Source organism: Nakamurella lactea DSM 19367 (genome assembly GCF_000426645.1).
Taxonomy (GTDB): domain Bacteria; phylum Actinomycetota; class Actinomycetes; order Mycobacteriales; family Nakamurellaceae; genus Nakamurella; species Nakamurella lactea.
This window is the reverse complement of sequence record NZ_KE384549.1, coordinates 1-115,343: the sequence shown is the minus strand read 5'-3', so window position 1 is coordinate 115,343 and position 115,343 is coordinate 1. Positions and strand designations below refer to the sequence as shown.

Annotated in this window: 88 protein-coding genes, 1 pseudogene and 2 riboswitches (1 of these 91 running past the window's edge); of the genes and pseudogenes, 38 read left to right on the top strand and 51 right to left on the bottom strand. The window is 69.8% G+C overall.

What is annotated here, in order from left to right:
* Both K340_RS32220 and K340_RS32215 read right to left on the bottom strand, forming a co-directional pair.
* Positions 1 to 1,173, bottom strand: the 5' portion of a protein-coding gene (locus K340_RS32220; protein WP_051267135.1) for a 5-(carboxyamino)imidazole ribonucleotide synthase. Its footprint begins 111 nt before the window's first position; 1,173 of the gene's 1,284 nt are visible here — the first part of the coding sequence; its start codon is at positions 1,171 to 1,173; its stop codon lies off the left edge, out of view.
* A gap of 30 nt (positions 1,174 to 1,203) precedes the next feature.
* Positions 1,204 to 1,953, bottom strand: a complete 750-nt coding sequence (locus K340_RS32215; RefSeq protein WP_051267134.1) for a hypothetical protein — start codon at positions 1,951 to 1,953, stop codon at positions 1,204 to 1,206.
* A gap of 209 nt (positions 1,954 to 2,162) precedes the next feature.
* Between K340_RS32215 and K340_RS37630 the strand changes: the two are divergent.
* Positions 2,163 to 2,831 (top strand): annotated as a pseudogene (locus K340_RS37630) (sigma-70 family RNA polymerase sigma factor); the annotation flags it as partial.
* On the opposite strand, the gene K340_RS37625 reads toward K340_RS37630, so the two are convergent.
* Positions 2,756 to 3,808: a pentapeptide repeat-containing protein gene (locus tag K340_RS37625; protein WP_407662253.1), complete on the bottom strand. Its 1,053-nt coding sequence runs from the start codon at positions 3,806 to 3,808 to the stop codon at positions 2,756 to 2,758. The pseudogene K340_RS37630 and the gene K340_RS37625 sit on opposite strands and share 76 nt — an antisense overlap.
* 1,453 nt (positions 3,809 to 5,261) lie before the next feature.
* Here K340_RS37625 and K340_RS0121390 point away from each other — a divergent pair.
* The gene (locus K340_RS0121390) at positions 5,262 to 5,780 is read left to right on the top strand and encodes a GtrA family protein (RefSeq protein WP_051267130.1); all 519 of its coding nucleotides are present in this window, start codon (positions 5,262 to 5,264) and stop codon (positions 5,778 to 5,780) included.
* A 98-nt stretch (positions 5,781 to 5,878) separates the two neighbouring features.
* Here the strand turns inward: K340_RS0121390 and K340_RS0121385 are convergent, their stop codons facing one another.
* From K340_RS0121385 to K340_RS32205, 5 genes are all read right to left on the bottom strand, one after another.
* Positions 5,879 to 7,444 (bottom strand): acyl-CoA carboxylase subunit beta, encoded by a 1,566-nt coding sequence (locus K340_RS0121385; RefSeq protein ID WP_029138195.1) that lies wholly within the window; start codon positions 7,442 to 7,444, stop codon positions 5,879 to 5,881.
* A gap of 155 nt (positions 7,445 to 7,599) precedes the next feature.
* Positions 7,600 to 8,529, bottom strand: a complete 930-nt coding sequence (locus K340_RS0121380; protein WP_154674415.1) for a hypothetical protein — start codon at positions 8,527 to 8,529, stop codon at positions 7,600 to 7,602.
* Between the two features lie 138 nt (positions 8,530 to 8,667).
* Complete coding sequence (locus tag K340_RS0121375) at positions 8,668 to 10,899, bottom strand: FG-GAP repeat domain-containing protein (RefSeq protein WP_029138193.1); 2,232 nt, start codon at positions 10,897 to 10,899, stop codon at positions 8,668 to 8,670.
* Between the two features lie 146 nt (positions 10,900 to 11,045).
* The gene (locus tag K340_RS0121370; protein WP_029138192.1) at positions 11,046 to 11,993 is read right to left on the bottom strand and encodes a hydroxymethylglutaryl-CoA lyase; all 948 of its coding nucleotides are present in this window, start codon (positions 11,991 to 11,993) and stop codon (positions 11,046 to 11,048) included.
* Positions 11,990 to 12,703: a PH domain-containing protein gene (locus tag K340_RS32205; protein ID WP_051267128.1), complete on the bottom strand. Its 714-nt coding sequence runs from the start codon at positions 12,701 to 12,703 to the stop codon at positions 11,990 to 11,992. The genes K340_RS0121370 and K340_RS32205 overlap by 4 nt, the downstream gene beginning before the upstream one ends.
* Before the next feature lie 119 nt (positions 12,704 to 12,822).
* Between K340_RS32205 and K340_RS0121360 the strand changes: the two genes are divergently transcribed.
* Complete coding sequence (locus K340_RS0121360) at positions 12,823 to 13,728, top strand: alpha/beta fold hydrolase (RefSeq protein WP_029138191.1); 906 nt, start codon at positions 12,823 to 12,825, stop codon at positions 13,726 to 13,728.
* Here the strand turns inward: K340_RS0121360 and K340_RS32200 are convergent.
* The 3 genes from K340_RS32200 to K340_RS0121345 are packed head-to-tail and all read right to left on the bottom strand — an operon-like array spanning position 13,706 to position 16,196.
* The gene (locus K340_RS32200; protein ID WP_037366110.1) at positions 13,706 to 14,443 is read right to left on the bottom strand and encodes a glycosyltransferase family 2 protein; all 738 of its coding nucleotides are present in this window, start codon (positions 14,441 to 14,443) and stop codon (positions 13,706 to 13,708) included. The genes K340_RS0121360 and K340_RS32200 overlap by 23 nt on opposite strands.
* A gap of 24 nt (positions 14,444 to 14,467) precedes the next feature.
* Positions 14,468 to 15,286 carry a YggS family pyridoxal phosphate-dependent enzyme gene (locus tag K340_RS32195; RefSeq protein WP_084614730.1) on the bottom strand — a complete coding sequence of 273 codons (819 nt, stop codon included), beginning with the start codon at positions 15,284 to 15,286 and terminating at the stop codon, positions 14,468 to 14,470.
* Positions 15,279 to 16,196: a biotin--[acetyl-CoA-carboxylase] ligase gene (locus K340_RS0121345; RefSeq protein ID WP_211229581.1), complete on the bottom strand. Its 918-nt coding sequence runs from the start codon at positions 16,194 to 16,196 to the stop codon at positions 15,279 to 15,281. Before K340_RS0121345 ends, K340_RS32195 begins: the two co-directional genes overlap by 8 nt.
* Positions 16,197 to 16,218: 22 nt before the next feature.
* Between K340_RS0121345 and K340_RS0121340 the strand changes: the two genes are divergently transcribed.
* Genes K340_RS0121340 through K340_RS32190 form a run of 6 tightly spaced genes read left to right on the top strand, consistent with a single transcriptional unit; the run spans position 16,219 to position 22,507 of the window.
* A complete protein-coding gene (locus K340_RS0121340; protein ID WP_029138189.1) occupies positions 16,219 to 17,457 on the top strand; it encodes a pyridoxal phosphate-dependent aminotransferase in 1,239 nt (412 codons plus the stop codon).
* Between the two features lie 50 nt (positions 17,458 to 17,507).
* Positions 17,508 to 19,142, top strand: coding sequence for an acyl-CoA carboxylase subunit beta (locus K340_RS0121335; protein WP_029138188.1), 1,635 nt, complete (start codon positions 17,508 to 17,510; stop codon positions 19,140 to 19,142).
* The gene (locus K340_RS0121330; protein ID WP_029138187.1) at positions 19,139 to 19,336 is read left to right on the top strand and encodes an acyl-CoA carboxylase subunit epsilon; all 198 of its coding nucleotides are present in this window, start codon (positions 19,139 to 19,141) and stop codon (positions 19,334 to 19,336) included. Before K340_RS0121335 ends, K340_RS0121330 begins: the two co-directional genes overlap by 4 nt.
* Positions 19,333 to 20,007, top strand: a complete 675-nt coding sequence (locus K340_RS0121325; protein WP_029138186.1) for a Maf family protein — start codon at positions 19,333 to 19,335, stop codon at positions 20,005 to 20,007. The genes K340_RS0121330 and K340_RS0121325 overlap by 4 nt, the downstream gene beginning before the upstream one ends.
* Positions 20,004 to 21,776 carry an acetyl/propionyl/methylcrotonyl-CoA carboxylase subunit alpha gene (locus tag K340_RS0121320; RefSeq protein WP_029138185.1) on the top strand — a complete coding sequence of 591 codons (1,773 nt, stop codon included), beginning with the start codon at positions 20,004 to 20,006 and terminating at the stop codon, positions 21,774 to 21,776. The genes K340_RS0121325 and K340_RS0121320 overlap by 4 nt, the downstream gene beginning before the upstream one ends.
* Positions 21,773 to 22,507 carry an alpha/beta fold hydrolase gene (locus K340_RS32190; protein ID WP_037366104.1) on the top strand — a complete coding sequence of 245 codons (735 nt, stop codon included), beginning with the start codon at positions 21,773 to 21,775 and terminating at the stop codon, positions 22,505 to 22,507. The genes K340_RS0121320 and K340_RS32190 overlap by 4 nt, the downstream gene beginning before the upstream one ends.
* 100 nt (positions 22,508 to 22,607) lie before the next feature.
* On the opposite strand, the gene dgoD is transcribed toward K340_RS32190, so the two are convergent.
* From dgoD to K340_RS0121300, 3 genes are all read right to left on the bottom strand, one after another.
* Positions 22,608 to 23,786, bottom strand: a complete 1,179-nt coding sequence (gene dgoD / locus K340_RS0121310; protein ID WP_029138184.1) for a galactonate dehydratase — start codon at positions 23,784 to 23,786, stop codon at positions 22,608 to 22,610.
* Between the two features lie 109 nt (positions 23,787 to 23,895).
* The gene (locus K340_RS0121305) at positions 23,896 to 24,696 is read right to left on the bottom strand and encodes an SDR family NAD(P)-dependent oxidoreductase (RefSeq protein WP_029138183.1); all 801 of its coding nucleotides are present in this window, start codon (positions 24,694 to 24,696) and stop codon (positions 23,896 to 23,898) included.
* Positions 24,693 to 25,532, bottom strand: a complete 840-nt coding sequence (locus tag K340_RS0121300; RefSeq protein ID WP_029138182.1) for an IclR family transcriptional regulator — start codon at positions 25,530 to 25,532, stop codon at positions 24,693 to 24,695. Before K340_RS0121300 ends, K340_RS0121305 begins: the two co-directional genes overlap by 4 nt.
* A 233-nt stretch (positions 25,533 to 25,765) precedes the next feature.
* Between K340_RS0121300 and K340_RS0121295 the strand changes: the two genes are divergently transcribed.
* Genes K340_RS0121295 through K340_RS32185 form a run of 6 tightly spaced genes read left to right on the top strand, consistent with a single transcriptional unit; the run spans position 25,766 to position 33,709 of the window.
* Positions 25,766 to 27,031: an aspartate aminotransferase family protein gene (locus tag K340_RS0121295; RefSeq protein WP_051267389.1), complete on the top strand. Its 1,266-nt coding sequence runs from the start codon at positions 25,766 to 25,768 to the stop codon at positions 27,029 to 27,031.
* 57 nt (positions 27,032 to 27,088) lie between these two features.
* Positions 27,089 to 28,744, top strand: coding sequence for an ABC transporter substrate-binding protein (locus K340_RS0121290; RefSeq protein ID WP_029138180.1), 1,656 nt, complete (start codon positions 27,089 to 27,091; stop codon positions 28,742 to 28,744).
* A 1-nt stretch (position 28,745) separates the two neighbouring features.
* Positions 28,746 to 29,708 (top strand): ABC transporter permease, encoded by a 963-nt coding sequence (locus tag K340_RS0121285; RefSeq protein ID WP_029138179.1) that lies wholly within the window; start codon positions 28,746 to 28,748, stop codon positions 29,706 to 29,708.
* On the top strand, positions 29,701 to 30,555 hold the full coding sequence (locus K340_RS0121280) for an ABC transporter permease (protein ID WP_051267126.1): 855 nt from the start codon (positions 29,701 to 29,703) through the stop codon (positions 30,553 to 30,555). The genes K340_RS0121285 and K340_RS0121280 overlap by 8 nt, the downstream gene beginning before the upstream one ends.
* The gene (locus K340_RS0121275) at positions 30,552 to 32,318 is read left to right on the top strand and encodes a dipeptide ABC transporter ATP-binding protein (RefSeq protein WP_029138177.1); all 1,767 of its coding nucleotides are present in this window, start codon (positions 30,552 to 30,554) and stop codon (positions 32,316 to 32,318) included. Before K340_RS0121280 ends, K340_RS0121275 begins: the two co-directional genes overlap by 4 nt.
* Entirely contained in the window at positions 32,315 to 33,709 is a 1,395-nt protein-coding gene (locus K340_RS32185; protein WP_051267125.1) for a hypothetical protein, read from the top strand. The genes K340_RS0121275 and K340_RS32185 overlap by 4 nt, the downstream gene beginning before the upstream one ends.
* An 18-nt stretch (positions 33,710 to 33,727) precedes the next feature.
* Here K340_RS32185 and K340_RS0121265 read toward each other — a convergent pair whose 3' ends face one another.
* From K340_RS0121265 to K340_RS32175, 3 genes are read right to left on the bottom strand one after another with little or no spacing between them, the layout of a single operon-like run.
* Entirely contained in the window at positions 33,728 to 36,088 is a 2,361-nt protein-coding gene (locus K340_RS0121265) for a YhgE/Pip domain-containing protein (RefSeq protein WP_037366103.1), read from the bottom strand.
* A complete protein-coding gene (locus K340_RS34675; RefSeq protein WP_051267123.1) occupies positions 36,088 to 36,927 on the bottom strand; it encodes an ATP-binding cassette domain-containing protein in 840 nt (279 codons plus the stop codon). The genes K340_RS0121265 and K340_RS34675 overlap by 1 nt, the downstream gene beginning before the upstream one ends.
* On the bottom strand, positions 36,924 to 37,580 hold the full coding sequence (locus K340_RS32175) for a TetR/AcrR family transcriptional regulator (protein WP_161632160.1): 657 nt from the start codon (positions 37,578 to 37,580) through the stop codon (positions 36,924 to 36,926). Before K340_RS32175 ends, K340_RS34675 begins: the two co-directional genes overlap by 4 nt.
* A gap of 249 nt (positions 37,581 to 37,829) precedes the next feature.
* On the opposite strand from K340_RS32175, the gene K340_RS32170 reads away from it, so the two are divergent.
* Positions 37,830 to 38,966: an alpha-hydroxy acid oxidase gene (locus tag K340_RS32170; RefSeq protein WP_161632159.1), complete on the top strand. Its 1,137-nt coding sequence runs from the start codon at positions 37,830 to 37,832 to the stop codon at positions 38,964 to 38,966.
* Positions 38,967 to 38,981: 15 nt separating this feature from the next.
* Here K340_RS32170 and K340_RS0121245 read toward each other — a convergent pair whose 3' ends face one another.
* From K340_RS0121245 to K340_RS0121220, 6 genes are read right to left on the bottom strand one after another with little or no spacing between them, the layout of a single operon-like run.
* Positions 38,982 to 39,458 (bottom strand): hypothetical protein, encoded by a 477-nt coding sequence (locus K340_RS0121245; RefSeq protein WP_029138175.1) that lies wholly within the window; start codon positions 39,456 to 39,458, stop codon positions 38,982 to 38,984.
* The gene (locus K340_RS0121240; protein WP_029138174.1) at positions 39,455 to 40,840 is read right to left on the bottom strand and encodes a DUF58 domain-containing protein; all 1,386 of its coding nucleotides are present in this window, start codon (positions 40,838 to 40,840) and stop codon (positions 39,455 to 39,457) included. The genes K340_RS0121245 and K340_RS0121240 overlap by 4 nt, the downstream gene beginning before the upstream one ends.
* Positions 40,837 to 41,889, bottom strand: a complete 1,053-nt coding sequence (locus K340_RS32165) for an AAA family ATPase (RefSeq protein WP_084614726.1) — start codon at positions 41,887 to 41,889, stop codon at positions 40,837 to 40,839. The genes K340_RS0121240 and K340_RS32165 overlap by 4 nt, the downstream gene beginning before the upstream one ends.
* Positions 41,886 to 42,551, bottom strand: coding sequence for a hypothetical protein (locus K340_RS0121230; protein WP_029138173.1), 666 nt, complete (start codon positions 42,549 to 42,551; stop codon positions 41,886 to 41,888). Before K340_RS0121230 ends, K340_RS32165 begins: the two co-directional genes overlap by 4 nt.
* A complete protein-coding gene (locus tag K340_RS34670; protein WP_029138172.1) occupies positions 42,548 to 43,327 on the bottom strand; it encodes a DUF4129 domain-containing protein in 780 nt (259 codons plus the stop codon). The genes K340_RS0121230 and K340_RS34670 overlap by 4 nt, the downstream gene beginning before the upstream one ends.
* A complete protein-coding gene (locus tag K340_RS0121220; protein ID WP_051267115.1) occupies positions 43,324 to 45,102 on the bottom strand; it encodes a glycerol-3-phosphate dehydrogenase/oxidase in 1,779 nt (592 codons plus the stop codon). Before K340_RS0121220 ends, K340_RS34670 begins: the two co-directional genes overlap by 4 nt.
* A gap of 154 nt (positions 45,103 to 45,256) precedes the next feature.
* A riboswitch (cobalamin riboswitch) is annotated at positions 45,257 to 45,507 on the top strand.
* Positions 45,508 to 45,632: 125 nt separating this feature from the next.
* Between K340_RS0121220 and K340_RS32155 the strand changes: the two genes are divergently transcribed.
* The gene (locus tag K340_RS32155) at positions 45,633 to 48,638 is read left to right on the top strand and encodes a ribonucleoside-diphosphate reductase subunit alpha (RefSeq protein WP_084614725.1); all 3,006 of its coding nucleotides are present in this window, start codon (positions 45,633 to 45,635) and stop codon (positions 48,636 to 48,638) included.
* Positions 48,639 to 48,717: 79 nt separating this feature from the next.
* Positions 48,718 to 49,794: a ribonucleotide-diphosphate reductase subunit beta gene (locus K340_RS0121210; RefSeq protein WP_029138170.1), complete on the top strand. Its 1,077-nt coding sequence runs from the start codon at positions 48,718 to 48,720 to the stop codon at positions 49,792 to 49,794.
* A 111-nt stretch (positions 49,795 to 49,905) separates the two neighbouring features.
* Here K340_RS0121210 and metE read toward each other — a convergent pair whose 3' ends face one another.
* The 4 genes from metE to K340_RS32150 all read right to left on the bottom strand — a co-directional run bounded on the left by metE (position 49,906) and on the right by K340_RS32150 (position 56,090).
* Positions 49,906 to 52,197 (bottom strand): 5-methyltetrahydropteroyltriglutamate--homocysteine S-methyltransferase, encoded by a 2,292-nt coding sequence (gene metE, locus K340_RS0121205; RefSeq protein ID WP_029138169.1) that lies wholly within the window; start codon positions 52,195 to 52,197, stop codon positions 49,906 to 49,908.
* Positions 52,198 to 52,331: 134 nt separating this feature from the next.
* Positions 52,332 to 52,542, bottom strand: a riboswitch (cobalamin riboswitch).
* 137 nt (positions 52,543 to 52,679) lie between these two features.
* The gene (locus K340_RS0121200; protein ID WP_029138168.1) at positions 52,680 to 54,098 is read right to left on the bottom strand and encodes an NAD(P)H-quinone dehydrogenase; all 1,419 of its coding nucleotides are present in this window, start codon (positions 54,096 to 54,098) and stop codon (positions 52,680 to 52,682) included.
* Positions 54,099 to 54,207: 109 nt separating this feature from the next.
* Complete coding sequence (locus K340_RS0121195) at positions 54,208 to 54,897, bottom strand: response regulator (RefSeq protein WP_029138167.1); 690 nt, start codon at positions 54,895 to 54,897, stop codon at positions 54,208 to 54,210.
* Positions 54,894 to 56,090 carry a sensor histidine kinase gene (locus K340_RS32150; RefSeq protein ID WP_051267113.1) on the bottom strand — a complete coding sequence of 399 codons (1,197 nt, stop codon included), beginning with the start codon at positions 56,088 to 56,090 and terminating at the stop codon, positions 54,894 to 54,896. The genes K340_RS0121195 and K340_RS32150 overlap by 4 nt, the downstream gene beginning before the upstream one ends.
* A gap of 165 nt (positions 56,091 to 56,255) precedes the next feature.
* On the opposite strand from K340_RS32150, the gene K340_RS34665 reads away from it, so the two are divergent.
* Both K340_RS34665 and K340_RS0121180 read left to right on the top strand, forming a co-directional pair.
* Complete coding sequence (locus K340_RS34665; protein WP_211229580.1) at positions 56,256 to 56,825, top strand: hypothetical protein; 570 nt, start codon at positions 56,256 to 56,258, stop codon at positions 56,823 to 56,825.
* A gap of 37 nt (positions 56,826 to 56,862) precedes the next feature.
* Positions 56,863 to 57,336 carry a gamma-glutamylcyclotransferase gene (locus tag K340_RS0121180; protein WP_029138166.1) on the top strand — a complete coding sequence of 158 codons (474 nt, stop codon included), beginning with the start codon at positions 56,863 to 56,865 and terminating at the stop codon, positions 57,334 to 57,336.
* A 20-nt stretch (positions 57,337 to 57,356) separates the two neighbouring features.
* Here the strand turns inward: K340_RS0121180 and K340_RS34660 are convergent, their stop codons facing one another.
* Positions 57,357 to 57,929 (bottom strand): TetR/AcrR family transcriptional regulator, encoded by a 573-nt coding sequence (locus K340_RS34660; protein WP_161632158.1) that lies wholly within the window; start codon positions 57,927 to 57,929, stop codon positions 57,357 to 57,359.
* A 122-nt stretch (positions 57,930 to 58,051) separates the two neighbouring features.
* On the opposite strand from K340_RS34660, the gene K340_RS32135 reads away from it, so the two are divergent.
* A complete protein-coding gene (locus K340_RS32135) occupies positions 58,052 to 59,626 on the top strand; it encodes an MFS transporter (RefSeq protein WP_084614724.1) in 1,575 nt (524 codons plus the stop codon).
* Positions 59,627 to 59,657: 31 nt separating this feature from the next.
* Here K340_RS32135 and K340_RS0121165 read toward each other — a convergent pair whose 3' ends face one another.
* Entirely contained in the window at positions 59,658 to 60,110 is a 453-nt protein-coding gene (locus K340_RS0121165) for a MarR family winged helix-turn-helix transcriptional regulator (protein ID WP_037366102.1), read from the bottom strand.
* 78 nt (positions 60,111 to 60,188) lie between these two features.
* Between K340_RS0121165 and K340_RS0121160 the strand changes: the two genes are divergently transcribed.
* A complete protein-coding gene (locus tag K340_RS0121160; protein WP_029138164.1) occupies positions 60,189 to 60,677 on the top strand; it encodes an SgcJ/EcaC family oxidoreductase in 489 nt (162 codons plus the stop codon).
* Between the two features lie 145 nt (positions 60,678 to 60,822).
* On the opposite strand, the gene K340_RS0121155 is transcribed toward K340_RS0121160, so the two are convergent.
* Positions 60,823 to 62,079 carry an amidohydrolase gene (locus K340_RS0121155; protein ID WP_029138163.1) on the bottom strand — a complete coding sequence of 419 codons (1,257 nt, stop codon included), beginning with the start codon at positions 62,077 to 62,079 and terminating at the stop codon, positions 60,823 to 60,825.
* A 115-nt stretch (positions 62,080 to 62,194) separates the two neighbouring features.
* Between K340_RS0121155 and K340_RS0121150 the strand changes: the two genes are divergently transcribed.
* The 7 genes from K340_RS0121150 to K340_RS36795 all read left to right on the top strand — a co-directional run bounded on the left by K340_RS0121150 (position 62,195) and on the right by K340_RS36795 (position 74,725).
* The gene (locus K340_RS0121150; RefSeq protein ID WP_029138162.1) at positions 62,195 to 63,682 is read left to right on the top strand and encodes a glutamate--cysteine ligase family protein; all 1,488 of its coding nucleotides are present in this window, start codon (positions 62,195 to 62,197) and stop codon (positions 63,680 to 63,682) included.
* Between the two features lie 106 nt (positions 63,683 to 63,788).
* Positions 63,789 to 65,615, top strand: a complete 1,827-nt coding sequence (locus tag K340_RS0121145; protein WP_084614723.1) for a methylmalonyl-CoA mutase family protein — start codon at positions 63,789 to 63,791, stop codon at positions 65,613 to 65,615.
* Positions 65,612 to 67,786, top strand: a complete 2,175-nt coding sequence (scpA, locus tag K340_RS0121140) for a methylmalonyl-CoA mutase (RefSeq protein WP_029138160.1) — start codon at positions 65,612 to 65,614, stop codon at positions 67,784 to 67,786. Before K340_RS0121145 ends, scpA begins: the two co-directional genes overlap by 4 nt.
* 13 nt (positions 67,787 to 67,799) lie before the next feature.
* On the top strand, positions 67,800 to 68,786 hold the full coding sequence (meaB, locus tag K340_RS0121135) for a methylmalonyl Co-A mutase-associated GTPase MeaB (RefSeq protein WP_029138159.1): 987 nt from the start codon (positions 67,800 to 67,802) through the stop codon (positions 68,784 to 68,786).
* Positions 68,783 to 69,373, top strand: a complete 591-nt coding sequence (locus K340_RS0121130) for a GNAT family N-acetyltransferase (protein WP_029138158.1) — start codon at positions 68,783 to 68,785, stop codon at positions 69,371 to 69,373. The genes meaB and K340_RS0121130 overlap by 4 nt, the downstream gene beginning before the upstream one ends.
* 67 nt (positions 69,374 to 69,440) lie before the next feature.
* Positions 69,441 to 71,876, top strand: coding sequence for a M14 family metallopeptidase (locus K340_RS32130; protein ID WP_084614722.1), 2,436 nt, complete (start codon positions 69,441 to 69,443; stop codon positions 71,874 to 71,876).
* Between the two features lie 1,493 nt (positions 71,877 to 73,369).
* A complete protein-coding gene (locus tag K340_RS36795) occupies positions 73,370 to 74,725 on the top strand; it encodes an HNH endonuclease signature motif containing protein (protein ID WP_322786045.1) in 1,356 nt (451 codons plus the stop codon).
* Between the two features lie 55 nt (positions 74,726 to 74,780).
* Here K340_RS36795 and K340_RS0121110 read toward each other — a convergent pair whose 3' ends face one another.
* The 6 genes from K340_RS0121110 to K340_RS37620 are packed head-to-tail and all read right to left on the bottom strand — an operon-like array spanning position 74,781 to position 82,617.
* Positions 74,781 to 75,467 (bottom strand): response regulator, encoded by a 687-nt coding sequence (locus K340_RS0121110; protein WP_029138156.1) that lies wholly within the window; start codon positions 75,465 to 75,467, stop codon positions 74,781 to 74,783.
* Positions 75,464 to 78,097 (bottom strand): sensor histidine kinase, encoded by a 2,634-nt coding sequence (locus K340_RS0121105; RefSeq protein WP_211229579.1) that lies wholly within the window; start codon positions 78,095 to 78,097, stop codon positions 75,464 to 75,466. Before K340_RS0121105 ends, K340_RS0121110 begins: the two co-directional genes overlap by 4 nt.
* Positions 78,094 to 78,780: a potassium-transporting ATPase subunit KdpC gene (kdpC, locus tag K340_RS0121100; protein WP_084614830.1), complete on the bottom strand. Its 687-nt coding sequence runs from the start codon at positions 78,778 to 78,780 to the stop codon at positions 78,094 to 78,096. Before kdpC ends, K340_RS0121105 begins: the two co-directional genes overlap by 4 nt.
* Positions 78,781 to 78,785: 5 nt before the next feature.
* Entirely contained in the window at positions 78,786 to 80,879 is a 2,094-nt protein-coding gene (kdpB, locus tag K340_RS0121095) for a potassium-transporting ATPase subunit KdpB (protein WP_029138153.1), read from the bottom strand.
* Positions 80,876 to 82,537, bottom strand: a complete 1,662-nt coding sequence (gene kdpA, locus K340_RS0121090) for a potassium-transporting ATPase subunit KdpA (protein ID WP_029138152.1) — start codon at positions 82,535 to 82,537, stop codon at positions 80,876 to 80,878. The genes kdpB and kdpA overlap by 4 nt, the downstream gene beginning before the upstream one ends.
* Positions 82,534 to 82,617, bottom strand: a complete 84-nt coding sequence (locus tag K340_RS37620) for a potassium-transporting ATPase subunit F (RefSeq protein ID WP_084614720.1) — start codon at positions 82,615 to 82,617, stop codon at positions 82,534 to 82,536. Before K340_RS37620 ends, kdpA begins: the two co-directional genes overlap by 4 nt.
* 157 nt (positions 82,618 to 82,774) lie before the next feature.
* Between K340_RS37620 and K340_RS32120 the strand changes: the two genes are divergently transcribed.
* Genes K340_RS32120 through K340_RS0121070 form a run of 3 tightly spaced genes read left to right on the top strand, consistent with a single transcriptional unit; the run spans position 82,775 to position 86,476 of the window.
* On the top strand, positions 82,775 to 83,926 hold the full coding sequence (locus tag K340_RS32120; RefSeq protein ID WP_037366100.1) for a serine/threonine-protein kinase: 1,152 nt from the start codon (positions 82,775 to 82,777) through the stop codon (positions 83,924 to 83,926).
* Between the two features lie 49 nt (positions 83,927 to 83,975).
* Positions 83,976 to 84,794 carry a purine-nucleoside phosphorylase gene (locus K340_RS0121075; RefSeq protein WP_051267101.1) on the top strand — a complete coding sequence of 273 codons (819 nt, stop codon included), beginning with the start codon at positions 83,976 to 83,978 and terminating at the stop codon, positions 84,792 to 84,794.
* Positions 84,795 to 84,835: 41 nt separating this feature from the next.
* Entirely contained in the window at positions 84,836 to 86,476 is a 1,641-nt protein-coding gene (locus K340_RS0121070) for a phospho-sugar mutase (RefSeq protein WP_154674443.1), read from the top strand.
* A 44-nt stretch (positions 86,477 to 86,520) separates the two neighbouring features.
* On the opposite strand, the gene K340_RS0121065 is transcribed toward K340_RS0121070, so the two are convergent.
* From K340_RS0121065 to K340_RS0121050, 4 genes are all read right to left on the bottom strand, one after another.
* Positions 86,521 to 87,306, bottom strand: coding sequence for an META domain-containing protein (locus K340_RS0121065; RefSeq protein ID WP_154674410.1), 786 nt, complete (start codon positions 87,304 to 87,306; stop codon positions 86,521 to 86,523).
* A gap of 135 nt (positions 87,307 to 87,441) precedes the next feature.
* The gene (upp, locus tag K340_RS0121060; protein WP_029138148.1) at positions 87,442 to 88,095 is read right to left on the bottom strand and encodes a uracil phosphoribosyltransferase; all 654 of its coding nucleotides are present in this window, start codon (positions 88,093 to 88,095) and stop codon (positions 87,442 to 87,444) included.
* Positions 88,096 to 88,213: 118 nt separating this feature from the next.
* On the bottom strand, positions 88,214 to 89,233 hold the full coding sequence (locus tag K340_RS0121055; RefSeq protein ID WP_029138147.1) for a serine/threonine-protein kinase: 1,020 nt from the start codon (positions 89,231 to 89,233) through the stop codon (positions 88,214 to 88,216).
* Entirely contained in the window at positions 89,230 to 89,868 is a 639-nt protein-coding gene (locus tag K340_RS0121050) for an RNA polymerase sigma factor (RefSeq protein WP_211229577.1), read from the bottom strand. Before K340_RS0121050 ends, K340_RS0121055 begins: the two co-directional genes overlap by 4 nt.
* Before the next feature lie 61 nt (positions 89,869 to 89,929).
* Here K340_RS0121050 and deoC point away from each other — a divergent pair, with 61 nt between their 5' ends.
* From deoC to K340_RS0121035, 3 genes are read left to right on the top strand one after another with little or no spacing between them, the layout of a single operon-like run.
* Positions 89,930 to 90,970 carry a deoxyribose-phosphate aldolase gene (gene deoC / locus K340_RS0121045; protein ID WP_084614718.1) on the top strand — a complete coding sequence of 347 codons (1,041 nt, stop codon included), beginning with the start codon at positions 89,930 to 89,932 and terminating at the stop codon, positions 90,968 to 90,970.
* A gap of 5 nt (positions 90,971 to 90,975) precedes the next feature.
* Positions 90,976 to 92,448, top strand: a complete 1,473-nt coding sequence (locus tag K340_RS0121040) for an aldehyde dehydrogenase family protein (RefSeq protein ID WP_029138144.1) — start codon at positions 90,976 to 90,978, stop codon at positions 92,446 to 92,448.
* Complete coding sequence (locus K340_RS0121035; RefSeq protein ID WP_029138143.1) at positions 92,448 to 93,365, top strand: aldehyde dehydrogenase family protein; 918 nt, start codon at positions 92,448 to 92,450, stop codon at positions 93,363 to 93,365. Before K340_RS0121040 ends, K340_RS0121035 begins: the two co-directional genes overlap by 1 nt.
* Positions 93,366 to 93,423: 58 nt before the next feature.
* On the opposite strand, the gene K340_RS34650 is transcribed toward K340_RS0121035, so the two are convergent.
* Entirely contained in the window at positions 93,424 to 93,765 is a 342-nt protein-coding gene (locus K340_RS34650) for a hypothetical protein (RefSeq protein ID WP_051267099.1), read from the bottom strand.
* Positions 93,766 to 93,986: 221 nt separating this feature from the next.
* Between K340_RS34650 and K340_RS0121025 the strand changes: the two genes are divergently transcribed.
* Both K340_RS0121025 and K340_RS0121020 read left to right on the top strand, forming a co-directional pair.
* Positions 93,987 to 95,387 carry an FAD-dependent oxidoreductase gene (locus K340_RS0121025; RefSeq protein WP_211229576.1) on the top strand — a complete coding sequence of 467 codons (1,401 nt, stop codon included), beginning with the start codon at positions 93,987 to 93,989 and terminating at the stop codon, positions 95,385 to 95,387.
* On the top strand, positions 95,384 to 95,941 hold the full coding sequence (locus K340_RS0121020; RefSeq protein WP_029138141.1) for a YbaK/EbsC family protein: 558 nt from the start codon (positions 95,384 to 95,386) through the stop codon (positions 95,939 to 95,941). Before K340_RS0121025 ends, K340_RS0121020 begins: the two co-directional genes overlap by 4 nt.
* 12 nt (positions 95,942 to 95,953) lie before the next feature.
* On the opposite strand, the gene K340_RS36100 is transcribed toward K340_RS0121020, so the two are convergent.
* The 10 genes from K340_RS36100 to K340_RS32095 form a co-directional block, all read right to left on the bottom strand.
* The gene (locus K340_RS36100) at positions 95,954 to 97,210 is read right to left on the bottom strand and encodes an RDD family protein (protein WP_029138140.1); all 1,257 of its coding nucleotides are present in this window, start codon (positions 97,208 to 97,210) and stop codon (positions 95,954 to 95,956) included.
* Positions 97,207 to 99,516, bottom strand: coding sequence for a transglutaminase-like domain-containing protein (locus tag K340_RS0121010; RefSeq protein WP_029138139.1), 2,310 nt, complete (start codon positions 99,514 to 99,516; stop codon positions 97,207 to 97,209). The genes K340_RS36100 and K340_RS0121010 overlap by 4 nt, the downstream gene beginning before the upstream one ends.
* A 10-nt stretch (positions 99,517 to 99,526) precedes the next feature.
* The gene (locus K340_RS32110) at positions 99,527 to 100,849 is read right to left on the bottom strand and encodes a DUF58 domain-containing protein (RefSeq protein ID WP_084614717.1); all 1,323 of its coding nucleotides are present in this window, start codon (positions 100,847 to 100,849) and stop codon (positions 99,527 to 99,529) included.
* A gap of 19 nt (positions 100,850 to 100,868) precedes the next feature.
* A complete protein-coding gene (locus tag K340_RS0121000; RefSeq protein WP_029138138.1) occupies positions 100,869 to 101,834 on the bottom strand; it encodes an AAA family ATPase in 966 nt (321 codons plus the stop codon).
* A gap of 20 nt (positions 101,835 to 101,854) precedes the next feature.
* Positions 101,855 to 108,658: a fibronectin type III domain-containing protein gene (locus K340_RS0120995; protein ID WP_154674407.1), complete on the bottom strand. Its 6,804-nt coding sequence runs from the start codon at positions 108,656 to 108,658 to the stop codon at positions 101,855 to 101,857.
* Positions 108,659 to 108,792: 134 nt separating this feature from the next.
* Positions 108,793 to 109,473, bottom strand: a complete 681-nt coding sequence (locus K340_RS0120990) for an FHA domain-containing protein (RefSeq protein ID WP_029138136.1) — start codon at positions 109,471 to 109,473, stop codon at positions 108,793 to 108,795.
* A gap of 52 nt (positions 109,474 to 109,525) precedes the next feature.
* Positions 109,526 to 111,136 carry a serine/threonine-protein kinase gene (locus tag K340_RS36790; RefSeq protein WP_037366099.1) on the bottom strand — a complete coding sequence of 537 codons (1,611 nt, stop codon included), beginning with the start codon at positions 111,134 to 111,136 and terminating at the stop codon, positions 109,526 to 109,528.
* A gap of 15 nt (positions 111,137 to 111,151) precedes the next feature.
* Positions 111,152 to 113,131, bottom strand: coding sequence for an FHA domain-containing protein (locus K340_RS36785; RefSeq protein ID WP_029138135.1), 1,980 nt, complete (start codon positions 113,129 to 113,131; stop codon positions 111,152 to 111,154).
* Positions 113,128 to 114,231: a PP2C family protein-serine/threonine phosphatase gene (locus K340_RS32100; RefSeq protein WP_154674406.1), complete on the bottom strand. Its 1,104-nt coding sequence runs from the start codon at positions 114,229 to 114,231 to the stop codon at positions 113,128 to 113,130. The genes K340_RS36785 and K340_RS32100 overlap by 4 nt, the downstream gene beginning before the upstream one ends.
* 186 nt (positions 114,232 to 114,417) lie before the next feature.
* On the bottom strand, positions 114,418 to 114,651 hold the full coding sequence (locus tag K340_RS32095) for a DUF5302 domain-containing protein (RefSeq protein WP_037366098.1): 234 nt from the start codon (positions 114,649 to 114,651) through the stop codon (positions 114,418 to 114,420).
* 222 nt (positions 114,652 to 114,873) lie between these two features.
* Here K340_RS32095 and K340_RS32090 point away from each other — a divergent pair.
* A partial coding sequence (locus tag K340_RS32090; RefSeq protein ID WP_154674405.1) for an aldehyde dehydrogenase family protein occupies positions 114,874 to 115,343 on the top strand: 470 nt, incomplete at its 3' end.

Sequence of the window (115,343 nt, the reverse complement as noted above, 5' to 3'; positions counted from 1 at the left end):
CAGTTGCGCCGTCCGCCGCAGCGCGGCCAGGTCGCCGCCGGTCACGTTGACGTGCCCCAGCTTTCGACCCGGTCGGATTCCCTTGCCGTACCAATGGATCTTGACCTCGGGGAACCGGGCGGACAGGTGATGGATCCGTTCGTCGATGCCCATCGCGGCGCCCGGCGAATCGGCCGGACCGCCGAGTACGTTGCCCATCACCGCGAACGGCGCGTGCATCTCGGTGCGGCCCAACGGATAATCGAGCACCGCCCGCAGATGCTGTTCGAACTGGCCGGTCACCGCCCCGTCCATCGTCCAGTGGCCGGAGTTGTGCGGACGCATGGCCAGTTCGTTGACCACCAGCCCGTCCGGGAACCGCTCGCTGCGCGGCACCTCGAACAGCTCCACCGCAAGTACCCCTACCACGTCCAGCTCGGCAGCGATCCGCAAGCCGAGAACCCCTGCGGCAGAAGCGATGTCGTCATCCAGATCGGGGGCGGGTGCGATCACCTCCACACAGATCCCGTCCCGTTGGACGGTCTGCACCACCGGCCACACCGCAGCCTGACCGAACGAGCTGCGGGCCAGCACCACCGCCAGTTCCCGGCGCATCGGCACGAAGGTCTCGATCACCAGCTCACGGCCGGCGTCGGCGGCCGGCAGCAGTTCCGTCAGCCCAGGGAGGTCATCCGCGCTGTCCAGCACGAACACCCCGCGGCCGTCGTAACCGCCGCGCGCGGTCTTGACCACCACCGGCCAGCCGTGGTCGGCGCCGAAGGCGACGGCCGCGGACGCGAGCCCGCCGACCGTCGTCACCGCGAAGTCCGGCACCGGCGCGCCGAGTTCGGCCAGGCGCCGGCGCATCGCCACCTTGTCCTGCGCGTAGCGCAGGGCGTCCGGGCCGGGGTACACCGTGTGCCCCTCGGCGATCAGCGCCCGCAGGTGCTCGCCCGGCACGTGCTCGTGGTCGAAGGTGACGACGTCGCAGTCGGCGGCGAAGCTGCGCAGCGCGGCGAGATCGGTGTGTTCGCCGATACTCACGTCCGGCGCGATCAGCGCAGCGGAGTCGTCCGGCGAGGTGGCCAACACCCGCAGGCTCTGACCGAGCGCGATGGCTGCCTGATGCGTCATTCGGGCCAACTGTCCCCCGCCGACCATGCCGACCCGGGGCAGACCGGTGCGTGGATCCACGCTGGGAAGCCTAATGGGCGGCCGAACCGCTCAGCGGCTGAGGTCCGCCAGCATCGCGGTGGCGAGCGCGACACTGCCCGGCAGCGGCTCGATCCAGCCGGCCACCGACACCGGACCCGCCAGTTCGTCCCGGTCGAGCATCCGCTGACCGAGGGTTTGCGCGAGGCCCGCGCGGGCCGGCAGTCGCTGGTCGCGCCGGCAGAGCACCGCGATCACCGAATCGGACAGCAACGCGAGCGTTTCGCCGGCGTCGAACACCGAGCGCAGCGCGTCCGCCACCACCACCATCGGCAGCCGACGGCCCAGCCCGGTCTGGGTGCTGCGGATCCGGACGATCACCAGCGCATGGGAGGCGCCCACCGGTCGGCCCATGCCGGCGCCGGCGCGGTAGACCTCGCCGAGCCGGAGCTGCAGGTAGCCGAGGCTGACCAGGCCGGTCATCGGATCGATCAGGCTCACCTGCGGCGCGGTGGCCACCTCGGACCAGCCCAGGGACACTGCCCTGCGCAGCTGTTCGGCGTTGTCGTCGGGCACCAGGGTGGTGAGCGCGTCGATGTCGGAGAGGGTCTCGGCGAGCCCGACCCCGGCGGCCGCCCGGTCCCGGCCCAGCCGCTCTGCCGCGTCCCATGGGTCCCGTAGCTCGACCATGGCCTCGCACAGCGCGTCGACGGAGTCCTGCTGCCAGTCGGAGGCGTACGCCCAGCCCAGCTCGGAGGACAGCACCTGCCACTGCTCGCGCAGGGCCTCGCTGTCCGCAGTCTGCCGCCAGGCTCGGTTCATGCTTCAGGGACGCGAATGGCCCCGCCTCGTCACGCGAAACCGACATCTTTCACCCGAATGGTGGAGAGCCGGACGCGTGCGACAGCAGTAAGTGATCGAGCTCGCAGCGGTGTGTCCGGTTCTCGCGTGATCGATGTTTCCTCCGCGCGTCACCCACAAGGCAGAATCCAGGACTAGCACCCACGACGACTTGACCCGGGAGGTGAGCAGTGGCCGAGCAGGTGGACATCATCGTCGGCGACCCCGAGCTCATCACCCGGGTGCGCAGCGGCGACCGGACGGCCTTCGCCGAGCTGTATCGGCGCCATGCGACGGCCGCCGCGAACCTCGCCCGGCAACTCACCAGAGGACCGGCCGATGCCGACGACCTGGTGTCCGAGTCGTTCGCCCGGGTGCTGGACGGGCTGACGGCCGGCAAGGGTCCCGACACGAACTTCCGCGCCTACCTGTTCACCACGCTGCGGAACACCGCCTACGACCGGACCCGCAAGGACTCCAAGCTCACCTTCACCGACGACGACGCGAAGTTCGATGTCCCGGTGTCGGACACCGACATCGTGCTCAAGGACGCCGAGAACCAGCTGGTCGGCAAGGCCTATTCGGCGTTGCCGGAACGCTGGCAGGCGGTGCTCTGGTACCTGACGGTCGAGGGCTACACCCCGGCCCAGACCGGCGAACTGCTCGGGCTGACGCCGAACGCGGTGACCTCGCTCGCGTTCCGCGCCCGGGAGGGCCTGCGCGAGGCGTATCTGCAGGCGCACCTGGTGGACACCGATGCGGCGTCCTGCCGGCAGATCGTCGGTCAGCTGGGTGCCTGGACCCGTGACGGGCTGTCGAGGCGCGAGCGGGCCGAGGTGGACGCCCACCTGGAGACCTGCGCCGATTGCCGGGCGTTGGCGGCCGAACTCCAGGAGGTCAACTCCGGGCTCCGGGTGCTGCTGGCGCCGGTGCTGCTGGGCGGCGCGGCCGTCGGATACCTGTCGACGCTCGGACCGTCGGTGGTGCTGACGAAGATCGGCGTGCTCGCCGCCGGCGGCAAGGCGGTGATCGGCATCGGGGCCGGCACCGCGGCCGGCGGTGCCGCCGTCGGTGGGGCGGCCGCGGGTGCCGCGGCGGGCGGCGCCGGACACGGTGCCGGCGGTTGGGCGCTGCTGACGAAGATCCCGAAGAGCTGGGCCGTCGCCGGCGGGATGGCCGCCGCGGCCGCGGTCGCCGCCATCGCGGTGATGGTCGCCGTGAGCACCGGCGGCAACGAGGTGCCGCTCGCCGACAACCCGCCGGCCGTCGCGTCGTCGGCCGCGGTGAGTTCGAGTGGGCCCGGTCCGACCGGGTCGGCCGGCGCGAACGGCGGGAATTCCGGCAACTCGGCCCCGGCCAATACCGCGCCGGCGAACACCGCACCGGCCAATACGGGCCCAGCTAATACCGCACCGGCCAACACCGCTCCGGTGAACACAGCGCCGGTGAATACTGCACCGGCCAATACGGCGCCGGCGAGCACTCCGCCCGCCAATACCCCGCCGGTGGTGCCGCCGCCGGTCAGCACCAGCACGCTCCCCACCGGTTCCGTCCCGATCGTGCCGCCGCTGGCACCAACGCGCAGCACCGCGACCTCCGCGCCCACGACTCCCCCGAGTTCCACATCGTCGCCGGGCACCACGGCACCGACAAGCACCACCGCCACCTCCGCACCGTCGAGCACCACAGCGCCGTCGAGCACTACGGTCCCGTCCACGACTCCGACCAGCCCGACAACCCCCACCACCCCAACGACTCCCACAACACCACCGGCGGTTCTGCAACCGGGTAGCAGCGCTCCGGTAGTGACCGGGATCGACCTGGCGAAGGGCACCATCGACGTCGCGCTGTCGGTGACGAATCCCGGAACCGCGCCGCTCAGCGGTGCCGAGCTGACTGTGGACACGAAACAGCTGACACCGTCGAGTGTGTCGGTGACCCCCGAGGGTGGTGATGGCCTCCGCGGGCGTAGCGCGGTTGTCCCGCTGATCGGGACAACCGCGCTACGCCTCGGTTCCTGCACCGCGAGCGGCTGCAAGCTGCCTCCGATCCAGCCTGGCCCCTCGACCATCACGCTGAAGTTGGCGATCACCACCGACATCAACTTGCAGGAGCTCGTGGACTTCCACGTGAACATCGGCCCCGGCATGCGCACGACAGTCACGCTGCCGAGCCTGCTGCCGACACTCTCGGCCGTCGGCCTGACGGCAGGCCGGACTACCCCGCTGACCGTCAGTCTGCCGGCCAACCTGCCACTCACCGCTGGCGACGTCGGCGAGGCCACCATCGCCCAGCCGGACAACGACACCAACCTGGTTGTCGCCGGTGACCCCGACAACTGCACCAAGAAAGACGACGGATCGGTGAGGTGCCGGTTCGTCGAGCGGGCCGACGGCTCACTGTCCGCCGATTTCTCGCTGACCGCCTTGCCGCAGGCATCGGGCGACCACCAACTCGACCTGACCGTTGACAGCCTGGATTATCAGGCCGAAGCCGACCTGCCGACCATCAGCGCCCGTCAGCCTGGCGACACGATCGACATGACCGGCCCGTTCAGCGGCAGTATGGCTGGCGCAGCGCTCAACGATCCATGCTCCGGAACTGGGGTGCCGGTTCCCTGCATCGGCGGTCCGGGCGCTAGCGAGACCGCCCGTGGCTACGCGAAAGTTCTGTGGGCACAACTGACCTGGACGTCGACCACCCCGCTCGAATCACTGAACCTGTGGGCAGGCAAGCAACCAGTCTCGTTGTTCGATCATTCGACAGAGCGCATCAACGACAACCGAGAGCTGTACGCGGGTTCTGCTCAAGTCTCTCAGGCAGACCTGCAGAAGCTAGTAACGACACCGATCCTCGTGACCACCGGCCAAGGCAAGGATGTCGAGCAAGCGATGGGGGGCTGGAGCCTCACAGTGGTACTGAGCGATCCGTCGGCAACGCGCAACATCACATTCGACGACGCGGTCGAACGCCACTCATCGACCTTCGAGATCAACGCCACAAAGACACAACTCCTCTACAACCTGGATCGATCCCTCGAGTGCAGAACTGGTGAGTGCATGCCCTGGACCTACGGGGTGGGGGACGATGCCACCCCCTACGTCGCCAGCAGCAATGGCGCCCGGGTGCTGGTCAAGCCGACGTTGTCGACCACGTTGAATCCGGCCGACAGCGTCAAGGAGGGTGTTCTGGTCGGCCCTACTCTGGTCCAGCGTGATGCTGCTCCCACCTCGGACCCGCCCCCCGCAGACCAGACCAGAACAGCCCTGCCCCGCCCGTAGACTCGGCCGGTGCCGATCATCGACAGAGTCCGCGAAGTTCTCCCGCTGAAGTACCGAGAACTCGCGAAGTTCCTCGTTGTCGGCGGCACCGCCTGGATCGTGGACACCGGGCTGTTCACGATCATGACCCACACGATCCTGGTCGACAAGCCCATCACCGCGAAGATCATCTCGATCCTGGTGTCGACCGTCCTGTCCTACGTGCTGAACCGCGAATGGTCGTTCAGCACCCGTGGCGGCCGCGAGCGGCACCACGAGGCAATGCTGTTCTTCCTGGTCAACGGGCTGGCGCTGGGCCTGAACCTGATCCCGCTGGCGATGTCCCGCTACTGGTTCGGCTTCAACCTCGCGCATCACACCCAGTTCGTGGTGAGCGTCGCCGACTTCATCTCGGCGAACATCATCGGCACCCTGGTCGGAATGGCCTTCCGCTACTGGGCCTACCGGCGCTGGGTGTTCCCCGAGGACTTCAGCGACGAGGGCGAGAACTCCTCCAACGACAACGGACCCCGCCGGATGGCCGACTGACGGTCTGGTCATCAATCCAGGGACATCCACCGAGCACACCAGGTACGACAGCCTCGTCGGTCTCGACGGGCTCGACCGGCGCTGAGCCGTCAGCCCCGTCAGACCGGGGTGACGCCGTGCCGGCGCCGGGAGAAGGAACGGTCCTTGCCGGCGGCAGCCGCGATCCGCAGGATCAGTTCCCGCCGCAGATTCTCCGGCTCGACCAGCGCGTCCACCACCAGCTCGGAGGCCAGCCGGACCACGTCGATGTCCTGCTCGTACTCCTCGCGCAGCCCCGCCACGTAGGCCGCCCGTTCCGACTCGTCGGCGATCGCGGCGATCTTGTTGGCGTACACCGCGTTCACCGCTGCCTCGGCACCCATCACGGCGATCTTGGCGGTGGGCAGCGCCAGCGTCGCGTCCGGCTCGAAGCCGGGCCCGGCCATCGCGTACAGCCCGGCGCCGTAGGCCTTGCGCACCACCACACAGATCTTCGGCACCGTCGCCTCGGACACCGCGAAGATCATCTTCGCGCCGTGCCGGATGATGCCCTGCCGCTCCACCGCCGAGCCGACCATGAAGCCGGGAACGTCGGACAGGAAGATCAGCGGGACGTTGAACGCGTCGCAGAGCTGCACGAAATGTGATGCCTTGTCGGCGGAATCGACGAACAGCACCCCTCCGCGGAACATCGAGTTGTTGCCGACCAGGCCGACGACCTTGCCGTCCAGCCGGCCGAATCCGACAGTCAGCTCGCGGGCCCAGTCCGGGTGGATCTCGAAGTAGGAATCGGCGTCCAGCAACGCTTTTGCGTACCGGCGCATGTCGAAGGCCTGGCGTTCCGAGGTGGGGACCAACGCCCGCAGGTCGCCCTTGCCGGCCACCGGTACTGCTGACGAATCGGCAACCGGCGGCAGTTGGGTCGAGTTGTCCGGCAGGTAGCTCAGGTACTCCGCGACCCAGCCGAGTGCCTGCTGCTCGTTCTTCGCCAGCAGGTGCCCGACCCCGGAGACCGAGGTGTGCATCTTGGCCCCACCCATCTCCTCAAGAGTGGTCTTCTCCCCCGTCACCATCTCGACCATCCGGTCGCTGCCCAGATACATGGAAGCGTTGCCTGCCACCATGATCACCACGTCGCAGAACGCCGGGATGTAGGCGCCGCCGGCCGCGCTCGGCCCGAACAGCGCGCACACCTGCGGGATCGCACCGGATGCCCTGACCTGCGTGTGGAAGATCTTCCCGGCGCCCCGCCGGCCCGGGAACAGGTCGACCTGGTCGGTGATCCTGGCCCCGGCCGAATCGACCAGGTAGATCATCGGCACGCCGGTGGCGTAGGCCCGCTCGATGATCCGGATGATCTTCTCGACTGTCCGGGCGCCCCAGGAGCCGGCCTTCACGGTCGAGTCGTTCGCCATCAGGCAGACCGGCCGGCCGGCGACGGTGGCCGCGCCGGTCACCACCCCGTCGGCGGGTAGTCCGTCGGCCAGCACGTTCGCGAACTGGCCGTCCTCGACGAACGAGCCCTCGTCGACCAGCGCGGCGATCCGGTCGCGGGCGAACAGCTTGCCCTTGGCCGCGTTCGACTCGTGGTACCTGGCGGCGCCGCCGGCGGCGACCCGTTCGGCGAGGTCGGTGAAGCTCGGGTGCGCGCTGGTCGCCGCGGAGTGGTCGGCGTCGTTGCTCATGACCCTCACCCTAAGTTATCCGCGGTTAACATTCGGCCCGCCCCATCCCGGGTCCACCTGTCCGGGGAGTCCGGCCCCGGAGGGTGTGTCGAATCGCCGCGCTGGCCGCCGCCGGACCGCGATGCACCATCCGCGTCCTCCGGTGACCCGCCTGGTCAGAACTCGACGGCCCGCGCCCACCAGGACGTCGACCCGCCCACCCCCGGCTGTTCGCTCGGGGAGGACGGGGAGGTGGGTGTCCTGCTCTTGGTCGTCGTCGGCGTCTTGGTGCTCGGCGGGATCTTGGTCGGGGTCGGCACGGCCGGCGGCGTCGAGTCGGCGATCAGCTGCGCCGTCACCGTGGCGAGCGGCCGCATCGACTTGTACACACCCGAGGACCCGGTCTGCAGCACCGCGGCGGCATAGTTCGTCGTCAGCCCGATCGAGTGCACGGCATTCTGCTGCTCGTGCCAGTCGTTGTCGCTGCCCCAACCCTGCTTGCTGGCCGCCCCGTCGAGGGCGTTGAAGCCGAAGTTCTGGTCGAAGCCGTCGCTGCCGTGGTCGTGGCTCTCGGTCATCGTGGCGACCAGCCACGGGCCGACCACCTTGTCCTTGCTCATCCGGTACAGGAACTCGGCCATCCCGATGGCCGTCACCTTGGTGGCACCCCAGTGGCCGGGATCGTCCGCGAGTGCGACGCCCTCCAGGTCGAAGCGCTCGGCCATCGCCGGCACGGCCGCGTTGGTCCAGTACGCGCTGCAGAGCGCGTCATCGGATTCCACGATCATGGTGTGCAGGTCGGAGGAGATGTTCTCGGGCAGGTCGCCGTTGTACTTGACCAGGTAATAGGCCGCCAGCAGGACCTTGACCAGCGACTCCGAGGCGACCTGGGTGTCGGCATTGTCGGTCTTGCCGACCACCGTGCCGGTCCGGCGGTCGACCACCGCGGCATAGGTGGTGACGCCCTGCGCATCGGCGGCCTGGGCGGCGCCCTCGTTCACCGCCTGCTGCGGCGTCATCCCGGTGACTCCGGCGGCGGCCGGCACGGCAAGGACGACGGGGATGACGATCAGTGCAGCCAGCAGCGCCACAGCGAGACGTCGCATCCGCGCTCCTTCCGGTGCCCACCACCATCGGGCAGAACCCATCGGGCTCCGCCACGACGATTGTGCAGCCCGAATCTGTGAACATTCTGAACACACCGACCCGCCGAAACGAAACCGCGGCCCCCTGGCGTCAGCCGGTCACTGCCACCAGAGCCAGTCGGTGACCGCGCCGGGGCCGTACCAGAAGATGCCGTCACCCGTGGCACTGAAGCGCCCGCCGATCGCCTGCTGGGAGCCCGCGAAGTAGGCCTTGGTCAGCGTCATCCGCCGGGCCGAGTCCCACCGGCTCCAGTAGTCCTGCCCCAGCCCCGGCCGGTACCAGGCCACGTCGGTCCGGCCGTCTTTGGGCAGGTCGACGAGCACCGGCTGGTAGCTGCCGTTCATCGGTGCCGACTTGGAGACGAAGGCCCCGCCGGGCCCGCCGAACCAGACCGAGTCCGGGGCCGCTCCCGGCCCGTACCAGAACACATCGTCCTTGCCGTCGCCGTCCAGGTCCGCGACCAGCGGCTGATAGCTGCCGTTCACCGTCACCGGCCGACTGACCAGCGCGCCGGAGCCCGCGTACAGCCACAGGTAGTCCTGGGCGTTGCCGGCCGCGTAGAAGAGCAGGTCGTCGGTCCCGTTGTTGTCGAAATCCCCGACCAGCGGCCGATAGTTGCCGCCGATGCTCAGCTTCGTCGAGCGGAATCCGCTGCCCGTCCACTCCCAGTACGCATCGGCGGCGCCACCGGGGCCGTACATCAGCAGCTCCTGCCGATGGTTGCGGTTGTGATCGAGCGCCACGATGCGCAGGCCCTTGGGTGCCTGCACGCTGGTCGCGGCAAATGTCCCGTCCCCGCGGGAGAGCCACAGCGAACTCGATCCGGTGGTCGAGTTGTAGAGGAACAGGTCGTCCCGGCCGTTCCCGTCGGCGTCCAGCGGGATCACCTGGTAGACCCCGGGGATGTTCGTCGTCACCGACCGGAAGTTCCCGCTGCCGAGGTTCAACCACAGCGAATCCTTGGCCGCGCCCGGTCCGTAGTAGAGCAGGTCGTCCAGGCCGTTGCCGTCGACGTCCAGCGGGATCACCTGGTAGGTCCCGGTGACCGATTCCTTCGTGCTGTGCACCCCGGGCGGGGCGACCCGCGGGCCGCACGCACCGCGCACCAGGTTGACGTCGCACAGCCCGGTCCCGTAGCTCCAGGTCACGCCAGAGCCACTCTGGTTGTCCTTCGGCCTGGCGTTCTTGCCGAGCACCCTTGTCCCGGTGACGTCGCGGGCGTAGCCGCTGTCCTCGGCCAGCCAGTAGCGCTGCTCCAGGCCGTTGCGTTTGATCACGTAGAACGGTGTTGAGATCGGGGTGACCGGGCTGGTCGTACGGTTCGGCGCGCCGCCGTCCAGTGGCGTCCTGGTCGCCCACCAGGTGGCGCCCTGCGCCTTGGTCGGATCGACCAGCCAGCACGGATAGCTGTCGACCCCGTTCAGCACACAGGTGTGCTGCACCTCGCCGCCGTACGACGAGATGCCGGCGGTCCGGGTGACGTTGCTGAAGTTCTTCTGCATCAACCCCTGGTAGATCTGCTCGCAGTAGGTCGCGTTCGGGTTGACCTGCGACCCGGTCCACTCAGGGTCGGTGTCACAGGACAGGTACCAGGGATACCAGGCGTCGTACCGCTTTCCCTGCTCCGTGGTCTGGGTGGACGTGCAGTAGGCACCCGCCATGTCGGCCGCCACCTTCGGGGCCAGGAACCCGGTGCTGATGCGTTCGGCGGCGGTGTACGGCGCGCCGATCCCGGCGCTGTCGTACTGCCAGATACCGATCCCCGGGTGCCAGAACACCCGCTTGTAGCTGGTGTTCGGATTGCGGAAGGCGTACAGCCCGTAATTCGCGTTGATGTTCGTGTTGCCCGCCCGCACCCCGGTCCACTCGTCGTAGCGGGACAGCGTCATCGGGGCGGGTTCGGATCCGGCCGAGGTCGCGCCGCCGGACTCCCGGAAGATGGTGGTGAGCACCATCGCCTGCAGTTCGGGGTGGGTCAGCCCGGAACACACCGACTGGTTGTCGGCCGCCGTCTTGATCGCCGCCCACGGGCCGGCACCGAAGTACCGGTGGGTGACGTCGGGGGTGACGGCTGCCGCTCCCACCTGCTGCGACGGCGCGGTCGCGGCTCCCTGCGGCCGGGCCGGGCCGACCGGCAGACCGTCGTCGGCGCCGGGTGGCTGGCTGTCCGGGATCGGGTCGATCGGTACCGGCTTGACCGGAACCGGCTCGGCGGGGGCCGGCTCGGTGGAGACCGGGTCGGCGCTCGCTACGCCGCCGGAGCCGAGGACGAGCGTCAGAGAGATCAGGGCCGCCGATACGACGGACGGTGCACGAAGATGGCGGCGCATCGGCACTCCTTCACAGATCGGCCGAACCGGGCTGTTGGAAGGTATCCGACCTTCCGAGTGAACGATGTCATGCCGCGTCGCGGCTGACGGAAGTCAGCCGGAACGGCGGAACGCCCCGTTACCGAGCGTCAGCAGGAGCCGGATATTCAGGACCCGTCGCCCGACCCGGCCAGCGCGCGCACCACGGCCGAGGGTGACGGACGACCCAGCTGCCCGGCCATCCAGACGCTGGTCCGCACCAAGGCGTCCAGGTCGACGCCGTGCTCGATGCCGAGCCCGGTGAGCAGCCAGACCAGGTCCTCGGTGGCCAGGTTGCCGGTGGCGGACTTGGCGAACGGGCAGCCGCCGAGGCCGCCGGCGGCCGCGTCGACCGTGCTGACGCCGGCCCGCAGGGCCGCCATCGTGTTGGACAGCGCCTGCCCGTAGGTGTCGTGGAAGTGCACGGCCAGCCGGTCGTTCGTCACCCCCGCCGCCGCGAACGCGGCCAGCAGCGCGGTCACCTGACCCGCAGTGCCAACGCCGATGGTGTCGCCGAGGGAGAGCTCGCCGCAGCCGAGGTCGAGCAGCCGGCGGCCGGCGGCCACCACCTGGTCGACCGGTACCCGGCCCTCCCACGGGTCGCCGTAACACATCGACAGGTAGCCACGGACCGTCAGACCGGCGGCCAGCGCCTGCTCGATCACCGGCGCGAACATGTCGAACTGGCCGTCAAGGCTGCTCGCCAGGTTCTTCTCGGCGAACGTCCGGGTGGCCGAGGCGAAGACCGCGATCTCGGTGGCGCCGGCGGCCAGCGCGCCCTGCAGCCCGCGCAGGTTCGGCACCAACACCGGGTACCGCACCCCCGGGCGTTTGCCGAGTCCGGTGAACACCTCGGTGGCATCGGCCAGTTGCGGTACCCAGGCCGGGTTGACGAAGCTGGTCGCCTCGATGGTCCGCAGCCCGGCCGCACCGAGCCGGTCGATGAACTCGAGTTTGACGGCGGCCGGGATGCTCGCCTTCTCGTTCTGCAGGCCGTCCCGCGGGCCGACCTCGACGATCTGCACCGACGGCGGAAGCCCTTGCTCGGCAACGGGTTCCGGGAGATCGAGGGTCACCGGCGGTGCCGGCCGTCGTCGTCCGGCAGTGCCTCGGTCCCGCCCTCGTAGCCCTCCGGCGGGTACTGGTCCTCGTCGTACCCGCCGGGCCGGTAGCCCTCCGGCTGGTAGCCGGCGCGCTGGTCTTCCTCACGCGCTGCCACCGCGGTCTGCTGCGGCGACACCCGACCGGCCGACCCGTCCCCCGCCGTGCTCTCGTGCGGGGCGTGGTGCCGGTCGTCGCTGATCAACTGGTTCAACGTTGCCTGCACCTTGGGCAGCGACGCGACGTTGTCGAAGGCCAGGGGCTGATCGGCTGCCGACTCGACGATCAGCGTTCCGTACCCGAGGATCCGGCCCCAGAACCCGACCTCGGTCTCCATGTTCTGGATCCGGGCCAGCGGGATCTGGTGCTCGCGGCGGCGCAGGATGCCGGTCCGGAAGAAGACGTGCCCGGTGGAGATGACGAAATGCTCGGTGGCCCAGCGCAGGAAGGGCACCAGGACGAAGAAGATCAGCAGCAACACCGCCACCACGACGGCGGCGATGATCCACGGGGAGTGGGTCTGGAAGCCGGCGTTCCGCCAGTTGGTGACCCAGGCGATGAAGGCCGCGCCACCGCCGATCGCGACGATGAAGATGATCACCGGGAAGACCAGCACCTTCCAGTGCGGATGCTTGTGCAGCACCACCTGTTCGCCCCTGGCCAGCAAATGGGTCGGATACGCCATGACTCACCTCGCACGCCGCTCCTGGCCTCTGGTTCGGCCGGATGTCGCACTCACGCTACCGCGAAGCACAGCGCCGATCTCGACAACGGAGCAGCACGGCGTGACTCTAGGCTGACCGGATGCCGGTTTCCTCCCCCGATGGGCCTACCCCCGCCGAGTTGGACGCCGCGCTGGGCGAGGTGGACTGGGGGTCGGTTCCGGACGGCGCGGTCGTCGACACGGTGAGCGCGCCCAGCGGCCGGCTGGCCCGGATCACCCTCGGACCCGAGGCCGGGCGACGGGTACTGCTGGTGCCCGGCGCCACCGGCTCCAAGGAAGACTTCGTGGTGATGATGCCGCTGCTGGCCCGGCAGGGGTACCGGGTCGAGTCGTACGACCTGGCCGGCCAGTTCGATTCCGCGGCCGCCGGCCCGCAGAACCTGACGCCGCCGGCCGACGGCTACCGGATGTCGCTGTTCACCGACGATCTGACGGCGGTGCTCACCGACCGGCCGACGCCCGCGCACGTGCTCGGCTACTCGTTCGCCGGCACCGTGGCCGCGGCGGTCGCGGTGGACCACCCGGATCTGGTGGCCAGCCTGACCCTGCTCAGCGCCCCACCGCTGTCCGGCCAGGCGTTCCGCGGCCTGAAGATCGTCGGCCCGCTGACCAACCTGGCCAGCCGGCGGGCCGCCGCCGCGGTAATGATCTGGGGGATCCGGCTGAACCTCAACCGGGTCGGCCGCTCCCGACTGACGTTCGTTCGGAACCGGTTGCGGCACACCGACCGTCGCAGTGTCGACGACATCATCGGACTGATGATGCAGACACCGGACCTGCGCGCGGGACTGCGTGCGGCGCAGCTGCCCACGCTGGTCGCGATCGGCACCGGCGACCTGTGGCCGACCGCCAGGCACCGCGAGTTCGCCGACGCGATCGGCGCCCGGCTGGCCGCCTATCCGACCGGGCACAGCCCGTGCGAGACCACACCGCACCAGTTGGTGGCGGACATGGTTGAGCTGTTCAAGCAGACCGATTCGACCTGACGATCCGGCGCCGCCGGGCAAGCAGATTCTGTTCCCTGGCATTGATCCAGATGGTGCGGAATCCCCAGCCGACCCGGCGGCCGGTGGCCGCGAAACTGGCGAACGGCCTGGCGGACACCGGCATCGGCAGTTGTCGGTCGTAGTACACCGGGGTCTGCGGGCCGAGTCGGAAGCTGATGTCCAGGTCGTCGTGGATCCACCGGTACGACCGGTGCACGCCTCCACTGATCGAGCGCCAGACGTCGGACCGGATGGCGAAATTCGACCCGTACAGCGGCGGGTGCCCGAGCAGCAGCCGCAGCCAGAGGAAATAGCCGCCCAGATACAGGTGCCGGCCGAGGAACCGGGTGACGGCGTTGCCGCCGTAGAACCGGCCGCTGCCGGTGACCGCGGCCAGTCGCGGGTCGCCCTCGAAGCGGCCGACAACCCGTTCCAGCCAATCGGATTCGGGTCGCGAGTCGGCGTCGATGCGGGCCAGCACATCGCCCTCAGCGTGATCGAAGCCATGTGCAGTTGCCGACAGGATGCCGCGCACCGGCTGGTGGATCACCTTCGCGCCGCCGGCGGTGGCCACCACCGCCGAGTCGTCGGTGCTGCCGTTGTCCACCACCAGAATGGTGTCCGGGGGCCGGGTCTGACGTTCCAGCGCGGCCAGGCACTCGCGCAGCATCACGGCGTCGTTGTAGACCGGGACCACCACCGTCACCGTCAACACGCCATCACTGCCCGCACGGCACCGTCATCGGGCCGCCGCCGATGGCCGGTGCCCGAACACCGCCGAGCCGAGCCGGACCACGGTGGCGCCCTCGGCGATGGCCGCCGCGAAGTCGCCGCTCATGCCCATCGACAGCTCACCGCCGGGCAGGTGCCGGTCGCGGAGCTCCCGCAGCAGCGCATAGCCGCGGCGCACCGCGGACAGATCCTGGCTGTTCAGGCCGATGGTCATCAGTCCCACCGGTCGCAGGTGCGGCAGACCCGCCACCGCGGCCAGCAGGGCCGGCGCCCGGTCGGGTTCGACGCCGAACTTGCTGGCCTCGCCGGACACGTTGACCTGCACCATCACCGGCAGCACCCGGCCCGGTGCCGGCGAGGGCAGCTGGTCGCCGGACAGCACCCGGTCCAGCCGCTCCGCCAGCGCCACCGTGTCCAGGCTCTGCAGGCGATCCAGATGCGGCAGCACCGCGTTGACCTTGTTCCGCTGCAGGTGGCCGATCAGCTCGGTGGTGTGCGGGATACCCTGCAGCGCAGCCGCTTTTCCGGTGATCTCCTGCACCCGGTTCTCGCCGATCCGGGTGAAACCGGCGCGCAGCGCCACCGCAATCCGCTCGGCGGGTTGCGTCTTGGTCGCCAGCAATATCGTCACCTCGTCCGGGCGGCGCCCGGAATCCGTTGCGGCAGCGGCGATCTGCTCGGCGACCCGATGTAGCCGCTCGAGCACCGCGCCCGCGTCGTCAGCCGTAGCGGGGTTGTCCCGGCCCGCGTCGTCAGCCGTAGCGGGGTTGTCCCGGCCCGCGTCGTCAGCCGTAGCGGGGTTGTCCCGGCCCGCGTCGTCAGCCATCCCCGCTCCCCTGCTGCGCCGCCGGGCGCAGGTGCACCACGTCGGCGGCCGAGTACTTGTGCTGCATGCCCCCAGCATCCCGCACCAGCAATCCGCCGTCGGCGGCGACGTCCGTCGCCGTGCCGACCAGCGCACGGCCATCGGGCAGCTCGACCCGCACCGGCGAGCCGAGGGTGGCCAGCGCCGACCGGTACTCGGTCAGCAGGCCGGCCGCCGTCAGATCACCGCCGGCGGCGTACCAGCGGTCGGTCAGCTCGCCGAATCCGTCCAGCACGACCGCGGCCAGCTCGGCCCGGCCCGGCAGCCGGGCGCCGTCGGCGGCCAGCAGCAGCGAGGTGCCCGGCGTGCCGGCCGGCCCGGCAGCGGCCGCCAGTTCCGCCGCGGTCAGACTGACGTTGATGCCGGCCCCCACCACTACGGCGTCGCCGGCCACCTCGGCCAGGATTCCGGCACATTTGCGGCCGCCGATCAGCACGTCGTTGGGCCACTTCAGCTCGGCCGGCAGCCCGCAGCTGCGGCGGATCGCGGTCCGCACGGCGAGGGCGAACAACCCGCCGACCCAGCCTCGCGCGGCCATCGGCACCGGCGCGGGGCGCAGCAGCACCGACAGCATCAGCGAGCTACCCCGCGGCGCGTGCCAGGTCCGGCCGAGCCGGCCGCGGCCGGCCAGTTGCTCGTCTGTGATCAGCACGGTGCCGGACGGGGCAGGCGGTTCCTCCCGCCCGGTGGCTGCCCGCGCCAGATCAGCGTTGCTGGACCCGGTCACCGGCAGATACCGGACGACCCAACGCTGCGGGTCGCGCAACGCCGCCCGGACGACGGCCGGATCGAGGTCGCCGCGGTCCACCTGCACCGTGCCCAATTGTTCGCCTCCGCGGTAGCTCCCGGCCACTCCTGCCTGTCGGCTCACCGTGCGAGCCTATTCTGCAGCGATGGCGCCGATCATCCAGTCCCGCAAGCTCGCCGACGTCTGTTACGACATCCGCGGCCCGGTGCTCTCGGAGGCCCACCGGATGGAGGCCTCCGGCCACCGGCTGATCAAGCTGAACATCGGCAACCCGGCGCCGTTCGGCTTCGAGGCGCCGGACGAGATCCTGCAGGACGTGATCGCCTCGTTGTCCGGCGCCACCGGCTACAGCGAGTCGAAGGGCATCCAGTCGGCCCGGCGCGCGGTCGCCCAGCACTACCAGGCGGCGCTCATCGAGGCCGGCCAGCCGGAGCTGGACGTGGAGAACATCTATCTCGGCAACGGGGTGTCCGAGCTGATCGTGATGTCGCTGCAGGCGATGCTGGACGACGGCGACGAGGTGCTGGTGCCCGCCCCCGACTATCCGCTGTGGACCGCGTCGGTGAGCCTGTCCGGCGGCAGCACCCGGCACTACCGCTGTGACGAGAGCAACGGCTGGCAGCCCGATCTGGAGCACATGGCGTCGTTGATCACCGAGCGGACCAAAGCCATCGTGGTGATCAACCCGAACAACCCGACCGGCGCTGTGTACTCCCGTCAGACCCTCGAGGGCATCGTCGCGCTGGCCCGCGAGCACGAGCTGGTACTGATGGCCGACGAGATCTACGAGAAGATCCTCTACGACGACGCGGTGCATGTGCCATTGGCCACACTGGCACCGGATGTGGTGTGCCTGACCTTCAACGGGCTGTCCAAGGCCTACCGGCTGGCCGGATTCCGCAGCGGCTGGCTGACCCTGACCGGGCCGCTGGAACGGGCCGTCAACTACCGCGAGGGGCTGGACATCCTGGCCAACATGCGGCTGTGCCCGAACGTGCCGGCCCAGCACGCGGTGGCCACCGCCCTGGGCGGACGGCAGTCGATCAAGGACCTGGTGCTGCCCAGCGGACGCCTTGGGGCGCAACGGGATGCGGCGGTCGAGCTGGTCAACGGCATCGACGGACTTTCCACCACCACCCCGCGCGGTGCGCTGTACATCTTCCCGCGGTTGGACCCCGAGCGGCACCCGATCGTCGACGACGAGGCCTTCGCCCTCGACCTGCTCCGCGAGCAGAAGGTGCTGATCGTGCAGGGCACCGGTTTCAACTGGTCGGCTCCGGACCATTTCCGGATCGTCACGCTGCCGCACGTGGAGGTACTGACCGAGGCAATCGGGCGGATCGGCGAGTTCCTGGCCGCCTACCGGCCGCGGCTGCGGTCCTGATGCCCCGATCCTGATGCAGCGCCGGGTCGGCGGCTCGCTACTCTCCGACGGTGACTTCTGCATCGGAACCCGCGAACGGCACCGAGTCCGCCTCGGCGCCGCACACCACCGCCGGCAAACTCGCCGACCTGCAGCACCGGCTGGACGAGGCGATCCACGCGGGCTCGGCGAAGGCGGTGCAGCGGCAGCACGCCAAGGGCAAGAAGACCGCCCGGGAGCGGCTCGAGCTGCTGCTGGACCCGGGCTCGTTCGTCGAGTTCGACGCGTTCGCCCGGCACCGCTCGACGAACTTCGGCCAGCAGAAGAACAGGCCGTACGGCGACGGCGTCGTGACCGGTTACGGCACCGTCGACGGCCGTGACGTGTGCGTGTTCTCCCAGGACGTCACGGTGTTCGGCGGCTCACTGGGCGAGGTGTACGGCGAGAAGATCGTCAAGGTGCTGGACTTCGCCGCGAAGACCGGCCGGCCGGTGGTCGGCATCAACGAGGGCGGCGGCGCCCGGATCCAGGAAGGCGTCGTCTCGCTCGGCCTGTACGCCGAGATCTTCCGGCGGAACGTGCAGCTGTCCGGGGTCGTCCCGCAGATCTCGCTGATCATGGGTGCCGCGGCCGGCGGGCATGTCTACTCCCCCGCGCTGACCGACTTCGTGGTGATGGTCGACAAGACCTCGCAGATGTTCATCACCGGGCCGGACGTGGTCCGCTCGGTGACCGGCGAGGAGGTCACTCTCGAGGAACTCGGCGGCGCCCGCACCCACAACACCCGCTCGGGCAATGCCCACTACCTCGGGGCTGACGAGGACGACGCGATCTCCTACGTCCGCGAGCTGCTCTCGTACCTGCCGAGCAACAACCTGGCGACCACCCCACCACTGGACGGGGCGCCGGCCGGCAGCGAACCCACCGACATCGACCTTGCCCTCGACTCCTTGATCCCGGATTCGCCCAACCAGCCCTACGACATGACGCAGGTGGTCTCCGCCGTCCTTGATGACGGCGAGTTCCTGCAGGTGCACGAGTTGTTCGCGCCGAACATCCTGGTCGGTTTCGGCCGGGTGGACGGCCGCAGCGTCGGCGTGGTGGCCAACCAGCCGCAGCACCTGGCCGGCACGCTGAACATCGATGCCAGCGAGAAGGCGGCCCGGTTCGTCCGCACCTGTGACGCGTTCAACATTCCGGTGCTGACCTTTGTGGACGTGCCCGGCTTCCTGCCCGGCACCGACCAGGAGTGGAACGGCATCATCCGGCGCGGCGCGAAACTGCTGTACGCCTACGCAGAGGCAACGGTCCCGCTGGTCACGGTGATCACCCGCAAGGCGTACGGCGGCGCCTACGACGTGATGGGTTCCAAGCATCTCGGGGCCGACGTGAACCTGGCCTGGCCGACCGCGCAGATCGCCGTGATGGGCGCCGAAGGCGCGGTGAACATCCTGTACCGCAAGGAGATTGCTGCTGCCGGCGCCGAGGCCGGGGCGGACCCGAACGCCGTCGCCGAGCTGCGCACCCAGCTGCAGACCGACTACGAGGACACCCTGGCCAACCCATTCATCGCGGCCGAGCGCGGCTACGTCGATGCGGTGATCGCTCCGCACGAGACCCGCATCGAGATCGCCAGATCGCTGCGGATCCTGGCCGACAAGCGGGAGACCCGGCTCCCCCGCAAACACGGAAACATCCCCCTGTGAACGGAAGGAAGCTGGCCGGCCGACGCCGCGACGACGAGGACGCCGCCGCGGTCGTCGCGGTCCTCACCCTGCTGTCCGGCTCCGGTCCGGAACCGGCGGAACAGCCACGCGATCTCTGGGGTTCGCCGGCGCACCGGCTCGGCCTGCCCGAGCTCGGTCCGCATGCCTGGTGGGCCTCGGGCGTCCGGCGATGAGTACTACGCCCGCCGTCGTTCTCGCCTCCGCATCGCCGGCGCGACTCTCGGTGCTCCGGGCCGCCGGCATCGACCCGGTGGTGATCGTCTCCGAGGTCGACGAGCCTGCTATCGAGCGGGCCCACGCCGGCGAACCGCCGGCCGACGTGGTCGCCGAACTGGCCATGGCGAAGGCGCAAGCCGTTGCTGCTCGGGCGACGTCGCGATTCCAGGACGCCGTGGTGATCGGCTGCGACTCGATGCTGCTGTTCGGCGGAACGCTGCGCGGCAAACCGGGCACCGCCGAGAATGCCCGCCGGCAGTGGGCCGAGATGGCAGGTGGCGAAGGCGATCTGCTCACCGGACATGCCGTATTACGCGTCAACCATGGTGAGATCACCGGCAGCGCACGGGGTACCGAAAAGACCACCATCCGCCTCGGCAGTCCGACTGCGGCCGAGGTGGACGCCTACCTGGCCACCGGCGAACCGCTACAGGTGGCCGGGTCGCTGACCATCGACGGCTACGGCGGCTGGTTCGTCGACGGCATCGACGGCGACCCCAGCTCGGTGATCGGCATCTCGCTACCGCTGATCCGCCGCCTGCTGCAGCAACTCGACCTGACCGTGACCGACCTCTGGCGGCCCACCCCGGTGGCCACATCTGCCAGTGCCGAAGGAGCCACCCCGTGAAGTCCGTACTGATCGCCAATCGCGGCGAGATCGCCGTCCGCGTCGTCCGTGCCTGCCGCGACGCCGGCCTGCAATCCGTTGCGGTGTATGCCGATCCGGATCGTGAAGCCCCGCACGTCCGGCTCGCCGACCAGGCCTTCGCGCTGCACGGCGGCACCTCCGCGGATACCTACCTGAACATCGAGAAGCTGTTGGCAGCCGCCGCCGCGGCCGGCGCCGATGCCGTGCATCCCGGTTACGGCTTCCTGTCCGAGAACGCCGAGTTCGCCCAGGCGGTGATCGACGCCGGGCTGGTCTGGATCGGGCCGAGCCCGCAGGCGATCCGGGATCTGGGTGACAAGGTGACGGCCCGGCACATCGCGCTGCGGGCCGGTGCCCCGCTCACCCCTGGCACTCCGGACCCGGTCAAGGGGTCTGACGAAGTGGTCGCGTTCGCCCAGGAATTCGGCCTGCCGGTGGCCATCAAGGCGGCCTTCGGCGGCGGCGGTCGGGGCCTGAAGGTGGCCCGGACGCTGGCCGAGATCCCCGAGCTGTACGACTCTGCGGTGCGCGAGGCGGTCAGCGCCTTCGGCCGCGGCGAGTGTTTCGTCGAGCGCTTCCTGGACAAGCCGCGGCACGTCGAGGCGCAGGTGCTGGCCGACCAGCACGGCACGGTGATCGTGGTCGGCACCCGCGACTGCTCGCTGCAGCGCAGGTACCAGAAGCTGGTCGAGGAGGCGCCGGCACCGTTTCTGACCGAGTCCCAGCGGACCCAGATTCATCAGGCGGCCAAGGACATCTGTCGCGAGGCCGGTTACTACGGCGCCGGAACGGTGGAGTTCATCATCGGCCAGGACGGGATGATCTCGTTCCTGGAGGTGAACACCCGGCTGCAGGTGGAACATCCGGTCAGTGAGGAGACGTCCGGCCTCGACCTCGTGCGCGAACAGTTCCGGATCGCCGACGGCGAGAAGTTGCGCTGGACAGCGGATCCTGAGCCCCGTGGCCACTCGATCGAGTTCCGGATCAACGGCGAGGACGCCGGCAAGGGCTTCCTGCCGGCCCCGGGGATGGTCACCTCGTTCGTCGCCCCGGCCGGCCCTGGGGTGCGGGTGGACGCCGGCGTCGAGTCCGGCTCCGAGGTGTCCGGGGCGTTCGATTCGTTGCTGGCCAAGGTGATCGTCACCGGCGCCGACCGGGACGAGACACTGGCCAGGGCCCGACGGGCGCTGGCCGAGATGCGGGTCGAGGGGATGGCAACGGTGCTGCCGTTCCACCGCGCGGTGCTCGACGATCCGGCGTTCACCGCCGCCGACGGCCGGTTCGGCGTGCACACCAGGTGGATCGAGACCGAGTTCGACAATCAGATTCCGCCGTTCGATGGCACCCTCGACGGTGCCGAGGTGGCCGATCCCCCGCCGCCGCGGCAGACCGTTGTCGCCGAGGTGAACGGCCGCCGGGTGGAGGTGTCGCTGCCGGGAGATCTGCTGCTCGGCTCCGGCCGGCCGGCGAAATCCCAGCGCGCCAAGCGATCCCGTTCGTCAGCGGCCTCCGCCGCCGGCACCGGCTCGGTGACCGCACCGATGCAGGGCACCGTCGTCAAGGTCGCGGTAGAGACTGGAGCCATCGTCGAGGTGGGCGATCAGATCGCGGTGATCGAAGCCATGAAGATGGAGAACCCGGTGACGGCCGGCGTTGCCGGCACCGTCACCGAGGTTGCCGTCGAGGTGGGCGCCTCGGTGACCAGCGGCGCCGTGCTGGCGACGATCGAGCCAACCGCTGAGCAGTGACCGAGCCGCGCGGTCCCCGGGTCCGTCTCGTGCTGGTGCACGGGACACTGGTGAGCGCCGCGCAGTGGGTGAACTATCCGAGACTGCTCGGCGAGCCATCGATACAGGTGGTGGCACCGGATCTGCCCGGCCACGGGAGTCTGGCGAGCACCCGGTTCACCTTCGACGGTGCGCTGGCGGCGATCGAGTCGGCCGTCGGTACCGATCCCGACCTGCCGGTAGTACTCGCCGGGCATTCGCTCGGTGGCTACCTGTCGCTCGCCTGGGCGAGCACCAACAGTGATCGGCTGGCCGGCCTGGCGCTGCTCGGCGCCGCCGGCGACCCGTCGGCGCCGTTGGCCCGCGTCTATTCCGGCGCGACCGGGTTGTTCCAGCGGATCGGCATCGAGCGCCTCGACCGGATGGTGAACCGCAATCTCGGCCGGATCGTCCCACCGGATGCGATCGACGCGGTGCGCGCGGCGGGCGTCTCCTACGCATCGGTGCCGGACTCCTGGCCGGCGGTGATCAACAACATCCGTCCCGACCTGCTGGACCCGGTGAGCTGCCCGGTGTTGTTCGTCGGCGGACAGTTCGATCAGCTACGGATGCACACCAGGAGGTTCCTCGAGCACACCCGGGACGGCCAGGTGGTGGTGATTCCCCGTGCGACGCACATGTTCCCGATGACCCACCAGGCCGCGACCGCGAAGGTGTTGCGGGACTTCATCGACCGCGTCGTCCCCGCGTAGCGGGGTTGTCCCGCCCAGCCGTAGCGGGGTTGTCCCGCCCAGCCGTAGCGGGGTTGTCCCGCCCAGCCGTAGCGGGGTTGTCCCGGCCCTTGAGCCGAGGCTACCAATCGCCGACGGCGCCGTCCGGGTAGAACACCCGCTGCAGCACCTCCGGCTGGTAGGGGTGCTTGGCGATCTCGGCCTCGTTGAGTTCGATGCCAAGGCCGGGCCGGTCGTGCGGCCTGGCCAGCCGGCCCACCGGATCGATCGGATGCGACTCCTGCACGATGTCGGCCCGCCAGGGCACATCGGAATGCACGGACTCGCAGATGATGTACCCGGGCTGGCTGAACCCGAACTCCAGCGACGCCGCGGTGCTCACCGGTCCCTGCGGGTTGTGTGGGGCCAGCGCGATCCGGTAAGAATCGGCCATCGCCGCAATCTTGCGCGCCTCGGTCAGCCCGCCAGCGTGGGTGATGTCGAGTTGGCAGACGTCCATCGCCCCGGCCTCGAACAGCGCCCGGAACTGCTGCAGGCCGATCACCCGCTCACCGGTGGCGATGGGGGTCGTCGTGGCCGCGTTGATCCGGGCCAGGCCCTCGACCGCCTCCGGCCAGCAGGGCTCCTCCAGGAACAGCAGCCCGTAGTCGTCCAGTGCCTTGGCGAAGCGCAGTCCCATCGCCGGCGACGGCCGGGCGTGGCAGTCCACCATCAGATCGACGTCCGGCCCGACGGCCTCGCGCATTGCCGCAACGCAACCCTCGGCGTGCCGCACCGCGGACAGGCCCTCTACCGGCATGGTCGCCGGAACCGCCATCGACTTCATCGCGGTGAAGCCGTCGGCCACCGCCGCCGAGGCCAGCTCGGCGAACGCCCGGTAGTCCGAAACCGGTGTCTGGTAGAACTTCTCCATGCTGCCGCCGCCGAGGTGGCAGTACATCTTCACGTAGTCGCGGACCCGGCCGCCCCAGAGTTGGTGGCAGGGCACCCCGTGGATCTTCCCGGCGATGTCCCACAGGGCGATGTCGATCCCACTGATGGCGGTGGACCGCACCACGCCGTTGCCGTGCCAGAAGTGCTGCCGGTACATCATCTGCCAGAGGTGTTCGATCCGTCGGGGATCCTCGCCGACCAGGAGTTCGGACAGGTCCTTGATGGCACCGACCACCCCGTTGGTGTGCCACTCCAAGGTCGCCTCGCCCCAGCCGATCAGTCCCGGCTGGTCGGTCACCACCTTGACGAAGATCCAGTTCCGCATCCGGGCGTTGCACACCACGGCGCTGACCTCGGTGATCTTCATAGTTCTTCCTCTCCTGCGATCCGGGTCTCGACCGGTCGGTCCTTGGGTGGGGTGGGGGCGACGCGGTCGCACGGAATCGGTGACGACCGGGGTACTGCGCCGGTTCGGGTCAGGACCGCCGTCGGGCCTCGGCGTCCTGGGATTCCCGGGCCAGCACGGCGGTCCAACCGCCGTCCACCGGGATCGCCGTACCGGAGATGTACCCGGCCTGATCGGACAGCAGAAAGGCCACCACCGCAGCGATCTCCTCCGGGCGGGCGAGCCGTTCGGCGGGGGAAAAGCCCTCGAGCCGGTGCTGCGCCGCCGCCGGATCCGCGGCGGACTGCATGGATGCGCGAAGTGCCGGGGTGTCAACGGCGCCCGGTGCCACCGCGACCGCCCTGATGCCACGGGGTCCGTAGGTCACCGCGACACTGCGCACCAGGGCCTCGGCCGCGGCCTTGGTCATCTCGTAGACGGGGTGCCGTTCGGCCGCGTGGCCGGCGTGCACCGAGGAGATCACCAGCAGCACTCCGGGACGCCCGGCCGTAGTCCACTCGTCCACCGCCTCGGCCGATCCCCACAGCAGGCCGAGCTGGTTGATGTCCACCACTTCCCGGGCATCGGCCTCGTCCAGGTCGGTCAGATCGTGCAGCCGGGTGATCCCGGCACAACCGACCCAACCCCACAACGGCGCCAGCTCGGTGGCCGCAGCCCTCGCCCTCCGGTGGCAGTCCCGGTCCCGGACGTCCCCGGCGACGGCGACGACACGCCCGCCGGCGGCGCGGAGGTCGGCGACCACGGCCTCGAGCTGCTCGACGTGCAGATCGACGGCAGCGACCGGGTAACCGTCCGCGGCCAACCGCTGGGCGATGGCCCGTCCGATCCCCGAGGCCGCGCCGGTCACCACGACACTGCCCGGCGGCGTCACGCCGACCCGCCGGCGGTCAACCGCGGGCCGTCGCCCTCGCGGGAGAATCCCAGGTTCGCGGACACTTCCGCGGCTCCGTCCACCAATGCCTTACCGATCTGCGACCGCCTGGCCGCGGTCAGCCCGGCCTTCAACATCGTCACGCTGAGCGCCGCATCCGCGATGCCGGCATGGTCGCGGATCGCCGCGCCGATGCAGATGATGCCGTCGAAGTCCTCTTCGTTGTCGACGGCGTAACCGTGTTCCCGCACCGTCGCCAGGTGCGCGACGAAACCCGCGGGATCAACGATCGAATGGCTTGTCTGCGCATGCAGCTTGCGGCGGCCGATCAGCTTGAGCACGTCGGCGTCCGCCCGGGTGGACAGGATGGCCTTGCCGATCGCGGTGGTGTGCAACATCTCTCGGTCGCCCATCCGCAGATCGATCCGCAGCCCGCCCATCACGTCGACCCGGTCGATGATCCCCACCCCGTCGCCCTGCAGCACACCCAGCCGCACCGACAGACCCAACTCGTTGGCCAGCCGGTGCAAGGTCGGTCGGGCAACCTCGCGCACCGGGGTCTGGGACCTGGCCAGATCGCCGAGCCTGGTCAGCGTGCGTCCGAGCCGGTACCGCCGATGCTGGCCGGTCCCGACGTCGGCCACGTAGCCGGCCTCCAGCAGGGTCTGCAACACGGCAAACGCCGCGCTCTTGGACAGCCCGGTCGACTCCCCGATCTCGGTCACGCTCAGCCCGTCCGATTCCGACTGTGCGGCAAGCACGTCCAGTACGTTCAGCGCCCGCGCAACGCTCTGCACGGTGTACTTGCCGGAGGTTCGCTCCCCGACTTCAGTCATTAGCTGCCTCCGCCCAAACCGGGTCGTCATTGTTCCAGTCCGGCAAAGGATACGCGGCGATCGGACTTCGATACACCCCTTGATCCTTTACCCGTTCCTGTTATACGCTACCGCACACTGTTTGGGACTGACGAACGCGAGGTTGTAAAGTGCACGATACCGGCGACGGGCGCAACGGGCTGGCGCGACGGGCGAAGACCGTGATCCCTGGCGGGGTCAACAGCGGTCAACGAATGGTCCCGGCCCTGGAGGATCTGGTGGTGGTCTCGGCGAAGGGCGCAACCTTCACCGACGTGAACGGGAAGGTCTACACCGACTTCCATGCCGCCTTCGGCCCGCCACTTTTGGGCCACAACGACCCCGACGTGGCTGCCGCGATCGCCGCCGCCGCCCACGACACCGATCTGGCCGGGGTCGGCGTGTCGCCGGGTGAGGTGCAACTGGCCGAGCAGCTGGTGGAACTGATCCCGAGCATCGAGAAGGTGCTGCTCACCTCGACCGGGTCGGAGGCCACCTACCACGCGCTGCGGGTGGCCAGGGCGGTCACCGGACGGCGGTACGTGGTGAAGTTCCAGGGCTGCTACCACGGCTGGCACGATGCGGTGAGCCTGAACGTGATCTCGGCGGCGGACCGGGTCGGTCACCCGGATCCGATCACCGCCGGCGCGCTGCCGGACACCCTGGCCGCCACCCTGGTGCTGGAGTTCAACGACACCGAGGCGGTCAAGGCGCTGTTCGCCGAACGCGGGCACGAGATCGCCGCGGTCATCCTGGAACCGATCCCGCACAACATCGGTGCGGTGCTGCCGGACCAGGAGTTCCTGGCCAGCTTGCGCGAACTGTGCACCCGGCACGACTCGGTGCTCATCTTCGACGAGGTGATCACCGGCTTCCGGCATGCGCTGGGCGGTTACCAGTCGATCTGTGGGATCACGCCGGACCTGACCACGCTCGGCAAGGCCATGGGCAACGGTGTGCCGATCGCGGCCGTCGGCGGTCGGGCGGACCTGATGGACACCTTCTCCTCCAGGCCGGGCGGCCCGGCCTTCTTTGCCGGCACCTACAACGGCCATCCGGTGGTGGTGGCCGCCGCGTTGGCCACCATCGGCAAGCTTCGCAGCGAGCCGGTGCACGAACACATCTTCCGGCTCGGCGAGCGGGTGCGCAGCGGCGTCGCCGAGATCTGCTCCCGGCTGGACGTGCCGGCCGTCAGCACCGGCTACGGATCGGTCTTCGTCACCTACTTCATGTCCGGCGACCGGCCGCGGACCTACGCGGACCTACTCGGCAACGACGCCGGGCTGTTCGTCGGCTACCGCCGGAACCTGTTGGACAGCGGCATGTTCGAGCTGCCGTTGAACCTCAAGCGCAGCCACATCTCCTACGCCCACACCGATGACGACGTCGATCGTTACCTGGCCGCGATCGAGCCGGCGATCGCCTCGGCCGCCGCCAGCCGTGACGACACCACCACCGCCAGCACCATGGGCGGGATCTGAGATCACCGTGACCCCACCGTTTTTCCCACGTACTACCTACGTTCAGGAGGAAGACCGATGCGTACTCGCAAGGCCCTGATCGCGTCCGTGCTGGCCGCCGCCATGACATTGGCTGCCTGCTCCGGAAGCGATTCCGCCGACGATCCGACCACCACCGCACCGAGTTCGCCGGCCGAATCGGCCGAGCAGCCGGCCGATACCGGCACCGGCACCGCGGCCGGCACCGAAACCAGCACCACCGGTTCGCCGCAGGACACGGCCGCTCCGGCACCCTCCGGCGGCACCGTCACCGTCGGAGCGGCCGCCGGCATTCCGCAGCTCAACCCGGCGATCCGTACCTTCGCCTGGGAGGAGGTGCTGTTCCCGCTGCTGTGGAACGGCTTGTCCAAGACCGACAAGGACGGGAACGTGGTACCTGACCTCGCCGAGTCGTGGACCGCCTCCGACGACCAGAAGACCTGGACCTTCGCGCTGCGCGACGGCGTCACCTTCTCCAACGGCAAGGCATTCACCGCCGACGACGTGGTCAAGACCTTCGACTACTACCTCAAGAAGGACACGCCGACCCAGGAGGCGAACAAGATCGCCACGGTCACCGACGTCAAGGCGAAGGACGATCACACGGTCACCTTCACGCTGAGCGCCGCGAACGCGTTGTTCCCCAGCGCCATCGTCTGGATCAAGATGCTGGACATGGACTCGATCTCGACCATCGACAAGAAGCCCATCGGCACCGGGCCGTTCGTGGTCAAGGAGTTCGTGCCGAACGATCACCTGTACCTGGCGCGCAGCGACTCGTACTTCGGCGACCCGGCACCGCTGGACGAGATCAAGATCGTCACCTCCTCGGACTCCGCGGCGGCCGCGAGCTCACTGGCCTCCGGAGACATCGAGGTGCTGTCCGAGCTCCCGCTCAGCGACGTCGACCAGTACGCCGACAGCCCGGACGTCACCGTTGTGCTGCCGGCCTCGCCGAGCCAGTGGCCGTCCTGGGAGGTCGACGCGACCTCGCCGCCGTTCAACAACGTCAAGGCACGCCAGGCACTTGCCTACGCGGTCGACCGCGAACAGATCCTGGATGCCGCCTACTACGGGCAGGGCGTGGTCTCGCCGACCAACAACCCGCTGAGCACCGGCAATCCGTGGTTCTCCGCCGACGGGCTGACCGACTACTCCTACAACCTGGACAAGGCCAAGCAGCTGTTCACCGAGGCCGGGGTCAAGGAAGGCGACACCCTGACCTGGTGGGGCATCGCAGGTTCCAACCCGGAGTGGGCAACCGCCGGCCAGATCCTGCAGGCCAGCCTGAAGGAGATCGGCATCAACCTGAAGATCGAGAACGTGGACGTCTCCACCTGGGTCGACCGGTTCTACCCGGCCGGCAAGTCCTACCCGGGCCTGGTGGTTCCGAACTTCCAGTCGACCCCGCTGGAGCCGGCGTACTCGATCAACTTCCTGCTGAAGGGACGCTGCGAGTGCAACTGGGACAACCCCGACTTCGAGAAGGCCTACGCCGCAGCGGTCGCCGAGCCCGACGCCGACGCCCGCAAGCAGAAGTGGGCAGAGGTGCAGAAGATCGTCAACGAGCAGGTGCCGGTGATCGTCCCGCTGCAGTCGAACGTGGCGACGGCGGTGGCGAACAAGGTCAGCGGTGTCTGGGTGGAAAGCGGGGGTCAGCTGCACCTGGAATCCGCGGGACTGACCGTGTCCTGACATGCTGCGGATGATCCTGCGGAGGCTGGCGGTCGGCATCGCGATGCTGGTCGCCGTCTCCGCCCTCATCTTCATCGTGCTGCGGCTGCTGCCCGGTGATCCGGTGATGACCCGGCTGGGCGCGACGCCCGGGATCAGCGCCGAGACCCTGGCGCAGCTGCGGGCCGACGCCGGACTGGACGATCCGATCCTGACCCAATACTTCTCCTGGGTCGGCGGCCTGGTGCGCGGCGACTTCGGCAACTCCTATTTCAACCAGTACTCGGTGACCGAACTGATCGGCCAGCGGCTGCCGGCGACCCTGGAGCTGACCGTCATCTCGATGGTGCTCTCGGTGCTGATCGCCGTCCCGGCGGCACTGTTGGTGGTCCGCCGGCCCGGCGGCATCGTCGACCGGCTGGTCACCACGGTGTCCACCGTCGGCATGGCGCTGCCGAGCTTCATCATGGGCGTACTGCTGATCACGGTGTTCGCGGTGCGGCTCAAGTGGTTGCCCTCGCGGGGATTCACCCCGCTGTCGGAATCGATCGGCGAGAACCTGCGCAGCATGATCCTTCCGTCGTTGACCCTGGCGTTCGCCGCTGCGCCGCTGTTGCTGCGGTTCCTGCGGGCCTCCCTGCTGGAGGTGCTCAGCGCCCCGTACATCAGGACCGCCAGGGGCAAGGGCGCGCCGGCGGGCCGGGTGCTGGTCTCGCACGCACTGCGCAACGCGCTGATCCCCGCCCTGACCATGCTCGGCCTGATCGTCGGTTACACGCTGGGCGGGGTGGTGATCATCGAGTACGTCTTCGGCCTGCCGGGTCTCGGCTCGCTGGCGGTGGACGCCGTGACCAAACGCGACTACGCCGTGCTGCAGTCGTGTGTGCTGCTGATCAGCGCCATGTTCATCGTGACCAACCTGGTGGTGGACATCGTGACCGGGATCCTGGATCCCCGACTCCGATTGGGGAAAGGCCGTGGCTGAGGTCTCGGCGGCCGTGACGGCCGCGGCCGCACCGATCCGACGGCGCCGCCGCGACGTCGTGGTGGTGATCGCGCTGGTGGTACTGGCGGTGATCGTCATCGGGTCGCTGTTCGCACCGTGGTTGGCACCGCATGACCCCACCCAGCTGTCCCGCGACAGATTCGCCGGACCGAGCGCCGGCCACCTGCTCGGGACCGACGAACTCGGCCGGGACCTGCTGTCGCGCATCATGTATGCCGGTCGCATCACCCTCAGCATCGCCGGCGGTGCCGCCCTCATCGCGATGATCCTCGGGGCCGTCTGGGGCATGGCGGCGGCCTTCGCCCGTGGCCTGGTCGACGAGATCCTGATGCGGCTGGCCGACACCGCCATGGCCGTACCGCAGATGCTGCTGGCGCTGGTGTTCGTCGCCGCGTTCGGATCCGACCCGGTTCGGCTGGCGGTGATCGTCGGAGTGCTACTGACCCCGGTAACCGCCCGGATGGTGCGCAGCGCGGTGCTCACCGAGAAACAAGCCGACTACTACCGGGCGGCGATCGCCTACGGCGCGTCCCGGCCGCGGCTGGTACTCACCGAGGTGCTGCCGAACGTGTGGGCCCCGATCGGGGTGCAGGCCGCGATCAACGTCGCCAACGCGATCGCGCTGGAAGCCGGGCTGAGCTTCATCGGGCTGGGCATCCAGGATCCCGACATCTCCTGGGGGCTGCTGGTCAAATGGGGCTACGAGAAGATCAGCCGGTCCCTGGGGTACGTCACCTTCCCGGCCCTGGCGATCCTGATCACCATCTGGATGCTGAACCTGCTGGCCGACCAGCTCGGCCGCACCGACTCCGGGACACAGCGATGAACACACCGGAACCAGCGACCACCCCGGCCCTGCGGGTACAGGACCTGACCGTTCGTTTCGGCTCTACCGAGGCGGTCCGGGGAGTTTCCTTCGACCTGGCGGCGGGCAGCCGTACCGGACTGGTCGGCGAGTCCGGATCCGGGAAATCGGTGACGGCCCTGTCGGTGATGCGGCTGGTCCAGGGCGCCACCACCACCGGGCAGGTGCGGCTGGGCGATGTCGATGTGCTTGCCCTGAACCGGCGCCGGCTGCAGAAGATCCGCGGCTCCCGGGTCGCGATGATCTACCAGGACCCGATGTCGTCGCTCAACCCGGTGCACACCATCGGCGCGCAAATCACCGAAGCGATCACCCTGCACAGCACGGTGAGTCGTCGCGACGCCAGGGACCGGGCGGTGGAACTGCTCTCCGAGGTGGGGGTCGCCCGGGCGCAGGAAAGGTTGGACGCCTACCCGCACCAGTTCTCCGGCGGCATGCGTCAACGGGTGATGATCGCGATGGCACTGGCCGGCGATCCGAAGGTGCTGATCGCCGATGAGCCCACCACGGCACTGGATGTCACCATCCAGGCCAGGATCATCGACCTGCTCGACCGGATCGTCGCCGAACGGCACACCGCGGTGCTGCTGATCACCCACGACCTGGGGGTTGCTGCCGGATTCTGCGACCGCATCCACGTGATGCAGCACGGGCTGATCGTGGAGAGTGCCGAGGCCGAGGAGCTCTACGCCCGGCCGCAGCACCCCTACACCCGCAGCCTGCTCGGCGCGGTGGTCGACTTGCAGACAGATGTGACCAGGCCGATCCCCACCACCGCGGACATCGCGCCGGTCCGGACCTCACCGATCGAGGTCGACGAGCGCCCGACAGCAGCCGAGCCGACCGAGCCGGACACCGGGCGGCCGCCGGCCGGAGCCACCGTCCCCGGGATCCCGCAGCCGGGCGCACCGGAACTGTTGCGGGTCACCGGGATTCGCAAGACCTTCGAGCTGGGCCACTCGGAGGTCAGGGCGGTGGACGACGTCAGCTTCGCGGTGCGACGCGGCCAGACCTTCGGGCTGGTCGGCGAATCGGGCTCGGGCAAGTCGACGGTGAGCTCCTGCATCCTCGGTCTGACGCCGATCGACGCCGGGCGGGTCGAGTTCGATGGGACAACGGTGAACGGGTTGGGCCGCACCGAGTTGCGGGAACTGCGACGCCGGATGCAGATCGTCTTCCAGGATCCGTTCGCCGCATTGAACCGCAGGCACACCGTCCGCCGGCTGGTGGCGGCGCCGTTGGCGGCGCACGGCATCGGCGATCGCCGGGAACGCGCCGACCGGGCGGTCGAGATGCTCGAGCTGGTCGGCCTGGGAACCCAGTACCACGACCGGCTTCCCCGGGAGCTGTCCGGCGGGCAGTGCCAGCGGGTCGCAATCGCCAGGGCACTGGTCCTGGAACCGGAGTTCCTGGTGCTGGACGAGGCGGTCTCGGCACTGGATGTGTCGTTGCAGGCGCAGGTGCTGAACCTGCTACGGGAGCTGCAACAACGACTTGACCTGACCTACCTTTTCGTCAGTCACGACCTGGGAGTGGTGCGTTACATGTGTTCGGAGATCGCCGTGATGCAATCCGGCGCCATCGTGGAGCAGGCCGGTCGCGACGAGTTGTTCGCCGAGCCGAAGCAGGAATACACCAGGGCGCTGCTGGCGGCGGTGCCGACCGCCGATCCGGTGACCGAGAAGGCTCGGCGCGCCCGCTCGACCGCGGCGGTATCGGCATGACCGCCGCGACCAACACCTCCCGGGTCGGGGATGTGGTGCGCCCGCGCGGCTTTGCCGGCCTCGTCGGCATGGCGCAACGGGATGTGACACCGCCGGTGGGCATCCGCAATCGCAACTGGGGCCCGGCCACGGTCGACATCGCCGAGGGTGTGCACCGTCCGTTCCTGTTGGTGGCACTGGCATTGCGGGCCGCCGACGGCGGCGACCCGGTCGTCGTCATCGGCGTGGATGCCACCTGGTGGCGGCGGGTGTCGGACTTCACCGAGACCAGGGACCTGCTGCTGCGGGAGCTCGGACTGTCGGAGCAGAACCTGCTGTTCTCGCTGTCCCACACCCACGCCGGTGCGGTGCTGGGCGCGGGGCATGCCACCTTGCCCGGCGGCGAGCTGATCCCGGGCTACCTCGAGGAGCTTCGGCAGGCCGCGGTCGCCGCCGGCCGGGAGGCGTTGGGCGCTCTACAACCGGGCGCCGTGCAATGGGCCACCGGTCACTGCGACCTGGCCGCGAACCGGGAGGCCCAGGTCGACGGCCGGGCGGTGGTCGGTTTCGACCCGACGGTGACGGCTGACGATGCGGTACTGGTCGGCCGGGTCACCGCCGCGGACGGCCGGGTGCTGGGCACCGTTGTCAACTACGCCTGCCATCCCACCACCTTGGCCTGGGAGAACCGGCTGCTGTCACCGGATTACGTCGGTGCCATGCGCGAGACGGTTGAACAGGCGACCGGCGCCCCGTGTCTGTTCCTCCAGGGCGCCTCTGGTGATCTGGCACCGCGGGAGCAGTACGTCGGCGACGTCGCGGTGGCCGACCGGCATGGTCGGGCTCTGGGACACAGCGCGCTGGCCGCCCTGGGAACCCTGCCACCACCGGGCAGCGGCTGGCAGCTGGACCGGATCGTCGAGTCCGGCGCCCCGCTGGCCTGCTGGCGGACGGCACCGGTCCAGCTGCCCGGCGAGCTGGCCACCGACCGGGTCGAGATCACCATGCCGCTGCGTCCGTTGCCGACGATCCAGGAACTGGAAGCGGAGTGGGCGGACATCGATCCGCTCAGCCGGGACGAACGGCTGAGCCGGGCACGGGACCTACGGGACGGCTACATCACCGGCGACACGGTGATCCATCCGCTGTGGACGGTCCGGATCGGCGACGCCGTGATCGTCGCGCACCCGGGCGAGGCCTACGCGGCGTTCCAGACGGACCTGCGGGACCGCTTTCCCGACCTGGCCGTGGTGGCCGTGAACCTGACCAACGGGCCGGGATTCGTCTACCTGCCGACCGACGAGGCCTACCAGCGCAACGCCTACCAGGCCTGGCAGACGGCGCTGGCCGAGGGGGCGCTGGCCCGGTTGACCGCCGCGGCCGTCGAACGGATCACCGCCATCATGCGCTGACGCCGCCCGGACAGCGACTCAGGCCAGCACCGGGTACAGGTCCTTCAGCGCGAACCGCTTACGCCGCGACACCACCCAGATGCCTGCGCCGACAACGACAACGGTGATGCCTGCCAACACCGCGACATCCCGCCACAGGTGCCCGGCCGGCCCGCCGGTGAAGGTGATCCGCAGCGCGTCGATCAGGTACGTCATCGGCATGAACGGGTTCAGTGCCCGCAGCGGCAGCGGCAACGTCTCCACCGGGTAGAGCCCGCCGGCGCTGGTCAACTGGACCATCAGCAGCACCAGGGTGACCGCCGAGCCGACGACACCGAGCGCGGTCCGCAGCAGATGGGCGATGGCGGTGAAGCAGGCCGCGGCCAGCGCCACTACGCCGATACTCCCCCACACGTTGACCGGGTTGAGGCCGAGGGTCCACCAGGCGACGAAGAGCAGGATCAGCGATCCGAGGACACATAGTGCCAGCACCGGCAGCCAGCCGGCGATGGCGATCCGGCTCGCCCTTGCCCGGCCGGCCAAGGCGCGTTCGGACACCGGACGCAGCACCAGGAATGCCGAGATTCCGAACACCCAGATCGCGATCGCGAAGAAGAACGGCGCCAGGCCGCGGCCGTACTTCTCGGCCGGGTGGTCGATCGTCATCTGGGCGTCGGCCGGTGAGCTGAGTACCTGGGCGGCGGCGTCCTGCTGGTTCTGGGTCAGCTGCGGGATCCGCTCGGCCCCCTTGGTCAGCTCGGTGGACAGCTTCTTGGCGCCGTCGGTCAGCTTCTGGTTGCCCGTCACCAACTTATCGGCACCGGTCCCGAGCTTCGTCAGACCGCTGTCCAGGTCCTTGGCACCGGTGCCCAGCGTGCCAACGCCGGTGTCGAGCTTCTTGCCGCCCTCGACCAGCTTGCCGATCCCGGTGTCCAGGTCCTTGGCGCCGGTGCTCAGCGTGCCGAGCCCGGTATCCAGTTCTTTCGCTCCCGCAGCGAGTTTCGCGTTGCCGTCGGCCAGCGTGTGGGCCGAGGTGGCGGCGGTGCCGAGGTTGGTGTCCAGCTCGTGCGCGCCGGTCGCCACCTGCTGCGCCCCGTCGGCCAGCGTGGTCAGGTCGTCCGAGGCCGTCGACACCTTTCCGGAGATCTGCGGAACCTTCTCGTTGATGGTGCCGGCCACGGTGGCGATCTTCTGCGCCGAGGTATTCACCTTCTGCACGCCGGTGGCGATGTCGCCGGCCCGGGCGTCGACCTTCGCGAGATCGGCGGTGAGTTGGGTGACGGCGGGGTCGTCGGCCAGCTCCGGATGACTCTTCACCAGCTGCGCCAGGGTGGCGTTCGCGGCGGCCGTCCGGCTGGCGATCGAGTCGCTGTCGCCACTGGCGATCGAGGTCAGGTCGGCCACCGACGAGGTGAGATCGGCGGCCGTGCCGGTGATCTGGGGCAGGATCGGCACCACGGCGTCGAGGATCGGGACCACTGTGTCTGCCAGCTCGCGGTTGCCATCGGCAACCTGATCGGCGCCGTCGGCGAGCGTCCCGGCCCCGGCGTGCAGCTGATCGATCCCGTCGGCCAGCTGACGTGCGCCGGAGGCTGCCGTCGAGCTTCCGGAGGCCAGCTCGGCGGATCCGGACTTGGCGTCGGCGGCACCGGCGGCCAACGTGGCCGAACCGGACTTGGCCTGCGTCAGCCCGGTCAGCAACGTCGACGACCCCTTCTTCAGGTCACCGGCACCGGTCACCAGCTTCGCCGAACCGTCCTCGGCCTGGTGCACGCCGTCGGCCAGGCTCTTGGCGCCCTGCTGCGCGTCGGCGGCGCCGGCGGCCAGCTGGCTGGCACCGTCGGCCGCCTCGCCGATCTGCGTCCGGATCTGTTCCAGGTTGCCGAAAACGGCGTTGAAGTAGGTGCCGATCGCCGCCTGGTCGACGGCGGCCTCGATCTTGTCCTGCACCGACGCCGTCAGCATCCCGATCACGTACCCGTTGACGTCGTCACGGTGCAACATCAGCACCGCGCGCTTCGGGTCCGTCCCGGTGCCACTGGTCAGGTTCGCCGAGAAGTCCTTCGGCACCGTCAACGTGAGGTAGTAGGTGCCGTCGGCCAGGCCGGCCGCGGCGCCGTCCGCGTCGGTGAAGTGCCACTGGAAGATCGGGTCGTTCTTCAGCTCGTCCACCAGCTGCGCACCGGCGTTCACCGTCTCGCCCTCGTACTCAACGGGTTGGTCCAGGTTCACCACCGCCACCGGGACCTGGTCGAGCCGGCCGTACGGGTCCCAGTTCGACCACAGGTACAGCGCGCCGTACAGCAGCGGGATCAGCATGACGAAGATCAGCGCGATCTTGCCGAGGCCGGACTTGAAGCGCCGGAGCTCGCTACCGGCGAGCCGAATGGTGGACAGCATCAGGAGTCACTTCCGTTGGCGGGCGTCAGAGGGATGATCGTCAGACCCGTGGGGTCGGCCGGCGGCTGCAGTGCGGTGGCCACGATCGCGGTGCCGTCACCGCCCAGTTCGACCATGCGAGTGCAGAGCTGTTGCAGTCCTTGGGCATCGACGTCCCGGTCGACGTCGTCGAGCACCACCACGTCGGCCGGCCCGATGAACGCCAGGGCCAGCGCCAGCGCCGTCCGGTCTGCGGCGGAGAGCTCGTCGACCAGGACACCACGGTCGGCCGGCAGGCCCAGAATGTCGGCCGCGGCGTCGAACCGCTGCCGGACCGCATCCCCCTTGACGTCGTCCAGCAGTCCGCGCTCGACGATCGATTCGGCGACCGTCAGGTTCGGCTCCGGGACGATCATCTCGCTGATCCTGGCCACCGAGGTCCGGGCCCGGACCTTCCGGGGCTCGGCCGCCATCGAATGCCCGGCAACCGTCAGCTCGCCGGTCGCGCCGGCCATCCGGCCGGTGAGGGCCAGCAACAGGCAGGACCGGCCGGTACCGGCCGGTCCGACCAACAGCACCGTCTCACCGACCGCGACGGTCAACGCCACATCGGCGAATACCTGGCCGCGACTGCCGCGCAGCGACAATCCGCGGGCGACCAGCGCCGGTCCCGGAGCGGGTGCTTCCGCGCCCACTACCGGGCTCTCGTCGGCCACCGGAGTCTCGTCGGCCACCCGAGTCTCGTGGGCCACCGGACTCCCGTGGGTCACCGGACTCCCGTCGGCCACCGGACTCTCGTCGGTGGTGGGCGTCTCCGGCTGCTTGTCGGCAACTTCATGCCGACCGTGCTCGGCGCTCATTCGCTGTCCCCCATCAATTCCGTGTCTTCGTTCACTGCCGTATCTCCGATCAAGGCACTCACGAGGGCGCCGAGCGCGTCGGCCATCCGCTGGTGGTCCGACGAGTCCGGGTCGGCGGCATGTTCGAGCATCAGGCCGTTGAGCATGCCCTGCAAGGCGAATGCCGCGCGTTCGACGTCGGCGCCCTCGACGCCGAGCGCCGACGCCTGGGCGTGGAGCGCGTCGGCCAGAACCTGGGCCCGCCGCTGCCGGACCTCGACGTAGGCCGCACGTGCCTCCGGGTCACGGGTGGCGCGTACCGCGAGTTCGGCCAGCAACACCGGCCAGGGTCCGCCGCGGATCACCTCGTCGGCCAGCACCCGGCCGGCCCGTTCGGCCAGCGAGCCATAGTCCGGGCCGGCGATCTCGGCCGTCAACGTGCTCAGGGCTGCCTCCGTTGTGGCACTGGCGTGCTCGACCAGCAGCGCCGTGAACAGGTCCTGCTTGGAGGCGAAGTTCGAATAGACCGCCCCCTTGGTGAAACCGGCCCGCTGGGCGATGGCGGTCAGTGAGGCGGCGCCGAACCCGCTCTCGGCGAACACTTCGGCGGCCGCTTCGAGAATCCGCTGATGCACTTCGGTCCGTGGCGTGCGGGGTACCGGGGCTGACGTCATGCCGGTCAGCATATCCGATACCGTCGGTATTCAAGACTAGCGGTATCGTCTACGGGCGGCTCAATCTGTGATGTGTACCACATCGCAATGCCTTCCGCCGCCGGCGGCGATCATCACGGTCGGCCCTGACCTGGCGCCCGGGCGTGGGCGACCTCGGCAGCGCCAACCCTGGTCGGTAAAGTCCGGTCCACCCCGGAGTCCCGACGCGCCCCCGCAGTGTGGGCGCGGTACCCAGCGAAAGGCCCCTGCGTGAGTGAGCGCGTCAGCGAATCCGCAGTACCAGGCGATACCGAACGACAACCGACGCCGCCGACCATTCCGGCGTTGCTGCACGCGGCCAAACAGCTACTGCCGCCGCCGGTCTGGGACTACATCGAACAAGGAGCCGGCAGCGAGTCCACCGTTCAGCGCAACCGACAAGCCTTTGGGGAATGGGTCTTCACCCCGCGGCTGCTCGAAGCTGCGCCGGCACCCGACCTGTCCGTCGCGCTGGGCGATCGCCAACTGAGCATGCCGGTGGCCTGTGCCCCGTTCGGATTCGACGGCTTCATCCACCAGGACGGCCATCCGGGGGTGGCGCGCGCGGCGGCCGCCGCCGGAACCTTGAGCTTCGTCCCCGAGGCCAGCACCCAGTCCCTGGAAGAGATCGCGGCAGCCGCGGGCGGTCGCCCCGGATACCTTCAGGTCGGGCTCGGTGCCAGCGAACAGCGGGTCGTCGAGTACGTCGAGCGGGCGGCGGCCGCAGGCTATGCCGGCATCCTGTTCACCCACATGCCCACCGCGGCCTGGCGTGAGCGGCTTCTGGAGAACGACCTCGACCTCACCGCCTACGGGCAGGGCAATGACTCCGGCTTCTCCGGCCCGCTGGGGGACGACCGGGCCGACCGACGCTGGGACTGGGATCAGCTGGCGACGCTCGGTCAGCGGACCGACCTTCCCTGGATGCTCAAGGGCGTCCAGAGCGCTGACCATGCCCGACGAGCGGTCGATGCCGGTGCGTCCGGCGTCTACGTGTCCAACTACGGAGGCCGCAATCTCGACGGCCTTCCTCCTGCGCTGCAAGCACTCTCCGCGGTATCGACGGAGGTGGCGGGGCGTGTTCCGGTGGTGTTCGACAGCGGGGTCCGGCGCGGCGCCGACGTCGTGAAGGCACTGGCCCTTGGCGCCGATGTGGTCGCGGTCGGCCGCCTCTCGGCGTTCGCCCTGGGCGTCGGCGGCCAGGCCGGGGTCGCCACCATGCTCGAGCTGATGCGGCAGGAGATCACCGCCACCCTCTACGAACTGGGGGTGAGCGCCGTCAGCCGGCTCGGGACGGGCGACGTGAGCAGGCTTGCCGGGTTCAGCTTCCCTCCTCTGGAGGAACGCAACCGCGAAGTCCGGTGGTGAGCCAGGGTCGTCCGCTCACCCGATGAGCGTGACCAGGACGATGCCCAGCTCGACGACCACGATCGCCACCACCAGCCGGAGCGCAGCCGGCCGCAAGGCGGACACATCCACCCTGGCGTCCAACGGGATGGCCGCGCAGATCCCGGCGAGCTGGTGCACCACCGCGATCAGGGCGGCCAGCAGGGCCACCCCGACATCGATCTCCGCGGAGTCGAACATCAGGTGGGCGGCCATCGCGGCCAGCAGCAGGAACACCGCACCCGGCGAATCCGGACGGACAACGGTGGCGACGCCGGCCGCCAGCAACACCAGTCCGGCGACGGTGAGGGCTCCGGTTCCCGAACCCCCGACCAGCGTCAGCACCACCACCGCGAGCACGGCCAGCGCCAGCCCACCGCGGAGCAACCAGCCGGCCACCGCCGGCGGTGACGACGGCCCATCGCCGGTGGGCGGCGCCGGATCGGCGCCGGTGGTCGATGCGGACAGCGTCATCGCCGACCCCGCAGTGCCTTGAGCATGGTGGCCAGTTGCAACTCGATCGAACCGGCCTCCCAGTTCAACACTGGAATACCGGCCCGCCGCAACGATTCCAATCGCAGCTCGCGTTGCAGCGTCAGGATCCGCAGGTGATCGCGGTCGTTGCCGCCGGCCGCCCGCAGGATCTGCTCCCCCGGGAGCGTGTCGATCACCAGCACCTGATGCCCGCGGGCGGCACAGTCCGCAGCCGCGACCGCCGCCGCGTCGTCGGTCAGCGGGCTGCACAGGATCACCACGGTGCCCGGCCGCAGCCCCCAGTACGCCACCGGCGTGACCCGCCGCGAGCTGGCCGTCAGGTTTGCCAGGAAGTAGCGGATCCGTTGCAGGTGACGGGTTCCGGAGCCGGGCCGGATCTGCCGGCGATCGGAACTCACCGTCATCACGCCGACCCGGTCGCCGGCGCCGAGTTGTGCTGACCCGATCGCCGTCGCCGCATGCACCGCATGGTCGAGGGTGGTGTACCGCGCCCGCTGCTCGGCGTCCAGCCGTTCCCGGGTGCCCGGCCCGCCGGCCCGTTCCGACCTGCTGTCCCGGATCAGCCGGACGGTATCGACGATGCTCGCCAGCATCCGGTCGATCAGGCTCGCCGGCTCCACCGGCAGTCGCGGACCCAGGTTGCTGCGCACGTCCAGGCAGAGCATCAGGTCGACGTCGGCGTCGGACAGCGTCCGCCGGGTGTACAGCTTGCCCAGCCGGGCGTACGCCCGCCAGTGCACGGAGCGCATCCGATCACCCGGCGCGTAATCGCGCAGATCGACGAGGTCGTTGCCCTGGCCAGGCCGGCGGCTCAAGTGCGCGCCGGCCCAGCCGCCGTTGATCGGCGGTAGCTGAAGCGGCGGGGTGGCGTGGACCGCCGGCAGCACCAACTCCCATACCTCTTGCGCCGCACCGGGACCGGCCACCGTCAGACCATCCGGACCGGCGGCCATCAGGTCCGGCCTGGCCAGCATCGTCGGGCCCCAACTACGGCTGTCCAGGGTCGACTTCAGCTGGGTCTGCGAGCCGGCGACGGTCCTGGTACTGCCGGTCGGCCTGGCGGTGGTGTCCGGCAGCAGGACGGTCGCGAACTCGGCGTCGGCGAGGTCGTCGAGGTCGGTGGTGACGCCGACCGTCGAGCGGGACACCAGGGTTCCGCCCACCGAGGCGGCGGACCGCGGCGCCGCCATCGCCGCCGGCCGGACCGGGCGGGCGAGCAGGGCCAGCAGCAGCCCCAGCGCCAGCGGTGCACCGAGGATCACCACATCGGCCCGGCCGGCGGCCAGCCCCATGCCGACCGCGAAGACCACCAGCGCCAGCGCCCGGTAGAACGCGGCGGTCCGCCGCCAGGGTCCGGTCACCGCGGCGGGCCGGCCGGACCGGGGTGGCCGGCGGGCGCGGTCGGGGCACCGTACGGATCGACCATTTCCACCATCGCTCCGCGCCGGCTGGCCGGAGTCGGCACCGTTGACAGCAGCGAGGCGACCACGTCCTCTCCGGTCAGCGAATCGGCGTAGGCCTGCAGCTTGAGCACCATGCGGTGCCCGAGGGCCGCCACCGCAACGGATTTCACATCCTCCGGCAGCACGTAGGAACGCCCGTCAAGTACCGCCCAGGCCCTGGCCAGCAGCACCAGCGCCTGGGTGCCGCGGGGCGAGACGCCCGCCTCTACCGAGTCGTGCCGGCGGCTGGCCCTGGCCAGGTCGACGCAATAGCCGAGGACATCGGCGTCCACATCGACCCGTTCGACGCCCTGCTGCAGCGCCAGCAAGCCGGCCGGGTCGATGACCGGCTGCACCACCGGGTCGCCGGAGGCCCTGGCCACCCGGCGCCGGAGCATCTCCATCTCCGAGTCGGCGGTCGGGTAGCCGAGGCGGATCCGGACGGCGAACCGGTCCAGCTGCGCCTCCGGCAGGGCGTAGGTGCCCTCGTACTCGATCTGGTTGGCGGTGGCGATCACGTGGAACGGGCGCGGCAGCGGGTGGGTGGTTCCCTCGACACTCACCTGGCCCTCCTGCATCGCCTCCAGCAGCGCCGACTGGGTCTTCGGCGGGGTCCGGTTGAGTTCGTCGGCCAGCAGCAGGCCGGCGAACACCGGACCGGGTTGGAAGGTGAACTCGGCGGTGCCGGGGTTGTACAGGTAGGAGCCGGTGATGTCAGCCGGCAGCAGATCAGGGGTGAACTGCAGCCGGCGGAACTCCAGGCCGAGCGCGCCGGCCAGGCTCCTGGCCATCAGCGTCTTGCCCAGGCCAGGGTTGTCCTCCACCAGCACGTGGCCGCCGGCCAGGATGGCGGCCAGCGACATCCGCAGGGCCGGCGTGTTGCCGACCATCGCGCCCTCCACCGCACGGGCGATCCGCCCTGCGCTGGCGGCGATCTCGGCGGTTCCGGGGTTCTCCGGATGACTCATCTGGTGTCCTCTCGTTGCGGCACGGCGTTGGTGGGCTGGTCGGCCGGCGTGCCCGCCGGGGCGGGTTCGGCGGTCGTCGGCAGGTTGCGTCCGACGCCGCGGATCGGCAGCAACCGCCGACGGCGCGGGGCCGCGACCAGACCGGGCGGGATCGGCAGCGGGGCCGCCGCGGGGTCGGCGGCCAGCCGGGTCAGTACTCCGATGACGGACGACAACTCGGCACGGGAGGGTGCCTTCGCCTCCGGATCGGTGAGCAGCGCGATCGTCCGGTCCCCCAACAGTTCCCGGGCGCCAGGCGAATCCAGGGTCAGCCCGCGCCGGGACAGCAGCTCACCGGCCAGCCGGGCGAGTTGCACCAGCACCCGCCTGGACATGAACTGCGGACGCTCCAACGCGGCGTCCAGCCCAGGGACCTCCCACCGCTTCGGCAGCCGACCCCATTCCGGTGACTCCATCGGTGGTTCCGGCCACTCGGCGCGCGGCGACGACATCGACATCAGGACGAACAGGCTGACCACCCCGAGAGTGAGGCCGATCCCGATGCTGCGGGACAACGGCGCGCCGGTGGCGTAGGGACCGATGCCGGTGGCCAGCGCGATCAGGATCGGCAGGGCGAGCAGCCGGTACCAGGCGTTCTCCGGCGCCGGTTGGCGCGCGCTCACGATGTGCCTTCCGGGCCGGTGGTCGCACTCTCGTCGGCGAACCCGCCGGCCCTGCGGACCGGCGCGCACAGCACTTCGGCCGCCGCCCTGGCACTGGTGGCCGCGTCGGGCGTCAGCGCCACGTGGTCGAACCGCGCGCGCTGATACAGCGGCAGGAGCTCGGCCGCCGCGTCCGCCCCCACACCGTCCCGCTGCTCGACGAAACGCTGCAGGAACTCGGTCGGGGTGTCCTGCTCGCGACGCGGGGAACCGGTTGCGGCGGCGGCTCTTTCGACCCATAACCAGCAGGAGATGATGGCATCGGCGGCCTGCCGCGGGTCGAAGTGCCGGCCCGCCTCCCCCGCCAGCACCGGCGGCGGCTGCTGCAGACCGGCCAGCCCCGAGACCATGTCCGCGCCCCCGCCGACCGACTGCCGGACGGCCAGGTCACGGAACCGGCCGTAGATCCAGCGCCCGGCCAGGATCACCAGGACCGCCAGCACCGCGATCACCACGATCCGCAGGCCCCAGCCGACCGCGTTGCCGCTCGCGCTGTCCTGCGCCGGGGCGGTCGGCTGGGCGCTCATCGTCGGCCTGGTCTGCAACGTCGGCGGGCGCTCGGGCAACCGGCCCGGACCCGAGATCGGCCGCGCCACCCAGGGTCCGAGGCCGCCGGCGGCCAACGCCACGCCGACCAGCAGCGCCGCGGCAGCGGCGAAGATCGCCACCCGCGCTCCACTGCCCAGCCCGGGTGGCCGCAATGGCGGCCGGGTCTGCGGCGGGTTCGGAACGCTCATGCCACCGGCGAGACCAGCAGTTGCCGGACCTCGGGCGCCCGCAGCCGCACCTGTTCGGCCGACGGATCGTCCGGCTCGGTCTGCGACCGGCGCTCGGCGTCGACCCGGGCGATGTATCCGGCGATCTCGACCTCGGTGTCGGCCGGCGACCAGCCGAGCACCGGTGCGATCAGTTCGGCCACCGCTTGCGCCGATTCGGTGCCGCGGTGCTCGGTTTCGATGGAGATCCTGGTCCGCCGGGCGAGCACGTCCTCCAGGTGCAGCGCCGCCTCGTGGGTCACCGCGTACAGCGCCTCGGCCATCAGGTACGACGGTGCCCCGGGAATCGGTTGCAGCAAAGGGGATTTCCCGTCAGCCCCGGGTTCGTCACCGTCGGCCAGGGCGAGCAACTCATGGATCCGCGAGCCGTAGCGGTCCAGCAGGTGACGGATCCGGTAGGGGTGCAGGCCGTGTTGCGCACCGAGCCGGTCGGCCTGGTTCACCAGGGCCTGGTAGCCATTGGCGCCGACCAGCGGGATCTCGGCGGTGCAGGACGGATTGACCCGGCCGGGCAGGTCCTCGGCCGCCGCCTCCACCGCGTCGGCGCCCATCACCCGGTAGGTGGTGTACTTGCCGCCGGCGATCGCGATCAGCCCGGGAGCGACCCTGGCAACCGCGTGTTCGCGGGACAGCTTCGACGACTGCTCGCTCTCCCCGGCCAGCAGCGGTCGCAGTCCGGCATAGACGCCCTCGATGTCCTGGCTGGTCAGCGGGACGGCCAACACCGCGTTCACGTGATCGAGGATGTAGTCGATGTCGGCCTTGGTCGCGGCCGGGTGCGCGAGGTCCAGATCCCAGTCGGTGTCGGTGGTTCCGACGATCCAGTGCGACTTCCACGGGATGACGAACAGCACCGATTTCTCGGTCTTCAGGATGATGCCGGACTCGGAGGGGATCTTGTCCCGCGGCACCACCAGGTGCACGCCCTTCGAGGCCCGCACCTTGAACCGGCCGCGGCCACCGGACAGCCGCTGGATCTCGTCGGTCCACACCCCGGTCGCGTTGATCACCACCTTGGCCCTGACCGTCGCCTGGTCGCCGGTCTCCACGTCGCGCACGTTCACCCCGGCGACCCGATCGGCCTCCTTGACGAACTCGACCACCTGCGTCGAGGTGCGGACCACGGCCCCGTAGGCCGCCGCGGTCCTGGCCACCATCATCGTGTGCCGGGCGTCGTCCACCTCGCCGTCGTAGTAACGGATGCCGCCGACCAGCGCGTCCTTCTTCAGCGCCGGCACCATCCGCAGCGCGCCGGCCCTGGTCAGGTGCTTGTGGCGTGGCACCGACCTGGCGCCGCCCATCGTGTCGTAGAGGATCAGCCCGGCGGCGACGTACGGCCGCTCGATCAGCGGCTTGGACAGCGGGTAGAGGAACGACACCGGTTTGGCCAGGTGCGGGCAGATCTTGGTGAGCATCAGGTCGCGCTCCCGCAGGGCCTCGCGGACCAGCCCGAACTCGAACATCTCCAGGTAACGCAGACCGCCGTGGAACAGTTTCGAGGACCGGGACGAGGTACCGGAGGCCAGGTCCCGCGCCTCGATCAGCGCCACCGACAGTCCGCGGGTGACGGCGTCCAACGCCGCGCCGGCACCGACCACACCGCCACCGATCACCACCACGTCGAACTCCTCGGCGGACAGCCGGGCCAGGCTGACGGCGCGTTCTGCCGGACCGAGCCGGGCGCCGGACGAGTTCGGGCCGTTCGGCACGGAAGCGACGGATGCGGTGCTCGTCATAGGGCCGGTCTCCTCGTCTGGAAGGTGCCCCGTCACGCTACCGTCGGCCCACCGACCCGCGCAGCATGTCCGGGGCGCCGACCCGCCGAGGCGACACGCCCGACACGCCGATCCGAACATCTAGGGGTTCGTGACGTCACGAACCGCTAGATGTATGGTCCTGAGTGCTCAAGGTTCCAGTCGCCCGTCGACTGGAGGCAACAGGGAATCCGGTGCGACACCGGAACTGCCCCGCAGCGGTGAGTGGGAACGAAAGCGGTCCCCGGAGAGCTCGACAGAGCGCACCGGGTCAGCACTGGGCAACGCGATGCCTGGGAAGCGACCGCCGGTAGAACGTCGTGCGGCCTGATCAGCCGGACGGCACGGCCCACGAGTCCGAAGACCTGCCTGGGTGTGGCTGCCATCGGCAGCCACCGCGGCGCGCCCCGAGGGAGGGTGCAGCGAGGATGCGTGGTCGGCAACGCCCGCGCCGGCCCTCGTCACCCCTCTCCCCCGGAGCGCACCGATCCATCGGCTCGCGAGGAGAGAGCATGACCAGCAGCACCGACCAGCAGACGCGGCCCGTCGAGGCCGGCGATCACCCGATACCACCGGCAGCCGGGACCGCCCCGCCCCCGGCCACCACGTTGCGCGTGCAACGCCGGGACGGCGAGGTCGTCGACTTCGACCCCGGCCGGATCGCGGTGGCCGTCACCAAGGCATTCCTGGCCGTCGAGGGAGACGCCGCACACCACTCGGCGCGACTGCGCAGCCAGGTGCGGGAGCTGACCGACGTGGTGGTCGACACCCTGCAGAGCAGGTTCGCCGGCCTCGCCGGTCCCGGTCGACCGATCAACCTGGAGGACATCCAGGACCAGGTCGAACTCGCGCTGATGCGCGCCGACCAGCCCGCGGTGGCTCGCGCCTACATCCTGTACCGCGAGCAGCACCGGCAGGCCAGACAGTCGACGGCGACACCGGCGCCGGTTCCCGGTCTGCCGCAACCGGTCTCGGTGACCGCTCCGGACGGCAGCAGCGCACCGCTGGACACCGCCAGGCTGACGGTGGTGATCACCGAGGCCTGCGCTGGGCTGACGGACGTCGATCCGGCCGCGGTGCTGGCCGGCACGGTCGCCAACCTCTACGACGGGATCACCGAGCGCGAGGTGGAACTGGCCACCGTGCTGGCGGCCAGGGCGTTGGTGGAACGTGAGCCCGCCTACTCGACGGTGACGGCCAGGCTGCTGGCCGACAACCTGCGGACCGAGGCGCTGGGATTCCTTGCCGGACACCCGGTCCGGGCCACCGCTGCCGAGATGGCCGAGCGTTACCCCGGCTACTTCGCCGACTATGTCGCCCGTGGTGTGCAGCTCGGGCAGCTGGACCCGGTGCTGGCCGAGTTCGACCTGGAGCGGCTCGGCGGCGCGCTGCTGCCCGGCGGCGACCTGGAATTCTCCTTCCTCGGGCTGCAGACCCTCTACGACCGCTACTTCCTGCATCATCGCGGCACCAGATACGAACTGCCACAGGCGTTCTTCATGCGGGTGGCGATGGGGCTGTCGCTGAACGAGGTGGACCGGGAGGAGCGCGCCATCGAGTTCTACCGGCTGCTCGCCTCCTTCGACTTCATGTGTTCGACCCCGACGCTGTTCAACGCCGGCACCACCCGGCCCCAATTGTCCTCGTGCTTCCTGACCACCGTCGATGACGATCTGTCGTCGATCTTCTCCTCGATCAGGGACAACGCGCTGCTGGCCAAGTACTCAGGTGGGCTGGGCAACGACTGGACCCCGGTGCGCGGGATCGGCGCACACATCAAGGGCACCAACGGGAACTCCTCCGGCGTGGTGCCGTTCCTGAAGATCGCCAACGACACCGCGGTCGCGGTGAACCAGGGCGGCAAGCGCAAGGGTGCGGTCTGCGCCTACCTGGAGACCTGGCACATCGATGTCGAGGAGTTCCTGCAGCTGCGCCGCAACACCGGCGACGACCGCCGACGCACCCACGACATGAACACCGCGAACTGGGTGCCGGACGAGTTCCTGCGGCGGGTGGAGGCCGATGCTCAGTGGACGCTGTTCTCCCCGGACGAGGTCGGCGACCTGCACGATCTGTACGGCGAGGCGTTCGCCCGGCGGTACGCGGAGTACGAGGCCGCGGCCGACCGCGGCGAGATCGGGGTCTTCCGACGAGTACGGGCGGTGGAGCTCTGGCGTTCGATGCTGACCTCGCTGTTCGAGACCGGGCACCCGTGGATCACGTTCAAGGACGCCTGCAACCTGCGTTCCCCGCAGCAGCATGCCGGTGTGGTGCACTCGTCGAACCTGTGCACCGAGATCACTCTGAACACCCGCACCGCTGGCCCGTCCGGCGACGGCGCCGAGACCGCCGTCTGCAACCTGGGTTCGGTGAACCTGGCGGCGCACGTCGGCCACGACGGGCTCGACACCGAGAAGCTCCGGCGTACGGTGACCACCGCGGTCCGGATGCTGGACAACGTGATCGACATCAACATGTACACCATCCCGGCGGCCCGTCGGTCCAACCTGCGACATCGGCCGGTCGGACTCGGGCTGATGGGTTTCGCCGACTCGCTGTACGCGCAGGGCATCGCGTATGCCTCGCAGGAAGCCGTCGATTTCGCCGACACGTCGATGGAAGCCCTGTCGTACTGGGCGATCTCGGCCTCCAGTGCGCTGGCCGTCGAACGTGGCCGCTACCCGTCGTTCGACGGATCGCTGTGGAGCCAGGGGGTGCTGCCGATTGACTCGATCGACCTGCTGGCCACCGCCCGCGGCGGCGACCTGGAGCAGGACCGGTCGCGACGACTGGACTGGGACTCGTTGCGGGAACGGGTCCGCACCGCAGGCATGCGCAATTCCAACGTGATGGCGATCGCCCCGACGGCCACCATCTCGAACATCGTCGGGGTGGCCCAGTCGATCGAGCCCACCTACCGCAACCTGTTCGTCAAGTCGAACATGAGCGGCGACTTCACCGTGATCAACGAACATCTGGTGCGGGTGCTCAAGGAACGCGGGCTGTGGGACGAGGTGATGATCGGCGACCTGAAGTACTTCGACGGCTCGCTCTGGGAGATCGATCGGGTGCCACAGGAGGTGAAGGAGCAGTTCGCCACCGCTTTCGAGATCCACGGGTCCTGGCTGATCGCCGCCGCCTCCCGCCGGCAGAAGTGGATCGACCAGGCGCAGTCACTGAACCTGTACGTGAGCGCGCCGAACGGCCGCGACCTGGACGAGCTGTACCGGCTGGCCTGGCGCACCGGTTGCAAGACCACCTATTACCTGCGGTCCACCTCGGCCACCCACGTGGAGAAGTCGACCCTGCAGGGCACCGACGGGCGACTCAATGCCGTTGCGGTGCAGCCCGTCATCCCCGAAGCCGTCATCCCCGAGCCCGTCATCCCCGAGCCCGTCATCCCGGAAACCGTCATCCCCGAAACCGTTCTTGCCGACCCACCCGTCGATCTGATCCCGCTGGGCACCGCAGCCACCGTGTGTTCGATCGACAACCCCGATTGCGAGGCCTGCCAGTGATTCCCGCCGTTGCTCACCTGGGCGCTGTGACCGTCAACCCCGATTGCGAGGCCTGCCAGTGAGTACCCCGAGCTCCCCCATGGACACAAACAACGCGCCGGTCACCGGCCTGGGCGAGATCGATCGCACCCTCGGCACCGCCGGCCGGGTCAGCGTCTCCGAGAAGTCGATGATCAACGCCCGGGCCGACGTGAACCAGCTGCTGCCGCTCAAGTACGAGTGGGCCTGGAAGAAGTATCTGGCCGGTTGCAACAACCACTGGATGCCGACCGAGGTGTCCATGCAGGCGGACATCGCGCTGTGGCGCTCCCCCGATGGGCTCAGCGATGCCGAACGCACCATGCTCAAGCGCAACCTCGGGTTCTTCGCCACCGCGGAGTCGTTGGTGGCCAACAACATCGTTCTGGCGGTGTACCGGCAACTGACCAATCCGGAGTGCCGGCAGTATCTGCTCCGGCAGGCCTTCGAGGAGGCCGTGCACACCCATACCTTCCAGTACATCTGCACCTCGCTGGGGCTGGACTCCGGCGAGCTGTTCAACATGTACCGGGAGGTGCCCTCGATCACCGAGAAGGATTCGTGGGCGCTGCAGTTCACCCAGTCGTTGGAGGATCCAGCCTTTCGGACCGGGACGCCGGAGTCCGACCGGGCGTTCCTGAGGGACCTGATCGCGTTCTACGTGATCTTCGAAGGCATGTGGTTCTACACCGGCTTCGCGCAGATCCTCTCGTTGGGCCGGCGGAACAAGATGGTCGGCATCGCCGAGCAGTACCAGTACATCCTGCGGGACGAGTCGATCCACCTGAACTTCGGCATCGACGTGATCAACCAGATCAAGATCGAGAACCCGCACCTGTGGACGTCCGAATTCGTCGACGAGGTCCGCGAGATGCTCTCCACCGCCTGCGATCTGGAGATCGCCTACGGCCGGGACACCATGCCGACCGGGATGCTCGGGCTCACCGCCGACCAGTGCGAGCAGTACTTGCACTTCATCACCAACCGGCGCTGTGCACAGATCGGTCTGACGCCGTTGTACGCCGACACCGAGAATCCGTTCCCGTGGATGAGCGAGATGATGGACCTGAAGAAGGAGAAGAACTTCTTCGAGACCCGGGTCATCGAGTACCAGACCGGCTCCGGCCTGCAGTGGTGAGTTCCGGCTGAGCTCGGCCGGCGCCACTTCGACCCACCATCTTCGACTTCGAGGTATCACCAGTGGTGCCCGAGGTCGAAGATGGTGGGCGTCAGTCGATGTCGGTGTCCCTTAGACGACCGGAACTGCCGCGCGCCGGCTCCGCGCGGCGGCGACCAGATTCTTCAGCGCAGCCGTCGCCTCGTCGGTGGATCGGGTCTTCAGCCCGCAATCGGGATTGACCCACAACCGATCGGGCCCGACCGCCCGCAACGCCCGATCCAGCAGTTCCTCGATCTCGGACTGGCTGGGCACCCGCGGCGAGTGGATGTCGTAGACCCCTGGGCCGATGCCGGCGCGGTAGCCGACCGCGGACAGGTCGTCCAGGATCTCCATCCGGGACCTGGCGGCCTCCACGCTGGTGACATCGGCGTCCAGGGCGACGATCGCGTCGATCACATCGCCGAACTCCGAGTAGCACAGGTGGGTGTGGATCTGGGTCGCGTCGCCCACCCCGGAGGTGGCGATCCGGAACGACCGGACCGCCCACTCCAGATAGCCGGACCAGTCGGCCCGGCGCAGCGGCAACAGCTCCCGCAGTGCCGGCTCGTCGACCTGGACGATGCCGATACCGGCCGCCTCCAGATCCACCGTCTCGTCCCGGACCGCCAGGGCCACCTGCGCCGCGGTGTCGGCCAGCGGCTGATCGTCGCGGACGAAGGACCAGGCAAGGATGGTGACCGGCCCGGTCAGCATGCCCTTGACCGGACGCTCCGTCTGACGCTGCGCATAGGAGGCCCACTCCACCGTCATCGGTCGCGGTCGGCTGACGTCGCCGAACAGGATCGGCGGCCGCACGCATCGCGAGCCGTACGACTGCACCCAGCCGTTGCCGGTGACGGCGAACCCGTCGAGCTGCTCCGCGAAGTACTGCACCATGTCGTTGCGTTCCGGCTCGCCGTGCACCAGCACGTCCAGTCCCAGGTCCTCCTGCAGCTTGATCACCGACACCACCTCGGCACACATCAGCTGGACGTAGCTCGGGTCGTCGATCCGTCCGGCGCGCAGATCCCCTCTGGCCCGCCGGATCTCGGCGGTCTGCGGGAACGAGCCAATGGTGGTGGTCGGCAGCGCCGGTAGCCCCAGCCGGGCCGCCTGCAGCTCCCGGCGACGGCCCGGCTCCCCCCGGCTGACGACGTCGTCGGTCAGCTCGACGACCCGCCGGCGGATGTCGTCCCGATGCACGATCGGCGATGCCGCCCGATCGGCAACCGCCGATCGCGACAGCTCGATCACCGCCGATTCGACACCGGAGTCGGCGCCCGGCGTCTGCGACGCGGCGAGAGCCACGACCTCGGCCACCTTCTCGTCGGCGAAGGCCAGCCACCGCGCAACCTTGGGATCGATGGCGTCCTCGCCGGCCAGACCGTACGGCACGTGCAGCAGCGAGCAGGACGTCGAGACCGCGACCGAGCCGGCGAGCTGCCGGGCGGCCGCCAGGTTCTGCAGGGCGAGATCCGGGTCGGTGCGCCAGATGTTGCGTCCGTCGACCACACCCGCGACCAACAGCTTGTCGCCCAGCCCGGCTGCACCGGCAGGCAGCGTACCGGCCACCAGATCCATTGCCAGGCCGTCGATCCCGGTTCCGGCCAGCACCGGCAGGGCCGGCCCGAGATCACCGAAGTAGCTTGCCACCAGCAGGGCCGGCCGGTCCGCGACCGCCGCCAGCGCGTCGTACACCGCGGCCACCAGGGCCAGTTCCTCCTCGGACCTGTCCTGCACCAGGGTCGGCTCGTCCAGTTGTACCCAGCCGGCCCCGGCCGCGGCCAGTTGTCCCATCAGGTCGACATACAGCGGCACCAGCTCGTCCACCCGATCCAGCAGCCGCCGGCCGTCGACCGCCTTGGCCAGCAACAGGAAACTCACCGGCCCGAGCACCACCGGGCGGGCCGGCACGCCGTCGGCGACCGCCTCGGCCAGATCGGCCAGCACCTTCTCCGGGTGCAACGAGAACGTCGTGGACGCCGAGATCTCCGGCACCAGATAGTGGTAGTTGGTGTCGAACCACTTGGTCATCTCCAGCGGCGGGAGGTCGGCGGCGCCGCGGGCCATCGCGAAATAGCGATCGAGCGGATCGGCGATGTCGGCGAACCGCTCCGGCACCGCGCCGAGCAGCACGGCGGTATCCAGCACCTGGTCGTAGTAGGAGAAGATGTTGACCGGTACCGAGTCCAGGCCGGCAGCGAACAGGTCGGCGCGGGAGCTGCGGCGGAGATCGGCCGCGACCGCGTCCAGCCGAACCCGATCGGAGCCGCCGGACCAGTACTTCTCCATGGCCCTCTTGAGTTCGCGATGCCGGCCGATCCGCGGATAGCCGAGGACCGTCGCGCTGATCGGTGGCGGGGTGATGGTGTTGCGGGACATGCTGTTCCCTTTCGGGTCGTTCGACCGGGTCGTCACCCAACGACGCGCGGAAGTCACCCACCCGTGGCCGTTGCCGGTCGACGGGTCGGTCGAGTCCCGCACCCCATCCCACGAGATGACGGCCCACCGGATGCGGCGCACCCGGTGTGTTGGCAGGTCTTCGGACTCGTGGGCGGCGCCGGAGCTACCGGCAATTCCTACTGGCCGTCGCTTCCCGGATCGTCGCGATGGACGCGTCCAGTGCTCTGGTGACGGCGTTCGTTCCCAGTGACCGCTGCGGGGGCAGTTCCGGATTCACACCGGATTCCCTCTCGCCGAACAGGTACCGGGGCTCCGGGTGTCGACTCGGCGCGGGCCGCCGACTACCGATCGGCTCGCGAACCAACTACCCAGCTAGGCTACCTCCGGCTGTCAAGACCGCGCCGTGCGCCCCCGGAGTAGCAGTGTGGTCTTGGGCCGCGGGACATCCCCGCCACGCGATCTCAGCTGTCCACGCGGCCTTGGATCTCGCTCAGCGACATCAGTTGCCGCCCGAGCTCGGTGATCGAGCCGGACAGCGACGGATAGACCGAGAAGCTGTAGGCCAGATCCTTGGCCGTCAGGCTGTTCTGCACCGCCACCGCGATCGGCAGGATGAGCTCCGAGGCCTCCGGCGCCACTACAACGCCGCCGATCACTGTTCCGCTGGGCCGGAGCACGATCAGCTTCACGAAGCCCTGCCGGACGCCGGCCATCTTCGCCCGCGGGTTCGTCGCCAGCGGCAGCATCAGGGTCTGCACGTTCGTCATCCCGGCATCGACGTCGCTCTGGGTGGCACCGACGGTCGCGATCTCCGGATGGGTGAACACGTTGGCGGACACCGTGTTCAGCTTGAGTGGCGGGACACCCTCACCGAGCGCGTGCCACATCGCGATCCGGCCCTGCATGGCCGCGACCGAGGCCAGCATCAGCACACCGGTGCAGTCGCCGGCGGCGTAGATGCCGGGAACCGAGGTGCGCGACACCCGGTCGACGCCGACGAAGCCGCCCTTGTCCGTCTCGATCCCGACCTTGTCCAGGCCGATCCCGGTGGTGTTGGGCACCGAACCGACGGTCATCAGGCAGTGCGAACCGCGAACCTCGTCGCCGCCGGTGACGGTCACCACCACCTCGTCGCCGTCCCGCCGGACCCCCTCCGCGCGGGACCTCTTCACCAGGGTCGAGCCGCGCTCGGCGAAGACCTCCTCGATCACCGCGGCGGCGTCGGCGTCCTCACCCGGCAGCACCCGGTCCCGGCTGGACACCAGGGTCACCTTGACCCCCAGCTCGGTGTAGGCGGAGGCGAACTCCGCCCCGGTCACGCCGGAGCCGACGACGATCAGGTGTTCCGGCAGCTCGCTCAGCGAATAGACGTCCCGCCAGGTCAGGATGCGCTCGCCGTCCGGCTCGCAACCGACCGCCACCCGCGGGGTCGCGCCGGTGGCGATCAGCACCACATCGGCGGCCAGGGTGTGCTCCGCCCCACCCGGTTCGGTGACCTTGACGACGTGCCTGGCCAGACCGGGCTCGGAGTCGTCGAGCTGCGCCCGACCGTCGATCAGCGTCACCCCGTCGGCCAGCAGCCGAGTCCTGATGTCCGCGGACTGCGCTGCGGCGAGCTGGTTCACCCGCCCGTGCACGGCCGCCACGTTCACCACCACGTCGTCGGCCGGGACGTCGATGCCCAGCTCGCCCGCCTCGCGCACCGAGGTCCGGCCGCCGGCCGATGCGATAAAGGTCTTGGACGGAACGCAGTCGAGCAGCACGCAGCTGCCGCCCGCACCCTGGTCCTCGACCAACGACACGTCGGCCCCGTACTGCACAGCTACCAGGGCGGCCTCGTAGCCCGCCGGCCCGCCACCCATGATCACGATGCTGGTCATGTTGCCTCCCCTCTCGTCCCTCACGGGTCGGCCCCGCTCAGTGTCATTCGTTCGTTCGCAAGCTCACTCACGTCAGGACAACCGTATCGGGATCCGGGCCGCCGGCAGGTCACCCGCCGGGAGTCGCGATGCCGCTCTCGTAGGCGAGCACCACCAACTGTGTCCGATCCCGCAGGCCGAGCTTGCCCAGCAGTCGACTGACGTGCGTCTTCACCGTCGGGACGCTCACCACCATCCGAGCGGCGATCTCGGCGTTCGTCCGGCCGGTGGCCACCTCGGCGAGCACCTCGCGTTCACGATCGGTCAGCTCACCCCAACCAGGCGGCGCCGCGAGTCCGGTCACCGGCGATCGCCGGACGAATTCGCCGATCAGCCGCCGGGTAGCCGCCGGCGCGAGCAACCCGTCACCGGCCGCCACCACCCTGATGGCTGCCAGCAGCTGCTCGGGCGGGGTGTCCTTCAGCAGGAAGCCGGCAGCACCCGCTCGCAACGATCCGAAGACGTACTCGTCGTCATCGAAAGTGGTCACCACCAGCACTCTCGGTCCGGAACCCACAGAGGTGGTCGACGAGATCAGCGCGGTCGCCTCCATGCCGTCCATCACCGGCATCCGCAGGTCCATCAGCACCACGTCGGGTGATTCCTGCCTGGCCAGTTGCGCCGCCTGGGCGCCGTTGGCCGCCTCGCCGACGACCGTCAGGTCGGGCGTTGCCGAGATGAGTGCGCGGAAACCGGCCCGGATCAGCGCCTCGTCATCGGCGATCAACACCCGGATCGGCGTCGTCGTCGCGTCGGTCACCGTCGACCACCGACCGGTGTCGGGGCGACCAAGGGCAACTCGGCCCGGACCGAGAATCCGCCGCCCGCAAGGCTTTCGGCGACCAGCGTGCCGCCCCACAACTCGACCCGCTCACGCATCCCGGTGAGCCCGAACCCGCCGGCTGCCTGCGGATCCCGGACGGATTGGACACCGCGGCCGTTATCGGTCACCTCGATCCGCAACCGCTGTTCCGTCCGGACCATGGTCACCTGCACCCGATCGGCCGCTGCGTGCTTGACCACGTTCGTCAGCGCTTCCTGGATCAGTCGATATCCGGTCGTTTCCAGCAGCGGGGGCAGTCCGTTCCCGGTGCCCGTCGAACTCACGACGACCTCGATGCCGCCGGCCCGCACACCGTTCAGCAGGACGTCCAGATCTGCCAGCGTAGGCGTGCCAACGGCGTCCGGGCCGATCGCCGGCTCCCTGGTGGACCGCAACACCCGACGCAGCTCGATCAGCGCCGACCTGCTGCCCTGTTCGATGGCAGCGAACGCCTGCCTCGCTTGGTCGGGGTCTGCATCGGCGAGCATTCTGCCGGCACCGGCCCTGACCGCGATCATGCTCAGGGTGTGCGACACGATGTCGTGCACGTCCCTTGACACCCTGACCCGTTCCTCGGCCCGGATCCGGGCCTCCCGCTCCGACCGTGCCCTTGCCGTCTGCTCGGCCAGCTCGCGCCGCGTCTCCCGTCGCCCCCGGACCGCGTCGCCGAGCAGATAGGCAGGCAGCGCGATGACCAGCTGCACGAAGTTCTGGTCCTGATCCGGATACCACCGCAGCGCGAGCAACCCTCCGGCGCCCAGCACAGCGATCACCACCACGGAGGCCACCAGCGCGCGGCGACGGGCCAGCCAGGCGGCAACGGTGAACACCGCCACCGCGATCGCCAACCCTGCGTTGCTCACCAGGAAGGTGAACCGGACGCCGGTGAGCAACGCGGCCAGCTCGACCGCCGCGACCGCGGCCAATACCGGTACCGGCGCCCATCGACGGAACACCAGCGGCGCAGTGTCTGCGATCGCGAAACCGGCGATCGCCCACCACGGTCCGCGACCGGCGTCCAGCCCGATCAATACGGGGCCGCTGAACACCACCAGACAGCTCAGTGCCACCAGCAGGTCGGTGAGATCGGGCGCCGGTCGGGGTCCGCTGATCCGCGGCCGAGTGAACATTCCAGACACGGTAGCGGCGCGCCACCCGCCGTCGCGTCATCCGGCAGACCGGAGCCGTCGTCATCCCGGGGGATGACGGGAGGCCGGGTCACCGGCGCGCGGCGGATCCCGGATCGAGCCTTCGGGCCGACGACGATGGGCCGGCCGGTGACCAGGCTGGATCACATGAGGATGAACACCAGGACCACTACCGAAACCGACACCGCGACCCCCACCGGCCGGCTGTCGCCGGCGTCGCTGACGCTCTGCGCCGTTCTGCTGATCGTTGGCGTGGGCGCCGGCGCGATCACCTTCGCGGGCAGGTCGGACGTCCGTGAGGCCGTCCGTCCGGGAACCTCCGCCTGGCCGGTCCACCTGGTCCTGGCCGTCGTCGGCCTCGGTTGGCTGACGGCAGCAATGCTGCGTCGCCGACGGACCGCGGGCGCCGGTCTTTTTCTGTTGGCACCGCTCGGTCGCGCTGCGGCGCAACGACTCCGGTTGACCCTGCGGCAAGCCCCGTGGCGCCTCCTGGTCGGTCTGCCGGCGCTGGCGCTGCTGCTGTTCACGCCGGTACGGGTCGGCGAGCAGTTGATCGCCGGACTGGATCCCAATTTCGTGAGCAACGCCTGGGGCGGTCCGACCTACCTCGGTGCGATGGCCTGCCACTACCTCGACTCGGCGCTGATTGCGGCCACCTGCGTCGTGCTGCTGGACCTGCTGTTGAAGCGACCGGCCGCAGCGACCCGACCGGTGTAGGACGCCGGGTCACGACGGACCCACTACCCTGCTTGCCATGCCGTTGTATGCCGCCTATGGATCCAACATGGATCCGACCCAGATGCTCCAGCGCTGCCCGTCCTCACCGATGGCCGGCACCGGCTGGTTGCCGGGCTGGCGACTGACCTTCGGCGGCGAGGACCTGGGTTGGGAGGGTGCGCTGGCCACCATCGTCCAGGACGACTCGCCCAGCGGCAGTGCCGCCGCGTCCTCGGTATTCGTGGTGCTCTACGACCTGTCGGCCGCCGACGAGCGCACGCTGGATTCGTGGGAGGGCGCAGACCTGGGGCTGTACACCAAGATCCGGCTGCGGGTGCACACCTTGGAGGGCGACAAGCTGGCCTGGCTGTACGTGCTGGATGCCTTCGAGGGCGGGTTGCCGTCAGCCCGGTACCTCGGGGTGATCGCGGACGCCGCCGAGGCGGCCGACGCCCCCACCGAGTACGTGCGCGAACTGCGTACCCGGCCGTGCCGCTCGATCGGCAGCTGAGAACGGCGCCGTCAGCCGGATCAGTCCTGCTTTACCAGCGGCGCCAGTAGTTCCAACGCCAGTGCCCGGCCGGCGGCACGGCGCTCGTCCGGCGTCCCGACGGCGACCGGCAGCTCCGATGGCATCGTCCCCATCACCAGCGCGCCGAACCCGAGGGTGGCCCGGATCGACTGCGCCGCGTCGGGCTCCGGTCCGGCCAACTGCTGCATCAGCCGCATGATCTGGCCGACGTGTCGCCGGCCGAAGTCCTTGGAACTCATCGACGTGGGGTTTGCCTGGCCGAACCGCATCACCAGACCCGAGTCGCCGCTGAACAGATCGATCAACCGGTCGATCAGCTGCTCGTTCCGATCGATGGACGGCTCCGTTCCCTCCAGCCACTCGATCAGGTCATTGACCCTGGCGGCGTGCGCGTCCATCGCCGCGGTGACGATGTCGTCCTTGGTGCGGAAGTGGTAGTACAGCGCGGCTTTGGTCACGCCGATCTCGTCGGCGATCTCCCGCAAGGAGGTCTTGTCGTAGCCCTGGTCGATGAACTTCCGCATCGACACCGCGACGATCTCGTCCCGCGTATTGCGCTTGGTCTGCGCCACCGTGCCTCCGTTCGAAGTTCGGCCCATGCCGGGTCCGGAAATCCTACTTGACGACCGGCTAGTGTTGTGTTTACCTGTCGGCAGGCTAGTAACTAGCCGGTCGACAAGTAAGTGAGGCTCTGATGACGACTGTACCTTCGTCCCAACCCAACACGTCCGCCCCGCCCGATGCTCCCGCCGAACCGTCGCGCACCGGCGGCCGAAAACTCTGGCCGATCATGGTCTCGCTGGTCCTCGCGCTGATCCCGGTGCAACTGGACGGCCTGGTCGCCGCCACCGCGATGCCGACCATCGCCGGTGACCTCGGCGGGTTCGATCGGATCGCCTGGATCGCCACCAGCTTCCTGCTGGCGATGGCGATCGGCACCGTGGTGGCCGGCCGGCTCGGCGACATGTTCGGCCGCCGCCGGCTGCTGCTGGCCGCGCTTGCGGTGTTCTTCCTCGGCTCGCTCTGGTCGGGAATCTCCACTTCGATGACGGAGCTGATCCTCGCCAGGGCCCTGCAGGGCATCGGCGCCGGGATGACCTTCACCTCGCTGCTGGCCTCGGTGGCCGACATCGCGCCGCCGGAGAAAAGGGCCCGCTACCAAGGGGTTTTCGGCGCGGTGGCACCGTTCTCGATGATCATCGGGCCGTGGGTCGGCGGCCTGATCACCGATCACCTCGGCTGGCGGTGGATCTTCCTGTTGAACCTGCCGCTGGTGGCCATCGCGATGACCGGCATCGCCGTACTGCTGCGACTTCCCAAGACCCACCGCGGCGGCCGGGTCGACGTCGCCGGCCTGATCTCGGTCTCGGTAGCCGCCGCCGGCATCGTGCTGGCCGTCAGCTGGGGCGGCAACCAGTACCCATGGCTGTCCTGGCAGGTGATCGGCGCCGCCATGGTCGGCCTGCTGGGCGTTGCCGCCACGGTCTACGCCGAACGGCGAGCCGTGAATCCGGTGCTCCCGCTGGATCTGTTCCGGAACCGGTCGGTGCTGATGGCGTTCTGTGTGATGGCGCTGGCCCCCGGCGCGGTGATGATGGCCTCGATGAACTACCTGCCGGTGTTCTTGCAGGTGGTGCAGGGTCATTCGGCCAGCAACAGCGGCCTGTTGCTGCTGCCGATGCTGCTGCCGGCGATCGCGGTGGCGATGCTGGTCGGCGGCTGGACCAGCAAGGGCAACCGATTCCGTCCGGTGATGATCGCCGGTACCGCCCTGTTGGCCGTCTCGTCGGCGTTGCTGGCGACGATGACCAGCGGGACACCCGGTTTGCTGACCGCGGTGTTCATGGTGCTGGGTGGTGCGGGCATCGGACTGTTGTTCCAGACCCCGCTGGTGTTGGTGCAGAACAGCGCACCGGCCGGCGAGGTGGGAGCCGCCACCGGCGCGGCATCGTTCCTGCGCAGCGTGGGTGGAGCCATCGGTGTCGGTGGCCTCGGGGCACTGTTCGGCTCCCGGTTCTCCGACTACTTGACCAGCCATCCCGCGACCGGGACGGCCGGGATGAGCATCGGCGATCTCGGCCCGGCGCAGTTGGCCGCGCTGCCGGCCGATGCCCACCGGACGGTGATCGACGCCGCCGTGTCCGCGAACTCGATCCTGTTCTGGGCGGCCGCCGTGGTCGCCGCGCTGGCAGTCGTTGCGGCCTGGGCGGTTCCGCGGATGACGGCCACCGAGCGGACGGTCTCCGAAGTCGTCGAGGTGGGCAGGTGACCGCAACCGCGCGGCCCAATGACCTGACCGATCAGCCGAGCCGCCGCGCCGCCTCCTCCAACACCTCGATGGTGGCCGCCAGGTAACCGCGGATTGCGGCCTGCTCCGACCGGTTGTAGCCGGCGAGGATCTCCTCCATCGCCGTCGCCAGGTCGGCGAAGGCCCGGCGGACCGCCGGCGGGTGGTCGATCACTGCGGTGATCAGCACCCGCCGGCGGTCGTCCGGGTCCGGGTCCCGGCTGGCGTAACCAACGCGCACCAGGCGATCGACCAACGCGGTGATGGCGCTGCGGGTCAACCCGGTCTGCTCGGCCAGCGCTCCGGCGGTCAGCGGGCCACTCCGGTCGATGATGTCCAGCGCCTTGTGGTCGGCGGCGCTCAGGCCCATCCGGTCGGCCAGCGCCTGGTGGAACATCACCACCGCCGCGCTCAGCCGGCGGCCCAGCAGCGGGCCGTCCGTCGCGCCGTCGTTCGGGTCGTCCATGAATCTCCCTGTGCCACCTGTCGGGCCGGCCTGTATAGTTCACTTCGTTGAACTATTCGATCAATCGAAGGATACGCGATGACCAGCCCCACCCATCGACGACAGGCCGCCGACCAGTCGGGGGCCACCGACTCCCCGGCCGAACTGCTCGATCGACTCACCGACACCTGGGGGCGCGGCGATGCGGCCGGGTACGCCGCGCTGTTCACCCCGGATGCGGACTACGTCACCTACGACGGCACCCACCTCCGTGGTCGGGACGAGATTCGTAACGCCCATCAGCCACTGTTCGACAAGTTCCTGCGCGGATCGAGCCTGCACTGGTCACAGTCCGAGATGCGTGACGTGACACCGGATCTGACCCTGTTGACCGCTCGCGGCGCAGTGATCATGCGCTGGCAGCGCAGGCCGAAGCCGCGCCGCAAGCGGATGTCGACCATCACCCTGCTCGCGGTCCGTGACGGCGACGGCCGGTGGCTGTTGACGTCGTTCCAGAACACCAGATACCGGCCGTTCGCGGAGTCCCTGATCGGCCGCATCGTCACCCGCAAGTCCGCCGGAACCTGACCCGCCCGTCAGCCCGTCTCATCACCCGCGAGCCGTCGGGCACATGACCCGCCCGTCAGCCCCCGATCGTCACCCGCAAGTCCGCCGGAACCTGACCCGCCCCGTCAGCCCGGATCATCACCCGCCGGCCGGAAACTGACTCGGCTTACCGCGAGCCGCCGGACTGGGCGGCCAGCACCGTCTGCACCAGCACCCTGATCCCGACCGGAATCGCGCGTTCGTCCGCGGTGAAGGCGGCGGAGTGCAGGTCGCTCTGCGGACCGACGCCGTCCCACACGCCGAGCCGGGCGAGCGCACCCGGCGCGTGCTCGAGCATTTCGGCGAAGTCCTCGGACCCGGTCGACTGTTCGGCGTCCATCGCGGCGTCCGGGCCGAGCGCGGCGGCGACCCCGGCGCGCAGCAGAGCCGTTGCGTAGGCATCGTTCTCGACCGGCGGGACGCCGCGATGCACGCGCAGGTCGTAGCTCACCGACGTCGGCGCCAGCAGTCCGGCGACCAGCTCGCGGATCAGTCCTTCGGCGCCGTCCCAGGCCTCTCGCCGCATCAGCCGCAGGGTGCCCCGCAGTACGCCTTCCTGCGGGATGGCGTTGGCCGCGTCGCCGGCCTGCACCGCTCCCCAGACCAGCACCGCGCCGGCCCTCGGGTCCATCCGCCTGGTCAGCAGCAACGGGAGCCCGGTGATCACCGTGCCGAGGGCGTTCACCACGTCGGCCGTCAGATGCGGCCGGGAGGTGTGCCCGCCGGGACCGGTGATCCGCAGTTCGATCAGGTCCGAGGTCGAGGTGATCGGGCCGACCTTCAGCCCGATCCGGCCGACCGGGGTGCGCGGTTCGCAGTGCAGCGCGAACGCCTGGTCGACGTCGTTCAGTCCGCCGGCCTGGATCACCTCGGCGGCGCCGCCCGGCATCACCTCCTCGGCCGGCTGGAACAGCAGCCTGACCCGGCCGGTCAACGCGCCGGAGGCGTGCAGGGCGAGCCCGGCGCCGAGCACGGCGGTCAGGTGCAGGTCGTGGCCGCAGGCGTGCGCCGTGCCGGGGATCGTCGAGCTGAACGGCAGCCCGCTGGTCTCGCGCAGCGGCAGCCCGTCGATGTCGGCGCGCAACGCGACCACCGACGACCCGCTGCCGATCTCGGCGATCACGCCGGTACCGCCGGGGAGTCGACGGTGCTCGATACCGGCTCGGGTCAGCCAGGATTCGATGAGCTCGGTGGTGCGGTGCTCGGCAAAGCCCAACTCGGGATGACGGTGCACGTCCCGGCGCAGCGCGATCAGCTCGGCCAGCCGCTCGGCGAGGAAGTCGTCCAACCAGTCCGGCCCGCGGCCGGCGCCCAGGTCGGCAACGGCCTCACCGACGGGTCTGACGGCATCGGACGTGTCGGTATCGGTCTCTGCGGCACTCACGCATCCGGATGCTACCGGTGAACCAGTGTCACTCTTCGCCTCCGCGGCTCACGGGTAGCCGATTCAGCAACAGCCAGCCACACTGCAGGGGTCGGCAGGCACGAGAAGAGGTCCCATGGGCGACGACATCTCCAGCGGCACGTTCACCCGCGAGCAGCGGCAGAAGTACCGGCAGAAGGTCCGACTGTGCTTGGACGTCTTCGAACGGATGCTGGTCGAACACCACTTCGACTTCGAACGCCCACTCACCGGCCTGGAGATCGAGCTCAATCTGGTGCACCCCGACATGCAGCCGGCGATGGCGAATGCCGAAGTGCTGCAGGCGATCGAGGACCCGGCTTACCAGACCGAACTGGGTCGCTACAACATCGAACTGAACGTCGCACCCCGCCCGTTGCCCGGCGACTCCGCGCTGGAGCTGGAAGAGCTGCTGCGCACCTCGCTGGACCACGCCGAGGCCAAGGCGAACGAGGCCGACTCGCGGATCGTGATGGTGGGCATCCTGCCGACGCTGATGCCCGACCACCTGACCGGCGAGTGGATGAGCGCCAATCCGCGCTACCAGGCGCTGGACGACGCGGTGTTCGCCGCCCGGCGGGAGGATCTGGAGCTGGACATCACCGGCGTCGGGCCGGACGCCGAGTCGCTGCAGATGTTGACCGACTCGATCGCCCCGGAATCGGCCTGCACCTCAGTGCAGCTGCACCTGCAGGTCTCGCCGGGCGATTTCGCGGCGAACTGGAACGCCGCGCAGCTGCTGGCCGGGCCGCAGCTGGCGCTCGGCGCGAATTCGCCGTTCCTGTTCGGCAAGCGGCTGTGGGCCGAGACCCGCACCGAGCTGTTCCTGCAGACCACCGACACCCGCTCCCCGGAACTGCGCAACCAGGGCGTGCGGCCGCCGGTGTTCTTCGGCGAACGCTGGATCACCTCGATCTTCGATCTGTTCGAGGAGAACGTCCGGTACTTCCCGGCGCTGCTGCCGGAGACCACGGACGAGGACCCGGAAGCCGTGCTGGCTTCCGGGGTGGCCCCGAAACTGCAGGAACTGCGGCTGCACAACGGCACCGTCTACCGCTGGAACCGGCCGGTCTACGACGTGGTCGACGGAAGGCCGCACCTGCGGGTGGAGAACCGGGTGCTGCCGGCCGGCCCGACGGTCACCGATGTGCTGGCGAACGCCGCGTTCTACTACGGCTGCCTGAAAATGCTCTCGGCCGACGAGCGTCCGGTCTGGAGCAAGGTGACGTTCGACGCCGCGAAGGTGAACTTCGATGCCGGCGCCCGCCGCGGGGTGGACGCCACCTTCTACTGGCCCGGTTTCGGCGAAGTGCCGTGGGACGAGCTGATCCTGCGTCACCTGTTGCCGATGGCCGAGGAGGGCCTGGTGCGCTGGGGCGTGTCCACCGCGGTCCGGGACAAGTTCCTCGGCATCGTCGCGGGTCGGTGCCGGACCAGGCGCAACGGATCGTCCTGGCAGTCGGACACCGTCGCGGCGCTCGAGGACCGCGGACTGGACCGGCCGGCGGCGCTGACCAAGATGTTGGAGTTGTACTGCGAGGGCATGCACTCGAACGAACCGGTGCACACCTGGCCGCTGCCCTGAGGTCGCGGCGCGGGTCCTGAATCCGACAAGGGCCGGCGGCCCGGTGTGAGAAGGTGCACGACCACGGTGGCCCGATCGGCGTCCGCCGGGACCTAACATGCAGAGCATGAGCGACAGGACATCGTCGTCCGGGCAGCTGCCGCTGGAGACCGCGGGAGTGGCCACCGGGACGTACCAACAGTGGGTGGATGGCGTCGCCGGTGTGCTGCGCAAGGCGGGCAGACTCCCGATCGGGGATGACGCCCCGGCCGCCGGCGAGGTGCTCGCCGGAATCACCCGGCACACCATCGAGGGGCTGACGGTCCCACCGCTCGGGATTCGCGAGGTCGGCAACCCCGCGGCAGGCATTCCCGTGGCGCGCAGGTCCACCGACACCACCGAGGGCTGGGACATCCGGGGCTGGATCGCCGATCCCGATCCGGTCGCGGCGCGGGCGGCGGTGCAGGCCGACCTCGAGGGCGGCGCGAACTCGATCGTGCTCACGGTCGGTGCCGCCGGTACCGCTCCCACCGACGTCGCCGCCGTCCTGGAGCCGGTGCTGCTGGACATCGCGCCGGTCGTGCTGGATTCGCCGGACAACGATCCGGCCGCTCGCGCCGCCTTCACGACGTTCCTGGCGAACAGCGGAGTGACGCCTGCCACCGGCACCTCGTTCGGCGCCGACCCGCTGGCCGCTGCGTTGCGCGCAGGGTCGTCCGCCGATCTGTCCCGGATTCCTGAGATTGCCTCCAGCGCAACGGACCACGGCATCGGCGCGCTGGTGGTCGACGGGACCGCGGCACACGATCTCGGCGCCGGTGACGCCCAGGAGATCGGCTGGACGCTGGCCGTCGGGGTCACCTACCTCCGCGCGCTGGCCGATGCCGGTTCGGGAATCGACCCGGCAGTAGCGCTGCTCGACTTCCGATACTCGGTGACCGACGACCAGTTCCCTGCGATCGCCAAACTCCGTGCGGCACGCCAGTTGTGGGCCAGAGTCCTGGAGCTCTCCGGCGCGTCCGCGGTGCCGCAGCGGCAACATGCGGTGACCAGCCGGCCGATGATGAGCCGGTACGACGCCTGGGTCAACATGCTGCGCGGCACCGTCGCGGCCTTCGCGGCCGGCGCCGGTGGCGCCCAGGCGGTGACGGTGCTGCCGTTCGACAGCGCGCTCGGCGTCCCGGATGCGTTCGGCCGGCGAATCGCCCGGAACGTCTCGCACCTGCTGATCGGCGAGTCGCACGTGGCCGCGGTCGCCGATCCGGCGGGCGGCGCACCGGCCGTCGAACAGCTCACGGACGAACTGGCGGCCGCCGCCTGGGCGGAGTTCGGCCGGATCGAAACCAGCGGCGGCGCAGTCGAAGCGCTGGCCGACGGATCGTTCCTCGAGCGGGTCACCGCGGTGCGTGACGACCTCCGGAGCCGGCTGGCCACCCGCAAGGCGCCGCTGACCGGCGTCAGCGAGTTCCCGAACCCGACCGAACAGTTGCCGCAGCGCCGGCCGGCCGCGGAGTTCACCGGCTTCAGCTGGCCGGCCGATTTCGAGGCACTGCGCGACGCACCGGCGTCCGCTCCGGTCTTCTTGGCCACCCTCGGTCCGGTGGCGGCCCACTCGACGCGCGCCGGGTTCGCGTCGAACGCATTGGCTGCCGGCGGTATCGCCAAGGTTGCCGCGGGACCGACGGCCGATGTCGAAGACGTGCTGGCCGCCTACGATTCGTCCGTCACCGAAGTCGTCTGCCTGACCGGCACCGATGTCGACTATGCCGCCCGCGGCCCCGAGACCATCGTTGCGCTACGCGCAGCGGGAGCCCGCACCATTCTGCTCGCCGGGAGACCGAGTGCCGAGCTCACAGTCCTGGTGGACGACCACATTGCGATCGGCGCCGACATACCGGCGCTGTGTGTTCGCATTCGCGGATACCTCAACAACGCTGCCGGGGAGACATCATGAGCATCCCGAAGAGCTTCGCCGAACTGCCGCTGGCCGATCCGGAGCAACCCGGCCAGGCCGCGCCGATCCCGGCGAACCCACCCTGGAACTCCCCCGAAGGCATTGAACTGCAACGCATCTACCCGCCCGAGGCACTGGACGGCCTGGATGCCCTCGACACCTATCCCGGGCTGCCGCCGTTCCTGCGCGGGCCGTACCCGACGATGTACACCACGCAGCCGTGGACCATCCGGCAGTACGCCGGCTTCTCCACCGCTGAGGAGTCGAACGCGTTCTACCGCCGGAACCTGGCCGCCGGGCAGAAGGGGCTGTCGGTGGCCTTCGACCTGGCCACCCACCGCGGCTACGACTCCGACCACCCCAGGGTCGCCGGCGACGTCGGAATGGCCGGTGTGGCCATCGATTCCATCCTGGACATGCGGCAACTGTTCGACCACATCCCGCTCGGCACGATGAGCGTTTCGATGACGATGAACGGCGCGGTGCTACCGATCCTGGCGCTCTACATCGTGGCTGCCGAGGAGCAGGGGGTGCCGCCGGAGCAGTTGGCCGGCACCATCCAGAACGACATCCTCAAGGAGTTCATGGTCCGCAACACTTACATCTATCCGCCGGCCCCGAGCATGCGGATCATCTCGGACATCTTCTCGTACACCGCGGCGAAAATGCCGAAGTTCAACTCGATCTCGATCTCCGGATACCACATCCAGGAGGCCGGGGCGACGGCCGACCTGGAGCTGGCCTACACACTGGCCGACGGGCTGGAGTACCTGCGCGCCGGGGTGGCCGCGGGGCTGGACATCGATGCCTTCGCACCCCGGCTGAGCTTCTTCTGGGCGATCGGGATGAACTTCTTCACCGAGATCGCCAAGATGCGCGCGGCCAGGGCGCTGTGGACCCGGATCGTCAACGAGTTCGGTCCGAAGAACGCGAAGTCGCTGTCCCTGCGCACACATTCGCAGACCTCCGGCTGGTCGCTGACCGCGCAGGACGTGTTCAACAACGTTGCCCGAACCTGCATCGAGGCGATGGCCGCCACCCAGGGTCACACCCAGTCGCTGCACACCAACGCGCTGGACGAGGCGATCGCGTTGCCGACCGACTTCTCGGCGCGGATCGCCCGGAACACCCAACTGTTACTGCAGCAGGAGTCCGGCACCACCTCGATCATCGATCCGTGGGGCGGGTCCTACTACGTCGAGCGACTCACCCACGAGCTGGCCGCCAAGGCCTGGGCGCACATCGAAGAGGTGGAGAAGGTCGGCGGGATGGCCGCGGCGATCGAGGCCGGCATCCCGAAGATGCGGGTCGAGGAGGCCGCCGCCCGCACCCAGGCGAAGATCGACTCCGGGGTGCAGCCGGTGATCGGGATCAATGCGTATCGGGTGGACGTCGAGGAACCGATCGAATTCCTCAAGGTGGACAACGCCGCGGTCCGGGCCTCGCAGATCGCCAAGCTGGAGAAGCTGCGCGCCGAGCGGGATCCGGCGGCGGTGACCGCGGCACTGGATGCGCTGACCGCGGCCGCCGGCCGGGAATCCGGACCGGGACTCGAGTCGAACCTGTTGGCACTGGCCGTTGACGCCGCCAGGGCACACGCCACCGTCGGCGAGATCTCCGACGCGTTGGAGAAGGTGTACGGCCGGCACACCGCGGTGATCCGTACCATTTCCGGGGTGTACCGGGCAGAGGCGGGCGAATCGACGAAGGTGCAGCAGGTACTGGCGGCGACCGCGGAGTTCGCCGCCGCCGAGGGCCGCCGGCCGCGCATCCTGGTCGCCAAGATGGGCCAGGACGGGCACGACCGCGGGCAGAAGGTGATCGTCACCGCGATGGCCGACCTCGGGTTCGATGTCGATGTGGGCCCACTGTTCTCCACCCCGGAGGAGGTGGCCCGGCAGGCGGTCGACGCCGATGTGCACCTGGTCGGGGTGAACTCGCTGGCCGCCGGCCACCTGACCCTGGTCCCGGCACTCAAGGCGGCGCTGGCGGCCGAAGGGCGGCCGGACATCATGATCGTGGTGGGCGGCGTCATCCCGCCGGAGGACATCCCGACGCTCAAGGAGATGGGTGCCGTCGCGATCTTCGGACCGGGCACGGTGATCGCCGACTCCACCATGGACATCCTGCGACTGCTCTCGGCCGAACTCGGTCACGCCGCGGCCGGCTGACGGCGGCCACGGGGTGACCGATCAGGTTCAGGCGCTGGCCGACGGGGTCAGACAGAACCGGCGCGCGGCCGTGTCGAGGGCGATCACCGTCGTCGAGTCGACCCGGGCCGATCACCGTGCGATGGCCAGGGAGCTATTGTCCGACTTGGCTTCCGCGGCCGGCGGTGCCCGTCGGATCGGCATCTCGGGGGTGCCCGGCGTCGGCAAGTCCACCTTCATCGAGGCGCTGGGCGGCCGATTGACCGCCGACGGGCATCGGGTCGGAGTGCTGGCGGTCGACCCGTCCAGTGTCCGGACCGGCGGCTCGGTGCTCGGCGACCGGACCCGGATGCCGAAGCTGACGGCCGACCCCAGGGCCTACGTCCGCCCGTCCCCGAGTTCCGGGACGCTCGGCGGGGTGACCAGGGCGACGGCGCAGGCGATCACCGTGCTGGAGGCGGCCGGACACGACGTGGTGCTGGTCGAGACGGTGGGCGTCGGGCAGTCCGAGATCGCGGTGGCCGGCATGGTCGACACCTTCCTGCTGCTCGGGCTGGCCCGCACCGGAGATCAGTTGCAGGGCATCAAGAAGGGCGTGCTGGAGATCGCCGATGTGGTGGCGATCAACAAGGCCGACGGCGACCGGGTGGTGGAGGCGACCGCGGCAGCCAGGGAGCTGACCGGCGCGCTGCACCTGGTGTACGGCCGTGGCGCAGACTGGCTGCCGCCGGTGCTCACCTGCTCCGCCCTCACCGGCGACGGGATCGAGAAGGTCTGGCAGGCATGCCTGCGACATGCCGACCACCTCGGGGCTGACGGGCTCGCCCGCAAGCGATCCGACCAGCAGCTCGAACTGGCCTGGGCGCTGGTCACCGACGAACTCACCCAGCGATTGAGCCGCTCGCCGGCGGTGGCCGGCGTTCGCGAGCGGATCCGGCGAGCGGTGCTGGCCGGCGAACTCGGCGCGGCCCAGGCCGCTGACGAGATCCTGCGCGCCTTCGACGAGGGGGCGACCGAATGACCGCAGCACCGATTCTGTTGCGCCCATGGACCGAGGCCGACCTGCCGGCGCTGTTGGAGATCTTCTCCGTCAGCCCCGATCTGGTCAGCCAATACCCGCTGGCGGTGACGGACCTGGCACAAGCGCGGGTCTGCTGGGAGCGCATGCTGGTCTGGGACGACACGCGACGCAACCTCGCCATCGTCGTCGAGCAGCAGGGCCGAGGGGTGCCGGTCGGCAATGTCGCGGTGACGGCCATCGAGCACCGGCACGACACCGGCTGGATGTCGTACTTCTCCTCCGGAGCCGTCCGCGGACGGGGCCTGGTCGCCAGATCCGCTACGGCAGTGGCCAATTGGGCCCTGGAGGAGCTTGGCGTGTTCCGCCTGGAACTCGGCCATCGGGTCAACAATCCAGCTTCCGGGGCGATCGCCGTGGCCGCCGGATTCCTGCCGGAGGGCCGGGAACGTCAGAAACTGCGCTACGGCGACGAACGGTTCGACACCCTGAGCTACTCGCGACTGGCCACCGACCCGTTCCCGCGAACACCCTCCGTAACCTTCGAGTTGCCGTCGTTACCCCTTCCGCCGGATCGACACGGAGCGTGACCGCGCCGTAACGTCGGTTTTGCCCGGCTCGAGCCGAACGAACAACGACGTTTGTTGGGGAGCAACAATGTCATTGCCGAAACCTGCCCTGCGTTCCTCGAGTGTGCGGCTTGCCGCGCTCGGGACCGCCGCCCTCCTCGCCATCGGGCTGATACCCGCACTGACGGCCACCTCGTCGGCCTCGTCCGCCCCACCGGGCAGCGGCGCGATCGGCGCGGTGTCCAGCTCCACCCCGGCCGCCACCTCGCTGATCAGGGTGATCGTTCCCGATCAGGCCACCATCGACACCCTGCTGGCCCAGGGCTACGACCTCGCCGAGTACCGCAAGCCGACCGCCGGCGGCTTCGAGATCAACGTGGTCGCCACTGCGGACGAGCAGAAGGCGTTGCAGGCCAAGGGCTTGAGCGTCATCGGGGTGATCTCCGGACCGGCGCAGGCGAAGGCAAACACGGCCGAGCGCACGGCCAGCATCAACGCCGAGGCGAAGGCGGCGCGGGTGGCCGACACCCTCACCGCCTTGCGGGCCGAATGGTTCACCAGCACCACCGGGCAGACCTTCCTGTCGGTGGAGGTGAAGACCAACGACCCGACCGCGGAGAACATCCTGACGGTCGCCTGGAACGGCGGGTCCGAACAGATGGACCGATTCGTCGATGACGGCGAGTACATGTACCACCGGTTCAATACCCCGATCGCCGTCACCGGCGTCCCGAAGAACGTGCTGGTCACCAGCACCGACGGCGGCCGGCTGTCGATCCCGGTGACCAAGTGGCTGGGTGGCAAGCGCCCGAATCCGCCGAAGCACTATGTCTCCGACTTCATCGACCACTACATGGATCCGACCGAGGTGTACGGCCGGATCACCAAACTGGCCGGGCAGTTCGACAACATCGCCGACGTCATCGACCTGCCGTACAAGACGAACGGTTATCGCCGGGCGGCCCAGGCCCAGTTCGGCACCGCCGCGGCGAGCACGTTCTACGTGACCTCCAAGGCATACGGGTCCGAGGGCGGCAACGGCATCACCGTCAGCCTGGTCAACCCGGGAACGGCGTCCTGGCCGTTGTCGGTGGCCGTCAACGGTTCCGCGGTCCTGGTCACCCTCGGCACCGACTCCGGTGGCGCGGTGTCGAGCACCGCCGCCGACGTGGTGGCGGCCCTGAACGCCAGCGCGCCGGCCGCGAACCTGTTGACCGCCAGCACCTATCGCGGCAACGCCGGGACCGGCGTGGTCGCCCCCGCGGCCTCGACCGCGCTCACCGACAACCTGAAGGCACCGGCATCCGTCTCGCGGGACCCCTTCCAGATGAAGGCATTGCGGATCGGCAAGTCGCGCGACGGATCCAAGCCCGGTGTCTTCCTGTACTGCCAGGAGCACGCCAGGGAATGGGTGACGCCGCTCGTCTGTGTCGAGACGGCAGAGCGGTTGCTGCGCAACTACGCCACCGATGCGGCGACCAAGAAACTGGTCGACAACCTGGACATCTTCATCGTCCCGGTGGTGAACCCGGACGGCGCGCACTACAGCTTCTACGACTACAACAGTCAGCGGAAGAACATGACCGATCACTGCGACGCTGCGAACAGTGATCCGGCCCGTCGGAATTCCTGGGGCGTCGACCTGAACCGCAACTTCACCGTCGGTTCCGCCTTCGACGGTTTCGTCGGCGCGTCCACCACCAACTGCACGAGTGGCACCTTCGCCGGACCGGCCGAACTGAGCGAACCCGAAGCGAAGAACGAGGTCTGGCTCACAGAGCAGTACCCGAACATCAAGTTCGCGATGAACACGCATTCCTACGGCGGATACTTCATGTGGCCGCCGGGAGCCTACAAGGCCGAAGGACGAGTGACCCTGCCGCGACCCGATCTCGGTACAGAGGAATACTTCTGGGCGTCATCGGGCCACATCCTCTCGGCAGTGCAGGACTACCGCGGCACGGCGATCTGGCCGGGCTACACCGGTCCGGTGATCGATGTGCTGTACTCGGCGGCCGGGAACTCGGCGGATGAGGTCTGGTACAACCGCGGCATCATCGGCTGGGACTTCGAGGTCGGCGCGGACCTGTGGAATCCCGATACCCAGCAGTGGCAGGGCGTGGGATTCCAGCCGGACTTCTCCGAGGGGCACGAGGAGGCGATGGAGTTCGCCAACGGTCAGATCGGCATCCTCGAGGTGGCGATGGCCTACGGGAAGGACAAGAAGGCGCCCAACAGCAAGCTGGTGGTGTCCGAGAAGAAGCCCGGCTACACCGATTTCAGCTTCACGGTGAACGAGCCGGCCACCGTCTACTACACGCTGGACGGCAGTCGTCCTGATTTCAATTCGCCCAAGCTGGAGGCGGCCGGCACCCGCGAGGGTCCGCAGACGCTGACGGTCACCGCGAACACCACCGTCAAGTGGTTCTCCACCGACGTCGCCGGGAACATCGAGAAGGGTTACCAACCGACCGGTACCGATGACGGCTACCGCAGCAAGCTGGTGACGGTGAAGAAGCTGTAGCTCGGGCAGTTCTGACCCGGCGGTGCCGCCAATCGGCACTGCCGGGTTGGGCCGAGCCCTCCGTGGGTTGGGATGCGGCGCTGCCGGGTTGGGCCGAGCCCTCCGTGGGTTGGGATGCGGCGCTGCCGGGTTGGGCCGAGCCCTCCGTGGGTTGGGATGCGGCGCTGCCGGGTTGGGCCGAGCCCTCCGTGGGTTGGGATGCGGCACTGCCGGGTTGGGCCGAACCCTCCGTGGGCTGGGATGAGGCGCTGGCGGCGGTCGCCGTCGGGTCTCGTTCTGTGCTTGGCTCACCACGCCGCCATACGCGCCGCATCCCATCCCACTGCGGGGCCCTGCCCAACTTGCACCAGCCACGCCGACCGCGCCACTCTGGCTGTGCCGCAATCCATCCCACTGCGGGCTCGGCCCAACTTGCACCAGCCACGCCGACCGCGCCACTCTCACCGTGCCACCGTCACCGTGCCACTCTCACCGTGCCACTCTCACCGTGCCACTCTCACCGTGCCATTCTCACCGTGCCACTCTGACTGTGCCGCAACCCATCCCGCTGCGCGCTCGATCCCACCTGCACGCGCCAACGCCGACCGTGCCGCTCTGGGTCGCTTGCGCACCTGGAACTTGGGGCCGAAGTTTCACTCGTTCGGCGGATGCGTTCCCATCGAACATCTGTATGATTAAAGCATCGGGACCTCGCAGGAGAAGCGGGTCCCATTCGCTGGACGGGGGTCCGGGATGTCGATAGCAGATCACCTGCCGTCCGGTACCGGCTCGTCCGGTGAGAGCATTCAGAGCCCGGTCGAAACGCATCTCAGATCTGCCTTGCGTCAGTGTCGCACCCAGCGCCGACAGTCGCGTCGCCGCTTCGAACTGATGGGCTACCGCCGCGACCGGATGCGCCGGCGCGACGCGCGTCCGCCATTCGAGATCCGCACCCCGGCGGTCGGCCTCGAGATCGTGTTGTTGCCGTCCACCGGCGAACGAATCGCGGCCCTCGGTCGCCCGGTCATCGATGCGGACTGGATCTCCGAACTCACCGACCTGCTCAGTGCCCCGGACACGGTCAAGCCCGCATCGATGCCGATGGTGATCCAGCAGCTTGCCCGCCTCACCTCCTGGGCTCAGGCGACTCAGACGGAGTGGCTGGCTCGCTTTGCCCGTCCGGGTGTCGCCGTGCCTGTCGGCGATGTACTCGAGGCAGCGATGGCCTCGGACGCTGACATGGCCATCGATTCGTCCCATCCGGTGCAGCCGAACGACGAAGACCTCTACGTCGAACGGAGCTACACGCAGACATCCGTGTACGGCGACCCTGCGTGGGACATCGTGGTGGCCAGGAGCTCTGCCCGGTTCGCGGCGGTCGAGATCGGCGCGACGCTGCACCTGTCGCCGATTACCGCCCGCGGCATGGTCGATGACGCGGTGGAGCTCGTCGATCAGTTGCCGGGACGCTCGAGGCCTGGCGCAATGGCCGGCTCGATCGCAACCGGACCCGGATCATCGCCGACCGAACCTCCATGCTCGACGCCGCCGCCCGGAGCGCAGTGGAAGATTCGCTGCTCATTTCGGAAACGAAGGATCCGGCGCTTCTCACCCCCGGACGGTTGCGGAGGGAGGTCGACCGGACCGTGATCGCGACCGATCCAGCCGCAGCCGGCAAACGGGCCGAGAAGGCACGCGCAAATCGCAAGACCCAGGTCACCCCGCTCGGCGACGACATGTCGCGATTCAGTGCGGATGTCCCCGCTCCGACGGCCGCCCTCGCCAACGAGGTGCTCGACGTCGCCGCCAAGAGCCTTCCGAAGGATGCCCGCGCCGGCCGGACGCTCGACCAACTACGCGCGGATGTCTTCGCCGACATCGTCGACGGTCTGGCCAGGAACGGCTTCGTCGATCTCCGCGGGTCCTCGAGCTGTCCCGAATGCGGTGCTGGCGGCTCCGCTCAGCACGACGCCCGCGCAACTCGCGCCAGTTCCGCCGGCGACACCGAGCGCGACGCCCAGCACGGCCCCGCCGACGCCACCACCGACCCCAACGGCCCCGCCGACGCCACCAACGACCCCAACGGCCCCGCCGACGCCACCAACGACCCCATCGACCTCGGCGGCGAGGCTGGCGGCCCGTCAACCCCGACGGTCGCACCGTGGAAGCCGTTGGGCAGCAGTGTCTCGGTAACCGTGGCGGCCTCGACGCTGGCCGGCGTGGACAACGACCCTGCGCTGCTCGCCGGCTACGGCTGGATCACCGCCGACCTTGCCCGGGCGCTCGCGACTTCCGCCCGCAGCGCCCGCGCGCTGATCATCCGCGATACCGAAGCTCACCCACCGGACGGGCGGCCCTGCGAACACCCCAACTGTGGCAGCGGTGATGCCGCGAACAATCGTTGGTGCGGCACCGAAATCGACTACGGACGCAGTGTGTATCGGCCATCGGCCGCACTGCGTGATCTGGTGATCCAGCGCGACAGTACCTGCCGGCATCCGGGTTGTCGGGCACAGGCCCGCAGTTGCGACCTCGACCACCGGAAGCCGTTCCGGGAAGACCCTTCCGATCCGTCGGGCGGTGTCACCTGCCCCTGCAACCTCGATTGCCTGTGCCGATTCCATCACCGGGTCAAGACGTTCACCGGTTGGTCAGCGATCCGGATACCCGGCAACCGACTCCAGTGGACGTCACCGCTGGGCACGACCTTCATCGACGAGCCCGAGCCGTTGCCGCTGGGCAGGGCTTTCGCCGTCCGGTCCCAGTCCCAGTCCCAGTCCCAGTCCCAGTCCCAGTCCCAGTCCCAGTCCCAGGACCAGAACCAGAACCAGAACCAGAACCAGAACCAGAACGATCCCGCACCGTTCTGACCGCTCGTTCGTCGCTACTGCTGCTCGAACTACTGCTCGAACCTGCTGCTCGAACCTACTGCTCGAACCGGTAACCCATTCCGGCCTCGGTGATCAGATGCCGAGGGTGAGCCGGATCCGGTTCCAGCTTGCGGCGCAGCTGGGCCAGATACACCCGCAGGTAGTGCGATTCCCCCTCGTAGGCGGGCCCCCACACCTCGGTCAGCAACTGCCGCTGCGGCACCATCTTTCCGACGTTGCGCACCAACACCTCCAACACACCCCACTCGGTAGGGGTCAGCCGAATCGGCGTCCCATCAGCGGCCGCCACTCGCCGCGCGGCGAGGTCGACGGTGAAGTCCTCCGTCACCATCGCCGCCTGCTCGACACCGGTGGCGGGCCTCCCCCGCCGCACCGCGGCCCGGACCCGCGCCAACAGCTCCTCCATGCCGAACGGCTTCGTCACGTAGTCGTCGGCGCCCGCATCGAGCGCGGCGACCTTCTCCGCCGACGTCGACCTGGCACTGAGGACGATCACCGGCATCGTCGACCAGCCCCGAATACCTTGCAGCACTTGGATACCGTCCAGATCCGGCAACCCCAGGTCGAGCACCACCACGGCCGGGTCCGACCGCCCGGCCTCCGACAGTGCCTGCCGCCCGTCATGCGCGACCAGCACCTGATATCCGTGGGCGCGCAAATTGATGGCCAGCGCCCTTGCCAACGCGACATCATCGTCAACCACCAACACCCGCGGGGTCACCTGTCCCCCACCCCCGCACTGCCCGAGTCTGCGGCCAACGGCACCGACACCACCATGGTCAGCCCACCTCCGGGAGTGTCGTCGACATCGATGGTCGCACCCACCGCCTCGGCCAGCCCGCGGGCCACCGCGAGCCCCAGCCCGACTCCGGACCCGCGGGGCGAGTCGCCGAGCCGCTGAAATGCCCGGAACATCGTCGCCCGGTCGGCCTGGGGCACTCCTGGACCGTGATCCATCACCCGGATCTCCATCCGGTCGCCCACCGTTCCTGCCAGCACCCGTACGTCAGACATGGTGTGCCGCAAGGCATTGCTCAGCAGGTTGGCGATCACCCGCTCCAAGAGTCCGGCGTCGGTTCCGATCAGCGGTAGGTCGTCACCGATGTCGTCCTGAATCCGCCCTGGCGGCAACCCGATCCTCGCCCGGCTCACCACCTCGTCGACCGACACTGGCTTCCGGACCGCCACCAGCACCCCGGTCTGCAGCCTGGACAGATCGAGCAAATTGCTCAGCAGGTCGTCGAGTTCGTCGGCCGCCGCGTCGGTGGCCGCCAACAGCTCGGCGCGATCGGCCGGCGAATACTGCACGTCGGTGTCCAGCAGGCTGGACACCGACGCCTTGATCGTCGACAGCGGTGTCCGCAGGTCGTGCGAGACCGCGGCCAGCAGCGCGGTCCGCACCTCCTCGGACTGCTCCAGCCGCAGCGACCGTCGCGCCTGTTCGGTCAACCTGGTCCGATCCAACGCCGCCGCGGCCTGCCCGGCGATCACCTCCACCAGCTCGGTATCGGCGGCCGGCAAAGGCTTTCCGCGCAACACCAACAACAATGACTCCCCGGCAGCCACGGTGTTCACGGTGTCGTCGGTGGCCGAGCCTTCGACGGCAGCAACCGTGCCGCCCTCGCCCGCGGATGCCAACACGGCCGAGTCCGGTCCGGTCCGCACCAGCTGCGCCGACGTCATCCCGAACGCGACCCGCGCCTGTTCCAGGATCTCGCCGACCGGGTCCGGCGCATGCGCCGACCGCAGCGCCACCGCCGCCAGCAACTGCGCCTGGGCGGTTCGGCGGGCCGCCTCCGCGGCCCGCCGCCGGACCGCGTCGACCAGGGCGGCAACCGTCACCGCCACCACCACGAAAGCCACCAGCGCGAACAGATTCTGTGGCTCCGCGATCGTCAGTGAACCGGTCGGCGGGGTGAACACGACGTTCGCCAGGATGCCGGCGACCAGGGCCGACACCCCGGCCGCCACCAGCCCGCCGATCAGCGACGTCGCCAGCACGCCGAGCAGGAAGATCAGCAGCACCGTCGTCAGGTTCATCGAATCGCGGAACGCCAGCAGGGCGGCGGCGAGCACCGCCGGCACCAGCACACCCGCCACCCAGGCCCACGGTGCCCGCGACAGTCGCGGCCGGCCGGACCGGCCCGCCCGCACAGGCCGGCTGTCGGCCCGACTGCCTCTGCGTGGCTGAGTCACGACGTGTACGTCGATGTCGCCGCTACCGTCGACGATCGCGCCGGACGTGCTGGGCCGGACCAACCGGGCCAGCCGTCCGTGCCGGGACGTCCCGACGACGATCTGGGTTCCGTTCACCCCGCGGGCGAAATCCAGTACGGCGCCAGCGATATCCTCGCCGACCACCACGTGAAGCACGCCGCCCATCGACTCCACCAGGCGCCGCTGCTGGTCGATCTCCGCGGCCGGCGAGCCGATCGATCCGTCGGACCGCACCACGTGAACGGCCAACAGATCCCGCCCTGACACCCGCCCGGCGATCCGCGCGCCGCGACGGATCAGGGTCGCTGCCTGCGGACCGCCCGGCACCGCGACCACGATTCGCTCCCTGGCCGCCCAGGTCGCCGTGATCCCGTGCTGCGCCCGGTATTTGGACAACCCTTCATCGACCCGGTCGGCCACCCAGAGCAGGGCCAGCTCACGCAAAGCCGTGAGGTTCCCCTCCCGGAAGTAGTTGGCCAGCGCGACATCGACGCGATCGGCCGGATACACATGCCCATGCGCCAACCGACGGCGCAAAGCCTGCGGTGCCATGTCCACCAATTCGACCTGATCGGCCGCACGGACCACGGCATCGGGCACCGTCTCTTGTTGCGGTATCCCGGTGATCATCGTGACCACGTCGTTCAGCGACTCCAGATGCTGCACGTTCACCGTCGAGATCACATCGATGCCCGCATTCAACAGCACCTGCACGTCCTGCCAACGCTTCTCGTTGACGCCACCGGGCGCATTGGTGTGCGCGAGTTCGTCGACAAGCGCCACCTGCGGCCGTCGCGCCAGCACGGCGGGCAGGTCCATGTCGGTCAGCGCGACACCACGGTGCACGGCCGACCGCCGGGGGATCACCGGCAATCCGCGGACCAGGGCTGCGGTGTGCTCCCGGCCGTGATCTTCGACCACCCCGACGACCACCTCGGTCCCCCGTGACATCCGTCGATGACCTTCGTTGAGCATGGCGACCGTCTTGCCCACACCCGGCGCGGCACCGATGTACACCCGCAGCACACCCCGTTTGGGCGCGGTCGACCGGGCAGCGTCGGCATCATCGGCCGAGCCGGGCGGCAGCGCCTCGTCTGTGCCGTCCGGGCCGGGCGGCATCCGCTCGGCCGTCACCGTTGGTCGCTCAGTTCCTCCAAGGCAAGGTTCACCCGCAGCACGTTCACCCGTGGCTCACCCAGAAATCCGAGCGACCTGCCGCTGGTGTTGTCCGTGACGAGCTGGCGCACCGTGACCTCCGACAGATGGCGGGCCGTAGCAACCCGCCGGACCTGGATCTCAGCGTAGGCGGGCGAGATATCCGGGTCCAATCCGGAGGCCGACGCGGTGACGGCGTCTGCCGGCACCTGCGACGGATCAACACCGTTCGACGCGGCGATCTCCGCCCGGCGCTGTTCGATCTCGGCCGTCAGCTTTGGCGAGTTCGCCGCCAGGTTGCTGCCGCCGGAGGACATCGCGTCATACCCGTCACCGGCCGCAGACGGCCGCCCGATGAACCATTGGTCACCCTCGAACTGCTGCCCGATGAGCGCAGATCCGACCACCCGGCCGGCCGAGTCCTTCACCCAGGATCCGTCGCTGGCGGTCGGCATCAGGCGGCCGATGCCCAGCACCACCGCTGGGTACGCGATTCCGAGGATGACGGTCAGCGTCACCATCACCCGGACAGCGATCAGCAGCTGTCGGCCGCCGGTCGGCAGCCAGGACCAGCGGCGCCGCGGCGGTGGGTCGTCATTGGCCAGGGTGTCGTGGCCACGCGGTTCGTGCGGCCTGGGATCGGAGTATTCCGTTGCGATCATGGCGATCAACCAATTCCGGGGATGAGTGAGACGAGCAGGTCGATGAGTTTGATGCCGACGAACGGCACCACAACACCGCCGATGCCGTAGATGGCGAGGTTGCGGGCCAGCAGTTTTGCTGCCGACGACGGGCGGTAGCTGACGCCCTTGAGGGCCAACGGAATCAGCCCGACGATCACCAACGCATTGAAGATCACGGCGGACAGGATTGCCGACGTGGGCGAGGACAGCCGCATGATGTTCAACGCCGCTAGCCCGGGGAAGACCCCCATGAACATTGCCGGCAGGATCGCGAAGTACTTCGCGATGTCGTTGGCCAACGAGAACGTGGTCAGTGCTCCACGGGTGATCAGCAACTGCTTGCCGATCTCCACGATGTCGATCAGCTTGGTGGGGCTCGAGTCCAGGTCCACCATGTTGCCGGCCTCCTTGGCGGCCGCGGTGCCGGTGTTCATCGCCACCCCGACATCGGCCTGGGCGAGCGCCGGGGCATCGTTGGTGCCATCACCGGTCATCGCGACGATCCGGCCCTGGATCTGCTCCCGCTTGATCAGCGCCAGCTTGTCCTCCGGTGTTGCCTCCGCCAGATAGTCGTCGACGCCGGCCTCGGCGGCGATGCTGCGCGCGGTCAACTCGGAGTCACCGGTGATCATCACCGTCTTGATGCCCATCGCCCGCAACTCGGAGAACCGTTCCTTGATACCGGGTTTGACGACGTCCTTGAGGTGGATGACGCCGAGCGCCCGGCCACTGGCCGGGGTGACCTCGGCGACCAACAACGCCGTGCCGCCGTCGGCGGAGATCTCGTCGGCCTCGCCGAGAAGTTGCTGGTGCACGTGGAAATGGTTCTCGGCAAGCCAATCGGACACCGCGGTCACCGCGCCCTTGCGGATCTGCCGGTCCGGCAGATCAACACCGCTCATTCTGGTGGCCGCGGAGAATTCGACGATGGTGCCATGGTCTGCCCGCCGGCGGGCGGCATCGATGTCGGCGCCGTACTGCTGGCACAACTCGACGATCGATCTGCCTTCCGGAGTCTCGTCAGCCAGCGACGACAGCAGCACGACGTCGCGCAGCACGTCCGCATCGACCTCGGGATCCGGGATCAACGCGGCGGCCTGCCGGTTGCCGTAGGTGATGGTGCCGGTCTTGTCCAACAGCAGAGTTGATACGTCACCAGCGGCCTCGACCGCCCGGCCGCTCATCGCCAACACGTTGCGCTGCACCAGCCGATCCATCCCGGCCACCCCGATGCAGGAGACCAGGGCGCCGATGGTGGTCGGGATCAGGCAGACCAGCAGGCAGACCAACACGACGATCGACGGCACCGCACCGGAGTACTCGGCCATCGGGTACAGCGTCATCACCACCAACAGGAAGATGATCGTCATCGTCGCCAGCAGGATGTTCAGGGCGATCTCGTTGGGTGTCTTCTGCCGCTTCGACCCCTCGACCAGGGCGATCATCCGGTCGACGAACGACTCGCCCGGCTTTGTGGTGATGGTGACGACGATCCGGTCGGACAGCACCCTGGTACCACCGGTCACCGACGATCGGTCGCCGCCCGATTCCCGTACGACGGGCGCGGACTCCCCCGTGATTGCCGATTCATCGACCGAGGCAACACCTTCGGTGACGTCACCGTCACCGGGAATCACGTCTCCGGCAGTACAGACGACCCGGTCACCGACCTTCAGCTCGGCGGCCGGCACCGATTCCTCGGTACCGTCGGCCCGCAGCCGCCTGGCGGTCAGCGTGTCCCGGCCGGCGCGCAATGTCGCGGCCTGCGCCTTACCCCTGCCCTCGGCTACCGCGTCGGCGGCGTTGGCGAAGACGACGGTCAACCACAGCCAGCAGGTGGCCAGGATGGTGAAAGTCTTCTGCTCCTCGGTGACGCACAGCACGGTGCAGATGACGGCACCGACGTACACCACGAACATCACCGGGGTGGCAATCATGTGCCGGGGATGCAACTTGCGCAGCGCGGCCGGGAGCGCGGCGACCAGGGCGGACGGCCGGAATCCGCCGCCGGCCACCCGTGCGGTCGACTGCCGGTTCACCGTCCCGGCTTCGGTTCGATCTAGGGTCGGGGTGTTCATGACAGTCCTTCTGCGATCGGCCCGAGCGCGAGCGCGGGCAGGTAGGTCAGTGCGGAGACCAGGATCACCATGCCGAAAAGCATGGTGGCGAACAGCGGCCGGTGGGTCGGTAGGGTTCCTGCGTCGTCGGGCCTACTACCTTGCCGGGCAACGGATCCGGCCAGTGCCAACACCATGCCGATGCAGACGAACCGGCCGAGCAGCATCAACACGCCCAACGAGATGTTCCAGAACGGTGTATTGGCACTGAGCCCGGCGAATGCGGATCCGTTGTTGTTGGCCGCCGATCCGCTGGCATAGAGCAGCTCGGTCAGCCCGTGCGGCGAGTCGGGATTGGCGGCGGTGTCCTGATTGCCGCCCAGCAGGGCGATCGCGGTGTTCACCAGGACCAGAGCCGGCACGACCAGCAGGTAGCCGGCGGCCCACTTCATCTGGGTGGTGCCGATCTGCTTGCCCAGGAAGGTCGGCGTGCGGCCGACCATCAACCCGGCGACGAACACGGTGATGACAGCCAGGATCAGGATTCCGTAGATGCCGGATCCGACGCCACCGGGCGCCACCTCGCCGATCAGCATGTTCAGCAGCAGCATGCCGCCGCCGAAGCCGGTGTAGGACGAATGCATGGAGTCGACGGCACCGGTCGAGGTGAGCGTTGTCGCGGTGGCGAACAACACCGAACTCGCTACCCCGAAACGGGTCTCCTTGCCCTCCATCGCCCCGCCGGCCGCCTGCAACGCGGAACCGGGATGCGCCGACTCGGAGACCATCGTGACGGTCAGCGAGATCGCCCACAATGCGACCATCACGCCGAGGATGGCCAGCCCCTGTCGGTAGTTGCCGAGCAACCGGCCGATGGTCCTTGGCAACGACACCGGGATCAGCAGGATGAGGAAGTACTGCAGGAAGTTCGACGCCGCGTTCGGGTTCTCCAGCGGATGCGCCGAATTGGCGTTGAAGAAGCCGCCGCCGTTGGTACCCAACAGCTTGATCACCTCCTGGGAGGCGACCGGGCCACCGGGAATGGTCTGGCCGACGCCGGCCAGCGTGGTGATCGTGGTCGGCGATGCCAGGTTCTGGATCACCCCACAGACGATCAGCAGGGTGGCGCCGACCACCGCGATCGGCAGCAGTACCCGCACCACCACCCTGGTCAGGTCGACCCAGAAGTTTCCGAGCCGGTCGGTGTGGTTGCGGACGAATCCACGAATCAACGCGACCGCAACAACGATGCCGACCGCCGCCGACACGAAGTTCTGCACCGTCAGCCCGGCGGCCTGAGCGGTGTGCCCCAAGGTGGACTCACCGGCGTAGGACTGCCAGTTCGTGTTGGCCACGAACGACGCCGCCGTGTTGAATCCCTGATCGGCGCTCATCGGTCCGTGGCCGAGGCTCAGCGGCAGCCACTGTTGGGTCGACAGGATCAACCACAGCAACCCGAATCCGGCCAGCGAGAAGGCCAGCAGTGAGATCAGGTACGTCGACCATTTCTGATCGGCAGCCGAGTCGATCCGCAGGAATCGGTAGAGGCCGCGCTCCACCCGCAGATGTCGCTTACTCTCCAGCGTGACCGCGATGTAGTCACCCAGTGGCCGCTGCACGATCCCGAGCAGCACCACCAGGGTCAGTATTTCCAGGCCGGTGGCCAGCCACCCGGTCATCCGAGACGCTCCGGAATCACCAGGGCGACCACCAGGTAGCCGAGCAACAGGAGTCCGCACACGGCGGCAACGATCACCATCGAACCTCACCTCTCGCCTGCCCGGATGGCCGGCACCCCGACGCTAGGAGCCCGCGCGCGGGTTCGGTGCCGGCGCTGACGCCGTCCTGACGCCGAGGCAGCGGATCTTGACGTGTCCTTGACACCGGCCCCGTCGGACGGCGCCCCCGGTGCGAGAATGGCAGCCGTGTCCGAGCCCCGATCGCCGCAGCCACCGCGATACCTGGCCGGCCGCTACCGGCTGGAGGCGACCATCGGCCGGGGCGCGATGGGCACGGTGTGGCGGGCCTACGACGACGTCGTGCACCGCCGGGTGGCCATCAAGGAGATCAACTTCCCGGCCGGTATGCCGGCCGGTGAGGTCGGCATGCTCACCGACCGCACGTTGCGCGAGGCCAGGGCGATCGGCGCGCTGTCCCACCCGCACGTGATCACCCTGTTCGACATCCTCACCGTCGAGGGCCGGCCGTTCATCGTGATGGAGTTGCTGGACGCCAGGTCGCTGGCCGAGGTACTCAAGCAGGACGGACCGCTACGCCCCGGCGCGGCGGGCACCATCGGGGTCGCCGTTGCCGGCGGGCTGCGGGCCGCGCACGACGCCGGGATCACCCACCGCGACGTGAAACCGGGCAACGTCCTGGTCGGCAACGACGGGCGGATCAAGCTGACCGACTTCGGCATCGCGCGCAGCGCCGACGAACCGACGATGACGGTGACCGGCCTGTTGCTCGGCTCCCCCGCCTACATCTCCCCCGAGGTGGCCTCCGGCGCGCCCGCATCACCGATGTCGGACGCCTGGGGTCTGGGCGCGATGCTGTTCGCCACCGTCGAGGGCCGGCCACCGTTCGACCGCGGCGAGGCAATCCCGACGCTGACCGCAGTGGTGGCCGAACCCGTTCCGCCGCACCCACATTCAGGATCCCTCGGGCCGATCATCGACGGCCTGCTGCGCAAGGACCCGAACGCCAGGATGACGGTGGCCGAGGCCGGCCGGCGGCTGCGTGAGGTGGCCGACGACCCGACCGGGATGCGCGCCGAGCTCGCCCGGATGGTCCCGGTGCCGGCCGGCCGGGCCGGCACCGGGACGGCGTCGCCGCCGGTTCGGGTGCCGGTGCACCCGCCGGTTCGCCGGGCGGCCACCCCACCGGTCCAGCCCCCGCCGCCCTGGGCGGGCAGCAACGCCGCACCGCTGCCCGCCCTGCCGGCGACCGCCGATCGGCCCGGACGGCCGGGCTGGCTGCTGCCGGTGGCCGCGCTGGTCGTGATCGCGGCCGCCGCCGTCGGGTACTTCGTGGTCCGGCTGATCGCCGACTGGGGCGGTCAGGTCTGAGTCGAAGTGTCTTCACCGACCGGGCGGATCACGCCCTAGGGTGAGCAGCATGTCCGATCAGACCATCGACGCCAACACCGTCACCCGCGCCACCGCCGAAGAGGCCGCCGCCGTCCTGGCCAGGGCCACCGGCGTACTGCATCACGATGTCGCCCTCGTCCTGGGTTCCGGTTGGGTGCCGGCCGCCGACGAGCTGGGCACCCCCACGGTCGAGTTGTCGATGACGGATCTGCCGGGCTTCTCGGCCCCGGTGGTGGCCGGCCATGCCGGCCGGGTCCGATCGGTCCCGGTCGGCGACAAGCGAGTACTGGTGCTGTTGGGCCGGACGCATTTCTACGAAGGACTCGGCGTCGGCCCGGTGGTGCACGGGGTCCGCACCGCCGCCGCCGCCGGCGCGCGCACGGTGATCCTGACCAACGCGGCCGGCGGCCTGGCCGAGGGGTTGTCGGTGGGCCAGCCGGTGATGATCTCCGATCACCTGAATCTCACCGCGACCTCGCCGATCGTCGGCGCGAACTTCGTGGATCTGACGGACCTGTACTCGCCCCGACTACGCGAGCTGGCCCGGACCATCGACCCGACGCTGACCGAGGGCGTGTACGCCCAGCTGCCGGGTCCGCACTACGAGACGCCCGCCGAGATCCGGATGCTCCGCGGGCTCGGCGCCGACCTGGTCGGCATGTCGACAGCGCTGGAGGCCATCGCGATCCGGGAAGCCGGCGCCGAGGTGTTCGGCCTGTCGCTGGTGACCAACATGGCCGCCGGGATGACCGGCGAACCGCTGGACCACGCCGAGGTGCTGGACGCCGGCCGGGATGCCGCCGGCCGGATGGGAACTCTGCTGGCCGAGCTGATCGAGCGGTCGTGACCGAGGTGACGGCATTGTCCGCGACCCTGCGTCAGTCGGCGATGCGCTGGATCGCCGACGACCCGTCGGCCACTGACCGCACCGAGTTGCAGCAGGTACTGGCGGACGCCATGGGCGGCAAGGCTTCCGCACTGGCCGAACTGACCGAACGGATGAGTGCCCCGCTGACCTTCGGAACCGCGGGATTGCGTGGCCCGCTGCGCGCCGGGCCGGCCGGGATGAACCTGGCGGTGGTCCGCCGGGCCGCCGCCGGGATCGCCGCCTATCTCAGGGCGAACGGCGGGCCGGGCCGCACCGTGGTGATCGGGTACGACGCCCGTCACCGGTCCGCCGAATTCGCCGGGGACGCGGCAAAGGTGCTGGCGGCGGCCGGATTCACCGTTCTGCTGGCTCCCGGCCCGCTGCCGACACCGATCACCGCGTACGCCGTCCGTGAGCTGAATGCGGCCGCCGGACTGCAGATCACGGCCTCACACAACCCGCCGCAGGACAACGGGCTGAAGGTCTATCTGGAGGCCGGCGCACAGTTGGTGCCGCCGGCCGACGCCGCGATCGAGGCGGCGATCGCGGCTGCCCGGCCGGCCGTCAGCATCGACACCGATGGTGTTCCGCAGCCCTGGCCGGATTCGATCGTGGAGAACTACCTGCACCGCGCAGCGGCGTTGGCGTCGGGCAGCGAGCGACAGCTGCGCATCGTGGCTACCGCCATGCACGGTGTCGGCGCCAGCACATTACTGGAAGCGTTGCGGCGAGCGGGATTCACCGACGTGCACCAGGTCCCGGCGCAGGAACAGCCCGACCCGGCGTTTCCCACCGTCGCCTTCCCGAACCCGGAGGAACCCGGCGCCACCGACCAGCTGCTGGCCCTGGCCACCGAGCTGGATGCCGACCTGGCCATCGCCAACGACCCGGACGCCGACCGCTGCGCGCTCGGCGCGAAGGCCGCCGACGGCAGCTGGCGGATGCTGCGCGGCGACGAGACGGGTGCCCTGCTGGGCGACCACCTGCTGGCCGGGCTGAACCCGGCGGTGCACCCGGATCCGTTGGTGGCCACCACCATCGTCTCGTCATCACTGTTGAAGTCGATCGCCGCGGCCCGATCGGCGAGGTTCGACGAGACGCTCACCGGCTTCAAGTGGCTGGTGCGGGCCGGCGACGGCCGGGGCACCGGGCTGGTCTACGCCTACGAGGAAGCGCTGGGCGTCTGCGTCGATCCCGACGGGGTCCGGGACAAGGACGGCATCTCGGCCGGCGTGGTCGCGGCCGACCTGGCGGCAACACTGAAGGCGGCCGGCCGCACCGTTTTCGACGCCCTCGACGATCTGGCCAGGGCGCACGGACTGCACGCCACCGACCAGCTGTCGGTGCGGGTCAGCGACCTGACCGAGATCGCCGATGCGATGGCCCGACTCCGGGCCGCGCTGCCGTCGACGCTGCTGGGCGACCCGGTGACCGGTACCGAGGACCTGCTGCCGCGCACCGACGCGGTGGTGCTGCGCACCGACCGGGCACGGGTGGTGGTGCGGCCCTCCGGCACCGAGCCGAAACTCAAGTGCTACCTGGAGGTAACGCTCCCGGTCGCCGCCGGGCTGGCGGAGCTGACGGGCGTCAGAACCGATGCGGCCGAACAACTCTCGGCACTGCGATCCGAGCTGTCCGGGCTGCTCGGGCTGTCCGGCTGACCCTCGCACCGACATCTCCCACCGGAGCTGCCCGGTGGACGAGGTCAGTTCGTGCTGGTCGGCGGCGGATCGACCGAGACGCCGCCGTCGCGGGTCTTGCCGGGAGGCGTCGTCGACTGGACCGGGGTCGCCGGTTCGACCAGCGGAGCGGTGATCGCGGTGTGCTCGGCCGGTACCGACGGCTGGGATGCCGTCGAGGACGTGGCGGCGGCCGAGCCGTCCTCGCCGCTGCCCGCGGTGGGTTTCTCGTCAGCCTTACCGGTGCGTTCGAAGGTGACACTCACGCCGTCGCCGCTGAGCACCAGATCCGTTCCGTCGAGCTTCCAGCTGACCCCGGCGGTGAGCCACTTGCCGTACCAGTTCTCCTGATCCATCACGCTGTTGCCACCGGCCGGATCGACGCAGGCCATCATCGTCGAGACGATCTGGTCGACCTTCAGTTCGGCGGCCGTGAACACCGGCGTGCCGCCCATCCCGTTGCAGCCTGCATGCAGACCGACCTCGCCCCGGTCGCCGAACGAGATGGTCAGCGGCTTGTCCTTGACCAGGGTGCGACCGGTAGCCGACGTCGAGGTGAACAGGTAACCGGCCAGGCCATCGGGTGCTGTGCCGGCCGTGCTGTCCTGGGTTGAGCTTGCGGGCGCAGAGCTCTGCTGGGTCGACGGAGCAGAGCTGACCTGCGTCGGGCTCTCCGACGGGCTCTGGGCGCCGGCCGCGTCCGACCCCGGCTGGGTGTCGGACGCGCAAGCCGTCAACGCCAGCGCGCCGCCCGCCAGCAGCGCGATCAGCACGGAAACGGTTCGGCGGCGCGGCCCTGTGCGGTTGCTCATCAGCGTCTCCCTGTTGGTCGTCACAGCTACCCGACGTGCCGAGTGGATCATGGGGTTGCACGGACGACAAGGCCGGACCCGCGGAGCCGGTCGCCCGCAGGCGGTCAGGCGGCCGTCAGACGGCACCGCAGGCCGTCAGACGGCACCGAACTGGCGGTCCCCCGCGTCGCCCAGCCCCGGCACGATGAACGCCGAGTCGTTCAGCCGTTCGTCCACCGATCCGGTGACCACCCGGACCGGCAACCCCGACTCCGCGAGCGTGACCAGGCCCTCGGGCGCGGCCAGCGCACAGACCGCCGTCACCTCGGTGGCACCGCGGTCGACCAACAGCCGGATGGTGTGCACCATGGAGCCGCCGGTGGCCAGCATCGGGTCGAGCACGAACACCGGCCGGCCGGCCAGCGACGCCGGCAGCGACTCCATGTACGGCGTCGGCAGGTGCGTCTCCTCGTCGCGGGCCATCCCGACGAACCCCATCTGCGATTCCGGGATCAGGGTGTGCGCGGTGTCCGCCATCCCCAGCCCGGCGCGCAACACCGGCACCAGCAGCGGCGGGTTCGCCAGCCGGGTGGCGTCGGTGCGGGCCACCGGGGTGTGGATCGGCACCAGTTCGGTGGCCAGGTTCCTGGTGGCCTCGTAGATCAGCATCATGGTCAGCTCCCGCAGCGCCGCCCGGAAGGCGGCGTTGTCGGTGCGGGCGTCCCGCATGATCGACAACCGGGACGCGGCGAGTGGATGGTCCACCACCGTCACGTCGAGGTCGGCGGGAATGGCGTGCGGGGCTGGCATGGGCGCTCCAGGAACGGGATCGGGGCTGACGAACGGCGCAGTGGACACCGGAAGGCATGACGCACGATCACCGTAGCGTCATCCCACCCCGCAAGCGCCGCTGACAGACCCGCCGCGATCAGCCGCCGGAGGTGGTGCGGGCCGCTGTCGGGCTCGGCGGCCGGGTGCTCGGCGGCCGGGTCGAGGTGGCTGACGGACCCGCGGATGCCGGGTTCGCGGTGGCCGGCGGGCGCACCGAGGTGGCTGACGGTCCGGCGGATGCCGGGTTCGCGGTGGCCGGCGGGCGCAGGTTGCCGGTCAGCACGAAGTCGCTGTCGATGGCATACCGCGCCCCGCTCGGACCGGTACCCGGCTGCCAGACCTCCATTCGATACCGACCGTTCCGAAGCACCCCGACCGGGATGCGGAAGGCACCGGTCGCCTGGTCCGAGAAGAGCCGGCCGCTGGTGATCTGCACGCCGTCACGGTCCAGCGTCCACTCCAGTGCCATTCCCGGCGACGGCGTGCGGCCGGCACCGATCGTGGCCGGGCCGTCCGCCTCGATCGTCAGCCCCGGGCCGGCCGTCGCGGTCCCCAGCGACGGCAACTCGGTGGAGCTCACCGACGGCGCCGACGGATCCTGCGTCTGCAACTCGCGGGCCCGGTCGTAGGCGCCGTCCGGGCTGGTCGCCGGAGCTGACGGATCCGCCGTCTGCAACTCGCGAGCCCGGTCGTAGGCGCCGTCCGGACTGGTCGCCGGAGCTGACGGATCCGCCGTCTGCAACTCGCGCGCCCGGTCGTAGGCGCCGTCCGGGCTGGTCGCCGGTGCTGACGGATCCGCCGACTGCAACTCGCGGGCCCGGTCGTAGGCGCCGTCCGGACTGGTCGCCGGTGCTGACGGATCCGCCGACGGGTGCCCGGCCGGGGCGGTGCCTGCCGGACCACCGGCCGACCAGATCACCGTGGCGATGGCCACCAGGGCGGCGGCCACCCCGAGCGGCGCGACCCGGTTCGCCCAGGTCCGTCGCCGACCGGCCTGCCCTGCCCGGTCGATGATCTCCGCTCGCAGGTCGGACGGCCGGATCCGGGACGCCTCGTCGTCCAGGGCGCGACGCAGCTCGTTCTCCAGTGGGCTCAGATCGTGCAGGTCGCCGTTCATCGATCCTCCAGCGGGTTGTGGTCGGCCATCCGGTCACGCAGCGCAGCGAGCCCACGATGGGCGTGCGACTTGACCGAACCTGGCGATACGTCGAGGGTTTCGGCGATCTGTCCCTCGGACAGATCGAGGTAATAACGCAGAACCAGCACTTCGCGTTGACGTCGCGGCAACTGGGCAAGTGCCGACAGCACATCGGCGCGGCCGAACCGTTCCAGGACCTGGGCCTCGGCGCTCGGTGCGTCGCCGATCCGGGCCACCACGTTCGCCTCATTGGCCAGGTGCGCCCGTTCCAGCACCCGCCGCCGGCCGTGCGATCGGCAACCGTTGATGACGCTGCGCCGCAGGTAGGCCGGCAGGTTCGCGACCGTGCCCAACCCGTCCCAGCGGCGATGCAGCGCGACCAACGCATCGGCGACGACCTCCTCTGCCGTCGACTGGTCGCCAGTCATCAACCAGGCCAGCCGCACCAGCGAGTCCCAATAGGTGCGGTACAGCTGGTCGATCGGCGAGGCGACGCCGGCCGGACCGGCGATCCCGGGGCGCTGCCCGGTGCCGGTGCGGTCGGGCCTCATCCGGTCGGTGCTGGTCGGGGCCACCGCTGCCTCCAGTTGTTCCACCTCGTTCAGACGCTCCACCGTCACTGTCGGTTGTCACGCCTCGACCGCCGGACGCGTACTCCGGACCTAGGATGACGGCATGAACCGAGCCGTGTCCGAAGCCGCGCCCGGCCGGGCCGAGCTGCCCGGCGATGCCGAATTGCCGAGCAGTGCCGCGCTGCCCGACCAACTGCCATCGCACCTGGCCGACGCCGTCAGCGACGAATCGCACCTGCGTCGCTTTCTGCACGGTCTGCCCGGCGTCGACCCGGTCGGCGTCGAGGGCCGGGCCGCCGCGCTGGCCACCCGCTCCATCAAGAAGGCCTCGAAGCTGGCCGCCATCGACCTGGCCATCTCGATGGTCGACCTGACCACTCTGGAGGGCGCCGACACCCCCGGCAAGGTGCGATCGCTGGCCGCCAAGGCCCGGCGACCCGACCCGGACGTCCCGGAAACGCCGATGGTGGCCGCGGTCTGTGTCTACCCGGACATGGTCGGCACCGCGGTGCCGGCCCTCGCCGGCACCGGCATCGGGATCGCCTCGGTGGCAACGGCTTTCCCGTCCGGTCGATCGTCGCTGGCAGTGAAACTCGCCGATACCAGATACGCCATCGAGGCCGGCGCCACCGAGGTGGACATGGTGATCGACCGTGGCGCCTTCCTAGCCGGCAACTACGGTCTGGTCTTCGACCAGATCGCCGCGGTCCGGGCCGAATGCGACCGGCTCGGCTCCGGCACCCGGCTCAAGGTGATCCTGGAGACCGGCGAACTCGCCACCTACGACAACGTGCGGAGGGCGTCCTGGCTCGCGCTGCTGGCCGGCGGCGATTTCATCAAGACCTCCACCGGCAAGATCTCACCGGCCGCCACGCTGCCCGTCACCCACGTGATGCTGCAGGCCGTGCACGACTGGCACGTGCAGACCGGCGAGCTGCGGGCGGTGAAACCGGCCGGCGGCATCCGCAACACCAAAGACGCGATCCGCTATCTGGTGGCCGTGCACGAGGTCGCCGGACCGCAGTGGCTGGATCCGTTCCTGTTCCGGTTCGGCGCCTCCAGCCTGCTCAACGACCTGGTGATGCAGCGCCGGGCGCAGACCCAGGGCCACTACAGCGGGCCCGACTATGTGACGGTGGACTGAGACACATGGCGAAGAAGACCAGCGGCTTCGAGTGGGAATACGCCCCGGCCCCGGAATCGGCGGCGATCGGCAAGCTCAAGGAGCGCTACCTGCCGTTCATCGGTGGAAAGTTCGTCGAGGGCAACGGCGAGGAGATCAAGACGATCAACCCGGCCACCGAGCAGCCGCTCGCAGTGGTGAGCACCGTCTCGACCGACGACGTCGACACCGCGGTGACGGCGGCCCGCACCGCCTACGACACGGTCTGGTCGAAGATGCCGGGCAGCGAGCGCGGCAAGTACCTGTTCCGGATCGCCCGCGGCATCGCCGAACGGGCCCGTGAACTGGCCGTGGTCGAGACCCTGGACAACGGCAAGCCGATCAAGGAGTCCCGCGACGTCGACGTGCCGACCGCCTCCGCGCACTTCTTCTACCACGCCGGTTGGGCAGACAAGTTGCAGCACGCGGGATTCGGTCCCGATCCGAAGCCGCTGGGAGTGGCCGGGCAGGTGATCCCGTGGAACTTCCCGCTGCTGATGGCCGCCTGGAAGATCGCCCCGGCGTTGGCCGCCGGCAACACCGTGGTGATCAAGTCGGCAGAGACCACCCCGCTGTCGATCCTGGTGTTGGCCGAGATCATCGCCGATGCCGGTGTGCCGCCGGGCGTGGTCAACATCCTGACCGGCGCCGGCGACATCGGGAAGGCGCTGGTGAACCATCCCGGGATCGACAAGGTGGCCTTCACCGGGTCCACCGACGTGGGCCGGCAGATCCAGTCGTCGTTGGCCGGGACCGGCCGCAAGGTCACCCTCGAGCTGGGCGGGAAGGCCGCCAACATCGTCTTCGACGACGCCCCGATCGACCAGGCGGTCGAGGGCATCGTGAACGGGATCTTCTTCAATCAGGGCCACGTCTGTTGCGCCGGAAGTCGCTTACTGGTGCAGGAATCGGTGGCCGAGGAGGTGCTGGAGAAGCTCCGCACCCGGATCGGCACGCTGCGGATCGGCGATCCGATGGACAAGAACACCGACGTCGGCGCGATCAATTCGGGCGAACAACTGAGCAAGATCCGCGAGCTGACCGCCGTCGGCGACGCCGAGGGCGCGCAGCGCTGGACGTCACCGTGCCCGGTCCCGGACCGTGGGTTCTTCTTCCCGCCGACCATCTTCTCCGGGGTGTCGCAGGCGATGCGGATCGCCCGCGAGGAGATCTTCGGGCCGGTGCTCTCGGTGCTGACGTTCCGCACACCCGACGAGGCGGTCGCCAAGGCGAACAACACCCCGTACGGGCTGTCCGCCGGCGTCTGGACCGAGAAGGGCTCGCGCATTCTCGGTATGGCGCAGTCGCTACGGGCCGGCGTGGTGTGGGCCAACACCTTCAACCGGTTCGACCCGACCGCCGCCTTCGGCGGCTACAAGGAGTCCGGCTTCGGCCGGGAGGGTGGTCGCAGCGGGCTCGGCGCCTACCTGGACACCGACGACGTGGCGGAGGGATTCTGATGGCGGCCAAGGATTCGGGCAGGGCCGCGGCCGGCGAGCGCGTCGCCGTTGCCAAGACCTACAAACTGTTCATCGGCGGTGCCTTCCCGCGCAGCGAGAGCGGACGCACCTACCAGGTCACCGACGCGAAGGGCGGCTTCGCGGCGAACGCCGCGCAGGGTTCTCGCAAGGACGCCAGGGACGCGGTGGTGGCCGCCCGCAAGGCCTTCGGCACATGGGCCGGCAGCACCGCCTACAACCGCGGCCAGGTGATCTACCGGATCGCCGAGATGCTGGAGGGCCGGCGGGCCCAGTTCGTCGAGCTGGTCACCGCGGGCGAGGGGCTGACGACTTCCACGGCCGCCGCCGCGGTGGACGCCGCGATCGACCGGCTGGTGCACTACGCCGGCTGGACCGACAAGATCGCGTCGGTCCTGGGCAGCGCCAATCCCGTTGCCGGGCCGTACTTCTCCTTCTCGACGCCGGAACCGACCGGGGTGGTGGCGGCGGCCGCACCGCAGGACGACTCGTTCCTCGGACTGGTCAGCGTGATCGCGCCGATCATCACCTCCGGCAACACCGCGGTCGTGGTCAGCTCGGCGGCCCGGCCGCTGCCGGCGATCGCCTTCGCCGAGGTGCTGGCCACCGCCGACCTGCCGGCCGGCGTGGTGAACCTGCTGACCGGTGACGCCGCCGAGATCATGCCGCACCTGGCCGCGCACGGTGACGTCAACGCACTGGACCTCACCGGTTGCGATGCCGAGCTGCGGGCGGCACTGGAACGAGCCGCTGCGGGCACCGTCAAACGCGTCTTCGCGGGGCGGCAGCCGAACTTCACCGCCCCGCCCGGCACCGCCCGGCTGCGAGCCTTCCTGGAGACCAAGACGGTCTGGCACCCGACCGGCGCCGTCGCGCTGTCCGGCGGCGGCTCGTACTGACCGGCGCCCGAACCGGGCCGGTAGCGGAATGTTGGCCGACACGCCGGCGAGACTTGCGCTACCTGTTGAACGTTCCGCTACCTGGTCGGGGGGAACGGCTGCTGCGGCTGGGCGGGCTGGTGTTGAACTGCGGCTGGTTATCGGGAGCCGGCTGGTTGAACTGCGGCTGGTGGTAGGCAGCCTGCTGGTTGAGCGGCGGCTGCGCGGGCGTGTTCTCGCGGCGACTCACCACGTCCGCCAGCACCAAGCCTGCGCCGAGCACGGCGAATCCGATGCCGAGGCCGGGCTGCAGGTCGTCGGCCCAGGCCAGCACGGTGAAGTGCATGTCCATCAGTCGCAGCACGAGAGAACCGAGGCCAAGCACCAACAGCAGCACGCCGATGCGGGTCAGGATGCGCATGAAGTGATTCCTTTCGAACAGGCCGGGCCGTCCGGGGCCGGATGGGCCTACGACGTGGCCGGGGTGGATCACGTTCCGTCGACGTCATCCCGGACACGCGCGACCGCGGGGAAGCGGCAATCTGTGCAGGTCACCGTCGGTGCGGTACACGTCACATCGCCTTCAACCGCGGTTGAGGCCGGTATCCTGAGGGCTGCCATCACGAAGGAGAGCGCCGCCGCATGCCCGAGAGCACCACGCCCACCCGTCCGGATGCAGGACTGCGGATCGCCGTCGTGGGTGCCGGCCCGGCCGGTATCTACGCCGCCGACATCCTGACCAAGACCGGCGGCGTCGCCGTCGACTCTGTCGACATCTTCGATCGGCTGCCCACCCCCTACGGTCTGATCCGCTACGGCGTGGCTCCCGACCACCCGCGGATCAAGCAGATCATCGTGGCGCTGCACCGGGTGATGGAGAATCCGCGGATCAGCTTCTACGGCAACGTGCAGGTCGGCGTCGACGTCAAGGTCGACGAATTGCGGCAGTTCTACGACGCCGTCGTCTTCGCGACCGGAGCCGAGCGCGACCGTGGCCTGACCATTCCCGGCGCCGACCTCGACGGCTCGCACGGCGCCGCGGAGTTCGTCGCCTTCTACGACTCACACCCGGACCGCGAGCAGACCTGGGACCTGACGGGCGCCCGCGAGGTGGCGGTGATCGGCGTCGGCAACGTCGGACTGGACGTGGCCAGGATCCTGGCCCGCACCGGCGACGAACTGCTCTACACCGAGATTCCGCCGCACGTGCACGAGGTGCTGCGGAAATCGGCCGTCACCGACGTGCACATGTTCGCCCGGCGCGGCCCGGCACAGGCCAAGTTCACCCCGGTGGAACTGCGCGAGCTGGATCACTCGCCGAACGTCGAAGTGCTGGTCGACCCGTCCGGCATGGAGTTCGACGCCGGCTCGGAGGAGGCCATCGCCAAGGCCAAGTCCCAGCGGATGGTGGTCGACGTGCTCAGCGAGTGGGCGCTGCGGGACCCGCGGCCGGGACCGCACCGCCGGATCCACATCCACTTCCTGCAGAACCCGGTGGAGATCCTCGGCGACGGGACAGTGTCCGGGCTGCGCACCGAGCGGATGGAGCTGACAGGCGACGGGAACGTCCGCGGTACCGGCGAGTTCACCGACTGGGACGTCCAGGCGGTTTACCGAGCCGTCGGCTATCGCTCCGAGCCGATCGCGGACCTGCCGTTCGACGGCGCCAAGCTGGTGCTGCCGAACGAGGCCGGTCGGGTGCTGGATCCCGGCGGCGCCCCGCTCACCGGCATCTATGCCACCGGCTGGGTCAAGCGCGGACCGGTCGGGCTGATCGGGCACACCAAGTCGGACGCAGCGGAAACGGTGGCCAACCTGCTGGCCGACGCCCCTGAGCTGCCGCGGGCACCGCACCGGAGCCGGGCCGAGGTCGAGGCCCTGCTGGCCGAGAAGGGGCTGCGCGTCACCGATTTCGACGGCTGGGACCGGCTGGACGCACACGAACGTGAGCTCGGCGTTGCCGACGAGCACGATCGTGAGCGGGTCAAGGTGATCTCCCGGTCGGAGATGACGAGTATCGCGGCGAAGGCCCGGCACCAGTGAACCAACCGGCGAGCGCGCCGACCCTTGGCACGCTGGAGCTGTTCACTGCGCTCGATCGGCCGGAGCTGTTGGGCGAACCGGTCCGCGACGCGCTCGCCCACCCCGACGGACAACTGGATCAGGTCTGGGTGGCCCCGATCGATGCCGAGCTGGCCGACACTGCGGTGTTCTGCGAACGCTACGACGTCCCGCTCGAGGTCTCGGCGAACTGTGTGGTGATGTCCGGCAAGCGTTCCGGTGAGCAACGCTGGGCGGCCGCGGTGATCCTGGCGACCACCCGTGCCGACGTGAACACGGTGGTGCGCAAGCGGTTGGACGTACGGAAGGTCTCGTTCGCGCCGATGGACGAGGCGGTGACCAGGACCGGCATGGAGTACGGCGGGATCACCCCGATCGGGCTGCCGGCCGACTGGCCGATCCTGATCGACGCTGCCGTCGTCGGTGCCGGACCGGTGGTGATCGGCGCCGGCATCCGCGGCGCCAAGATCGTCATCGACGGCGCCACGCTGGCGAAACTGCCTGGTGCCGAAGTGATCGAGGGCCTGGCGGTCTGACGAGGTCCCACGTCAGCCGCTCGGAGCCACCAGGATCGACCGTCCGCCGAACAGGATGCGGTCGCCTTCCCGGACCGGCGTCGGCTCCCCCGGCGGACAGAGCAGGATCTCGTCATCGGCGCCGGAGATCCGCACTCCGTTGGTGGAATGCCTGTCCACCACGGTGATTCCGGCGGTGGTGATGGTCAGCGCCAGATGGGTCTTGGACACCCCGACCGAGTCGGTGCCCACCGCCAGTCGCCGGTCCACCTGCTCGCCGGGGACGGGTTGCGGGTCGCGACCCACCAGCACGACGCCGCCGACGGTCACCCGTGCGCCGGTATCCCATTCCAGGGTCGCGGTGGCCGGCCTGGCGTCGGCGGCCGGTCGCGACGCAGTGGCGTCGGCGTCGTCGATCAGCGCGCGTGGATGCTCGGAGGTCGGCGCGTCCGACAGGGCGTGCCGGCCGACCACCGTCGTCGGCGCCTCCGCCAACGGGTCGGCGGCCGCGATGTCTTCCCGGCGCACCACGGTCGTTGGTCCGTCCGGTGCGGTGGGCGGTGCAGCTGACGAGCCAGGCCGGGCTGACGGCCCCGGCTGGGCAGGCGGCACCGTCTGGGCAGGCGGCACCGGCAGGGCTGACGGACCCGGCTGGGCTGACGGACCCGGCTGGGCCTGCGGACCCGGCACTACTGACGGGGCCGGCGGCACCGGTGTCCACCTGGATTGGGCAGCGGGGTCGAAAACCGTGAAACCGTCGGCACTCTCGGCGATCACCCTGGACCCGGCGGCCCGGTCCCACCAGGTCTGCTCCCGGCCGGACGGATCCCATCGGTAGGACAACGCGCCGAGGCCGAGCGTGCCGATCACCGAGCCGGCCTCGGTCCCCATCCGGCCCAGCGTCCGGAGCGCGCCGATCCGGCTGCCGGTGCGTTCGTCGACCACCCGCAGGCCCACAACTGCCTTCCCCGGCCCTTGCCCGGTCGCCGACTGCCAGATCCAGACCAGCGCGCACCAGGCGATCATCAAGGCCGGCAACGTCAATCGCACCCAGGAGGCCAGCTCGGTGACCGCCGCAGCGGTCAGCAGCCCGGCCAGTAGCAGGACCAGCGGCGCGACGTCGATGGCGGTGGCCAATACCCGGCGCGATACCGGGGCCGTGTCCGTCTCGTCCAGCCGGAGCGAGCGCTGCGGGGTCGGAGCGCCGCAGTTCCGGCAGGTCTCGGTGGTCGCCGTCAGCCTGGCCCCGCAGTTCGGGCAGTACCGGTCCACCACCGGGGCGGCCGTCACGTCCGTTTCCGTAGCGACGCGAGGGAGAGCCGGGCCCGGAACCTGCGCCAGCCCGACTGGGTGTTCTTGATCGACGCCAGCTGGGATTCCATGTCGGCCCAGTAGCGATCGGCCTGCTGTGGATCGACCGGGTCCGGCGCGAACACGACCGCGTCGGCCCGGCGGGCCAACACCAAGACGCCGGGCGCCGGTGCCACGGGCGGCCCCTGGGACAACCCCGCTACGCCTGGCTGGGACAACCCCGCTACGCCTGCAGGTGGTGGGGCGAACGCGGCGGCGAGCTGCTCGGCGGCCTCGGCCCTGGTGGTGCCGGCGTTCGGCCGCCGGCCGAAGTCGGCCGCGGTGTCCATCAGGTGCGACCAGGCTCCGGCGATGCGTTGGTCCGGGCTGCCCGCCCCGTGCCGCTTCTTGCGGCGGGACTTCAGCAACAGGATCGCGCCGATCGGCAGCAGCACCAGCAGGCCGGCACCGGTGCCGGCCCCGATCCAGCCCCATGGCACCGCCACCGGCGACGGGTTCTCGTCATCCCGGGGGGTGTTCTGGTCCGGCTCCTTCGGCTGCTGGTCCGGCGGCGACTGTGCCTCGTTCTGGTCGGCGTCCTTCGGCGGGATCGGCGGCGGCGGTGGCTGGCGCTGCTTCGGCGCGGCGCCCTGCGCCTCGGGGTCATCGGACGGCGCCGGCAGGTCCTTGCCCTCCTGCGGCAGCGGGTCGAACGACACCCAGCCGGCGCCGGTGAACGGCACCTCCACCCAGGCCGTCATCTGCGACCCGGTGAAGGCCGTCGTCCCTGCGGTGTCCCGACCGGCGAAGCCCATCACCACTCGTGCCGGAATGCCCTTGGACCGCAACATCAACGCCATCGCGACGGAGTACTGCTCGGCGTCACCGAACATGTATTTCGCGGTCAGCAGCCGGCGGATCCGGTCGGCGCCGTGGCCACCCGGTACGCCCTTCCAGTTGTCGCCGTGGGACAACCAGCCGTCGTCGTGCAGGTGCTTGCGGATCGCCTCGATGATCCCGATCTCGTCCTTGGCGCCGGCCGTCCACTCGTCCGCCTTGGTCTTCACCTCGGCCGGGACCGCGTCGCTGATGTCGCCCATCGGCGCCGAATCGTCGACCGATGCGCCGGCCAGCTCCGCGACCGTCGGCTGGGTCGGCACGGACACCTCCAGGTGGTAACTGTTGCCCTCGGTGAGCATGCTGGTGACCAGCGCCGCACCGGTCTGCCGGTTGTACCGGAAGCCCTCCCGCAGCCGATCGGCGTCCGCGCCGGAGAACTCGACCGCGGCCAGGTATCCGGCGGTCGGTGCCCAGACGTCGTGATAGTCGCCGACCGTCACCGTCAGGTCCGCCCGCTCGCCCGCCGGGACCGACGCCAGTCGATCGCCGACCCGGGTGAACACCCCGGAATCGGCCGAGGCCGAATAGATCCGGCCGTCCCAGGCGTCGAGGGTGGCCAGCCGCAGCGGCACCCCGGCCGGCAGCCCGTCGACGGTGAACAGCACCTGCTTGGTCTGCAGTTTTACGTAGGAGCGGTAGCCGCTGAGCGGGCTGGGCAGCGTCGACGGGTCGAACGGCGGCTCCACCAGCTCACGCACGGTGGTTCTGGCCTGTGCGTCCGGCAGCAGCCCGGGTCCGAGGAACACGCCCGCCGCGACGGCCGGGATCAGCAACGCGACCAGCGCCAGCGGCCGCCGTAGGTCCAGACCCGGACGGCCGTCTGCCCGCCGCCGCGAGCCGGCCCACAGCAGGGCGGCCAGTGCCAGCGCGGTGCCGGCGATCGCCGGGTGGAAGGCACTGCCGGTGCCGAGCAGGGCGGCGCCGGCGGCCATCAGCGCCGGGGCGAGCAGGGCCGTCAGCGGCCGGGCGGACCGCAACGCGACCGACACCCCGGCGGCGGTCAGCACCAACGAGGTGAGGAAGGCCGGCAGCAACAGCGACCCGGCGCTGCCCACCGGGACCGCCACGGTGAGCATCTGCTTCCAGGAGGTGATGACGCCGACCGAGAGCAGTCGGATCGACTCGCCGCTGGGCAGCACCCCACCCACGGTGCTGCGCGGCACCGCGGCGGCGCCGCCGACGAGCAGATAGCCGACGGCGGCCAGCGGCAGGGTGAGAACGGCCGGCCAGCGGGCCAGCGCCGGGATCAGCGCGGCGAGGCCGCCGACCAGGGCGCCAAGTCCCAGCGCCAGCAGAAACCGCGAGCCACCGTAGGCGGGTCCGAACGCCAGCCCGGCACCCGCCACCAACACCGCGATCGCGGTGGCGTCGACCAGCATCCGGCCGACCGGCAACCTGTCTCTCATGTCGCGGCCCTCACGCCGCACGCAATCGGCGCAGTGCCTTCGGCAGGTCGTCCAGGGCGCCGATGGTGGCGACATCGACCCGGTCGATGGCGCCGAGCGTCGGCTTCGAGCCGGCCAGCACCCTGATCGCCACCACCCTGACGCCCACCGCGAAACTCATGCCGGAGCGCCGGATGGTCAACGCGTCGGGCTTCGGGCCGGTGATCAGCATGCCGACCGACGCGTTGGGCACCGCGGCCGCGGTGAGCCGCCCGGCCACCAGGATGCCGGCGCCGGGCTGCGGGTCGATCCCGGAGAAGCCGTCCAGCAGGGTGCGGCCCGATCTGGCCCGGACCTGGCCCCGGCCGGCGCCGACGGTCACCGGCCGCTCCTCCCGCATCGCCTGCGCGCCCAGCGACGCGGCGACGCTCACCGCCAACTCGAACTCCTCGACCGTGCCGTACTCGTCGGGGTCCACCGACAGTGCCACCGCCAGGTGGGTGCGCCGGGTCTCCTCGAACTGCCGCACCATCAGCACCCCGGTGCGCGCCGAGGTGCGCCAATGCACGTAGCGCCGGTCGTCGCCGGGGACGTACTGGCGCAGCGCGTGGAACGAGACGTCGTTGCTGGACAGGTCTTTGGTCGGCTGACCCTCCAGGTCCTTGACGATGCCGGTGGCGGCGCCGTGCAGCGCAACCGTTCTCGGGTGCACGAACAAGTTGCTGGCGACGGTCCAGCGGACCTGACGCCGCAGCAACCCCAACGGGTCGCCGCGCACGGACAGCGCCGGGCCGACCTGGATCACCGCGCGGCGCGCGGTCGGGATCACGAACAGGTCCTCGTGTTCGGCGCCGCCGGCCAGCCCGGGGATCCGGAACGAGGCCATCGACCCACCGACCGGAAGCTCCATCCGGGAGGACAGCAGCCGCCGGGTTCCACTGTTGCGCACCGTCAATGCTCCGGTGGCACGTTCGCCGGCCACCACCCTGGTCGACTGCAGATCCACCTCGACCGCATAGGAACTGCGGCCGATCAGGAACAGGCTGGCGACCAGCAGCAGGGCCGCGATGGCCACCGCGGCCACCATGAACTCGCTCCACCCGAATACCAGCGCCACCACCAGGCAGAGCAGCAGCCCGCAGATCGCGGTAGCCCCGGTACCGGTGACCGGTGCGAACAATCGTCGCAGCGACGGCGCCGGCGCCTGGATCCTGGTGGACCAGGCATTCGTCCCGGTGGTGTCCGGAACCGGTGTGCCACCGGCGTTCTCGGTGACGCGATGGTGCTCCCAACCGGATTCGGTCGGGTGCGGGTGCTCGGCGGTCGGCGCCGGTGCGGGTGCCGGCGCTGTCATCCGGGATCCTGACGCCCGCTCATCGCCGCCGCTCGGGTGGCGAGACCTCGCCGAGGATCCGGTGCAGTACGGAGGCGACGGTGGTGCCAGTGAATTCGGCCTCGGCATCCAGCAGGATCCGGTGCGCCAGAACGGGTTCGGCCAGATCCTTGACGTCGTCCGGGACCACGTAGTGCCGGCCGTGGGCGGCCGCCCAGGTCCGGCTGGCCCTGGTCAGCGACAGCGCGCCGCGGACCGAGACACCGACGGTGGTTTCCGGGGTGGTCCTGGTCGCCTCGGCGATCCGGGCGATGTAGTCCAGCACCGCGGGATCGGTGTGCACGGTGGCCGCCAGTTCGGCCATGTCGACCACCGCCGACGTGGTGATCTTCGGGCTGACGGTCCGGACGTGCGTCTTGGTACTGCTGGCCGCCAGGATCTCCACCGTGGCGGCGTGATCCGGGTAGCCCAGCGAGGTCTTCATCAGGAACCGGTCCAGCTGCGCCTCCGGCAGCTTGTAGGTGCCGGCCTGCTCGATCGGGTTCTGGGTGGCGATCACCATGAACGGATTCCCGACCTCATGGCTGACGCCGTCGACGGTGACCTTGGATTCCTCCATCACCTCCAGCAGCGCGGCCTGCGTCTTCGGTGACGCCCGGTTGATCTCGTCGGCCAGCACCACGGAGGCGAAGATCGGGCCCTTGTGGAAGTCGAAGCTGCCGCTCTTCTGGTCGTAGATGGTGACGCCGGTGACGTCGGAGGGCAGCAGGTCGGGGGTGAACTGGATCCGGGAGTTGCTGCCCTGCACAGTTGCCGACATCGCCTTGGCCAGTGAGGTCTTGCCGGTGCCCGGGAAATCCTCCAGCAACAGGTGGCCCTCGCTGAGCATGCAGGTGAACGCCAACGAGATGGTCCGCGGCTTGCCCAGAACGGCCTGGCCGACGTTGCCCACCAACGAGGAGAAGGTCTGGGCGAACCACTGGGCGTGGTCGGGGGTCATGGTCATGAAGGTGAAATCACTTTCTCTCAGCCGGTGTTGGGGAAGTCTCGCTCGTCGCTGGCGCTGTCTGCCCCGGAAACCACGATCTTGACTCGAACCTTGTTGTCGATGGAATGATCGCCGAGGTAGGCGGTGAACTGATGCTTCCCACCACCGGCGCCGAGGCTGAAGTCGTATTCACGGAAGAGTGAACCGTCCGTATAGACCTTTGCGTGATAGTCGCCGCCGGAGAAGTGCGAGTACGTGAAGGCGATGTAATTGCAGCGGATATCGCAGGTGGAAGTGCTGACACCGTCGCCGGCAGCGACCTGGATGGAGGGGTTCGGGCAAGCGTCAGCACTCCCGGGCTGGGTACCGGCTTCGCTGCGGTGTCCTTGCGAATCTATCGCCACTACCGAGATCGTCACGGACTTACCGCAGGAGGTCCCCATGGTTGCGGATCGACCTGCCTGTGCTCCGCCGCCGTTCACCGAATAGGTGTAACCGCCGATGCCGTTGCTGGCGGGCTCTGGCCAGGTGAAAGACACCGAGTCCTGCGTCGCGCCGCTCTTGGACGGGTTGGGTTTCGGCACCGGGCCGTACGGCGTGGCGGTGTTGGTGTTCGACCCCGCAGAGACGTTGCGCTGCGGGGCAGCCGTGTGCGCACGGACCTGGAACGTGTACGTGCTGCCGTTGGTCAGCGTCTTCCCGTCCGACTGCACTGTCGCGGTCCCGCCGTTGGTGATCCCACGCCAACTGCTGCCACCGTCGGTGGTGTAGTCGTAGCTGCTGATCGGCCGGCCATTGGCCGGGCCGTCGGTCCAGTTGAACTTCACCTGGTTGTTGCTGCCGGTCCGGTCCACCGTCAGGCCGGTGGGGGCGCCAGGCGTGTCGTACGGGGTCGCAGTGACTTCGTTCGAGCGGTCGCCGAGGTTGCCGGCCGACTCGCCGTTGATCGCCCGGACCACGTAGGTGTACGCCGTGCCGTTGTCACCTGGCACCGTCAGCGAGGTGTCGGTCCCCTTGCCGGTGTCCTTCCAGTCGCCGCTACCGGCGATCGCGTACTGATACCCCTTGATGTCACGGCCATTGCCGTCGGCGGCATCCCAGTGCAGCACCAGCTGGCCGGCCGCCGCGTCCGCGTCGGCGGTCAGGTTCGGCGGCGCGGCGGGCGGGCCGTACGGCTTGGCGTCCTCGGTGTTCGACGGCTCGGCGCAGTTGGCGCCCTCGTCCGGGGCGGCCGTGCAGGCCCGCACCCGGAAGGTGTACGCCGTCCCGTTCGTCAGACCGTCGGGCTTGACGCCCGGCTGGTCGCTGCCGGTGTCCTTCCAGGCGTCCCCGCCCAGCGAGTACTGATACGTGGTGATCGGGTAGCCGTTCGACGACGCGGCCGACCAGGCGAGCGTCACCTCGTTGTTGTTGCCGGTGGCCGTTGCGGTCAGGTCGGAGACCTGGCCGGGCGCGGTGTACGGCTTGACCGATGCCGGGGCCGAGGCGGCGGACGACCCGGCCTTGTTGGAGGCCACCACCGTCACCGTGTAGGTCACGCCGAGCTTCGCCGGGTCGATGTGGGCGGAGGTGGTACCGACCGGCAGATCGACCGCATCACCGCTGCCGTCGTCACCGTGCCAGGTCATTCGGTAGTGCGGCGGATCGCCGCCGTCGTCGGCCTCCGTCCAGGACACGTCGATGCGCTTGGCCGCACCCGCCTTGGTGGCGGCGTTCGGCCTCACATCCGTTGGGGTACCAGGCTTGCCGGCCGGCACCACCGAGGTGCCCGGCGACCAGTCGCTCGGCGTGCCGGAGGCGTTCAGCGCCCGGACCTTCACCGTGTACTGGGTGCCGTTCTCCAGGTGGGCGAAGTCCCGGTCGTGCACGGCGGCGGCCACCTTGACCGTGCCGGGGGAACCCGACGGCGCCGGGGTGATCTGCACCTCGTAACCGGAGATCGGCGAGCCGTTGTTCGCCGGCGGCTGCCAGCTCGCGGCGAGCGTCCGGTCGCCCTCGGTCAGTCTCGGCGGCCCCGGCGGCTCCGGCGAGGTGTCCGGCCGGATGCCGGCCGACCCCCTGGACGCCGGCGATTCGCCGGCCCCGTTGTGCGCAATCACCGTGAAGCTGTAGGTGGAGTTGTTCGTCAGCCCCTTGAGGGTGCACGGCGAGGCCGCACAGTCCTGACTGAAACCGTTGGCGGACACCGTGTATCCGGTGATCGGCGACCCGTTGTCGGCCGGCTCCGTCCACTGCACGGTTGCGGTGCCGTCACCCACCTCCAGCTTGGTCGGCACCCCAGGGGCATCGGGCTTACCGCGGACGGTGACGGTGAGCTGCGACTGCACGTTGCGGTCGGGGTCGCCGGAGGCATCGGCCACCACGAACGGCACGGTCAGCTGTCCGGTGTAGTCCGGGTCCGGGGTCACGGTCACCGAACCCGATCCGTCGAAGTCGACCGAGTATCCGGCGCCGGTGCCGACGCTGATCAGCTTCAGCGGTTGGTCGGCGCCGAACGGGTTGCCGGCGCCGTCGAGCACGTTCACCGTCTTCGGCTGCCCGGCCAGCGCCTCGACCGTCTGCTCCGACAAGGTGATCGGCGGCTTGGTCGAGCTGATCACCTGGACGGGCATATCGGTGACGACTTCCGGGTTCACCCCGTCGTTCACCGCCACCTTGAAGGTCGCCTGGGTGCCCTTGGCCGTCGACGCCGGCGCGCTGACGGTGAACTTGTCGCCGGCCAGCCGGGCGGTGATCCCGTTGCTGCTGCTGCTCTTCAGGCTGAACTTCAGGTTCGACATCTTGTCGGGGTCGTAGGTCACCAGGTCCGACAATGAGGTCGGGGCCGATGAGGTACCCGGTTCGACCTGGACCTCGGTGTTCTGGAACACCGGTGCCTTGGGCTTCTTGGCCCTGATCCGGGCCTGGATCCCGGTCCGGACCGGCTTGGCCACCCCGTCGGTGACGGTGACGTTCAGCTGTGCTTTGCCGTCGCCGTCCTCCGGCACCGTCCAGAGCAGGGTGTCGGCGTCCACCCTGCTCAGCTCGCCGGTGCTGGCCTTGTTGCTGCCGTTCGCCGGCAGGGTGACCTTCCGGCCGTCCTTGGTGCCGCCGACGTAATCGGCGACCTTGACCCTCACCTCGGTGCCGGCGTCCACCACCAGCGGCTTCAAGGCTTTCGGCGCGTACACCTCCGGCTCCGGATCCGGTGGCGTCTCCGGCTTCTGCTGCGGCCCGTTCTGCGGCGGCGCGGCGATGTTCAGCTCGGTGCGGGACGGGACGATCAGGAAGGCCTCGGCGCTGAGCCCGTCGGCATTGGTCACCTGATAGGCCAGCACCTGCCGGCGTTCGGCCAGCTTCACCGACACCGTCTGCTTGCCGGTCACCGTCAGCCGGCCCTGCGACACCTGGGGCACCGCGGCCTTGAGGTCCTCGGGGAGACCGCCAGGGTTGGCCGTCCAGGCCGTCAGGTCGACCCGGGCCGACTGGTGGTCGGGGCTGATCATGCTGTCGACGATCAGTGCGTCCTGGGCCGTCGGCGACACCTTCGGGGCGTTCGGGTCGACCTTGATGGTCAGCGTGCCGGACGCCGTGCGCTGGCGGGCGTTCTTCACGTTGTACTGCAGGGCGACCGTGCCCGGCGACGCCCCGGCCTTCGCCACGATCGTCGAGTCGCGCACGCTCAGCTGCAGGCCGCCGCGCGACCCCGCCGACGAGAACGCCGGATCGGCGAAACTCACCGCGAGGCCGCCGGGATCGGTGACCTCGTCCAGCACGTTGACCGCGATCGCCTTGCCGGGCGCGACCACGGCCTGCAGATCGGGTGCGACCGGCGGTTCTGCCGTCTTCGGCAGTGGCGCCACCAGCACATCGACCGTCCCGGTTGCGGTCCCGCCGAACGGATCGCTGATGGTGTACGTGAAGGTGTCAAGACCCGGCTTGTCGAAGGCGCTGTAGCGGATCGTCGAGGTGCCGGAGACCGCGGCACTGCCGAGGTTCGGCGGCTCGGCGACCGCCGCGGCGATCGCCCAGTCGCCGTCCGGGTCGATGCCGTCGATCGGCAGCGGGATGTCGACGGTGCCGCCGGCGAACACCCTGGCCTGCGCCGTCGGCGGCGCCTGTGGGGGCGCGTTGTCACCGGTCGGGACCACCGTGATGGCCAGGTTCGCTGACGCCCGCTTACCCGCCTGGTTGGTCACCGTGTACTGGGTGCGCAGGGTCTTGCCCTTCGCCACCGGACCGGAGGCCGGCGCCATGTAGCGCACCGAATCGCCGGTCGCGAAGAGCAGCCCCTGGTCGGCGCCGATCGCGTCCTTGGCGAAGGCGACCGGGCGGACCAGGTCCCCACTGGGATCGACGGCATGCTGGGCCACCGGGATGGTGATGGCGTCGCCGGCCCGGACCGACACCTGGATCGGCGAGGCGATCGGCGACATCGGTTCGGCCGGCTGCGGCACCGGGACCACATGCAGCCACCCGACGGCCGACGGCCCGCCGGCCGACACCGTGTATGTCAGCCAGATCCCGGCCGCCGGCAACGGGTGCCGCGCCGAGATCCGAGCCAGATGCATGTCGATGGTCTGGATGATCAGGCCTCGGGCCGCAGCGCCGCCAGCGGCGTCGCCGGCGGCGGCATCGATGCTCTGCACGGCGACGATCCCGCCGGCCGGGTCGGTGTCGTTGGCGGTCAGGTCGACCAGCGCCTCGCCGCCGGTCGGCAGGTAGGCGACGTCCGTCATCGGGACCGGCGGCAGCTGCTCGACCGGCTTGTCCCGGACGTCGACCCGCAGCACGCCCTTGGCCTGCTTGTCGCCGGCGGCCACCTCGTAGTCCAGGTAATAGCTGCCGGCCTTCGCCCCCACCAGGGTGACGGTGCCGGCCTGCCGGTCGGGCGTCACGCTCAGCCCCGGCGTCGCCTTCTGCGGGGCGACCTTGGTGAGCGTCACCTCTTCCGATCCCGGCCACAGCACCGACTTCAGCGGCTCGGCCTCGATCTGCTCGCCGACCACCCCCGAGACGTACACGGGTGAGGCGACCGGGTTCGCCTTCGCCTCGTCGACCACCTCGACGGTCAGCCGGCCGGGCACGCTGTTGGTGCCGTCCGACACGGTGAAGTTGATCGTCTTCTTGGTGAGACCGGCCGTTCCGGTGTCGCCGACGGTGATGTTGCCGTCCGGGCTGTAGGAGATCCGGTCGTCCGGGTTGTTGCTGGTGGCGGCCGTCAGGAACAGGGCGTCGCCGGTGGGCGAGATCCAGTCGCCGAGAACGTCGGTGGTGATGGTGCCACCGACGATGACGGTGGCCGCCGAGTCGCGCACCTTCTTCGGCGGCACCGGTTTCTCCTGGCTCACCGGGTTCACCGTGACCTTCGCCGCGGCGTCGTGCCCGGCGCCGTCATCGACGGTGTAGCTCAGCTGGATCGGCCCGGTCGCGTTCAGCGGCGGCGCCACCTGCAATGCCTGTCCCCCGTCGATGACGGTGGCCACGCCCTCCGGGCCGTCGACCTGGCTGATCACCGCGATCGAACAGCTGGAGCTCTGGTCGTTGTCCAGCACCCGCAGCACCGTCGCGGTGCCGGTCCGCACGCCGTAGCTGTCGGCCTTGGGATGCGGCGGCGCCATCCCCTTGGAACAGTCGGTGCGGGCGGTGGTCAACCGGTCCGCCTGGCCCTGTACGCCGGTCTCGGACTTCTCCACGTCGTTCTCGTCAGACCTGATCTGGTCCCAGTTGTTCACCAGCACCATGTCGTCGTCGATCACCCAGGAATTACCGGTGGTGACGTCGTTGAGCACCACGGTGTCCCCGTTGACCCGGAAGATCAACCGGCTCGCGTCGACCACCCCGCTGATGTCCCTGACCGTCGGGGTATCGCCGCACCACAGCAGATAGGTCGGCGTGCCGCCCGACCAGGCCTCGTGGGCGCAGCCGGCGACCAGCACCGGCGCCGCCGCGCTGCCGCTGCCGGTGGTCGGCTGCGACTGCACGGCGCCGGTGGCCAGGTTCACCCGGAGCAGCGCGGTGTCGGTGCCGATCAGCACGCTGTCGGCGGCCGGCCCTGGCTGCTGCAGGACGGGATGCGCGGTGCCGTCCGGCAGACCGAAGGCGAGCGGTCCGGTGGCCGTCTGCACGATGATCCGGTTGGCCGGAGCGTCAAGCACCACCGGGACCGCGCCGACCGCGGTGATCGAGACCGGCGTCGGATGCTGCTCGGAGGCAGCCGTCAGCCGGCCGTCCGGCAGCGGGACGGTGCCTTGGACATCGCTGCCCTGGGCATCACTGCCCTGCCCGGCGGCGTCGCCGCCGCCGGCGGTGAGCACGGTGAGCGCGTCGGCGCCGGGCGCTGCGACCGTCACCGTCCCCCCGGTGACGGTGGCCACCGCACCGGGCGCGGCCGTGCCGTTCGGTTTCTCGGTGGTCAGGTCGTCGGTGCCGAGACCGGCCGTCGGCAGCACCCAGATGCTGCCGGTGCGCAGATCGGTGACGGCGACCGTGGTCTCGGAGATCGCCACGTCGGCGCTCTCCGGGATCGTCACCTTGCCGGACAGCGCCGCCGTGGTCGGATCGAGCGTGCGCAGGGTGTGCTGCACCCGATCCACCACCACCACGGACGCGTCGTTCTGCAGCAGTTCGGTGTCCTGGCTGTCCAGCACGACCGGCGACTCGACCTCGTGGGTCTGCTGGTTGAGCAGGCCGAGCATCAGGTCCTTGTTGCTGGTGACCCAGGCCGCCCGTTGCTCCGCCTGCACCGAGGTACTGGCGTATCCGGGCGAGCGGGTCGCGAAGAAGCCGACAATCGCGGCCACCAGGACCCCGGCCAGGGTGAGCGTCACCGTCACCGCACGGCGGGTAACTCGTGACTCCACGCAGGCTCCTCGGTTCTGTGGTCAAGTCAGCGCGCTCGGCGCTCCCCGATGACGACAACCGATGTCCCAGGATTCCACACCGACATGCGAGCACGCACCCGTTCGCCGAAGTTGTACCCGCCAGGGGGACGGGTTCACAGCTTGAGATCGAGCAACTTCAGGTCCTCGACGGTCACCAGCCGGGAGGCCACGGCGTGCTCGACCAGCCGGGCCCGCCGATTCGTCGCCAGCTGCCCCGGCCCGCCGCGCAGGCCGCGGACGCCCCGGCGGTCGAGCTTGTCGCAGACGTTGTCGAGTTTCCGGTTGAATCTGGTCATCTCCCAGCCCAGCCGGGCGGCGGCATCCTTGGACGAGGGCATGGCCGAGGTCCCGGTGCCCTCGCGCTTGAGCATCGGTTCGGCCAGCGCCACGATCACCGCCTTCTGCGACTCGGTCAGCAGCACCGGGCCGATGGTGGTCTCGCCGGACGTCGCCCCGGCCGGATCGCTGACCTCGAACGTCGGCTCGTTGCCGACCAGGGTGAGCTCGTAGGTGGTGGGACCGGCGGTGAACAGCACCGTGGTGTTGGCGAACACCAGCGGCAGCCGCGCGCCCGGGGCCAGGAACGCCTGCACCGAGCCGGCCCCGTCGGTCACCGTCGCCGACAACTGGGAGCCGGTGTTGGACAGCCACCACAGCCCGTCAGACCTGGCCACCTGCAGGAAATGCCGGTGCAGGTAAGGATTGTCGTCGATCTGCAGGTCGCCTCCCCGGCCGATGGTGAACGGCTTCTGCTCATCGAGTTGGGTCCACTCTCCGCAGAACTCCACATGCATGGTCACCGAAACGTCTCCTCCCGACGGGCCTGGTCGCCGGCCCTGCCTGCCATCATCTCCCGGCACACGTCGATTCGTCGCCCGACGGCTGACCGTTCCGGACCACCTTGACGATGATGCAGGCGTCCGGTGCGTCCACCGTGATCCTTGTTTGCTGCGTATTCCTCGCCTGACCTTCGTCTCCGGTGGTGACGTCGGTGCGCTGCCAGGAGTAGAAGTCGCCGGTCTGCGGCCGCGGGTTCCGCCAGCTGAAGACCGACTTGCCATCGACCACCGTGCCGGTCAGCGCGACCACCGGATCCGGCGGCGGGGCCACCGCCTGTTGCTGGGTGCTGGTGGCCAGCAGATCGCCGGACGGCGGCACCGGCCCTGGTCCGGTATCGGTGCCGCGGGTCGAGAGCAGCACCGCGACCACCGCGGCCGCCACCACCAGGACACCGCCGCCGATCAACAACGGCAAACGGGAATGACGAGCCCCGGACGCCCCGGCGGTGTGTGCGGTGCTCGGGGAGCCCGGGTGGTGGCGGCCATGGTGCTGGACAGGCAGGGAACCGGGGCGCCCGGCGGCGTCACCGGGTTCGCGCACCACCGTCTGCTCGTTCGCCGACGCCATCGCCGCCGGGAAACCCGGCGGCAGGTCGTACTCCGGCATCACCGACGGCGGCACCGCGCCGATCGGCCCGTCCGCCGCCCTGGTCGGTTCCGGTTCGATCACGGTGAGCGCCCGCACCCGGGTGGCCGGGGAATCGCCGAGCTGCTCGGCGGCCGTCGCCGGATCCTCGTCCAGCACGTCGATCGGGGTCGGTGCCAGCCGGAGCTCCCCCTCCACCTGCTGCAGGGCCCGGGCGAAATCCAGCGCCGTCGCGTACCTGGCTGCCGGGTTCTTGTCCATCGCCCTGGCGATCACCCGCTCCAGGCTCGGCGGCACGTCGCTGCGGCCCAGGGCGGGCAGCGGCGCCGAGCGGATCCGGCTGATCAGGTCGGCCGAGCCGTTCGGGCCGCCCGGCCGGTCGAACGGCGAGCGGCGGGCCAGCACGGTGTACAGCGAGGCGGCCAGCGAGTAGACGTCGGCCCGCTCGTCGCCGCCGGTCTGCTCACCGAACACCTCGGGCGCGGTCCACGGGATGCTCATCCCCACCGCACCGCCGCCGGCGGCCAGCGCCTGCGGCGTCGAACTCTGCACCGAGATGCCGAAATCGGACAGCACCGGGTGCCCGAAGTCGGTGGTCAACACGTTGGCCGGCTTGATGTCCCGGTGCAGGATGCCCGCCCGGTGCGCGGTCTCGACGGCGCCGGCCAGCCGGATGCCGATCCGCAGTACCTCGCCGACGGTCAGCCGTTCGGCCCGATAGCGGGCCGACAGGTTGGGCCGGGAGCAGTACTCCATCACCATGTAGGGCCGGCCGTCGCCGGAGATCCCGGCCTGATGGATGGTGACGATGGCCGGGTGCGTCGACAGCGCCGCCATCAGGTTCGCCTCGGCGTCGAACTGGGCGAGCAGCTCGTGGTCGGCGGCGCCGGGGATCAGCACCTTGACCGCCACCGACCGGCGCGGCAGATGTTGTTCGTACAGATAGACATCGGCGAACCCGCCGGAACCGAGCAACTTGCTGACGGTGTAGCCCGGCAGGTCGGGCGGCGGGGCCGGCGGCCTACGAGCCACGCTGTCCCCCGTTCGTCACTGCGCGCCTTCCACCAGGAAGGCGATGCCGTCGCCCAGGTCGACGGTCCAGCCGATCTCGACGACCACCGACTGACCCTGGTGCAGCAGCTGCTCCGGCCGGTCGGACGGCCGGATGACGGTGCCGTTGGTCGACTGCAGGTCGGTGACCACCAGATGCCAGTCCTCGGCACGGATCTCGACATGCGAGCGCGAGATGTCCTGGTTCGGGCTGGGCACCGTGACGAGCTTGGGCAGGTCGCTGGACGGCACCCTGGCCACCGACGGCGCACGGCCGATCACGATGCGCCGGTCGATGTCGAACACCGGCCCGGTCGAGAGCCTGATCCGGCCGAGCACCGGCTGCTGCGCGAGTACCGGTTGGCCGGCCGCGATGGGCGCGCCGCAGACCCGGCAGTTGCCGCTGTGCGGGGCGTTGGCATGGCCGACCGGGCAGATACTGGCGTACACCTGGCCGGCGGCCGGCGCCGGTGGCATCGGCGCCGGCCGATAGTCGGCCGGCAGCTCCTCGGCCAGCTGGGTGAGCCCGTCGTGGTCGCCGACCAGTTGCGGTGCAACGGGTTCCGCCGGAATTCGGGTGTTCATCAGCGGTTGCTGGGAGTGCTGGTCGGTCGGCGGGCGACCCTCGGAGGCGGGTGGGCGCTCGGCCGGCGGTAGTCCCTCGGCCGCCGCCGGGGCCGGCCGCTCGGTCGGCGGGCGCTCCTCGGACGCCGCCTCGCCGGCGGACACCGGGCCGTGCACGACGAGCGGTCCCACCGGCGGCAGCGTGGTGGCGGCCGGGACGAACGGCGGCGGGGTGATCGGCGGCAGATCGAGCGTCGGCGGGATGAACGGCGGCGGGGTGAACGGTGGAACCGTGACCATCGGGAGCGGGTTCTCCAGGCTCGGCAGCGTCATCAGCTGCCTGTCCGGCTCGGCAACCGGCCCGGCGTCGGGCGTCCGCGGCTCGATCTCGGCGTCCCGGTCAAGGTCTCGGTCCTGGTCGATGTGCTGGTCGAGGTGCTGATCGAGGCCTCGGTCGATGTCGAGATCGACCTCCTGCTCGAAGTCACCCTCCGGCACCGATTGGGTCGCATCCGCATCGATGGATTCGGCCGGCAATGCTGGCTGCGCGTCATCGGCGCCTTCGTCGTCAGCAGCGTCGTCAGCAGCGGCGTCGTCGGGAGCGGCGAGAGCGTCGGGAGCGGCGACGGCGGAACTGACCAACTTGGACAATCCCGCAACGGCAAACGCCGCATCGTCAGCAGGACGGTCCGGGTCGGACGGACCGGCGAGCACGGTCTGCGCGTCGTCCGGCCCCGGCTCGAGGGTCGAGGCGAACTCGATGTCCGGAGCGGGCGCCGTAGGGTCAGGCGCCGGCACCATCGAGATGACCGTGACCGCCTCGTCGGCGTCCGGATCGCTCACCGGTGCCAGGTCGCTGACCGCGGCACCGGGCGGCTCGGACGCCGCCGCCACCGCCGCGTCGCACAGCTCCCACCGCACCGATCCCGCCCGCACCACGCCGGCCGGCATCGGCAGCAGGTCGGACGCTGCGGGCAAGGTGTCGGCGCAGGCCACGTACACCACGGCCGCGTCCGCCACCAGCACCTCGGACCAGGTCACCAGTCCGGCTCCGCTGACCGGGATCTGTTCGCCGGCAACGGTTTCCACCACTACCGTGATGCCGCCCTGGACCAGCGCCCGGACCGTACTGCCCTTGGCCGAACCGTCGGCGTCAGGGTCGTCAGCGGGTGCCACGACGTCAGCGGGTGCAACGGCGCCGGCGGGCGCAGTGCAGATGATGGCCAGCGGAAGTCCGGTGCCCAGCGCTCCGTCGCGGAACAGCTCGCCGATCAGCTCCGCGGCATCCGCGCCGGAGCGCACCGACGGCCACCAGCGCAAGGCGTCAGCCGCCTCGCCGCCGGTGTAGACGATCGCTCTGTCCCCCGCGACCAACCAGCGGTCGCCGGGCAGATATCCGACGGGAGTGTTCATTGCGCGCCACCTCGACCGCTCGGTTCGTCCCGCGGCCTGGTGAGCTCCACATCGGGGTCGCCGCCGTCGGCCCCGCCGGAATGACGCACCGTTGCCGGGTCGGTCCGCCCGCCCGCGACGGTGAGCACGTCCACCACCATCGCGGTCGCGTTGTCCCGCCCGCCGGCGGACACCGCCGACGAGACCAGCGCCTCGGCAGCCAGCTGCGGATCGATGTGCGCACCGAGAATCCCGCTCAGTTCGCTGTCGGTGAGTTCGCCCGTCACCCCGTCGGTGCACAGCAGTAGCCGCTCACCCTCCTGCGCCGGGATCAGCCAGCAGTCGAGGTCGCCGTCGCCGACCAGCCCGACCGCTCTGGTGATCACGTTCCGCTGCGGGTGTCTGCGCATTTCCTCGCGCTGCAGTTCGCCCGCCTCGACCAGCTCTTGCACATACGAATGGTCGACGCTGATCTGGGTCAGCTCGCCGTCGAAGCTGCGGTACACCCGGGAATCGCCGATGTTGAATGCCAGCCAATAGGAGGCGCCGTCCAGTTCGGTGACGGCCGCGCCGACCACCGTGGCGCCCCCGCCGGACCCGTTGCGGATCCGTCGGCCGGCCCGCTGGACGCAGCCGAGCACCCAGTCCGAGCCGATGGCGGCACCGGCGTCACCGTCGATCGCGATGCCGAACTCCTCGACGATGATCGCCGCGGCGACGTCCCCGGCGGCGTGCCCGCCCATCCCGTCGGACACCACGAAGACCGGCGGCGCAGCAAGTAGCGCGTCCTCGTTCACCTTGCGAACGCGACCGCGGTCGGTCGCGCTCCCCCAGATCACCTGCACCGCGTTGCCCGGCCCTGTCCGTGCGCTGCGCAGGTCGTTCGCGAGCCAGCGCGCGGTGCGCTCGAACTCATCGCCGGAGGTGTCGTCACCGGCAGTGTCGTCACCGGCAGTGTCGTCACCGGCGGTGTCGTCACCAGCGGTGTCGTCAGCGGCCGGATCGTCATCCATGACGGCGCGCCCGGGCCGTTCCGCATCCCAGTCCTCCGTCGCCTCGGTTCCTGGCGTTGTCGCCGCTCCCGCACCCGGTGACGGATCGGACTGCCCGGACGTCATCATGGCTGTCACCGTACCCAGCAACGCCGGTCGCTCCCGCCGGTCCCGGATGCCCCGGAACCCGGTTGCGAATCTAGGTGCGCCGGGACCTTCCGGCCATGGGGAGAACTCACCATGAGGACGCCGGGCGCCGGAGCGGGAAAACTGCCAACTGGCGACGGGTTTCAGGACGAGCCGGTGGCAGCGGTATCAGCCCGACTTGCGGCGGAAGGTCCGGGTGGCCTTGTGGTTCTCGGTGGCGTCGCCGACCTTCGCGTGCCCGTCCAGGTGGCCGCCACGAGCGGCGTTGGCGGCATTCTTGCGCTCGAGCGCGGCGGCCATTGCGGACTTGGTGGAAGCGGTGACCGGCGCCTCTTCGGTCTCGGCGGGCTGGGCGTCGTTCGCCGGGGCTGCTTCGTCCGCGGATTTGTCTGACGTGGCCATCTCGTACTCCTCGTGCTGCTATCGGGTGGCGGTCGTCGACGCCGGCAGGTTCACCGGCGCAGCCCCCATCATGGCTGCCGCCGGACCCCGTTGCCACCCCATTGCCGGTTTCGACACCCACCGGGCGGGGCATGGCAGGCTGGCAGGATCAGGCACCGGCAGCGAGGCCGGGCAGTGGGCGGGCCCGGCCGCGACCCCGGGAACGGGAAGGTGGGCGGACAGATGAGCCAACAACTGCGGGCGCTGCGCAACTTCATCGGTGGCGAGTACGTCGATGCGGTCGAGGGCGCGACGTCCGAGGTGGTGAACCCGTCGACCGGCGAGGCCTATGCCACCGCGGCACTGTCCGGGCAGGCCGACCTGGACAGGGCCTACGCCGCCGCGGAGGCGGCCTTCGAGAGCTGGGGGCGCACCACCCCGTCCGAACGGCAACTGGCGCTGCTCAGGATCGCTGACGCGCTGGAGAGGCGGGCCGACGAGTTCGTCGCGGTCGAGAGCGAGAACACCGGAAAACCCCTGGGGCTGACGGCGTCCGAGGAACTGCCACCGGGTGTCGACCAGCTGCGCTTCTTCGCCGGCGCCGCCCGGGTGCTCGAGGGGCGGGCGTCGGCCGAGTACCTGAGCGGCTTCACCTCCTGGATCCGGCGGGAGCCGATCGGCGTCGTCGGGCAGGTGACGCCGTGGAACTACCC

Coding starts and splice junctions, on each gene's coding strand:
- K340_RS32100 (WP_154674406.1), bottom strand. CDS start 114,231: ATGATGACGTCCGGGCAGTCCGATCCGTCACCGGGTGCGGGAGCGGCG.
- K340_RS32110 (WP_084614717.1), bottom strand. CDS start 100,849: ATGACAGCGCCGGCACCCGCACCGGCGCCGACCGCCGAGCACCCGCAC.
- K340_RS0121150 (WP_029138162.1), top strand. CDS start 62,195: ATGGGCGACGACATCTCCAGCGGCACGTTCACCCGCGAGCAGCGGCAG.
- K340_RS0121245 (WP_029138175.1), bottom strand. CDS start 39,458: ATGACGCTGTCCGCATCGACCACCGGCGCCGATCCGGCGCCGCCCACC.
- K340_RS32205 (WP_051267128.1), bottom strand. CDS start 12,703: ATGGCGTATCCGACCCATTTGCTGGCCAGGGGCGAACAGGTGGTGCTG.
- deoC (WP_084614718.1), top strand. CDS start 89,930: ATGAACCGAGCCGTGTCCGAAGCCGCGCCCGGCCGGGCCGAGCTGCCC.
- K340_RS32175 (WP_161632160.1), bottom strand. CDS start 37,580: ATGACGTCAGCCCCGGTACCCCGCACGCCACGGACCGAAGTGCATCAG.
- K340_RS0121040 (WP_029138144.1), top strand. CDS start 90,976: ATGGCGAAGAAGACCAGCGGCTTCGAGTGGGAATACGCCCCGGCCCCG.
- K340_RS0121035 (WP_029138143.1), top strand. CDS start 92,448: ATGGCGGCCAAGGATTCGGGCAGGGCCGCGGCCGGCGAGCGCGTCGCC.
- K340_RS34670 (WP_029138172.1), bottom strand. CDS start 43,327: ATGAGCGTTCCGAACCCGCCGCAGACCCGGCCGCCATTGCGGCCACCC.
- scpA (WP_029138160.1), top strand. CDS start 65,612: ATGAGCATCCCGAAGAGCTTCGCCGAACTGCCGCTGGCCGATCCGGAG.
- K340_RS32130 (WP_084614722.1), top strand. CDS start 69,441: ATGTCATTGCCGAAACCTGCCCTGCGTTCCTCGAGTGTGCGGCTTGCC.
- K340_RS37625 (WP_407662253.1), bottom strand. CDS start 3,808: ATGGTGCCCTTCGCCAGGTCGATCCCGGTCACTACCGGAGCGCTGCTA.
- kdpB (WP_029138153.1), bottom strand. CDS start 80,879: ATGAACACCCCGACCCTAGATCGAACCGAAGCCGGGACGGTGAACCGG.
- K340_RS0121295 (WP_051267389.1), top strand. CDS start 25,766: ATGGTCCCGGCCCTGGAGGATCTGGTGGTGGTCTCGGCGAAGGGCGCA.
- kdpA (WP_029138152.1), bottom strand. CDS start 82,537: ATGACCGGGTGGCTGGCCACCGGCCTGGAAATACTGACCCTGGTGGTG.
- K340_RS0121160 (WP_029138164.1), top strand. CDS start 60,189: ATGACCAGCCCCACCCATCGACGACAGGCCGCCGACCAGTCGGGGGCC.
- K340_RS32135 (WP_084614724.1), top strand. CDS start 58,052: ATGACGACTGTACCTTCGTCCCAACCCAACACGTCCGCCCCGCCCGAT.
- K340_RS0121065 (WP_154674410.1), bottom strand. CDS start 87,306: ATGAGCAACCGCACAGGGCCGCGCCGCCGAACCGTTTCCGTGCTGATC.
- K340_RS0121130 (WP_029138158.1), top strand. CDS start 68,783: ATGACCGCAGCACCGATTCTGTTGCGCCCATGGACCGAGGCCGACCTG.
- K340_RS0121375 (WP_029138193.1), bottom strand. CDS start 10,899: ATGCGCCGCCATCTTCGTGCACCGTCCGTCGTATCGGCGGCCCTGATC.
- K340_RS37620 (WP_084614720.1), bottom strand. CDS start 82,617: ATGGTGATCGTTGCCGCCGTGTGCGGACTCCTGTTGCTCGGCTACCTG.
- K340_RS0121300 (WP_029138182.1), bottom strand. CDS start 25,532: ATGACTGAAGTCGGGGAGCGAACCTCCGGCAAGTACACCGTGCAGAGC.
- K340_RS32150 (WP_051267113.1), bottom strand. CDS start 56,090: ATGTTCACTCGGCCGCGGATCAGCGGACCCCGACCGGCGCCCGATCTC.
- K340_RS0121075 (WP_051267101.1), top strand. CDS start 83,976: ATGTCCGATCAGACCATCGACGCCAACACCGTCACCCGCGCCACCGCC.
- K340_RS0121385 (WP_029138195.1), bottom strand. CDS start 7,444: ATGAGCAACGACGCCGACCACTCCGCGGCGACCAGCGCGCACCCGAGC.
- K340_RS0121340 (WP_029138189.1), top strand. CDS start 16,219: ATGGCGCCGATCATCCAGTCCCGCAAGCTCGCCGACGTCTGTTACGAC.
- dgoD (WP_029138184.1), bottom strand. CDS start 23,786: ATGAAGATCACCGAGGTCAGCGCCGTGGTGTGCAACGCCCGGATGCGG.
- K340_RS0121010 (WP_029138139.1), bottom strand. CDS start 99,516: ATGAGAGACAGGTTGCCGGTCGGCCGGATGCTGGTCGACGCCACCGCG.
- K340_RS0121380 (WP_154674415.1), bottom strand. CDS start 8,529: ATGCGACGTCTCGCTGTGGCGCTGCTGGCTGCACTGATCGTCATCCCC.
- K340_RS32120 (WP_037366100.1), top strand. CDS start 82,775: ATGGCAGCCGTGTCCGAGCCCCGATCGCCGCAGCCACCGCGATACCTG.
- K340_RS0121220 (WP_051267115.1), bottom strand. CDS start 45,102: ATGACGAGCACCGCATCCGTCGCTTCCGTGCCGAACGGCCCGAACTCG.
- K340_RS0121055 (WP_029138147.1), bottom strand. CDS start 89,233: ATGAACGGCGACCTGCACGATCTGAGCCCACTGGAGAACGAGCTGCGT.
- kdpC (WP_084614830.1), bottom strand. CDS start 78,780: ATGATCGCAACGGAATACTCCGATCCCAGGCCGCACGAACCGCGTGGC.
- K340_RS0121210 (WP_029138170.1), top strand. CDS start 48,718: ATGGACACAAACAACGCGCCGGTCACCGGCCTGGGCGAGATCGATCGC.
- metE (WP_029138169.1), bottom strand. CDS start 52,197: ATGTCCCGCAACACCATCACCCCGCCACCGATCAGCGCGACGGTCCTC.
- K340_RS0121360 (WP_029138191.1), top strand. CDS start 12,823: ATGCCGGTTTCCTCCCCCGATGGGCCTACCCCCGCCGAGTTGGACGCC.
- K340_RS0121180 (WP_029138166.1), top strand. CDS start 56,863: ATGCCGTTGTATGCCGCCTATGGATCCAACATGGATCCGACCCAGATG.
- K340_RS0121165 (WP_037366102.1), bottom strand. CDS start 60,110: ATGGACGACCCGAACGACGGCGCGACGGACGGCCCGCTGCTGGGCCGC.
- K340_RS0121285 (WP_029138179.1), top strand. CDS start 28,746: ATGCTGCGGATGATCCTGCGGAGGCTGGCGGTCGGCATCGCGATGCTG.
- K340_RS0121275 (WP_029138177.1), top strand. CDS start 30,552: ATGAACACACCGGAACCAGCGACCACCCCGGCCCTGCGGGTACAGGAC.
- K340_RS34675 (WP_051267123.1), bottom strand. CDS start 36,927: ATGAGCGCCGAGCACGGTCGGCATGAAGTTGCCGACAAGCAGCCGGAG.
- K340_RS0121290 (WP_029138180.1), top strand. CDS start 27,089: ATGCGTACTCGCAAGGCCCTGATCGCGTCCGTGCTGGCCGCCGCCATG.
- K340_RS0121265 (WP_037366103.1), bottom strand. CDS start 36,088: ATGCTGTCCACCATTCGGCTCGCCGGTAGCGAGCTCCGGCGCTTCAAG.
- K340_RS32185 (WP_051267125.1), top strand. CDS start 32,315: ATGACCGCCGCGACCAACACCTCCCGGGTCGGGGATGTGGTGCGCCCG.
- upp (WP_029138148.1), bottom strand. CDS start 88,095: ATGCCAGCCCCGCACGCCATTCCCGCCGACCTCGACGTGACGGTGGTG.
- K340_RS0121000 (WP_029138138.1), bottom strand. CDS start 101,834: ATGACCATGACCCCCGACCACGCCCAGTGGTTCGCCCAGACCTTCTCC.
- K340_RS34650 (WP_051267099.1), bottom strand. CDS start 93,765: ATGCGCATCCTGACCCGCATCGGCGTGCTGCTGTTGGTGCTTGGCCTC.
- K340_RS0120990 (WP_029138136.1), bottom strand. CDS start 109,473: ATGCATGTGGAGTTCTGCGGAGAGTGGACCCAACTCGATGAGCAGAAG.
- K340_RS0121200 (WP_029138168.1), bottom strand. CDS start 54,098: ATGACCAGCATCGTGATCATGGGTGGCGGGCCGGCGGGCTACGAGGCC.
- K340_RS32215 (WP_051267134.1), bottom strand. CDS start 1,953: ATGAACCGAGCCTGGCGGCAGACTGCGGACAGCGAGGCCCTGCGCGAG.
- K340_RS0121325 (WP_029138186.1), top strand. CDS start 19,333: ATGAGTACTACGCCCGCCGTCGTTCTCGCCTCCGCATCGCCGGCGCGA.
- K340_RS0121070 (WP_154674443.1), top strand. CDS start 84,836: ATGCGCTGGATCGCCGACGACCCGTCGGCCACTGACCGCACCGAGTTG.
- K340_RS0121145 (WP_084614723.1), top strand. CDS start 63,789: ATGAGCGACAGGACATCGTCGTCCGGGCAGCTGCCGCTGGAGACCGCG.
- K340_RS32155 (WP_084614725.1), top strand. CDS start 45,633: ATGACCAGCAGCACCGACCAGCAGACGCGGCCCGTCGAGGCCGGCGAT.
- K340_RS0121025 (WP_211229576.1), top strand. CDS start 93,987: ATGCCCGAGAGCACCACGCCCACCCGTCCGGATGCAGGACTGCGGATC.
- K340_RS32165 (WP_084614726.1), bottom strand. CDS start 41,889: ATGAGTCATCCGGAGAACCCCGGAACCGCCGAGATCGCCGCCAGCGCA.
- K340_RS32195 (WP_084614730.1), bottom strand. CDS start 15,286: ATGGCTGACGACGCGGGCCGGGACAACCCCGCTACGGCTGACGACGCG.
- K340_RS34665 (WP_211229580.1), top strand. CDS start 56,256: ATGAGGATGAACACCAGGACCACTACCGAAACCGACACCGCGACCCCC.
- K340_RS36785 (WP_029138135.1), bottom strand. CDS start 113,131: ATGAACACTCCCGTCGGATATCTGCCCGGCGACCGCTGGTTGGTCGCG.
- K340_RS32095 (WP_037366098.1), bottom strand. CDS start 114,651: ATGGCCACGTCAGACAAATCCGCGGACGAAGCAGCCCCGGCGAACGAC.